Genomic DNA, 115,343 nt, shown 5'->3' with positions numbered 1-115,343 from the left:
GATTGTTGAGCCTCTCTGGGGAACCAGGCAGGGCGCCCTTGATTCCAGGTGGTATTTCTCTTGGTGAAATGATGGGAGGCATCTTTGCAGTTATGCATATATTATCTGCGCTAATGAATAGAGATAAGGATGGGATGGGTCTAAAGGCAGAGGTAAATCTTTTTGATTCGCTCTTGTTTATGCAGAAGGCAATATTTCAACACTATTTCTCCTCTGGCATGGCTCCCACATTACAGGGGGGGAGGCATATGATGCTGGCAACTTATGGTGTGTTTGAGACAAAGGATGGATATTTAACATTGGGACCCAGTGATGAGAGCAAAATAATTGAGGTTGCTGGACTCGGTTGGATGTTTGAAGATCCTAAACTCGATAGCATGTTTAATAGGGTAATAAATCGCGAAGAATTCAATAAGCATTTTGAAGAAGCCCTGCGGAGTAAGACCACAGAAGAATGGGTAAGGATACTTCGTGATGAAAATGATCTCGCCTCTGGCCCTGTGCTGAATTATGGACAGGTCATTAATGATCCTCAAGTTCAGCATAATAATATGATATGGGATATGCAACTTGAAAGCGGAGAAAAATACAAAACCATAGGTTCAATATTTAAAATGCCCAATGAGATTGAGGGTAGACCCACTCCGCCCTCTGATCTTGGAAGGTATACAGAAGAGGTATTGAGAGATAAATTAGGTTATTCTGATGAACAGATTAGTGAGATAAGGCAGGAAAACGAGGCAGCAAGAAAAAGATTAGTGAATCAATGATAACCTTCTTATCCAGGGGTTACAATCCAAATAAATATTCAAACTCATTTTGATTATATTTGAGATATATAATCTAACAATATTTTTACACATAACTGAAATAGTGTTAGATTTTGATAATAATTATAACTTAGATTGAGTATTAACCATTATTAAAGGGAACCTCTATTAATTAAATTTCTGACAATACCCTTATTCACAAACCCTGTGGAATCAGGTGTTTGCACAGGCTGGCAACAAAATATTTTTAATTAATAGAGGTTCCCTAAATTCAATTCATGTATACTATTTCAGAAAAGGAGTACAATAAATGTCAATTACACAGGGTCCCTTAAAGGGAATTAGGGTTATAGACATGACACATGCACATGCAGGTCCCTTTGGCACTATGCTTTTGGGTGATCTGGGGGCTGAGATAATTAAGCTTGAGCCGCCACCTGGGGAGATGATGAGAATGGGGGAAAAAAAGGTTTCACTTACAAGCTATTATTTTACAGGTCTAAACCGTAATAAAAAGGGCTTGGTATTAGATTTAAAGGGGGAATTGGGCAGAAAGGCCTTTCATGAGCTTGTGAAGAAATCCGACATAGTATATTCAAACCTAAGGGCTGGTGTTCCAACAAGACAGGGTACAGATTTTGAGACTCTGTCAAAGATAAATCCAAGGATTATACGCTGTAATATCTCAGGGTATGGAGAGACAGGGCCTTGTAGAAGTTATCCTTCCTTTGATATTATTGCTTGTGGGCATAGCGGTATTTTAAGCGTATCTGGTGATCCTAAAACGAATACCCCTGTGATACCCGGTGGTATTGCCCTTGCGGATATGATGGGGGGTATATTCGGCACAATGTCAGTATTGGCAGCTCTTTTTAAGCGGAATCGGGATGATAAGGGGGTAAAAATCGAGTTTAATCTCCTTAATGGATTAATGGTGATGCAGCAGGTTCTCTTTCAAAACTATTTTCTCACAGGGAACAATCCACCCCTACAGGGACAGAGGCACAGCACTACAGCTGCCTACGGTATATTTGATACAAAGGATGGTCATATCACTTTAGCCCCAGTAAAGCAGACGGATAAGGAGACCTTGCTCAAACTCATTGGATTGGAAAAACTATTAAATGATCCAAAATTTAAAACGCGCGAAGATATGATAATGAACAGGATCGAGCTCAATGAGCATATAGAGAAGGCCCTACTCAAAAGGAATACGGATGAATGGGTCAAGTTATTCCGTGATGAAAATGATATCCCCTGTGGGCCAGTGCTCAATTATGATCAGATTATTACTGATCCACAGGTGCTGCACAATAAGATGTTTATTGAGATGGAACTACGTGGCGAAAGGTACAAAACCATAGGCACCATATTCAAATTGTCGAATGAATCAGAATTAATCCAAGGAACGCCAGACCCTCCGCCTGATCTTGATGAACATACAGATGAGATATTGCAGAGTCTCTTGGGATATTCTGATGAGACCATAAAGGCGATAAGAGCGGAGAGTGAAGCGGCGATTCCAATATGGAAGGCACGGTCATCCAGGACTGATATGTCTGAACATATTGATGAGCTTAAGCAAAAAATTAAGGAATCTCAAGAATGAGGAAGGAGTATATTCGCTAAAGGTTATAGGCATTGAGTGACATCGATTATTGTAAGTGTATTTTTAGCTATGCTTATGAAAATGTCTATTTAGGATGATAAATTAGGAGGATTTTATAATATGGCAATTACAAAAGGCCCTTTAAGTGGAGTTAGGATTATTGATATGACACAGGCTCATGCAGGTCCCTTTGGCACTATGCTCTTAAGCGATCTTGGGGCTGAGATTATCAAACTGGAATCCCCTACAGGAGATTTAATTAGGTTCGGAGATCCGAAGGTAAATATTTTTAATTACTATGTGCTTTCCCTTAATCGTAATAAGAGGAGTATATCATTAGATCTACAGGGAAAACTTGGCAAACAGGCCTTTTATGATTTAGTTAAAATATCTGATGTTGTTATATCCAACTTTAGGGCAGATGTGCCTAGGAGACAGGGTTCAGACTTTGTCACACTGAAAAAAATAAATCCCCAAATAATTCGTTGTAATATTACGGGATATGGAGAGACTGGACCATACACAAATTATCCAGCATTTGACATCATTGCATGTGGCCACAGTGGAATTTTGAGTATCTCGGGTGATCCAAAGACCAATACCCCGGTTATTCCTGGTGGAATAGCCTTGGCTGATATGATGGGCGGAATTTATGCTGCTATGTCAATAATTGCCAGCCTAATAAACAGGGATAGGGATGGAAAAGGCGTTAAGGCAGATGTTAATCTACTAGATTCGCTTATATTCATGCAGAAGGTTCTTTTCCAAAATTATTTTTTAGGTGGTAACGCTCCAACCCTTCAGGGGGGTAGGCATATTATGCTGCCAACCTATGGTATTTTTGAGACAAAGGATGGATTTATTACCCTTTCTCCCCCAACTGGCAATTTTGAGATGCTTGAGCTTGTTGGTCTGGGTTGGATGAAAGATGATCCGAAGTATAATAATGTTATCAATATATTTATTAATAACAAGGAGTTTACTATACTCTTAGAAGAGGCTCTGCGCAAGAAAACAACTGACGAGTGGCTTAAAATACTGCGAGATGAAAACGATATCCCCTCTGGTCCTGTTCTATATTACTCACAGGTTGTTAATGATCCTCAGGTTATACACAATGATGTAATCAAGGAGATGGAGATCAAGGGTGAAAAATATAAGACAATCGGATCAATATTCAATATTCATGATTCGATTGAGGGAGAGCCGGAAACCGCCCCTGACTTGGGAGAACATACAGAAGATATATTGAAGAACCTCTTGAGTTATTCAGATGATCTAATTAAGGAGATAATGGCAGAGACAGAGGCCGCGATCCCAAGAATGGCAGCTCGAGTTTTATAGAAGTCTAAACTATGATTCCAATCCTTTTATAAATTCACCGATTGCCTGATTTACCTCTTCCGGCTTTTCGAGAGATACAATATGCCCGGCATCCATAATGTGAGTTCGTTGAGCGCCATTAATTCGTTCCTCTAAAAACTTGCCATATTTGGGTGTGGTTAGATTATCATTTTCAGCAGTTATGATTAGGGTAGGCATATTGATCTCGCTCAGCCTCTCCATAACATTAAAGGAATCGCAGGCTCTGAAATCCTTTAATGTAACTCGAGGGTCCTGTTTTGCCATCTCATCCATCATTTGATGAAGTATCTTAGGATCGGCAATATTTGATATTGAGAATTTTCCCATCATTTTTATGAATTCATCAAAATTGTTTTCTATTGTCTCAAAGATTACGGGAAGAACGCGAAGTTTTGCTCCAGTGCTGATGAGAACTGCGGCAGCTATCCTTTCTGAAAAATCTAGGATAGTCTGCAGGGTGATAGCCCCCCCCATGGACAAACCGATAAGGATGGGTTTTGGGACTTTTATTAGATCAATGAATTCAACCACTGATTTAGCATAATCAGTTATCTTACATCTGCCTTGTCCACTGCTTCTCCCATGCCCAGGAAGATCAATAGCTATTGTGTTGGCATTGACCATTAGCGCATCAACCTGGTTAAGCCACATTGTGCTCGATCCGCCAGCACCATGAATAAATATAAGGGTCTGTTTATTCGGGTCAAGCGGCCACTCACTGCTTACAAATGCAAAGTCAGATACCTTTCTTTCCTCCATGCATACACCTTTTCCTTAGTTATATTTTAATAGATGTTATCACTATTATATCTTTATTTTCATTTAAATCGTCAAGTGAAAAAATCATCAAAAGATTAAAGCCTTACTGAATTCAGTACCTTAGGATTTGTAAATAGTACTAAATTCTTGACAAAAACTATAATATATACTTAACTGTTACTTAAATTTTTACATCAAATTAGTATAATTTATGGGAGGTGAAATGAAAAAAACGATTCTATTGGTTGTATTATTAATCATTTTTATTATTGTTATATCCATTTATTATCAAAATTATGTTGGCAGGGATATTATTGAGAACGCTGAATCAACCCTTATTGTTAAAAGTTCTGCTTTCAATAATGGTGGAATGATCCCAAGCAGGTATACATGCGAATCTGAGAATATATCACCTGAAATAAGCTGGGAAAATGCTCCGGAAGGTACTAAGAGTTTTGTTGTTATTGTAACTGATTATGATGCCCCATCGGAAAAATTTCCAATCATAACTTTTGTACATTGGGTTGTATACAATATTCCAGCTAATGTTTTATCATTACCTGAAGGGGTGCCTGTTGAGACAAATCTTGATAACGGATCAATGCAGGGGAATAGATCATTCGGCGGTGTTGGGTACACTGGGCCATGCCCTCCTATGGGCACACATGAATACTCCTTCAAGGTATATGCCTTGGATACTACTCTTAATTTGCTTCCGGAAGATGCCACCAAGAAAAGAGTTCTTGAATTTGCAAAGGGTCATGTTTTAGGTATTGGGGAGTTGATAGGGATATATAAAAAGCAGTAGAATATAGAAGAGTTGAGTTTTTTCACTCTTTTAAATTGATGATTCGATTTGTAAAATAAACTATCACTGAAATATTGTTAAGGTAGTGTTATATATAGTTTTATATTATGGAAGCCTTTAGGTTTGTGAAGGGATAAACATGAGATGTTAGTTCTTGGATTGCAGGGAAGTCCTCGAAAAAGGGGAAATACGAGTCTTCTCTTATCCACATTTATGGATGAGGCCCGAAGGATTGGAGCTCAGACATTGACTATTGATGTGGACAAAAAGAATATTCAACCCTGTAAGGAGTTTCAAATATGTGAAAAAGATGGGTACTGTCCAATTGATGATGATATGGCCAGTGAAATATATTTCTTATTACGTCAGGCTGATCTTATTCTGTTGGCCAGCCCAATATTTTTTTATAGCGTAACTGCTCAAATCAAGGCTTTGATTGACCGGTCGCAGACCTTTTGGGCCAGGAAGTATAGGTTGGGTATTGATGATCCGGGCCGAAAGTGGAGGCGTGGTTTCATGTTTGCATTAGGCGCTACAAAGGGAGAGAACCTTTTTCAGGGTGTTAATCTTACAGCAAAATATTTTTTTGACGCTGTTGGGGCTGATTATCTTGGAAGTCTAACCTACAGGCAGATTGAGAAGAAGGGCGACATTACAAAACATTCATCAGCTCTAAGTGAAGCAAAATCGAAGGCAAATGAATTGGTGATGCCATTAGTTAATAGGAAAAAAGTGATTTTTATATGTAGAGAGAATGCTTGCCGTAGTCAGATGGCTAGTGCCTTTGCACAGCATTATGCTGGTGACAGAATTGATGTGATGAGCGGTGGAAGTGAGCCAGCTGATAGGATAAATGGGGTAATGGAAGAGGTAATGAGAGAAAAAAAGATCGATATGGCCTTCCGAAAGCCAAAGACAATAGAAGAGGCAGTGGGAGATTCCAACCCAGATCTGGCTTTCACCATGGGTTGTGAAGATGCATGTTCGGTTTTTCCTGGAACTAAAATTGAGGACTGGGACTTGCCTGAACCTTCAGGTGAATCCATAGATTTTATGCGAAAAATTAGGGATGATGTTGAAGGGAGGATTTTGAAGTTAATAGAAAAATTATAATGTATGAATACTGCTGGATATCTTCATCCAGTTGATGTTTGAAATTATGTAATTAATCAACAAATAGGATAATGTTCATTCAACAAATGAGCATTGTCTTTTCATTGGATTCTCAGGGACTGAGCTTCGCCGATATTGCAGTTAAGAATTTCAGCAACGAATTGACATTTTACCTTCAAGAAAAAATATAGAGGTGTCTCAACCCTTTTATAGAATCCCAGCGGTTTGTCAAACACTGTTTCAAAGTTGCCCTGACCCTTAAGTATAATCGTATCTGCGCTTTTAAACTCCTTTAAAAACTCTTCTGATGATCTGCTGAGGTCAATCCCAGGCGTATTATCTCCTGTATCAATAACTTGAACCAGCCTATCGAGTCCAATGTATTTTGCATCCTCCATGGTTGAGTCATTTATTATAGGTCGCCCCCTTGTTGCAAAGACAATTTTTTCCTGCGGCAATTGCTCAATAAAAAGCATGTCAAAAACAATCTCTCCAGCGTTATCACCAATAAAAAGAATCTTTTGTGATATTTCAATATCCTTCTTGAATTTTGTCAATAGGTTGTGACTAATCTCTGTGTTCATATTCATTTCTATACCATGTATAATTTCATCTTCATTTATCGACTTCACAGCTCCATAGTCTATTTGATTTCCATTGATAGAGAACTGTATTGCTCTTTTAATTGGATCGAGGCTATTTAGGATATTTTCCCTTGCCGTTGGTATAATGCTTAGGGCCAGGTCATTACTCTTCCTTTTAATAGCACAGTAGGGATCAGCGTTGCGCGTTATCTCTCCTATTCTAGAGTAGATCATTCTTCCAACAATAGGAGGAGGCTGAGTTAGATCAATACGTGAAATGTATTGAAACATCTCCTGTGCATATAAGATTCTTTCCTTTTCCGTAATATCAATTATTTTTAAGACATCAACAACCTGTCTTACCAGGCAATTAATACAATCAAGATTAACGTTCATTAGTTAATTATAGTGCTGAAGAATGGTTTGTTTCAATATTTTTTGGATAGAAGAACAATATCTTCAACCCCATCAGTCTCTCTTAGAACAACTTTTATGTTATCTTTAACCTCTGTATCAATTTTGAATCCGCAATAATCTGGTTGTATTGGTAGTTCCCTATTCCCCCTGTCTATTAATTCGAATAGTTTGATTGCTTTGGGTCGTCCAAAACTTGTTAGTGTCTCTAAGGCTGCCTTTATGGTTCTTCCTGTAAAGATAACATCATCAACCAGAAGGATAGTAAGCTTTGAAATGTTAAATTCAATTTTCGTTTCCTTTATAATTGGCAAGACTCCTCTTGTCGCTAGATCATCGCGATAAAAGGTGATATCCAAAACCCCACTTTTGATAGATTTTTTGGTAAGTTTTTCGATATTACCCTTGATTCTATTTGCTAAATCAACTCCTCTAGTTTGAATGCCTATAATAGCAAATTGGTCAATATCAATGACCTCCTCCATTATCCTTTCAGAATTCTCTCGCATTATTTTTTCTATGTCCATTGCCTCTAATATTACTCTATCTTCCATGATTTATACCACCTCCGCATGATATTCCTGTATCGGTTTTATAGATATTTTTGTTTTGTTCTTTACCTCAAGCAGTCCTTGAATAGCCGCCTTCGCAGCAGCTATGGTTGTAATAATTGGTATATGATATCTTAAGGCTGTCTGCCTAATCGAATAGGCGTCAAACCTGGGTATCTTTCCGGATGGCGTGTTGATGATAAGATCAATCTCTCCACTCCTTACAAGGTCAATAATATTTGGTCTTCCTTCACTGATCTTATACACCCTTTCGCATGGAATTCCGTGTTTTGTTATGAAGGATGCGGTGCCCTCCGTTGCCACGAGTTTAAAGTCGTTTTCATATAGGAGCTTCATCTCTTCCAAAAGGTCCTCCTTCGACTTGCGATTTATACTTAAGAATATTGTTCCTTTAAGGGGTAGGGGACCGCCTGCTGCCATTTCAGCCTTATAATAGGTCTCACCAAAATGTTTTGCTATACCCATCACCTCGCCAGTGGATTTCATCTCTGGCGAAAGTATGGTATCAACTCCCGGAAATTTATTGAAGGGTAGCACCGCCTCTTTGATGCTAATATAAGGAATCCTCTTCGTCTCAGCTAAACCAAAATCTCGTAGCTTGCTTCCGAGCATCACCTTTACTGCAATTTTTGCCAAAGGGATTCCGATAGACTTTGAAACAAAGGGGACTGTTCTCGATGCCCTAGGATTTACTTCTATAATATAGAGATCGTCATTCTTAATTGCGAACTGTATATTCATTAGGCCAATAACATCTAATTCCTTTGCTAAATCCCTTGTAGATTTTTCAATCCTTACAATCATTTCATCAGAAATAGATAGTGGCGGAATGATACATGCAGAGTCACCGGAGTGGATTCCTGCATGCTCAATATGTTCCATTACGGCGCCAATAAAGATATCTTCGCCATCGCATATTGCATCAACATCTATTTCAACAGCTTCTTCAATAAATTTATCCACAAGGATGGGACTTCCCGGTGAAAGTTGAACTGCTGAATCGATATACTCCAACAGGCTCTTCTCATCGTATATTATTGACATAGACCTTCCGCCGAGAACATAGGATGGTCTCACTAATACAGGATAATCGATTACTCCAGCTATCTTAACCGCGTCTTCCTGCGTAAATGCTATTCCATTCTCCGGTTGTAAGAGATTAAGTTTGTTCACAACCTTTGCGAATCTCTCGCGATCCTCTGCTCTATCAATTGAGTCAGGGGTGGTGCCGATAATTTTGACATTATTATCAGTTAACATTTTCGCAAGGCGAAGCGGGGTTTGACCCCCAAATTGCACAATGACTCCATCAGGTTTCTCCTTCTTATAAATGTGCAGAATATCCTCAAGGGTTAGGGGTTCGAAGTACAATCTATCGGATGTGTCATAATCTGTAGATACGGTTTCGGGATTGGAATTCACCATAATGGAATCGATACCCTCTTCTGCCAAGGCAAAAGATGCATGACAACAGCAGTAATCGAACTCAATTCCCTGACCAATCCTATTTGGTCCCCCTCCAATTATCATTATCTTTTTTCTATATGATTCTCTTGACTCATCTTCTTGATCATAAGAAGAATAATAATATGGGGTATAGGCCTCAAACTCACCGCCGCATGTATCCACAAGTTTGTAAACTGGAATTATGTTATTCTTTAATCTAAATTCTCTTATCTCCTCTTCCATAGATTTCAGGGTGTGAAAATATTCCTTATGAAATAATATTCCCTTTTCATATATATTATTTATCATATCCGAGTGAGCCAGATATCCAATCTGTCTGTCGGAATATCCCAACCTCTTCATATTGTGAACTGCCTCAATGGTTAATCCATGGAGGTGGTTGATTTTAACAAATTCCCCCTCCGCCTTCACAAGCTCAAGTATCTGCTCAATAAACCAGGGATCGATGTAAGTAAGTTCACTAATCCTGTCAACACTCACGTTCATCTTCAAGGCCTGTTTAATATAGAATATCTTGTCCTCTTTAGGAGTAATTATCCCCTTTTCCAAAAAGTCTATTTGATATTTTTTCGGCAATCCCTTCAGTGATGCTTCTATTGCCATATTCCCGTCTGAACCGAGTCCATATCTGTCTATTTCAAGGGATCGAAGCGCTTTTTGCAACGCCTCCTTGAATGTTCTACCAATGGCCATAGCCTCGCCAACGGATTTCATCTGCGTACCCAGGGTTGTGTCCGTACCCTGAAATTTTTCAAAGGCCCATCTGGGTACCTTTACAACAACATAATCGATAGTAGGCTCAAAAGAGGCCGGCGTCTCCCTTGTAATATCATTGGATATCTCATCCAGGGTGAGTCCAATGGCCAGCTTGGCAGCTATTTTGGCTATAGGAAATCCGGTTGCCTTTGAAGCAAGGGCAGAAGACCTTGAGACACGCGGATTCATCTCTATTACCATTGCTCTTCCATCAACCGGGTTTACCGCAAACTGGATATTTGATCCCCCAGTATCTACGCCAATTTCCCTTATTATCTTAAGAGACATATCTCGAAGATTTTGATACTCTCTATCCGTAAGGGTCTGTTGAGGCGCAACGGTTATTGAATCTCCTGTATGAATCCCCATGGGATCAAGGTTTTCTATTGAACATATTATAACAACATTGTCCTTCTTGTCCCGCATAACCTCAAGTTCATACTCTTTCCAACCGATAACCGATTCCTCTAGTAACACCTGGTTTATGGGCGATTCATCCAACCCCTTTCTCACAAGCTCAACAAATTCTTCTTTATTATAAACAATATTGCCGCCTGTGCCGCCCAATGTAAAGGCCGGTCTAATAATAATTGGCAGCTTTATCCTCTCCATAACCTTCTCAGCATCCTCAACTGAGGAGGCTAAACCGGAATCAGGCACCTCTATACCAATTTTCTTCATTGAGTTTTTAAAGAGTTCTCGGTTTTCAGCCTTTTCAATTGACTCAATACTCGCTCCAATCAACTCCAGATTATATCTTTTAAAAATGCCCATATTGTGTAGATGCAGGGCAATATTCAGAGCCGTTTGCCCGCCGACTGTTGGCAGAATTGCGTCGGGCTCCTCCTCTTTAATAATCATTTCGACAATCTCAGGTGTAATAGGTTCAATGTATGTCCTATCAGCCAACTCCGGATCGGTCATTATCGTAGCTGGATTGGAGTTAATTAGAACGACCTTATACCCCTCCTCCTTTAATGCTTTGCATGCCTGTGATCCTGAATAATCGAACTCGCATGCCTGTCCTATAATTATTGGTCCGGAGCCAATTATAAGTATCTTCTCTAGGTCATCTCTTCTAGGCATCTATTTATCCATATAATTAAAATGCTGTTAAAGCAGCTCTAATGAAGCTTGTAATCGGAGCCTGCTCTCTCAGGTCTTCTATTGATTCTCGTATCTCGCTAATAAGCCCATCTGTGTTTTCATGAACCTGATTTTCATTAACAAGCTTTCCAAGTGTTCCTTTTCCAGTGTTTATCTTTCTTGTAATCTCCTCTAAATTTTTAACAGTTTTTGAAATATTTGCCCTATTTTCAGTAATAAAATTAGTAACAATACCAAAAATATCTCCAACTGACTCCCCCTGAAGATTTTCCATGCTCTCAACTATTGCATATCTCTTGCCATTATCATATTCAATACCAGGGTAGATGCCCACATACTTTCCTACAAGAGCTGTCTCATTCTTAATCTTAATATTATAGTTCTCATAGAGTTTAAAACTATTAAACATCTTGAGCAATACCCATACACCCCCTTCCCTCAGTTGTATCGCCTCCACTGATCCGGACAATACACCATTTACCTTTACCTTATCACTTTTCCCTAATCCCTCTACATCTGTAAATATTACGCTCATGTTGTAGTATTCATGAGATCGAAATATCCCACCGTTCATAATAATTGTGTAATAACCGAGTATCGCCAATGCTATGAAGAAGAACAATCCTACAGCTATCTCATTCTTTTTCATAATATTCCCTCCTTAATATTCTAACACTTATCCTTATAGAAATAATAAGGGAATCCCAAGCTGTGACATGGGATATCCCAAAGATATCTTTTCATTTCAAAAAAATTATTCCTGTTATCTTGAAATATCTATAGGCCCTTCTAACTTTCCGTCAATGAACTGTCTTACAATAGGATTGGTGCTGTTTTTTATTCCTTCAGGTGTATCACATTGTACTATCTCACCCTTGTAGAGCATAGCTATCCTATCAGCAATATAATAGGCGCTATTCATATCATGAGTTACAACGAGCGATGTGACAGCATAGTCTCTCTGCATCTGCTTAATCAATTCATTGATAAGGCTTGACATAACTGGATCAAGCCCTGATGTGGGTTCATCATAGAGAATAATGTCGGGATTTTTTACTAAAACCCTGGCTAGCGAGGCCCTTTTCCTCATGCCGCCGCTTATGTCAGCGGGCATCTTATCCCTGGCATCATCAAGCTGAAGTATTTTCAATTTTTCATCCACAATCCTATCAATCTCATCCATTGGAAAAGCTCTATGCTCTATTAAAGGCAGGCACACATTATCCCATACTGTCATCCAATTGATTAAGGCTCCGGATTGAAAGACAATCCCCATCCTCTCCCTTAAATTATTTCTGGTTTTTTTGGAGGCACTATTCATTCGGATGTTATCTATCAGCACCTCGCCTGAATCCGGCTCAGTAAGCCCGGAGATATGTCTAAGGGTCACAGTTTTCCCCTCTCCTGATTGACCAATTATTGCGAAGGTCTCTCCATTTTCAATTCGAATGTTTATACCATTAAGCACTTTTTTGTTATTAAAGGATTTATGAACATTCTTGAGTTCAATCATATAATATAACCATAAAATATTGATGTAATAAAATAGCCGATTATTAAGACCATGAGGAATGACACAACCACTGAGGATCTGGTGGCCTTCCCAACTCCAATTGCTCCATTAACAGCCCTCAAGCCTTGGGAGCAGCTTATTCCGGATATAATAATCCCAAACATGAAGGCCTTAAAAAGCCCAACATAAGCGTCCTTAAACTTGAGGGAATCCAGAACATGCGTGTAGTAGATATCAAAGGAAACATGGAGTTGAAATTTGGCGACGACTGCTCCACCCAGAGTCCCAAGCACATTCGTATAAATAGTGGCGAGAGGCAACATGATGGAGAGGGCAACCACCCTGGGCATTATTAAGAACTTAACTGGGCTTATTGTCATCATCTCTAAAGCGTCTATCTCTTCACTAACCTTCATAGTCGCTATCTCTGCAGCCATTGCTGATCCTACTGAGGAGGTAAGAATTATTGCTGTCATAAAGGGGCCCATCTCTCTAGTCATGGATGTGATGATCAGGTCCCCCACAAAGGCCTGCTGCTGGAATCTCATCAACTCTATGCCAGCCTGGAGCGCGAGAATCATTCCAGTGAAAACGGCGACAATAGAGCAGACGAATAGGGTTTTCACTCCAGCGATATACATCTGCTTGAGAATATCCTCCCTCTTGCTTATGATATTTTTTAAATAATAGAGGGTTTCGAATAGAATAAGTATTGTAAATCCAGTAAGATCAAATATCTCTATGATCCTTCTGCCAAGCTTGGAAAAAATGATTATTATTCGATCCAATACACACCTCTAGAGGTAGTCAGAATACTCTCTTGGAATACAAAAGAAAATCCCTTCTCACTTCAAAATCAAGAGCTTTTCTATGAAAAATCTCGATTGTTTTTAATTTATTGAGTAGATCATCCTCCTTTTGGATAATATTTCCTTTCTGATTGCTTCTGTTATGGGATTTATCTAGGGTAGCAGTAGCCTTTAACTCTATCGGTATCCAGAATATTCTAATTGATCTCTTATCAGTCTCATTATAATAACCGAACATTGAAAATAGAAAGGATAATTTTGTCAGCCTTCCATGAGATGTGGCATAGGAGAAGAGAAGGGGTATCTTAATATATAATAAATCCCTGCTCCATCTCTGGAAATATAATCTCCAGAGCAGACCGAATCTCCTCTCCCCAGACTGAAATCCTCTATATTCGAAGATAGTCCAGAAGGGCTGATATAGCCTCTCATATCCCTCAGGGTCGCGCATCGGCAAAAGTGACAGAAAATTAAATGAAAAGTTACCGCGATCATCCTTTTCGTAGTGGAAGATTGGCCATATCTTAAAATATCTCCATGAACTCCCATAGGTGGGGCTTGGCTTTTTTTTATACTCCCTCTTGAAATACCAGATTATAAGCGCATTTATATAATACTCTGAATCATAACTCTTGGTCTTTTTTTTGAGACTGAAGTAAAGCGGAGTGATAAAGAATGTCCTCTTGTTTTGGTAATCATACTTCCCAAAAAAGGGGAAGAATATCCTTTTATTTATATAAGGCTTACTGCAGTCCTGAATCTGAACCAAGGGCCAGGGAAAATTTAGTTCATAATCACCCCTCTTTATATCATAACCCCATGAAAAGAATGGCCAAAGGAGAGTGGAGGAATTACTGAGAGAAGAACGATTCCATCTTTTCCCAAAGAAGGGAACAGCAAAGAATGTCTTTTGCTCATCATCTCTCATGATGACCCTTTGATAGTTAAATAACATTAGTATAGAATGACTTTCGTATTTATCCCTTGTATAATTATGCGAGTAGAAGGGCAAAAAGCGTTTATCATTCCTGGTTGAACTCTTGCCCCTTTGTATAATGGGCCAGAGTAGCCCCCATGATTTATAATCCTTTGAATTATAATTAACGTATAGTGGAATAAGGGATATTAGCAATACTGCTGCATTAGTTAGTGTTGGCGGGAATGAGGGAGGGAAGAAAAAGAATAGCACGAATCCCGGAAAGAGATAGGTTGATATGTTATCCTGACCAAGCTTATCTCTCATTGAGCCGCCAAAAGGCCATATGTGACAGTATTTGTCATTTTTATCCACTGAATCTCCATAAAGCAGAAAAGGAAATACTCCAAAGTCATAATCACTGACACCATTGGGATGGATGTAATCTACTGAGTTTATCAGACCAAAAAGGGATTTCCATTCGTTTTTTTTAACTGTTTTGTTTTTCCAGTAGACTATTGGTATTAGAGACGCTTCGAATACATTTCCCTTTGAGTTCTCTGTGTTACGCATAAAAAAGGGTCGCCAGACTTTTGTCTGATAGTTTTCATTCCTCTCATACTCATAAAGAATCCAGAACCAATCGTATTGGGCTTCCTGGCATAGGGCAATAGTATTGGATGAAAAGTATATTGCGATTGATGCACCGGCGTAGATAGTCCATTTTATCAGGTCTCTAATCATGTGTTAAGAAAAAGATACATCCTTTTTTACCCCCGGTGGGGCTCTTTTATTATCCACACCTATGTTGGAGGGGATTGTCACAATTTTGATAGATTCTTGCGCAGATTTGCAGGAAGCCAGCGCATCTGCACCGAGTTTCAGCAATACTGTGCGGAACCTTCGCAAGGTCACGCCGGGTTTCCACAAGGCAACGCTAAACTTGCGCGTTAATTATCCGGGTTGTTTCTCAGTGTCTATAATTGGCAGATTATCATGCTATCGCCGTATTCCCATTCAACATTACTTACCTTGTCAATGCCATCGTCCTGATCGATATGGGCTATCTGTAAAATGGTCGCTGATATTATATTCTTTTTCGTATATTCTCAATACAATTTGAAAGATTCAATCTGTCCTCAACAGAGATTACATTAAAACTCAGCCCTCCCTTAATGATCTTTTTGCCCTTATCCTCAATAAGAGCTGTCCACACCTTTTTCATCTCGGCAAATAAGACGACATCTGCTATATATAATTTTATCAGCATATCTCCGGGAATTTGCAGTTCTTTTAATCGCTCCGGATCAATCTCTTCAATCCTGTAGCCTAGGCCGCACATGCTAATATCAATCAATATTGCTCTTATTGAACCATTTATGAGTATATCAATATAGTATTCTTCCTTTGAGACTATTTTGTCTAAATAATCAGAAATAGAATATCTTTTTGTTCTTCTCTTATCCATTTTGCGATAAAATTTTTATTATACCAGACTATTTGCTATGGTAATGGCTATTCTATCCGTTGAAGGGGAAAGGCTATTTATCATTTGATTTACTAATAAGATGATATAATATATTATATGTTATAGAAAGAAAACTATTAAAAAGTCAACAACTTATACAATGTATATCGATAAAAGGAGCGTAACTGCTTAGCTCTGGCCTGTTCTGAGTGTAGAATGTTGATATGTTATCTATATGCTTGACTAAAAAATCAAATTGTTCTTGAGCTATCAATTGAGAAGATGGATAATTGATCGATTATACAGAATGATACTTTCTCTTGATACTTTGGTAATCTGATATGAATGAAGAGTATATACCTAATGGAAATCCATTCGGAACGCATCGAGTAATTGAGCCTGTGGGATCGCTACCTCAACCAGCTCAAAGGATTAATAATGACACAAGCGTGTTGTGGGATAATGAAATACTCATTGATGTAGATACGCTGAATATCGATTCAGCAAGCTTTGCGCAGTTGAAGAGCGAGGTTGGGGGTGACATAGCTGGGATTGAGGAAATGATCCTGGATATTGTAAATTCTCGCGGCAAGATGCATAACCCTGTTACAGGATCTGGCGGGATGCTCATGGGTAATGTTGCTAAGGTTGGCAAAAGGTTAAAGGGGAGAGATGATTTAAGTGAGGGTGACAGAATTGCCAGCCTAGTCTCCCTATCCCTTACACCCCTTAAGATTGACACGATACTTGAGATTAAACCTGATACAGATCAGGTGAGAATAAAGGGAAGAGCAATACTATTTGAAAGCGGTATATATTCAAGGCTCGATGGCGATCTTCCTGATCCTCTAGCATTGGCAGTATTGGATGTCGCTGGGGCTCCGGCTCAAACAGGGAGGCTTGTGAAGCCCGGCGATACTGTTGTTATAATTGGGGCAACCGGTAAATCTGGGATTCTATGTTCATATGTGGCCCGGAAGATTGCAGGCTCAACCGGTCGCATTATCGGGATTGGCCATACAGATGAGAGGATTCGCGTCTTAAGCTCCCTTAATTTATGCGATATAATAATTAAGCAGGATGCTCGGGATGCTCTATCCTGTTATGAAGAGATCATGAGAGTAACTGAAGGAGGGCTCGCAGACCTTGTGATTAACTCTGTCAATATTCCGGATACAGAATTATCTTCAATTTTAATCTGCCGACAAGGCGGGAAGGTATACTTTTTCAGCATGGCAACCTCATTTACTAAAGCCGCCCTGGGAGCTGAGGGGGTTGGCAAGGATATTGAGATGATTATAGGGAATGGTTATGCTGAGAATCATGCCAAGACAGCACTTAGTATTTTAACTGAATCAAAGGATATTAGAGATTTGTTTGAATCCATTTACGTTTGAACACACTGCATTTAATAGCATGCAAAAATATACCCGGTAGACAAAGATGAAGAGATTAAAAAAAGTGAACTTCAAAAAGATCCCATTGTATAATGATGTAACAGAGATGGAATGGGATGATTGGAAATGGCAGTTTAAGAATGTTATTCGAGATATACAGACTCTAAAAAAAATTATATCAGTAGATGAAGAGGAAGAGAGGGATTTAGAGAAATGTTTGCAAAATTTTAAATTGGGGATTACACCCTATTATGCCTCGTTAATGGATAGGGAATACAAGAGAAACGTTATCAGGTTGCAGGCTGTACCCAGCGCTGAAGAATTGCCATCCTCTCCAGAAGACATTTACGATCCCCTTGATGAGGATAAAGATTCGCCGGTTTATGGACTTACCCATAGATACCCGGATAGGGTCTTATTCCTCGTTACACATATCTGCTCTATGTACTGTCGCCATTGCACGCGAAGGAGGCTTGTCGATATTGTTGACAAGCATCTCACAAAACAACAGTTGGATGACTGCATAGGTTATATATCTCAGCATAGGGAGATCAGGGATGTGCTTTTATCGGGAGGGGATCCTCTTACACTCAACGATGATAAACTTGAGTATATCCTTCAAAAGCTGCATGAAATAGAGCATATAGATATCATACGCATCGGTAGCAGGGTCCCAGTGGTAATGCCTCAGAGAATCACTGATTCACTGACCAATATGCTTAGGAAGTATCATCCCCTATACTTCAATACTCAATTCAATCATCCTAATGAGATCACCTATGAGTCCAAAGAAGCGTGCGAAAGACTGATTGATGCGGGAATACCTTTAGCGAATCAGACGGTATTACTGAGAGATGTGAATGACTGCCCCTATATAATGAAGAAGCTGATGCAGGATCTTCTAATGATACGTGTCAGACCATACTATATCTATCAATGCGATCTAACACCTGGCATTTCGCATTTCAGATCCTCAATAACGAAGGGGATGGAGATAATTGAAAATCTTCGGGGGCATACAAGTGGATTAGCTGTGCCCACATTTGTGGTTGACGCGCCAGGGGGAGGGGGTAAGATTCCCATTATGCCGAACTATCTTCTCTCTCAGTCAGACAGACGCTTCGCCCTTCGCAATTATGAGGGTGTGATAACAACCTATACGCAACCCGAGAATGTATTTTCAAATTGTGGCAAGTGCCATATCTGTGATGATGAAAGATATAAGCCCCTGGATGGTGTAGCGACATTGCTCTCTGGTGAGAAGCTGTGCTTGGAACCGGAAAGCCTAAAGAGACGAAAGAGATAAAACGAGAGATTTGGTTAGAGGGTATGAATGCATATTCGCTTAAGTAAAAGACAGATCAGGCGCGTTAAAGAGTATGCAAGGGATATCTCTGATGCAATACTTGAGATTGTCAAGCGCTACTCTACAACATCCATTGAGAGGTCTGTTCTTAGGCTTTATGGTGTGGACGGCGTGGACAGCCATGGATATCCGTTACCCAATCGTCTTGTTGATATCTTGCAAAAAAAAGGGCTTCTACAATCTGGCGCGTCCTTCTATTTTGCAGCTGCCATGCTCAAATCACAGAGGGATCCCCAGATGACTGCTGAGATGATTCTGCGAGGAGAAATAGATTTTGGAGATATAGATGGATTGAAGATGCAGGATATCCAGACAAGGGAGAAAGAGATTGCAAGGGAAGCGCTTTCAATTCTGGATAGGACAAGGGATAAGAAATGGCATAAGGTGGATTCGATCCCTTTACCGGAACAACCCTGGCGGTATATGATTGTGGCAACCGGAAACGTCTATGAGGATCGTATTCAGGCGGAATCGGCTGTTCTTGCCGGGGCGGATATCATCGCAGTGATCAGAAGCACCGCTCAATCCCTGCTCGATTATGTCCCCTATGGGCCGACAGAGGAGGGTGTTGGGGGAACCTATGCAACACAAGCCAATTTCAGGATCATGCGGGAGGCTCTGGATCAGGTATCTGAGAAGCAGGGACGTTACATCCGTCTTGTGAATTATGCCTCCGGACTCTGCATGCCGGAGATCGCAGCATGCGCTGCATTTGAGGATCTGGATATACTCCTGAATGACTCAATGTATGGAATATTATTCAGGGATATCAATAAAAAGCGAACCTTTATTGATCAGTATTTCAGTCGATTGATCTGTTCTAGAGCAAAGATATTGATAAACACTGGAGAGGATAACTATCTCACAACATCCGATGCAATTGATAAAGCCTACACCGTAACAGCTTCTCAGCTAATTAATGAGGCTATGGGCAAGAGGGCTCTATTGACTGATGATATGTTGGGTCTTGGCCATGCCTTTGAGATAGATCCACAGATTGAAAATGCACTTTTATACGAGCTTGCTCATGCTCAACTCGCCAGGCAGTTATTCCCTAATATGCCGTTGAAGTTTATGCCGCCTACAAAACATATGAGCACGAATATATTTTACTCACATTGCATGGATACAATGTTTAATCTTGCATCAATAATGACAAATCAGGGGATTCATCTCTCAGGAATAATGACTGAGGCGATACACAATCCCCTTATGCACGACAGAAGCGAGTCGCTATCCAGCATCAATTATGTATTCAAGACAGCTCGTGCTCTGGGAAGCGAGATTCTATTGAGAAGGAAAGGTATCATTTCTAAAAGGGCACAGCATGTGTTGAATGAAGTTGAGGTATTTATGAAAGAGATAAAAAGAATCGGCCTTATGGAGGCCATTGCGCAAGGAAAATTTGCAGATATAAGCAGAAGTGATGATGAGGGGAGGGGCGTTGAGGGGGTAATTGAGAAGGCTCATGATTATTCCAATCCCATATTGGAAAAAATAGAAGAGCAGGGTGTGATTCATGAGTAAGGAGATTATTAAACCCTATGGCGACAGGTTAAATGATGGTATAGTGCAACTATCCTTTACGTTGCCTGTTGAAAATGGAGCGCGGGCTCAAAAGGCAGCTGAGCTTTATGTGTCGGGTCTTAATTTTGAGAACGTAATAGTGGCTCATTCAAAAAAAATTGCGGATAATTTTACTTTTTTTGTGGTTTATGCAAACGCTATCCCTAGTCTCGATTACACCACTGTAAAGGCAACCGAGGTAGAGACAGGGAAGATGTCTTTCAATGAGATAAATGAATTTATCAAAAGGAAGTTGAAACGCCGACTTTCGATCATTGGAGCCTCCATCGGAAGCGATGCGCATACCGTTGGGATTGATGCTATCTTGAGCATGAAGGGATATAATCATGATTATGGCCTGGAGCGTTATCCTGAGATTAATGCAATAAACATGGGAGCCCAGGTGTCTTGTGAAAGTCTTCTTCAAAGGGCTGTTGAGGTCTGTGCTGATGCTATCCTTATTTCACAAAGTGTGACCCAAAGGGATGCCCATAAGCAAAATTATGATGAATTCATAAGGCTTTTGAAAGAGAAGAATATGCGCGTGCGTTTTCTCTTAATAGCTGGTGGGCCTAGAGTCACAAACGATTTAGCTCTGGAACTCGGTTATGATGCCGGATTCGGTCCAGGGACGCTTCCTTCTCAGGTGGCATCATATATCGCAACAACAATTGTGAAGAAAGCTTATGAATATGATTGAGGCAAGACAAATACATAGAATGAGCTACAGTGATGCACATTATGCTGGGAATCTTGTGGATGGAGCGAAAATATTACATCTATACGGAGATGTGGCAACTGAGCTTTTAATCCGTTATGATGGGGATGAGGGATTATTTCGTGCATACAATTCAGTAGAATTCTTGGCGCCTGTATATGCAGGCGATTTCATCGAAGTCATTGGAAGGATATCGGATGTGGGCAATACATCAAGGACTATGGAGTTTGAAGCCTGGAAGATCATAACCCCTGCCCCTGAATTAGGTGAAACCGCAGCTAAGGTCCTTGATAATCCTGTTTTAGTCTGCAGAGCGACTGGTGTATGCGTTGCCCCCAAGGAGAAGGATGGGAAGTGGCATGACTGATAATCCACTGATCATCTCCTGCCCAATCGTTGGAGCGGAATTGCGAAGGGAGGATTATCCTTATCTCCCTATAACGCCCGATGAGATCGCTAATGCCGCTAAGGAGGTTGTCAGGGCCGGAGCGAGCATTATTCATCTGCATGTGCGCGATGAGGAAGGGAAACCGAGTCAGAGTGTGGATATATTCAAAGAAGTAAGCGACAAAATTCGCGAGCGTTGTGATGTTATACTTCAGTATTCTACAGGTGGGGCTGTGGGTACACCTCTTGCTGAAAGATGCGCTCCCTTGGAGCTTAAACCAGAAATGGCTTCGCTATCCATGGGCACAATGAATTTTGGGAAGGAAATATTTGAAAATAGCGAGAATACGATTCGTCAAATCTTAAAGGCTATAACAGAAAACGGAGTGATGCCTGAACTAGAAATATTTGATTACGGCATGATGGAGACAGTACATAGATACATTAAAAAAAAATATTTACCCGAGAAATTTCATATCGGATTTATCCTGGGTGTGCAGGGAGGAATGCGAGGAAACATAAAAAGCCTTGTTCTTTTAACTGATGATCTATCACCTGAACAATTATGGAGCGTTGCTGGAATAGGAAGGTATCAATTACCTATAACTATGCATGCTATAGCCATGGGTGGGCATGTGCGTGTAGGTGTTGAGGATAACATATATTACCGAAAGGGAGAATTGGCAAAATCCAATGAGCAGCTAATCAAAAGGGTGGTGCGGATAGCTAATGAAATGGATCGACAGGTTGCAACTGTAAGTGATGCGCAATTTATACTAGGGCTTTAATCTGTGTTGATATATTTAAATAATACCGATGGTTTTAGGAGAATAGACCTACTAGATATCTTTTATAAAAATAGGCTTTGTGTGTAAATTTTATATCACTTTATTAGTATTGACTTCTTGTCCATTATTGTAAATTTTGTTCTTGCAATTTAATATGTTTATATTTTATTGTCATTTTGTTGGTAGTTGTCACCATTTTTAGGGCCTAATTTTACGCAAGTTTCATATTAAAATAGAAATGAATGACAAGGAATCAATATAAATTATTTATTAAAACTTATTTTTTATTAAATTGATTCAATGTTCTTTTTTTGTCCATTCTCAAGTTTTATTACTTAACTACGAAGGATTCAAGGATTCTGGGATTTAAGTGAAGGTATAGGTAAAATAGAGACGAATAGTCCTTTACACTCATAAATTACCGATTTTCACTTGAAGCCTTTACCCCTCGAATCCTTTATTGCTAATCAACCACACAAAGAATAGATTACCTATTGGTCTAGGATAATAAATATAAAAAATTTTATTATTGAGAATAACGATATTAAGTATTTGAATGAATATAACGATTAGTAATTTTAAGGATGATTTATGAGTAATATCATAATTTTGATTTTATTAAATTATCCAAAGTGTATTTAGGGTATGCTTATACTAACTTCTATACCCTATAATGTTATAATCTGAATCATTATTTACAAATCTGTAAAAGTTAAGTAATAACTGTTTTTGTATCTAAACTCATCACAAGTATAGAATCATATCGATTGTGGGTAAATATTATTAGGGACCATGAGCAGAGAATTACAAGAAAAGGCAGATATTGTTATTCGAGAATTGAAAGAGGTCTTAGTATATCTTTCAAAAGAAATATACATACAGAAACGGAGAGAGGATATCAATAATTCTAAAATCAGATAGGAATATCATTTGTCTTTATTGATAATGTAAGTATTATGACAATTTATTTAAGTCCCATTGATGAATCCTTAATGAGTACAGCATAAATGCAATATAAAGGCATGATAAAAATATGGATGGTACTCCTGCAAAAAGTCAATTTTTATAATATAGGTACTGATTACAGGCGATTATAGCCAAATATGGAACACAAAATTTTGTCAAAAGTAGTTTTTGCAGGAGCGCCATAGATTATAAATAATCAAATAGCTGAGGTAATGAAAGATGCTTGCTAAAGGGCAGAGGAGAAAACATCAGATTATTGATACAGCCAAAGATATGTTTATGAAAATCGGGTTCCAGAGTACTCATATCGGCAAGGTATGCGAAGAGCTGAACATTGCCCGAGGGACTGTATATCAATATTTTGGAAACAAGCGTGAAATATTATATGCTATCTTGGAATCAGTGGAGGAGAAGATTGATGATATACTTGATTTGGATGATTTAAAAGATTTTTTGAAAACAAATCCTTCTCAGAAGTTAGTCTTAAAATTTGTTAAGGAAAGAATCTTAGGTACAATTAGATCCATTGAAAATGAGCCGATAATAATAAAGTTGATTTTTAAGGACATAGTGGGCATTGATGGTGAGATTTTAGCAAGGGTAAATGCTTTTATTGAATTAATTACTAAATCGTTAATACGTGATATTGAGGAGATCATCAAGAAGGGGTTATACAAAAAAAGTATAGATTCAGAGTTAACCTCTTTAATGTTTATTGGAGGTGTTCTTTTTATTTTGTATAATGATAATAAAACGAACTCAGGCATGCTTGAAGAATATAAAATTGATGCGATTGTTAATAATTATTTCAATGGTGTATTAAAATGACAATTCTAATCATTTTTATGCTATTGTAATTAGTTGGAAGTATACCTACTTCTAAAATTGCACATTGAATATATAACAATTGATGATATGATCGCGTTATACGAATTATTGTTAGCGCGTTGTGTCGCTGCCTCTTTGCACCTTTGATTCATATTCTGCTACAAGTTAGACTATAACAGTTAATCCTATAACTGCCAACAAAGTAAGATTAATCATCAACATTGATGTAAGGGAGATACAGTGATGAATATCCATGAATCAGTATTTATTCATCCTAAATCAGTACAGCATGGCGAAGTTATATTAGGACAGTATTCCAGCTTATGGCCATTTTCAGTAATACGGGCTGATTTTGCGCCCATAAAGATTGGAAGATTTACTAATATACAGGATAACTGTGTGCTTCATGCAGATATTGGTACTCCTACAAATATAGGAGATATGGTAACTGTTGGACATGGGGCGGTCCTTCATGGATGTACAGTTGAAGATAATTGCATTATAGGAATTAACTCAACTGTTCTAAATGGTTCTGTTATTGGCAGTGGCACAATTGTAGCAGCTGGAGCAGTAGTGCAAGAGAGACGAAACATCCCTCCTGGTTCTTTTGTTGTAGGTGTGCCTGCAGAATGTCGGGTTGGTAAATCAGGGCAGGGGGATAGGATTAAACAGGGAGCCATTGCCTATGCTATGATTGCTCAGAAATATATGCAAGGGAAGAATATTTTTAATTACGATGAAGTTGAGTTTTGGGATGAGTTTAAAAAATTCGAGGAGTTATTAAATCTCTAATTATTTTCATAAGATTTTACATCAATTGAGAGTGAAATTTACAGTTATATATGGAGAAGATGAAGGCATATCTGAGCTATACCTATTTTCAGTCATTATCCCCCCCCCCTGAAGGATGGAAAATACCATTCTTATCATAATCAACAACACGCAATGGCCCATTCTTCGTAAACATTTTAATAATTTTTCCAACTGTTAAGGCATTTTCTTTTAGTATTAGCTTACAATCAATAAAATTGCAGGACTTTATTTCAGTATCTCCAGTCTTTAGAATAATCATGCAGTCTTTAAATTCACAATTGGTAAATGAATGGTTGTCTAACTCAACTGCTTCCTTTTCAAAAAATTTATTTTGATAATTTATTCTCAACATGAATTACATCCTTAATTAAGATTATAGTTATTTCAGTAATCTAATATCTAAACAATATTGACTTGTATAGTACGTTAAATGAGTTTGTTGTAGTGATATTAATCTAAAAATCATTTCAAATATCTTGTCAATACAATTAAACAATTACCTTACCTTATCTTACCTTACAGTAAGGTGACCCATTGATAGCTAACAACAATATGCATATCACTTTTATAAAAGCATTGACTTTTTTAATTGTATATAATCTTATTTATCTCAATAAGATAAACATTAAGGATTGTAATGAGGAGGTATGTTGAATGAAGATAAGATGTGACAAATGTGGATATGAGGATGAATTTACAGAATTTAAATCCTGTTCTGCTAGTTGAACTGTTACAATGGGCCAAGATGCCCGTGAGTGTCCCAGGTGTGGGAACAGGTGTATATTGGAAAAGGCTGAACTTATAGAGCAAGAAGATAGTGAAATAATCGATCTTTCACGAAGACTAGTCGCCATACAAAAAACTGATGATAGTGATTTGTTGTCTGAGGCTAAAAGGATAATAACTAAATTGAGAGAGGTGAATTTAAGATTTAATAATCCGAATTTAGATAGATTTATTACTGATCGTCAACGTGAACTATTCTATAGCTAGCCAAAGCTCATTGTTATAATATTATTATTCTGGTTGTCGATTTATCCTCTATGATAGGGTGAATTATCTTACTTCTATACTATTGAAATACAAATTCAGTGCTTCACAATATTAGGATGCGATTTTTGAAATTTATCTTTAACACTACAGGAGTCAACTTGCATAGGATATCCTATGTTAACTCAATAATATAGTCAGAGAACTTCTCAAGTTTTTCAAAAACCCTATTATAAACCTCCTTTGCTGAAATACTTTCGCAAATCGGTTCATTTAATAATTCTTCAATTTTTAATAGAACCATATCCCTATTAAGATCATTATACATCCCTAAGTTTAATATGTTTAACCTCTTCTCAACCAATTTTGATAATTGACAATGATAAAGGGTCGGATTTACTGATACTAATCTACATCCTGATATGAATCCCTCATAGAGCATAATCCCAAAGTGAGAAACAATAATTCTTGAAGAGAGGATTAACTCAGCATAGGATCTATCGATTTTTTCCCCATAATTTGAATAGGAGTTTTCACCCAAATGGATTGCATAGCTTGAACCCTTAGGAAGGAGGGAAAGCAGAAGGTCTAGGTATTTATCATTGGCGGCTAGTCCCGGGTAGATTGAAAAATCGATCACCTTTGGAATACTTTTATTAATAATGGAAAGCAGGGATTTAACAAAATTGAAGCCATATAAAAAAAAGGTATTTCGGGTTGATGATTCTTCCTTTTGAAGATTACTATAATTTGGCAATAGATCGATTGTAAAGTCAGCAACATCTCTTCCATCCCCAGCATCATCAATCACCATTACCCTACTCAGGGATTTCAGTTTTTCAATCTCTTCTGTTGAGGAGTTTCGCATATCACGGATTATTATATCTGGTTTCGTATCTATCTGTTTCTTGGTATATTTGAAGATTTCAGACGAAAGGAAGTGAGGTATTGAATTCGATACAAGAAAGGCTCGTATACCCTCTCTCTGGTTAAGATGCCAAAGAAGGGTTGACATTCTCTGGATATGACCACTACCAAGGGAATCCCCCCAGTCAGATAATATATATATGATTCTATTTGACTGACAGGGCTTCAAAATGGGTAGAGGAACGTTGTTTGATCCCATTATTTATAAATGCCAGTTTTGGATTTTTGTGTACATAATCGATTATATCCAATAGCGGGAATGGCTTTCCTCTATATAGATTGGCATAGAGTAGTTGTGCAAATTGATAATCCTCTATAGTGTCTACTGTTAATCTGAGATTGCTTGAAGGGTAGTTAATGTCCACCAATGGCCTCTCTATTTTAAATAATTCGGTATGTTCTTTTATGAATGTGGTAACATGTTCTCTATGATAGGGTTTGGTGCTCAGTTGGTAGCTCTTCTCAAGCGCCTCCCTCTTTATTACCTCTACAGCAACGCCTAGGGGTAGATTAGGAATGGCACAGAGATCTGAACCTGATTCAATAGCAATATCAAGAGCCATGGTAGCATATTCTATATCAATGAATGGGTTGTCTCCGGTAACCCTGATAATATAGTCGCCATTATACTCCTGATTGGCCATATAATATCTTTCAAGCACGTTATCCATTGAACCTGTAAACACCCTTACACCCATTGAATGCGCTAGGTCAATTATTGGTAAATTCTCCTCCTCCGTTGGAGTAGCAACTACTACGGTGTCTACCCCTTCAATTAGTGTTGATCTCTCAATAATGTGTGATAGGAGAGGTTTTCCGTTTAAGTCAAGCATCACCTTACCAGGTAATCTCTTTGACTGCATTCTGGCTTGAATAATGGCAGAAACATGGGGCTTTATCTTATGACCATTTACAATACCATTTATCTTCATAGCTCATCTCCATTAAAGATTAAAGGTGTACCATTCGTCACAGGATTTACAATCAGGATTTGTAGTATAGTTTTTCATATAATCCTGTATATAAAATGCTTTAGAATTTGTCCATATATCGTATATAGATTCTTCCTGAATGTTCCCCTTTATAGAATCTCCGTCAATATCCTGTTTGCAAAAGATTACCCTTCCGTCAGAGAGTATATAGAGATCTCTTTGAAGATGCCAGCAAGGGACTCTCTCAATGGGGGATAGGTCAGAATATCTTTTATCTTCTATTTTACCCAGATAGGTATTCTGTTTTTGGAGTATAATAGGTATTTTATGATTTTCCCAATAGTCATAATATCTATCCAGAAAAGCTTCAGTTTCGTTTATTTTCATGATCTGAATATAAATACTGTTATCTTCGTGAATTATTTCCTTTATTGAGGTGATATTATTATAAACCCTTTGAAAGCAATCGGCTCCATGTAAATCATTGTAGGTTTCATCATCCATGCCGTTTATGTTGAAGATAATCTTTATCCTATCATCTCTATGATTTAATAGGACATTTTTAAAATTATCATCTGCATATATTCCATTTGTCTCAATTATTATGTTTTCTATAAGATTTTGCTTCAGGGCTAAATCCAGAATCTCATAAAAATTGCTGTGCATCATCGGTTCGCCAGAACCGCCAAAGCATACGGAATAGGGTAGTTGAAAAGATTCCATATCCTTTAAAATCTTTGTGAAAAGGATCATATCCATATCCCATCGAGGGCTTCTTATAGTATTTCTATAACAAAATATACAATCTAATTCACATCGACCAGTTAACTCAATTTCTATATATGATGGCCCAATATAAAGGACATCAGGATTATCATCAATAGTTTGGCTAAGCTCTGAATATTTTGGAATTTTGTCAAGCCTTGTATATATATTTTGCATAATTTTTTTATCCCTTAAATTTCCGGACCTGAAGGATATTCTCTTATCCCTTATATCAGGAGCTTTATAATAGAGTTCCACATCAAATTGATTGATATTAGACCTGATAATATCTCTCAATGGAAGCATTCTTTCATCTGAATCTGGAATTGTCTCAATCAGCCCTTTTGAGATTATTTCACATGAATAGCCCTCTGGGAGATTCTCTGAATAGGTAAACTCGGCAAGATATTTTATATGAAGGTCCATCATATCTTTTATTATCTCTGTATCCAGAAAGGGAGAATCACAGTATATTTTAACAATATGATCAGATTTTGTTTGGTTAAATATTTGTTTCCATAAGGTAATATCATCTTTATCATTTCTGTTAAAACAACCATCTTTATTAATCAGATCGCCTTTATAATTCTTTGGTATGCAATAATATATATTATCAATATTATCCTTTGCCATCAATTCATCTGCCAGTTTCCCTGGTAAATATATCCCATTAAAATTCAGGTCCTTCTCGGAAATATGGTCATCTATATATAATAATATATCGATTTTCAATTTCTACTCCTATCCTCGAACATAATCTTCCATATAGATCTTTATCTCTGATTCTCTTCGTCTCCTTAAAACCCACTTCCGAAACTGTTCCATCATCCTTTGATTATATAGGAGGTTTAAAATTTTATTGGCAACTGATCCATAGGGCACAGATCGTCTTCCCAGATACTTGACAATGTGATATCCGTAGTTTGATTTAATTACTCCAGATATTTTCCCAATTTTTCTAATTTTGTCCACTTGAGATGCGAAATAGGGATCGAGTTCAGCAATGTTTACCCATCCGAGATCCCCCCCCCTCTTTGACGTGCTTGAGTCCTCTGAATGCGCTTGTGCAATTTCTTCAAAGGATTTGCCTGAAACGATAAGTCTTCTCAATTTATTTATCTGTTTATTTACTCTCTTCTCTTCTGCTATTGAATTGTTATTCGGTTTGACTAGGATGTGTTTTAACTTAACCTGGTAACCAAGTTTTTTTTTATTTTTCTCATACCATTCAATACCATCCTTTTCCGATGGTGGCGACACCCCAATTGCTATTGACATTACCTGTTCGGTTATAATAGAGATTCTTAGCTCCTCTTTATAATCCTTGAAGCTCATCTTTTCACTTGCTTCGATTCTCTTCTTAAACTCTTCAATTGAAGTTAAGTTCATGCTTTTCATGATCTTGTCTATTTGATGATCAATCTTTTTTTCACTTACAATGATATATTCCTCTTTTGCTGTCTGGCAAACAAGGGTATCATCGATAAATTTATCGAGCAGTCTGCTCTTTTCATAAATTATCTTCCCCTTGTTAATCTTCTTGATCTTTTGTAACCGTGATAACTTGGACAAGACCTCACTCTCAATTATTGGTATATCATTCACAATCGCAATAACCCTATCATAGATCTCCCATGAAAAGGCGTTGCTATTTGTGATAAGCAATATACAAAAAATTATTAGTGCATACTTTTTTTTCATCGTTGTTGTCCATTGATAATAAGTCTTGAGATGGTTGAACTGTTTTCCTCAAAAAACATCTCTTTTAACCTCTGAAGAACATCAGTAATATCAGAGGCATATAGGATTGTATCACCCATATTTCCAGTATTTTCAAGTTTTTTTTCTTTCAATATCCTCTGAACCTCAACCGCTACCTCAATCCCAGTATCAACAAGGTCCAGGTCAGGATAGACATCATTTATCGCTTTTTTTAAAAGCGGGAAATGTGTACAACCCAGGATTAGGGTTCGAATCCCACTATTATACATATTTTGTAGGTATTTTTTTGCGCTAAGCCTAGTAACATCATCATCAATCCAACCCTCTTCTGTAAGGGATACAAATATGGAAGCATCCTGTTGTATTGTCTCAATCTCAGGAGAGATTTTACTAATCGCCTTGACATAGGATAAACTCCTGACTGTAGCCCTTGTAGCTATAACGCCAATGGTGTTACCCTTCAATCTCCTACAGGCTGCCCTTGCTCCGGCGTCAATTACTCCAATAATCGGAATTGTATTCTCATTTCGTAGTGTCTCAAGTGCCACAGCGGATGAGGTGTTGCAGGCGACCACGATCAACTTGACATCCCTTGTGTTTAGGTATTGGCTAATCTCCCGTGAGTAACTTATGATAGTATCATGGCTTCTTGTGCCATATGGGAAGCGTAGGGTATCGCCAAAATAGATGATGTTCTCGGATGGAAGGATATCTCTTATAGACTTACACACTGTTAGTCCCCCCACACCTGAATCGAAGATTCCTATAGGTCTTTTATCCATTTGATGCCTTTGTATCCTTTTTAATTTTCTTTTTAAAGAGCATATACTCAATCCCATCAACCAAAGCCTGCCATGATGCCTCAATAATATTCTTTGAGACTCCCACAGTTCCCCAACTTTCATGCCCTCTCTGCTGATCAATAAGAACTCTTACAGGTGAGCCTGTGCCTGATTTCTCGTTTAAAACTCGCACCTTATAGTCGGTTAGATGCAATTCCATTAACTCCGGATAAAACTTTTCCAGTGCCTTCCGAAGAGCATTGTCCAATGCTTGAATTGGCCCTTCTCCATTAGCAGCTGTATGTTCAACCTTCCCGCCTACTTCTACTTTAATTGTGGCCTCGCAGGTGACTAGATTGCTCTCCTTCTTTTCAGTTATTACTCGAAATCCCAAGAGGTTGAAAAATGGCACATACTCTTTGGTGGCTTCCCGTATCAATAACTCAAAGGACCCCTCCGCCGCCTCAAACTGAAATCCCTGATCTTCGAGTTCTTTAACCCTTTGTAGGAGTTCATTGGATAGAGTTATTCTATTCTTGAGATCAATTCCCATTTCTTTGGCTTTAAATTCTATATTACTCCTGCCTGATAATTCTGAAATTAGTATATTTCTTTTATTGCCAACCTGTGCCGGATCAATGTGCTCATATGTCCTTGGATCCCTCTTAAGGGCTGATACATGTATGCCCGCTTTGGATGCAAATGAGTTATGCCCAACATAGGGAGCATTTTCATTATGCGTAAGATTGGCAGTCTCGCTAATATATCTACTGACCTCAGTTAGGTGAATCATTGCTTCTGCCGCTTGGCATTGATATCCCATCTTGAGAACTATATTAGGTATCAGTGTAGATAGATCACAGTTGCCACATCTCTCTCCATAGCCGTTCATTGTTCCTTGAACAGATACAGCTCCAGCTATTATTGCAGTAATAGAATTTGCCACAGCAACTCCAGAGTCGTTGTGGAAGTGAACACCGATTGGTGTTTTTATGTTTTTTGTAATCTCTGTTGTGATATATTCTACTTCATGGGGCAATGATCCACCATTTGTGTCGCAAAGGACTATCATATCAGCGCCTGCCTTCTCAGCATGTATGATTGTTTCCAGAGAATATTCTGGATTTGATTTAAATCCATCGTAGAAATGTTCAGCATCAAGAAACACATCAAAACCCTTATCCTTTAAAAAAGCAACCGTGCTGTATATTAACTCAAGATTTACTTTAAGATCAATTCTTAAGGCCTTAGTAACCTGAAAATCGGAGGATTTTGCTACAATAGTCAGTGAATTTGAATTCGATTGTATTAAAGCATTTAGTTGTTTATCTTTTGAACAGGAAGTATCATGACGTCTGGTTGAACCAAAGGCAACCAATTTCGCATTATGAAGATCGACCTTCCTCATTTCATTGAAAAAGAGGTTGTCTTTGGGGTTTGAGCCTGGCCATCCCCCCTCAATATAGTCGATTTTCAGCTTATCCAACTCCATTGCTATTCTTATCTTATCATGAAGCGAGAAGGAAATACCAATACTCTGAGCACCATCCCTGAGAGTGGTATCGTAAATTGTTATATGCCTATTCTTCATTTTTTCTCTTTATAGATTACTCAAAGGCTATAATCATAGGTACTGAAGTTAAAATAATCATTTAGGTTGGATGAAACAATTGTTTTTCTGAATTATGTAAAATAATCGAAAAAAATGCTATTATTTGGAGAATCAATTTTGTTTCAAGTCATTTTTCAGCATAAAAGAACCAATGTGAGATTATCTTTTCCGTATCTCCTAATATAGTCCTCTCCATGTGGCCGTATTGAAATGAACTGAATATTTTAAACGTTTTCTTTAGCTCTCTCTCACAATAGAGCGATACAGTTGCTCTATTGATATCTTCGAGGTCAGTTATCCAAGTACAATTCCCAATATATCTTCCTCTCCTGATGTATGTGTCCCTGACAGATCGTAGCGTTCCAAAGATGACACCACCCTTTTTCATAATCTCATAGATCTCCCACATGGATGCTTGGAAATAATCTTTCATACAATAATGGAGGGCTCCCCAGGATATTATTATATCGATAGAACTCGATTTAAAGGGAAGTCTGTTATTCTCTCCCAATGCCAGCGGGAAGGTATAATTATTATTGCAGATATTTATGGCATTTATACTGTTATCCATACCTATTACGGTTTTAATGCCATGCTCGGAGAGTAATTTCATATGTCGACCGCTTCCACAACCCAGATCAACCGCAATGAGTTCACCTCGTCCCCCTTTATCCATTAAAAAAGATTTTAGCATCCTAACCAGATTCTCATCAGGATAGATAAGAACTGACTTTTCTTTACAATAGTGTTTTTCCCATGCATTAATATCTGTCATAATTAATGTATTTTAGCATATATTATTATAATATAATCCCCTTAGTTCATATCTAAGCGATTAGTAAATGTTTATTCTATAAATTCAGATTGTCAATGGATAATTGCTGGTTCTTATGTGTTATATTGATTAAATTGAAGGATATTAGAAATGTATGCTAAGAGTGCATTAAAATGCACATATGGTGTGAGGATTGAGAATTATAAAATCTTCTTAAGATGAAATATTTATAAATGAATTAACTTCAACTAATTAACCATTATTTCTATATTCATGGAGGTCTCAGCCTTTTTTGCTGTTTCAATTGTTTTTCCTTTCATTTTTCCTTTTGCTATTATTACGCCAATCCTATCATGATTAGTCATAGGGTCTTTTATCTTAGATCCAATTTCAGAAAACATTCTGGAATAGAGGATATCTGGTTGTTTTATGGGTTGATCTGAATCAAACGAGGAAAGGATGCCCTTTTGTCCTGTAATATATTTCACAACAATCGTATCCTTGCCATTTGTCTTCTTCGGTGGTTTGAAATCATTGCTAATAGTAGCCTTAATAGCCTCTCGAATAAAGTTGTAACCTGTTCTTGATGGTATGAGAATTTCAGGCAAGAATTCACCTCCAAATTCAGGGACAGCCTCAATAACATTAATGCTTTCTTCTTTGGTTATTATAAGTTCCATAATCAAGGGAGATGTGGATATTTCGAAAGCATCCGAAACCTTTTGACCGATATTGATAATTTTATCCCATAAATTCATATATTTTGAGGGTGAAATATGCATAATATCCACAAAGAAGGGTGGCGGTGTTTTTATTTTATCAATGATATCAATTAAGTGATACTTTTTATTATGTACTATTCCCACTGCAATAATCTCATCACCCTCAATATATTTTTCAATCATATATTCCAGATGCCTATTGGATGGCGCTTTTTGTAGATATCTTGATAGGTCTGAAGTATTCTCCAATAATTCAACATCCATCTTGGCATGTCCGATTATGGGTTTTATTACCAAGGGAAACTCTTTCTTTTTTATTTTTGATGGATAATCCTTTTGATGAAATACCCTAAAATCTGATGATTTGATATCATTTTGTGTAAAGATAGTCTTCATCCTTTTCTTGTCTATAAAATCGTCAATCCTGTTATAGGGAATCAGTGGAATGTTGAGGTTGTTTGATATAAAACAGGTAGTTTTTATGGCAGGCCCGAAAGATTTCGATAATACTGCTTTGATTTGACCATCAACTAATAATTCATGTAGCTTTTGTAGTATATCCTCGTGATTATCGATGGATTCCAATATTTTTAAATCGCATTTAGGTATTCCAACCGCGCTGATATTCTTATCAACACCAATAACCTTAAAGCCTAATCTCCTAGCCTCGTCTATTATAGGTATTTGATTAAAACCTGCGCCAATGGACACAAAAAAATCATGTTGTTGATATTTTTTCTTTGTTATGAACATCTCATCTATTTAAATATCGTCATGTGAATCATAATTAATATAAAAATTGAGTAATCACTCACTGAATAGTATGAAGGGGCAAGGAACTATTAGCCCACTGCTTTGTGTATATATATTTTAGGACAGGCTGTGGTACTATTTCTTAATAATAGTGTCCCATAATAACGTGTACTGTTGAGTAAATACGATTGATGTTTAATTAGTATAGACAAAGATGTTAGTACTGTAAAATATTTTTTTGAAAAATATTGTTTACAATATTGTTTTTTTTTTTATACTGAAATCAGTGGTAATATTAGTTGTTAATATTAATATAACCGTTTTTTTAAATTTTTTATTGTACATTTTTTTATTCATTGCTTTTAGAAGATAGATAAGCTAATTTTTGAGGATTTTATGATTTGTGAGAGATGCGGACAGAGTGAGGCTACGATTCATCTCACTGAAATAGTGAAGGATATCAAATCGGAAGTTCATTTATGTGAAGAATGTGCTAGAATGAATGGATTAAATACTGAATTATCAAATTTTTCTATTTCTCTACCTGAGATGCTCTCCTTTCTTGAAGTTGGGGATTGTGATGATGCATTAGAGACTTACAAATGTGTTAAATGCAATTTATCATATCTCGAGTACAAGAAAAAAGGAAAGCTCGGGTGCCCAGATTGTTATAAATATCTGTGGTCAGCTTTAGAACCTGTGATCTCTAGTTATCATTGTGATAAGAAGCATATTGGAAAGTTCCCTCTATATTGTATTGATAATGGCAATAGTGATGAGGTTTTAGATGATATAACATCAAAGAAGTTATTAGAAGATACTGGGATTTCAGAGTTAGCGAGAAAGCTTGAGATAGCTGTTCTAGAAGAGAGATATGAGGATGCAGCACAGTATCGAGATAAAATAAAAGAGATTGAGAGCGTTAAGTAATTAAATGTTTGAGAAGCTGTTGGAAAAGAGAGGATTTTGGTCTAAGGTTGGCCCTTGCTCAGATGTTGTTTTATCAACCAGGGTAAGACTTGGAAGAAATTTGTCTGATGTTCGTTTCCCACACAGGCAAGATGAAGATGATTTAAATTATATTAGATTTCTTACAGAAGAGTTTGTATACAAATCTGATTTTAATAATTGTGTTACATTATGTGATTTGAAGGATATATCACTCAATGATAGAAGATTTTTGAGAGAACGCAATATCATAACACATGAGATGGAAACCTCGGAAAACAGTTATGTAATAATTGAGAACGATGAGAATTTTTATATAATGGTTAATGAAGAAGACCACTTTAGAATCCAGGTTATTAAGCCAGGATTTCAGATAATGGAAACTTATCGATTGGCGGATAGGGTTGATGATGAATTGAATAAATTTGTAACCTATGCCTATTCAGACGAATTCGGATATCTAACCGTCTGCCCATCAAACTTGGGCACTGGCCTTAGAATATCAACTATGCTGCATTTGCCAGCACTGTCCTTAACAGGGGCTATACCAGAAGTCGTTAAAAATGTTCGAGATGCTGGAGCCAAAATAAAAGGGACGCTAGGGGAGGGGAGTAAAACCTTTGGAAGCATGTATCAGCTATTTAATCGTGTTTCCTTGGGTTTGTCTGAAGTAGATATACTTGAAGAGATCGATGAAGTAACTAGCAGAGTGGTTGATATGGAAAGTGTTGCAAGGGATAATTATTTTTCTGAGGAGGCTGTACAACTAGAGGATACTGTATGGAGATCTATGGGAATATTGAGATATAGCAGGCATATTGGTTATACTGAAGCAATGGACCATCTATCAAACATCCGATTGGGAATAATATTGTCCATATTGAAGAATATTGAGCTACAGGAGATAAATGATTTGATGGTTAATATTCAATGGTCTCATCTTCAAAAAATAGCAAATATGGTATTTAATGATTCATACGAATGTGATAACTTTAGGGCAAACTATTTAAGAATGCAGTTAGATTAGGTTGAGGTGGTATTCATGTATAATTTTACAAAAAGGTCGAGGAAAGTATTAGAGGTGTTTGCTCAAGCTGAGGGGAGAAGATTAAATTCTGACTCTATTGGACCTGAACATATAGTATTGGCTCTTTTAAAAGATGAAGATTCTATTGCAGCAAGAGTGTTAAAGAACCTGGGAGTGAATTTCGAATTGTTGAATAAGAATATTGAACAGGTTGTTAGGGGATCAGGGACAACTCTAGTGTTGGGTAATATTCCTAAAAATATGAGATATAATAAAATAATTGATATTGCCAAGGAAGAGGCAAAAAAACTCAAGAGCAACTATTTAGGCACGGAGCATCTTCTGCTCGCAATCTTTAAGGAGGGCACATGTATTGGGATTGATAGCCTATTACGTGTAGGAGTGGATTACAATATTATCAGGGGAGAGATACAAAAGATATTGGGGATACAGACTGGAATTCCAAATATTAAGGTTACAGAGAAGAGTAAAACCCCAATACTTGATGAGTTTGCTCAAGACTTAACGCGTATGGCTATTAATGATGAACTGGATCCCATTATTGGGAGAGACATGGAGATAGATAGGGTAATTCGAATACTCACAAGGAAAACAAAGAATAATCCTATTCTTATTGGAGAGGCTGGTGTTGGCAAGACTGCGATTGTCGAAGGATTAGCTCAGAGGATAGTAAACAAACAGGTTCCTGAATTACTTCAGGAGATGAAGGTGCTAACACTTGATATGCCAGCTATAGTTGCTGGAACAAAATTTAGGGGAGAGTTTGAAGAGCGTCTGAAAAAGGTGATGAAGGAGATAAAGGAATCTGGGAATGTGATTATCTTTATTGATGAGTTGCATACTCTTATAGGAGCTGGTGCGGCTGAGGGAGCGATTGATGCAGCTAATATATTAAAACCCCCTTTATCAAGAGGCGAACTTCAATGTATTGGAGCAACAACATTAAGCGAGTATAAAATGTATGTTGAGAAGGACGCTGCTTTGGAGAGAAGATTTCAATCTGTTCTGGTTGAAGAACCAAATGTTGAGGAGACCATTGTGATACTTCAGGGTTTGAAAGAGCGATACGAAGCTCACCATAAGGTGAAATATACTGAGGATTCTTTAACCAAGGCGGTTGCATATTCATATCGTTATATCCATGATAGATTTCTTCCTGATAAGGCAATCGATATTATTGATGAGGCTGGATCAAAAGCAAGGTTGGAGAATTGCAGCAAACCTTCTGATATAGTTAATTTAGAAGAGGAAATTATTGAGTTAGATTCTCAAAAAAATGATTTGGTAAGAAGTCAAGAGTATGAACAGGCTGCTGCTATTAGAGATATCATCAAAGATAAGAAGATAATATTATCGAACAAGATTCAGGATTGGCAACAAAAGATAAATGATTATGAAATCATAGTCGATGCTGAGGAAATAGCCATTATTGTGGCACAGAAGAAGGGTATCCCAATAGAAAGGCTCAAGGAATCAGAAAAGCAGAGGCTATTAAGAATGGAAGATGAGTTGCATAAGAGAATTATTGGTCAAGATGCCGCAATAAGCGTTATTAGTAAGGCTATTAGGAGATCGAGAATAGGCTTGAGAAACGCAAATGGGCCAATCGGTTCATTTATATTTTTAGGCCCCACTGGTGTTGGTAAAAGTGAACTGGCAAAGGTTTTATCTGAATTCCTCTTTGAGGATGAGGAATCTCTAATCAGACTTGACATGTCGGAATACATGGAAAAGCACTCAGTTTCAAGATTAATTGGCGCTCCGCCTGGTTATGTCGGATATGAAGAGGGTGGTTCCTTAACAGAAAAAATCAAGAGAAAACCTTATTCAGTTATACTCTTTGATGAAATTGAGAAGGCTCATGCGGATATATTTAATATATTTTTACAGATACTGGAAGAGGGAGAACTTACGGACAGTTTCGGCAATACTATCAGTTTTAGAGATACTATTATAATTATGACCTCAAACATTGGGAGTAGGGAAAATCAGACTACTGCTAGGATGGGATTTGAATCAACTGCCAACCTCAGCAATGATGAAAGGGATCGTGTATATGATGAGTTGAAGAGGGTCTTTAGCCCTGAATTCATTAATAGAATTGGAGATATAGTATACTTTCATAGGCTAGAGAAGAAGCAGGTAAGAGAGATTTTAGATATTATGCTTGATGAGTTAAATGAAAGATTGGAAGAAAGAGGGATTGAATTGCAATTTTCAAGAAGCCTTAAATCCTATATCGCTAATAAGGGATTTGATGAGAAGTATGGCGCTAGATATTTAAAAAGGACAATACAGAGTGAAATTGAAGATCCTTTGGCTTATGAATTAATTGAGGGGAGATATACAAATTGTTCAAAAATATGTGTTGGACTTAGAGGAAAATCCGTTTATTTTAAGGCTATTGAGAAGGATAATGATGATCCACATCTAAGCGAAAATTATGCAAAAGTAAAGGCTGAGGTATCATAATCTCCATCCTAAAGAGGATTGATCCACCTGCATCAGATACATGATAAATAGATAACGCCGTATTTCAAATGTAAGAGTTACAACATAGAAGGATTTACAAAATTATAAGAAATCTCCCGCAATGGGTACAGACTGATATCCCCTTTTGATCCTTAATCTGATTAATATAGATCGAGGGTATTTCGAGATGACATCCTGTACAGCTATTTTTCTCAACTATGGCAAAGGGATTCTGGCATTTCTTTCTCATCTTTTCATAATAGGTTAATGATCTATTATCAATCAATTTCCTGATTTGTTCAATCTTTGTAACTATTGATTCCGAAGTATTTCCCTCATCATAGATAATATTGAGTCTATCAAGTCGTATTAAAAGATCCAAATCTGAAGAGGGGATGCCAATATATTCTTCGCTTATGTTATTTGAGCTAACATCTTTGTTGATAACTCCCTCAAAGTAAAGGGTAAATTCCCTGGACAGGATTGAATAAAACTCTTCTGGAGTTTCCGCCTTATTCATTGCCAATCTCTTATCCTCGTTTGAGAAAATTCTAGCCATCATCCCCACCAAATAGAGGTATTTTGTGCTCATCTCAGTTGGGAAGATACTCAATAATAGGTATTTTACGGGAATATTGTCATAGGATTGGTAATCTATTCCATCTTTAGAAAATCCAAAGATGGAAACAAGATTTGATAGAGAATCTGTTCTTGCATGGGGAATTGCTAATCCCATTCCTATACCGGTATTTTCTAATGATTCACGGTGAATAACCTGAGTGTAAAATCTGTTGCTGTTATCAATCATTCCAAGGGTTTCGAGATAGATGAGTAACTCTCTTATTACAGGTTGCTTCTCTTTGTTCTCTACTAGTACTATTTGATTTTTATTGATGAAGTTGTGTAATTCCATAATTAGTATGTCGGGGCGAGAGGATTTGAACCTCCGACCCCATGACCCCCAGTCATGTGCGCTAACCGGACTGCGCCACGCCCCGAAGCTTGCCATCTATTCTAGATATTTTATGAATATAAGTTTATTTAGAGCATCTCTGGTGTAAAGAATAATTTTTTTGGTTTAGAAAAATTGTAACCTTTTATATATTATTAAAAATAATAGGGATATCCATCAAAAGAGATAAAACCGAATATTTGCATCTCCATATCATTTTTTAGAGAATAGATATGGAAGAAACTCTGTCATTCATTATACTAAATTACTTGAAATGTTTAATTAAATATTGTTATTATGTGAATAACAGAATTAGTTTATTAAAATTTGGGGGAGAATTATGAAAGATATTTCTTTTTTAAATTCATCTGAATTTAATATTGATAGGCTATTAAATCTTAAGGGCAATAGAAGGATTTTTGCTGTATTCTCCACCTTTGGTGAGAGGGAGGCACAATTAGTATACGATAAGATTAGTCTATTATATTCTGAGGCTAATAATTTTATAGATAAGATCTTTCTTTCCCATCGAAGAGTGACAAGTGATAAAATTGAACAAACAGAGATAAATGCCAAAAGAGCGCATCCAGATGTGGAGGTATTGATCTGTAATTCAATGTCAGTGCCAGATATGGGCGATGAGAGAGGCAAGGGTGCAGACATGAGGAGGTTATTATATTATGTAAACAGAATCTATAGGGGTTCTACTGCTGAAAATGAAATAATTATTGTATTTCTTGACGCTGATGTTGAATCCAGATATTTTGGGACTCATTTTGTTTTAGGACTTGCCGGTGCAATAATCGAAGGATTTGATTTTGCCAAAGCAAGTTTCTGGAGAGCCATGGGTAGAGTGAAAAAGTATGTGGCTCAACCACTATTTTCCCTTATAGAACATCCGAAGTTGAAAATGCTTACTAAATTTGCATATCCTCTATCTGGAGAGGTTGCTGGAACGCTTGATTTTTTTAATTCTGTAGACTTCTGGCAGATGTATGGTATTGAGACTGGAATGATTATAGATGCTTGCTTTAAGGACTATAGAGTAGCGGATGTTAATCTCGGATTATATGATCATGAGCATCAGTCAGAAATAGATATTCAAAAGATGTCCTTTGGAATAATGAGAACCTTCCTGATGCAACTCTTAAAACATGATATCATTGGACTAAAGGATGGTGCAAAAATCGGGAATATTTTTGAATTATCCTATATAAATGAAAATGCTAAAAGGAGTTCTAATGTATTTGAACTCAACGAATTGAGGTATACACCCCTAAAAATTTTATTTGACTCCGGTAAAATGTAACCGGGAGAATGCTAAATAATATTCATTATCAGGATAATCAATCTGATATAAAAATGATGAAATATTATTATTGACGGATTATCAGTTGTAATTAGATTACGTCAAATGAGAATTTTCAGAAAAATCCCAGAAGCAGATGACATTTTTAAAAGCTCCGTTATTACAATTGGAAGCTTTGACGGTGTTCACACTGGACATAGAAAAATATTTTCAGTGTTGTCAGATATTGCTAAAAGGGAGGCCGGGGAAGCAATTGTAATTACCTTTGATGTTCATCCTAGGAAGGTATTAACTCCACATACTCCACCAAGGATACTCACTAGTGAGGCTGAAAAGGTGAACGCCATTGCTGATACAGGGATTGAGAATATTATCCTCCTCTCTTTTACCTCAAAATTGGGTAATATGAGTGCTGAGGATTTTATCACAGAGATAATAAAGAAAATTAACATAATTGAAATCGTTGCTGGTTATGATCATGCCTTTGGAAAAAACCGTGAAGGGGATATAGATTTTTTAAAAGGATTCTGCATTTCAAGGGGAATTAAAATTTCACGAGTGGAGCCGGAAAAATACTGTCATAAACCTATTTCATCAACATGGATAAGGAGTGAGATTGAGGCCGGCAATATCTCGCTATCAAACCTTCTCCTTGGAAGACAATACACCCTATTGGGAAATGTTGTGAGAGGAAAGGAAAGGGGAAGGCAACTCGGATTCCCTACTGCAAATATATTACCTGAAGATCCTGATAAGGTTATCCCCAAAGATGGAGTTTATGCTGTCACTGTTGTAGTTGATGGAAGATTGGAGATGCAGGGGATGCTTAATATAGGCACAAATCCGACCTTTGCCAATATTGAAAGGACGATTGAGGTAAATATTTTTGAATTTAACGAAGATCTCTATGGGCTAGATATTGAGTTGAGATTTCATGAGAGAATTCGAGACGAAATGAGATTCGATTCAATCAATGAGTTGGTTGAACAATTAAAGAAGGATAAGATTACGGCAACCAAGTTATTGAATTGATTATTTGAATCATTCTTCTATAGGCGATATATTATTATCACTCCTAAATGACAGTAGTCAAGTCAACTCTCCCCCAAATTAACGCTTAATGATGTTATGTAATGAATAAGAGATATTTAATAGAAAGTACAAAATCCCTTAAAGATATTTCTTGTTATATATATCCATTTCCAACTGGCAGACTTTATCTTTTTGGTGATAATGACTATCTAAGGCTTGTGCTTTGGGGAAATGAAATTCTGAAGGGAGATCATACAGATGAGATATTTAATAATCATATTACGAGAGAGATAGGGATCGCAATCGAATTTATAGATAGGTTTCTCCTTGGGGAGAATGGCTCTCTACCTAATCTTGATTTGAATTCTTTTACTGACAGGGAAAAATTTATTTACCAGGAACTTATGAAAGTATCTTTTGGTGAAACAATAAGTTATGGAAGGCTATCCATGATGGCGGGGGGTAGGAATGCCGCAAGGTTTGTCGGGAACACAATGGCAAAGAATCATTTCCCAATATTTATCCCATGTCACAGGGTTATAAAGGCAGATGGAACTATAGGCAATTATTCTTCAGGAAGATGGGTTAAGCTATTTTTGCTTGAACATGAGCGAGTGATTTGTGAGAAAAGAAAAGCGAATGGGTAAATTGAAGGAGATTTCTATTCTACACATCAACACTGCAAAGGATTGGAGGGGTGGAGAGAAACAGACATATTATCTTGCATCGCACCTACACAAAAGAGGATACAGAAGTCATTGCATATGTCAAAGGGATTCTATTTTATATCAGAAGCTTGTTAGCGATAGTATTCCGTCTTTTTCTGTACGAATGAGGTCAGAATTTGATGTCTATGCAGCTTTACAGATCGCGAAAATAGCAAGGGAACTTAATGTTAAGATTCTCCATATGCATACAGCTCATGCACATTCCCTTGGTCTCATTAGCAATCTATTCTATAGAATTCCTGTAAACATTGTCTCACGAAGGGTGGACTATAGAGTAGGGAGTAACTTTTTAAGCAGATATAAGTATAACTATCCTGAAACCTATATTGCTGTCTCCAATGCAGTAAGAGATATTTTAATTGAAGATGGAATACCTAGTGAGAAGGTGATTGCCGTTCATTCGGGTGTCGATTTTAATACCTATAAAAACATTGAGACTGATTATCTGTTTGATGAGTATAATGAAATTTGTAATCTAAGTGATAGAATTCGTATTATTAATGTCGCAGCCCTTACACCTCAGAAGGATCACGAGACTCTAATAAGGGCAATGAGTACTGTGGTGAAATATAATAATAATTTTTTGTTATTCATCCTCGGGGAGGGCAAGTTAAAATATAGACTATCAGGGTTAAGAGATAAGTTGGGACTTCGAGATTATATAATCTTTACTGGATATAGAGATGATGTGATCAATTTTATTAAGTTTTCTGATATATTTGTTTTATCTTCTAAGTGGGAGGGTCTCGGTACCTCAATAATTGACGCCATGGCGTTGCAAAAGCCTGTAATAGCCACTTCGACTGGTGGTATACCTGAGTTAATTGAGAGTGGTTCGAGTGGAATGCTGGTTGGCAAAGAAGATCCTGAAGAACTTGCACATGTTATCATTCATTTGGCAGGTAATAGAGACATACAAAAAAAAATGGCTGAGAACGCCTATATAAGGGCATTGGATTTTTCAATAAATAATACAATAGAAAAGACATTAGGGGTTTACAATCGCATGGCAGGTGAATTGATTTAAACCTAATTCCCTTAGGGAAGGGGGATAAAGAAGATCACATGAGAATTCAAGCTTTTCGTCAAGGGAGTCTATTGAGATATACTCATTGGCTTTGACCAGAATTGATAATAGGATATGGGTTTTAATATACTTGAAGGACATACTAGTATGGGACATGAACATTTGCCTGATCACTTTATTATAGATGATAATCTATGGAATGAGCTGAAGAATTCACAGCACCAAATTATTTGTCATAATTGTGAAATATCTTATTGCTTAAAGGGGCGGTTTTACACAATCCCTGTGCTGAATGAGAATTACGGAGTATATCCCTGGGAAGAGAAGGTTTATAGATTATCAGATAAGATGATAGAAGTAACTCGCCAGGAGATAGAGCTTTCCCTTTTTTTGCTCCACTACCTGCTTGGAACAACGGATATTCAGCTTACGGGTGAGATGGTTTCCGGAAAAGACCTGAAAGGCGGGGAGATGTTTTTCCGCGGACCTCATACCCTTCCGGTGAGAAAGATAATAGAAAAGTATGGGAAAGATCCGGCTGGTTTGATTCAGGCAGGTGAGAATCTTGGGGGAGAGCGCCTTGATTTAGGAGATGCATCAATAGGATTAAGGATTGCCCCAAAAATTCCGATTACCTATATCCTTTGGGCTGAGGATGACGAGTTCTCAGCTAATGTCAACATCCTTTTCGATCCCACCATCCAAAATTTTCTTCCTCTCGACATTATATTTGGAATCACAGTATTTGTTTATAACCGCCTTGTATAATATTCATATAACTATATATCTTGTGTTGAGTGTTGCTATCATTAATGTCATAAATTTTTCTCCTTTTGAACTAAACAGATATCAAGTAAGGGATGTTATTCAATACAAATTGAAGACTTATATCAATATATGATTGACACCATTATGTAAAAAATGACTAAATGAGGTCAATTAAGGATAAACATATAGAAATAATTAATCACTTTTATTTTAAGAATCAACGCGAATATAAGAATGATGTTCTTCTCATCGTAATGAGGATTTGAACATTAATTCAGAATTTCAGTTTATAGTGATATTCAAATCCTTTATTATATAATTGATTACTTCTTTATGCTATATGATATTCTATTATTATAAATGATGAATATCTATGCTCTTAATTCAATTTCATGAATCAATAAGGAGTAAGTAATTTATAATCTAATAATACTTTTTCAACCATATTATTGTTAATGAAGTTGATATTAGGAAAATCGTATGTTTATGAAAATTTTTTTATTTGGACTAAGTGTATATATAATTTTTACTCTATCCCTCTATCCATATATTAAAGAGGTCACACTGAACGAGTGTATTGAAATTGCATTACAGAACCATCCGGAACTAAAGGCGGCTGAGGAGGATGAGAGAAAGGCAAAAGCTAATTATAAAATAGCTCAATCTAAGAATAAATTGTTGGTTAACGGAGAGATTAAAACGATTGAATTTTTTGAGAAAGAGGAGGATGCTTCTGGAAGCGATACAGTTCTAGATATTACTGGTATAGATTCAGATATCGGCCTCTTTGCCGGACCCACTTTAACATATAATCTTATAGACCCACAAAGAGTTGGAATAGAGAATTCAACGAGGTTATCGATAGATCTGTTAAAGATGAATAGTGTCAAAGTAAAGAAGACCATAATATGTAATGTTAAAAGGAGTTACTACGGGTATCTTTTTGCTAAAGAGAATAGTGAATTGATGGGGAAATTGGTAGATAAATTCAAGAAAAAGCTTCAGATGGCAAAAGCCCTTTTTAAGAGAGGCCAAAGGCCGATTCTTGATGTAAGCAAGTCAGAGGTAGACCTCGCTGATGCGAAGCTTGAATATGAGAAGGCTAAAAACAGCGAGAATATGATGAAAATAGATCTTTTAGTCTCTATGGGAATTATAAATGATAATATTGAATTCTCCCCTAGTAGTGTAGATGAATTGCCCCAATTAAGATTCTCTCTTCAGGAATTAAACAAATTAGCTGTGGATTATTATCCTGAAATTCAGATTGCTAGATATATAAAGGAGATCAATAAGTTAAATATATCAGCCGCAAAATCTGCCCGCTACCCAATAGTCAATCTGATTTCATCCATTGGTTTTTTTAATAGAAATATAGTTAACAATGACACTGTAGATGATTGGAAAGAAATAGAAGAAAATTTGAAGAGCGATAATTGGGAAGGCAGACTACAGATTGGGATAACCGCTTCAGTACCTCTATATTCAGGTGGAGCCATACAGGCGAATGTTGACTCCTCTATAGCAGAATATAATAAATCAATATACATTGAACGAAATATATTAATAAAAATGCGAGCAATGATCAGAAATTATTTTCATTCCATGAATGAGTTGGTCAAGCAGATGGAGATTTCTAAGCTAATTGAGGATAACGCAAGAAAACACTTGATGTTAGCCCAGAAGAGTTACAAAAATGGTATAGGTTTTCAACTTGATATTCAGGATGCTGAGATGGCAGTTTTGAAGGCTGAGTTGAGCTTTATAAAGGCAAGATATGATTACCTCATCATGCTTGCAAATCTTTCAAATGTTGTTGGTTTAGGTGAAGAATATTTATGTATAAAATAAAATCGAAGAATATAATAGTAATAGCTATTATTCTATGTTCAATAGGATTAATATTTTTTCTTATCAGGGGGTGCAGCAGGGGTGTAAATTATGAATATATATATGAGAAGGCGGCTCGTGGGGAGGTGAAAAAGACAATATCAGTAACAGGTAGACTTGAGGTCTTGGATTCTCATATTGTTTTGAGTAAGATCAGCGGAATTGTAAAAAAGGTGTATCTGGATTTCAATCAAAAGGTCAAAAAGAATCAGTTACTAGCGACATTAGACTCAACAGAAATTGATCAGAAGATCACAAAGGTAGAATCGTTGTTGGATAGAGACGCTTTAGATCTTCTAGCAGCAAAGAGGGATCTTGAGGGGAAAAGGGATCTATTTAAGGATAACCTTATCTCTAAAAGGGAGATGGAGATGGCAGAGTTGAAGTATAAGAAGATTACTTCTCAGTTAAAACAGACGAGAATTGATTATGAAATTATATTAAAAAAGAAGAGCTATACAAGGATTACATCTCCATGTAATGGGATAGTAATATCAAGGGAGATCAATTCAAATAATCCTGTGAGCCTAAACAAGGTACTCTTTGTTATTGCAGAAGACTTGAAAAGGATGCGGTTGATCATACAAGTAGATGAGTCAGATATTGGTTATATTAAAAAAGGGCAGAGTGTTATTTTTTCAGTTAGTGCCTTTCCTGAGAAGGTTTTTCAGGGTAAGATAAGTCAGGTGAGATTGAATCCTATAATTACTGGACAGATCGTATCCTATCAGTCACTGGTTACTTGTGATAACAATGAGCTTTTGTTAAAACCTGGTATGACCGCTACTGCGACAGTGGTAGTCTCAACCAAAAAGGATGTTTTAAGATTACCCAATGAGGCCTTTATTGTTTCGCCCATCGAAATACAGAGCGAAACTGGTAAAAGGTATGTTTGGAGGAAGCAAAATTTTTCTATCGGAGAATTACCTGTTGTAAGGATAGAGGTTAAAATAGGATTATTTGGTGATTATTTCACTGAGGTTCTAGCTGATGATATAAGTGTGGGGGATGAAATTCTTGTTGGAATACACAAAAAATTAGATACTTCAGAAGATATGGATTTGTTCCATGGAAAAAAGAATTATTGAAATAGATAAATTGATTAAGATATACAGAATCAGCGATGAGGTTAGTGTAAAGGCATTAAACGGGATATCCCTTCAAATGGAAAGGAGTGATTTTATTGCGGTTATGGGCGCATCGGGATCTGGAAAATCTACATTTATGAATATCTTGGGGCTATTAGATACCCCTTCATCTGGTAAGTATATGCTTGATGGAATAGATGTCATGACATTGAGTGATGATGAAATGGCTAATATTAGAAATAGAAAGATTGGATTCGTATTTCAGGGATTCAATCTATTATCCAGAGCTTCTGCGTTAGAGAATGTGGAGATGCCATTATTATATAGAGGGGTTGCCATTTCTAGGGAGATGAAAAATAAAGCAAAAGAATTATTGGCGCTTGTAGGCCTTGCAGAAAGAGAACATCATCATCCCAATAAGCTATCAGGGGGTGAGCAACAGAGGGTTGCTATTGCTAGGGCTTTGATCAATAACCCAACAATAATCCTTGCAGATGAACCAACCGGAAATCTTGATACAAAAAATACTGAAGAGATAATGAATCTCTTTACGATGTTAAACAAGGAGATGCAGATAACAATAATATTGGTTACTCATGAAACAGATGTAGCAAGATATGCAAATAGGAAGTTAGTCTTCAAGGATGGCAAAATAGTACAGAATAGACAGATCAGAAGAAAAGCAGGGTAATGTAATAGAAAATACTATGAATGTCAGGAATGTTTTTATTACAGCCATTAGGTCTCTTAGCAGAAATAAGATGAGATCATCCCTCACCAGTATAGGTATAATAATTGGCGTATCATCTGTAATAATAATGATAGGTGTTGGCAACAGCGCTAGAATTGCAGTTCGACAAAAAATCTATACCTATGGCGCCAATGCTTTATCAGTCTATAAATCCTTTAAACCCCTTACTAAGAGGGATGTTGAGAATATTAGAAGGATGTTCCCTCAAGTGAAGTATATTACTCCATTGATATATAAATCATACACTCCAGTTAAGTTTAGAAATAAATTTATGTTGAGCAGGGTACATGGAGTTAATAATGATTTTTTTAAGATTAAGGATTGGCAACTGCAATATGGCAGGTATTTTTCTGATCTTGATATCTCATCTACAGATAAGGTGGTTGTAATAGGGAATACTGTTAGAATAGAGTTTTTCGGTTATACAAATCCAGTTGGGAAGGTAATAATAATCCAAAATGTTCCATTTAAGGTAATTGGATCACTGATTGAGACTGGGCAATCCTTTTCCGGTAGAGACTTTGATAATCTGCTGGTAATGCCATATACTACTGCTGAAATAAAGATAACAGGTGCTAAAAAGTATGATCAGATAAATGTAGCAACCTATTCATCAGAGATGGTTGAGGAAATAGCTGATTCCTTAAGAGATTATTTCAGGAGGAGGCATTCCATTCCTCCAGGTCAGCCTGATGATTTTAGAATAGAAACCAGTAAGGAAAAATTGAAAATAGCAGAGTACATATCTGGCTCGCTTTCAATATTATTGGCTTTTATCGCCTCTATCTCTCTATTCGTGGGTGGTGTCGGAATTATGAATATTATGTTGGTATCTGTCAGTGAGCGAACAAGGGAGATCGGCATACGAATGGCAATAGGTGCTAAAAAGAGGGATATATTAACACAATTCTTAATAGAGTCAATTACCCTTAGCTCTGCTGGTGGGGTTAGTGGAATTATATTAGGATTATTTGTATATTACCTCATTGTATATTTTGTTGATTGGCCATTTCTATTTTCCTTTACTTCCGTTTTTATTTCCTTCTTTTTCGCTTGTGCTGTGGGTATTTTCTTTGGTTATTATCCAGCTTATAAAGCAGCAAATTTAAGTCCTATTGAGGCACTCAGGTATGAATAGTATTGCAGAATGTCATTGTTTCAGTTTTTAATCCGCTCTAGTAATAATATATAGATGAACTAGTGCAAATCCTCATATGAATTTACAATCATTTACCTACCTATGTATAATTGAGAATAATCATTTCGATATCTTTACTAATTTTTTTATTTTAATCAATACGTAAATGGAAAAAATTTCTTACTACTATTAAGACATAATCCATTTATTTCCGATAAATTAAACAACTTAAGATGGTTTACTTAACTGCAATGGTTAATAATATTCCTATCGTAGCAAAATATTGTAATTAAATAGTAACCTGGTAATCCAATTATATACTTATTTGAGTGCTGATTATAACATTAAAGAGTGTAATTAATTAGAAGAGGATAGAAAAATATGTTATAGGAGAACTCAATTGAAGGATATCAAAGAAATAACCAGGTTTAAAAGATTTTTACAGATAGAAAAGGGATTATCACAAAATTCCATATATTCATATACCTATGATATTAAAAAATTTGATGATTTTCTATCTAAAAAAAACAAGGATATTTTATCAGCCACTCGCGAAGATGTTAAACAGTTTTTAATTTTTGAAAAAAATAAAAAAAATAATTCCTCAAGAACCCTTGCCCGATCTCTTGTAGCTATAAGACAGTTCTATGATTTTATTTCAGCAACCACTGGAGATATTGAAAACCCTACCAATAAAATTGAAAATCCTCAGGTAGAAAAAAAGCTACCAGATTTCCTGACTGTAAAGGAGATTGAAAAGCTCTTCAACTCTATCTCAACTGATAATTATTATGAACTAAGGGATAAAGCATTATTTGAACTCCTTTATTCCTGTGGATTAAGGATATCGGAAGCAGTTGAATTGCTCTTTGCTAATATTGATTTTGAGCATAAATTTATTAGGGCTAAGGGGAAAGGGAATAAGGAGAGATTAGTACCCATGGGCGATAGGGCAGTAAACATATTGAAAAAATACATTGAAAAATCAAGACCAATAATATTGGGGGATCGAACCAGTGAGTATCTCTTTGTTAGTAAAAAGGGATCCATGCTAAATAGAAAGTCTGTTTGGAGATTGCTTAAAGGTTATGTTACTAAGGCTAATATTAAAAAAAATATAACACCTCATACCCTTAGACATTCCTTTGCAACACATCTAATTGAGAATGGAGCTGATCTCCGATCTGTGCAGGAATTACTTGGTCATATGGATATATCAACAACACAGATATATACTCATCTTGCGAGGAAGAAGCTGAAGGAAATACATAAAAAATATCATCCTAAAGGGTGAATCAGTGTATCGAACAATATTATTATATAAATGAAGTGATTTTGGTACTAAAGGAGTTTTAATTTGAGGTTAATAAATTAATTTAAAATATAACATAAAATCATTTTACCTCCATCCTCAATTGCATGCTAATTGGTATAAGAATCCCTAGGGAAATCCCTATTGAATCCTACTTATATAATAAAAACTGAGATTTTATTACATTGAAATATCAATTAATACTACATTACAATAATAGATATTTAGCAATATTATTCATTATCACTATAATGATAACCTCTTGTGCCCCGTCAAAAGAATTCTTATTAAAAAGAAGCAGCAGCATTGGTATTGAAAATGGATATATAAGGGTATTGATTAAGAAGATGGATTCAAGAGTCATGTTGTTTTCTAAATCAAGGATGAAGATTACAGAAATTGATAATAGAGAAATAAAATATAATTGCAAGGGTAGGAAGATATATTTTTATCCTGAAAAACTTAAAAAATCGATATTGATTGAATCATGGGGGTCGCCAATATGCGTGGATGGAAAGTATTATAGGGGGGCAATAAAACTATATAATGTTCTTGGAAAAATATATGTAATTAATGTTGTAAGCATGTCAGAATACCTATATAGTGTAGTTCCCAGTGAGATATCGAGTTCATGGGATATTGAAGCAATTAAAGCTCAGGCTGTTGCTGCAAGGACATATGCCTTTTATCATTTTATGAAGAGAAGATCTATGTATGATTTAGACGCTACCATCAATTTTCAGGCTTATAAAGGCATTTCAGTTGAATCAGGAATAACAAAAAGGGCAGTTGATGAAACCTGTGGAAAGATAGTTATTTTTAATAATAAACCTATACTTGCTTTTTTCCATTCAACCTGCGGCGGTAAGACCAGCGATGATAAATATGTATGGAATGGCGATGATAAGATTTATTTATGTGAAGTGGGTTGTGATTATTGTAAGGACTCCCCGCATTATCAATGGAAGGATAAGATAACGCTTTATGAGATAAGACAATTATTAAAAAAGAGATATGGGGCGGTTGGAATAATATCGGATATAGTTTTTAGAAAGAAGAGTGGTAGGATCTGTTCAGTAATAATAAGACATAAAAATGGGAATGTGAGGATGACTGGAAATGATTTTCGATTGCTCTTTTCACAGCAAAGAGTAAAGAGCCTCTTTTTTTCAGCAACAAAGGTAAGGGATGGACTCATCCTTCATGGTCATGGCTGGGGTCATGGAGTGGGGATGTGCCAGTGGGGTGCAAAGGGTATGGCTGAGAAAGGAGCGGGTTATAAAGTAATACTTAAGCACTATTATAGGGGGACAAGAATAATCGATACCCTAAGAACAAGATATGCTAGGCGATAAAACCTATACTTTAAATGATTTCAATTTTCAACTTCCATCGGAGCTAATAGCACAATATCCATCTGATAAGAGGGAGGAATGCAGACTCTTTGTCTTGGATAGAGATTCTGGCAGATATCATCATAGGGTCTTTCATGAAATAGAGGACTTTTTAGTGAAGGGTGACGTGCTTGTTTTGAATGATGCAAGGGTTATCCCTGCTCGCATTCTGGTTACCAAGGAAAGCGGGGGGGTAGTTGAAACTATTTTAGTGAATCATCTATTCAATAACAGATGGCTTGTGTTGTGCAATAGAACGAAGAGACTCAAGATCAATAAATTTTTAACTTCAGTTGCTGATCCTTCAGTAAAATTCAAGGTTCTAAGAAGGGTTGAGGATTATATTGAAGTAGAAACTAATGTTGAACTGAATGAGGTTGTATTGAATAGAATTGGAGAAATCCCCTTGCCACCCTATATCAGGAGAGATGTTAATGAGTATGATAAAGAGCGGTATCAGACAGTTTACTCTAATAGGGTAGGGGCCGTGGCATCTCCAACCGCAGGTTTGCATTTTACTAAAGAGTTGATGAAGAGACTAATTGCCATGGGAGTTATCATTATCTATATAACACTATATGTTTCGTGGGGTACTTTCCAACCTGTGCGAGAGAATGATTTAACAAGGCATAAGATGTATAGCGAGAGGTTTTATATACCTGAGGAATCGATTAAGGAGATCAATAGGGCTAGAAGCGAAGGAAGGAGGATTGTTGCAGTGGGGACCACCTCCCTTAGAACCCTTGAAAGCACATTTGATAATAGTCTCAATTCATCAGTTTCTGGTGAAACAGATATTTTTATCTATCCTCCCTATAAAATCAGATCTATCGATGCCTTGATAACTAATTTTCACACCCCAAATTCAACACTTCTAATGCTAGTGTCTGCATTTGCTGGCTATGAAAGAATTATGGATGCTTATAAAGAGGCGATTGATATAAGATACAGGTTCTTTTCATATGGTGATGCTATGTTGATTCTATGATCTATCTCACCTATTATCATTTATCGATTATAGACTGCATCGAGTTTCAACAAGCTATAGGGATGTTTATAAACACATAATATTGTGATAGTAGTATGAGAGTAAAAGATTTGATTAAAGCATTGAATGAGAGATTTCCATTGCATCTACAGGAGGCCTATGACAATGCTGGAGAACAGATATCATTTAGGAATAACATTGTAGATGGTATCTTGATATCTTTGGATCTGAATGAGGAAGTGATCAAAGAAGCAATAGAAATGGGATGTTGTATAATTGTTACTCACCATCCCTTTTTCTTTAAACCCCTCAGAAGGATTACAAGCGGAGAACCAAAGTCAGAGATGTTGATAAAATTAATTGTAAGGGGGATAAGTCTTTATTCAGCTCATACAAATCTTGATAAAATTTATTATGATAAATTAGCAGATGTTCTTGGCGTATACAATAGGAGATTATTGATTAAAACAGATATTTCTAATGATTCAATGGATTATGGATTTGGCATATATGGAGAATTGAATAGGGTTATAACCATGGAGCATCTTTTGAATATTGTAAAGGATAGGTTGAAACTGAAATATCTGATCTATTCTGGTGACAAGCATAAGAGCATAAGCAGGCTAGCCTTAATCAATGGGGCTGGTGGTGGGATGATTGAGAAGATATTGGCAGAATATAATCTAGACTGCATAATCACTGGCGATGTAGGATATCATCCTGGGAAGATCGCTCAAGATTATGATGTATCAATAATAGATGCAGGGCATTATGGCACAGAGCGAATATTATTAGATTTTTTAAAGTTGGAAATCCAAGACTGCTTGACAAAAATCGGTGCAGGTAGTGACATAAGAATATATATTTCAGAGAAGGAAGAGAGTCCATTCAAGATTCTAACCTAAATTCTAATGAATAAAGATATAAATATAATGATTGAGTTACAAAAATTCTGGGATAATATTATTGTGAGTGAGGAGGAAATTGAGAGAAGCAACAAATCTATATCGATTTGGAATCAAAAGGTTGAGGAGAAGAAGAAGGGAAGGGTAGATCTTTCAAGTGAAATCAAAAATATTAAAATGACCATTAATCAAAAGGAGATCGAGTTAACTGAAAAGGAAGAGAAGTCTTTAAAATTAGAAGATAGAAGAAATATTCTAAAAACCGAAAAAGAGCTACAAGCGCTTGAAAGTGAACTTAAAAAGATACTTACACAAAAAAACTCGCTGGAAGAGGAATTAATTGAATTATTCGATAAAAATGATGATATGGAATCCGAGTTAAGTGTAATGAATTCTGAGTTAGAAGAATCGATAAGCAGAGCAGATAAGGATATTGAAAATCTAAAAAATGGAATTGATAGATATAGTGAATCAATAGAAGAGAATAAAAAAAAATTTGAAGAATTAGTAACACAATTATCTGTGGATGTTAAATCCAGGTTTATAAAGCTGATTAAGTCCTCAAATAACAAAGCTATTGTATCTCTTGAAGAGGAAACATGTGAAGGATGTAATTTTAAGATTCCTTTTCATATAGTGATGGAGGTCTTAAAGGGAGACCAAGTCATTACATGTACAAATTGTGGTAAATTTATATATAGAAAGTCTTCATAGGGTATTATGCGTCCTGTTCCTTTTGTATCGCATAGCCTATTATCTCTGTTAAGGATTGTATGAAATATGCTTTTGAGTATTGATAGGGTATTGCAGTTATTAACAGAGGGCAAGAGTGTCCAAAAGATATCAGAGATGGCTGAAGTTGAAGTAAAAGATGTCTATGGTTTAATTGATGAAGCGAGAAAATTATTAGCTGCTAGCAATAGGGATAAGGTAAAGAGAAAAATAATTATTAAAAAAAGGGAAGCTATTCAAAATGATACTCTTCCTGTGAACATTTCAGAAAATAGCGAAGATAATAAGGTTAGTGAGATATTTGATGGAGCAGAGTTGTCAATGATTCCCCTTGAGTCCTCTTTAATAATGTATATAGATGGCGCCTCAAAGGGTAATCCCGGCCCAGCTGGATTGGGTATTGTAATAAACGATGATAATGATAGACAGATCGGGACGGTCTCATCCTATTTAGGGATAGGGACTAACAATTATGCGGAATATATGGCTCTAATAAGGGCTTTGAAGATTGCACATTACTTTAAAACAAAGATTTTGAAGATCAGGACAGATTCTGAACTTGTAGTTAAACAGATTAAGGGTGAATACAGGGTTCTTAGCAAAAATATATTACCATTGTATAATGAAGCCCTTCGACTGAAAAAAAGGATAAATAGCGTCCAGATTGAGCATGTTACACGCTCCCTTAATGATAGGGCTGATTATTTAGCAAATAAAGCTTTGTCAATATCTAATAAATAGTAATAGAAATAATATATCCCAAATTCATATGAACTTTGTCTTGATTTACCCCAAATAATAATGAAATCCCAATGGAAAGTTAAGAGTATTGATGATCAGACTGTTAGTGGACTATCCAAGGTCTTTCTTATTGATTATAATCTTGCCTCCCTTCTCTACGTGAAGGGTATCAATAACCTCGTTGATGCATATCACTTCATATATCCCAGCCTCTCCAACCTTTTTAGTCCATTCCTCATGAAGGGGATGATTGATGCAGTTAATAGGATTAGAGGTGCTATCATAAACAATGAGCGTATTGGCATATTCTCCGATTCCGATTTAGATGGGCTTACATCATTGACTATTATGTTAAACCTCCTCCAGAGGATTGGAATTCAATCTTGTTACCGTTATCCAATTGAGGATGAGGATTATGGACTAAGCATTGAAGCGATCGATGAGTTTTATGAGAAGGGCGTGGAATTAATTATTACTCTCGATTCTGGCATTCGAGATGTAAAAGAAATAGAATACGCAAAACAACTGAATATAGATGTCATTATCTGTGATCATCATGAACCAGGTAATGTGACGCCCGATGCGATCATTGTAAACCCAAAGCAGGATGGATGTAACTATCCCTTTAAGGAACTGGCAGGAGTAGGAGTAGCCTTTAAGCTATGTCATGGGATACTGATGAGTTACCTGCGTAGTTACAACAAGCTCTTTGTGCTTATTACTGAGGATGATAATGCAATAAATTTTACTTATATTAGAAATGGTATTATTGAAAAGAACAATACCCTTGAGTATGATGATTTTCTAAATGACATAAACGAAGTACTCAGGAAAGATGAAAATATTATTCTATATGATAACGATAATAAGGAGTTTTTCAGGAACTTATGTGTAAATAGAAATATCTATGATATCCATCGTTTGATGGAAGATGTATTAAAGAATGACAACTCTCCCTATAAATCCGATTGCGATTGTTTATATTTTGAAGTATTCAATAATAACAGGGATATTCTAAATAATCTATTTGCAGAGGTCGAGCATAATCATTCATCAAAGATACTGGAATTTATTGATGAATCTATTGGTCTTGTATCAATTGGAACAATAGCTGATATTGTGCCGATAGTGTATGAAAACAGGACCATCGTCTTTCATGGGATTAAATCCATAAGTTCTACCCAGCATCCCGGACTATCCCTATTACTAAAAAGGATAAATAAGGATGTAAACTCAAACAGTATAGCATGGGAGATAGCTCCTTTATTGAATGCTCCCGGAAGATTTGGCAAGGGTGGTCTAACGGCCGAATTCTTTCTTGAGAGGGATGTAAACAAACTTGAATCAATTTTGGATGAGATTAGTATCCTGAATGATGAGAGGAAGAGGATTGTATCAGACATTTATAATTCTATACTTAGTGATATTGAGGTTGGGAAAATAGCGGTTGATAAGGGCCTTTTGTTTATACAATCTGAAAAAATACCCGAGGGATTATCAGGTTTATTGGCAGGTCAATTGTCAGAAGCAGTAAATATGCCTGTGATTGTTGTTTCCACTGCTGGCAACAAGAGATTTGTAAAGGGTTCTGGGAGGACTGTGGGTAATTTTGATTTCTTCTCTTATGTTGAACCCTATTCACATATGTTTGAAAAGATTGGTGGACATGCGCAGGCCTTTGGTTTTTTAGCAAGGGAAGATACTGTAAAAGATATCATTGAAAAGATTGAAATTATAATTGGAAATAGCTTTATAGGAGAGAATGAATATGCTATTGATCTAGAGATCCCAATAAGTAGAATAGATATTGATTTTATTAGAAACCTATCGATGTTCGAGCCTTATGGCTATAAAAATGAGAAGCCGATCTTTTTGACAAAGGGGCTTGTATTGAAAAATTTTCATAGGTTTGGAAAAAATAAGAATCATGGTAAATTTTTATTTCATGATAACCATCTAGTTGAGGCAATAGGATGGAATATGGCAGATAGGATGGAGAAGTATTCAGAGAGAGAGGATATTGATATTATCTATAGATTGGAGAACAACGAGTATAACAATCTAATTTCACCTAGGATGATTATTGTAGATATGGATCATAATCAATATACAGATTCCTTTGATTAGTGTTCCACTAATAAGATATCAATCTAAAACAAAATTGTATATATAAATTTATGTATATGTGATTGCATGTCCATCTTTGTGTTTAACATTATTCTTAAAACATTAAATATACAGCACCTCCCTCAATGAAGGAGGATTGAGGCGTGATTTTTGTATATACATTTATGATATTATGTTGACAAACTCTGATTATATCCTTATAATTATAATTACACAATATAAAAATACTATGTAATTAATGTTTGACTTTTTTATATTCAATAGTTATCCTAATAATAATTACAATACCAATATAATTTTAATATAAAGGACTTGCCATGGATATCGATATAAAAGATAATAATGATGTGGTAACTGCTGTTATAAGTGGTGATATTGAAATGATGATAATAAAGGAGTTTAAAACTAAACTTCTTGATATTGGTAAAAGTATGGATAAGGATATTGAGATTGATCTTTCAAATGTTGATTACATTGATTCATCTGGTATTGGAGTTCTTATCACTCTTTTAAAAATGCAAAAGGGTAAGGGTAAATCTTTAAAGATCAATAAAATTAGTCCAAAAGTATTGGATATATTGAAATTGAGTTCATTATCTGATGTATTTGATCTATGAATTGCCTTGATCGGAATACGGTTAATCTAACTTTATAGTATGCAGTGTGATATACAGGGAATAAGGGTTGGCATAGGGTATGATGTTCATCCCTTTTCTAATAACAGGAACTTGGTAATTGGGGGAGAGAACCTCGACTATAAATATGGTTTAGCTGGACATTCCGATGCAGATGTCTTAGTTCATGCTATAATAGATTCCTTATTAGGGGCTGCGAATCTGGGAGATATAGGTATTCTATTCCCTGACAATGACAAGAAATATAAGGATATAAAGAGTATTGAGCTATTAAAGCATGTAAATAAAATTCTTGTTACAAATTCTATAAGTATAATAAATATTGACTCAACCCTGATTTGTGAAGAGCCCAAGATCGCCACATATGTCGATAAAATGAAGGAGAATATTTCCGCTGCTCTAAATGATCTTGCAACTGATAGAATTGGAATAAAGGGAAAGACTTCCGAAAAGCTTGGATTTATAGGTAGAGGCGAAGGAATAGCCGCTTACGCTGTATCATTGATTTGCTTAGGTGTTTAGCTACATTTTTTTCTACTACTTTAATTATAACACCATTATTGATTGATGTACAAGAAAACATAAGTACTAATAATTCACATATCTTGGACCTCTTGTATCGCTTATTACTTTTTATATCTTCCAGATATAACAAATTTACCCTACCACTTCCTCAACACTAACATCTCATATTCCAGTCTTAGGCAGTAATTTTCACAAATATTAAACCAAGATAATGAAATTTTTTATGAAAATACTATCATTTTTTTTGCCTTTCTGTTAATACATCGATACTTTATTTATTAGATAAATTATATATATGTTTAATTAGGAGGCAAACAAATAATATAATAAATTTAATATATATTTTTTTATATTTAAATACCAACAACCTAAAATGATAAAAGGAGATGATCTCATGATTAAGTATGATCCAAATTGTGTTAAGAGAGCTGATATAGTAATTGGAATTCCTTCATATAACGAAGCTGATAATATAGCATTTGTCGTTGAAAAAAGCGCTCAGGGTCTTCAAAAGTATTTCCCCAATTATTCAAGTGTGATAATCAATGTTGACAACAATTCGCCAGATGACACTCGCGGTGCATTCTTGAAATCAACAAGCGCAATCCCAAAGATATATATCTCTACATCGCCAGGGATAAAGGGTAAAGGAAATAATTTCTTTAACCTATTTAAGGAAGTCTTTAGGTTAAAGGCCAAGGCTGTAGTGGTAATAGATGCTGATATTGTTAGTATTACACCTGAATGGATACGCGATTTGGCAAATCCAATACTTAACGATGGTTTTGATTTTGCGACACCCCTTTATTCACGAAATGAGTATGACGGCACTATTACCAATAACATCGTATACCCGCTTGTCTATGGACTGCTTGGGAAGAATATTCGTCAACCAATTGGTGGTGATTTTGCTTTTTCATACAGACTTGGTAAGTATTTTTTACAGCAACACTGGCATAAGACAACACTTCAGTATGGTATTGATATATTTATGACATTGAATGCAATTATAGGTGATTTTAAAACCTGTCAAGTGGGTTTAGGGGCGAAGGTGCATAAGCCCAGCGCGCCAAAATTAGGTCCCATGTTTAGTCAGGTGGTTGGTACACTATTTGAGATTTTATTAACAAACAAAAATAGATGGCAGAATGTATGCGATATTGAAACTCTACCCTTTTATGGTCAAAACGTTTTTACAGAACCTCAGAGCTTGAGTGTGGATTACAAGACTATGAAAGAAACAGCAAAAGGTGAGTTTAAAATCAATAGAGAGATCCTTGAGCGTTCCTTAAGTCCGGATACCTTTACCAAGCTCGATGATATGTTCGATTCTGGTAAAATAGATATATCGGCTGATTTATGGGCAAAGATGATATTTGAACTGATATATGCATATGACACTACTAATTCCAGTTCCTTTCTAATTGAGGCGATGAAACCTCTCTATTTCAGCCGTGTCCTATCATTTTATAGACAGACCCTCGATCTTGATCACTATCTATCTGAGCAGGAGATACAAAGACAGGCAAAACATTTCTATAATATGAGACAGTATTTAATGAATAGGTATCAGTATCAGGAGGCTGTTGCGGTCTAAATATAGGTCAATGAGTCTGACATATTATATACTGAAAACGACTGAATATGCCCCTCTTGCTACTTTAAGTGAGAGGGGTTTTACATTCTTTTTTAATTGTGTACCAAGATAATAAAACCTAGGGATAATACAATTTAGATTTTGAAGAGCCCCTCTCCCTTCTTTTTGGATGTTGCTCTTTCGTAATCTTCATAATCGACAAAGGTTAGATTGGGTAATTTTCTTTTCATTCGTATAACAATCTCATGACTCTTTGCGCCACCTTTTGCATCTTTTGAAGTGATATACTTAACTTCCCTTTTGCAATTGGGACATTGCTTTATATCCGTTAATTTGATGCCAATCTCCTTGCACCCCGGGCAGTAGCCAAACATGTCATCCACTATCAATATTTTATCCTCAATATCCTTAATATCAACCTCGCTCCAGATTCTTAAGAATTCCATCCCTTTCTCCTTGATAGCATTATAATAGTAATTTTAAATAAAATGATGATTAAAGAAGTCTGTTGTCAATATATAATGTTGCATCTTATGTATCGCTTCAATTATGCGAGACATTGCTGACACTATAAAATGTGAATTGATGTACATACATTGAAATATCAATTAATCAATCATTGATAATGGATTAATTTCTTGTAATAATTAGTTCCTTATTGATTATATCAATATTCTAGTACATTTAATTTTAATAATACCCATTTCATACATTATTTATTCTTTATACATCATAATAATACAAAGATGAAATATTATAACAACTTTTGTTGACTCATAATAAAACCATACTTATCTTTAAGGTGAGGGTCTATGAATTTTTTTAAAATTTTTAATTATCTAATAGCATTATCCTTTATTGGATTGTTTGTATTTTATCTCTTTATTGAAGATATACACGCTGAGAAGAACATTATTATGAACAACCAAATCCTCGCTTTGGAGGAGTTGGATGATTACGAGGAGTATGATGAATTAGAAGATGATGATGATTCAGAGGAATATGATGATTCTGAAGAGTCCTTCTTTGATGATGCAGAAGGATCTTTTATAGAGTATAAACTAAACGGCTTTATAGAAATTGAAAATGTTATAAGCACCTATAAGGAGCAGGAATTAAAGGATACCAACAAGAAAAATGAGATTCGCAAAAACATCAAGTTTAATTTGGGCACTGAGTATCTGAAACTCCGGATGGATATGAATATATATGTTAACTCAAACATTATTGATGAATGTGTAAATGATGAATATATTTACACTGAAGATTTTGAAGTCTCAAGGAATTTGAGGCTCTCCAATAAATCCTTTGAGGTCAGCTTTAATGAACTCTTTATCGGTTTTGGTGCTGAAAGATTCAGGTTGAGGGTGGGCAATCAAATATATGCATGGGGAACTGCTGATACTCTTAATCCTACTACATATTTCAATCCGATGAATGCAAGAGAGCTTTTCTTGGTTGATGAAGATGAAATGAGGGTGGCTGTGCCATCCTGTTCCGGGATGATATTCTTTAACAATTTAAACCTAGAGATTGTTTTTGCTCCTGTTCATGTTCCGATGCTCATCGCTGCAAGCGACAATTTCTGGGCATTTAAATACGAAGAGGAGCCATTCCCAGTGAATATTTCCGAACCAGATAAACTAGAAATTGATCCATCCAATTATGCCTATGGCGGTAGGCTTTCCTGCAGCATTTGGGGGACAGATTTATCAATAAGCGGATATCATGGCCCGGACATAGAGCCATTAATGGTGCCTATGCGCACTAATTATTTACCTTATAATGAACCGGTCACTCTTGTAGTGGATTCTAAATACTATATCACCAATTATTTTGGATTCGATTTTTCAAAAAGTGTTGGCCCCTTTACCCTTCAATTCGAAATAGCCTACTCTCCAGATAGGAGTGGTATTGTTGACCAGGGAAATTTGGAAGAGATTAGCGATCCAGAAGAATTAGAATTACCCTTTGTAGTGAAAAAATCAAAGTATTTATCCTATTCAGCGGGTTTTAACTACTATGTGCCGTTAAATAGGATACTGGAGGGGCATGAGGGTGAAACTGTGCTATTGTTAGAGTGGCATGAAGCCCTATATTTTGATAATGAACTAATGCCTCCCACAATAACAGATATGATTGCCACAGGACTAACGGATAGTTTTTTCTCAAGTCAACTTAACATATTTATTATGGGAATGATCGATACAAAGAATAAGGCATTGCTCTTTCTGCCAAAGATTGGTTTTGACTTTATGAATGGATTTACAATAGACCTGTCCTATGGATATATAAAAGACTTTAAGGATGATGAAGAGATTAACATGGAGGAAATCTCTTTATTCTCTTTTTATAGAGATAATGATGTAATTATCCTGGAAGCTCGCTATGAGTATTAAAAGTAGTTTATCGATTGTCCTTTTGAATCATTAAGAAGCATTCCAAGTCTATTTATTATAGATAGAGGTTTATCTTAATAAGGAGGAGAGTAATAATGAAAGTAAAAATTTTACACTGTTTTGTCCTAGCTTTATTTATTATATCCTTCAATTCCTGCGGCAAAGAAAAGAATAACGAGATTTATCTATCCGGAACACTTGAGATTGAGGATGATATACTAGGCCCGGCATTTCTGGCAATAGCCACAACGGATGATTTTGATAAAATTGAGAATGATCCACAGAATCATATTATCGGGATCTACTCTGTTGAGCCGTATGACTATGATTTCTATCTGGATATTTCTGATACTGAATTGAGTACTGGGCAGGAGGTATTCATCTTTGGATTTGTAGATAATGATTATATTTATGAAATTCCAAATCCTACTGAGGGCGATTATGTAGGGTTCTATTTTCAAAAGGAGAATTGGCAAACCTCCTATATACTCAAAGAGGGCTATAATGACAACATAAACATCAGAGTCAATAGAAGGGTCTATGACTTTGATGCTGAGGTCTCAGGCACCATTCAGGGAGACTACAGCGGCGACGTAATACTTGTGGCATATGCTGGAGAGTTAAATTCTTTTAATTTCAATGACTTTGATATTGATGGGATTGTGGGATACAAAAGAACCTATAAAAGTGGATCTCCTTTGCCCTATACAATGAAAATAATGCCCTATGGTCATAATGTACCCATTGAGAATGTATTTCTAATAGCTATGTATGATAAAAACAGTAATGGTAAACCCGATGGCAATGATATGATCGGATTCCATTCTGAAGAAGAGAACCAACTTCCCACATTAATAACAATAAATAATGGCTCAATATCCAATAAACACATTGAAACGAAGATGACGCTCCCCGTCCCATCTGGATATGATCATCCTGTTTATGGAAGCTTCAATATGCCTGAGGGAGAGGTTTACTGTAATGATTCCGAATTCGTTTATATAATTATAGCTGAGACAGATGATCCTAATAAGATTATGGATGATCCATTAAATGCGGTAAAATATTTTGAAAAGATCCCATTACCAGAGATGAAAACTGATACAGTAGATTTCAACATTATGCTATCTGAAACAGATCTTGAGGCTGGAGATAAAATTTTCATCTTTGCGCTCTGGGAAAAGGATTCTGTTGCAGGATTCCCATACCCTACGAAAGGGGATTATGTCGGGTTTTATATTAATACTGAGGCTATGACTCCACAGTATACCCTAAGAAATGATGGCAACGAAAATATACAATTCAAGATCAATCGAAGGGTATATGATTATGAATCTGAGATAAGCGGCTCCATCTCAGGGAGTGATACCGGTGAATTAACCATTGTGGCATATGCTGGCGAGATCAACTCCTTTGATCTTAAGAATGCCATTGATTTTGATTCTGTAATAGGATTTCAGACAATCTATAAGGATAAGACCAACCTAGATTATAACTTAAAGATATTGCCCTATGGAAAGGATGTGCCAATCAATAATGTCTATGTCATAGCCTTCTTGGATAAGAATGGGAATGGCATCCCCGATGGCAAGGATATAGTAGGTTTTCATACAGAGGATGAACATCATCTTCCTGCTCTGCTAACAATAAATAAGGGCGCATTGGCAAATAAGAAGATAGAGATGCTAATGGAGTTACCCGATCCGGCTGGATATGATGTTCCCCTTAGTGGCAGTTTTGAAATACCTGAAGGGGTAGTCCTTAATGACGATCCGACTAAGGCTTTATTCCTCTTGGTTGCTGCTACAGATGATCCGAATGAAATTTTTGAGAACCCATTGGGCACGGTTAGATACTTTGAGAAGATTCAGCCAATGACGACTGGCACAAATGAGATTGACTTCCTCATCTCCTTGACTGAGACGGATAATGTTGCAGGTGATGATGTCTTTATAATGGCCTATTTGGATATGAACTACCATGCAGGATTATCCTTCCCTGGCGATGGGGATTATGTCGGCTTTTATATGAATGCTGAGGAATTTAGTCCCACTTATAAGCTTAAGGAAGTTGAAAACGATCAGATAAACTTCAAACTTGACCGGAAAGCCTATTCCTTTGATTCTGAGATAAATGGAACGATTATTGGAGACGATGCTGGTGAACTTACTATCGTTGCATATGCCGGTGAAATAAACTCCTTCGATTTGGAGAATGCAATAGAATTCGATGCTGTCATCGGTTATCTAAAGACAGAAAAGAAAGGCTTTGATCTGGATTATACACTTAAAATCCTCCCATTTGGATCAGACGTTCCTGTTGAGGATGTATTTATAATCTCTTTTCTCGACAATAATTATAATGGCAAACCCGATGGTGGGGACAAGGTTGGATTCTACATTAAGGAACAACAAAACTCTGGGTACACAATGCAGGTTCCCAGTACAATCAGAGTTGATGAGGGTCAATTGAATAACATCGACATGAAGATGCTATTCAATATCCCCATACCCTCTGGGTTCAACATCTCCCTTGAGGGCAGCTTTGAAAAACCCGATGGATATAATGAGAACTCTCCTCCGGTATTTTTAATGGTTGCTCAGGCTGATGATATTGCAATAATGTTTGAGGATCCCTTGAATGCGATTAAATACTTCTATAAGATGCCCCCTGGAGTGAACACCTTTAATATTGATCTATCTATCACAGATATTGTACCCGGAGATCCAGAAGACCTTAAGGATGATGTCGTAATATTAGCCATTTGGGATAAGGATTCAGATGGGGGATTTCTTGATCCAACGGAGGGTGACTATGTTGGATATGTGCAGAGTAATGAGGCTTATGCATATTCTGTAAATCTTCAAGATGGGGTTAATACTATCCCATCAAATGGATTTGAGTTTAAATTGAATAAGAGGTTTTACCAACATAACTCGTCAGTTACATTCTGGTTAGATAAGGGTCTATTTTCAGGAGGATTATACGATGGAGACAATATAATGATAGTAGCTATTCATAAGGATGGAGTCAATTATTCCAGTATGGAGATGGATATAGATTATGTGATTGCAAATATGACATTTGACGCAAAATTTGGACAAGAGAATAAATTTAATCTTAAGATTTTTCCTATAATATATGAAGGGATACCAGTACAGGAACCCTTTGCCATTGATGATATATTTATCTTTGCGATTCATGACAGCAACAGAAATGAATCACCGGACGAGGGGGAGCGTCTCGCCTTCTACTGGTATTGCCCATTCTGGTTTCTATATCTTCCAGATTATTGGGATTTATTTGATGAGGAGAATCTTTTAAGTAGGAGTATAAGATTTTCTGAGTTTTTTACTCTTTAGCCTAAACAACGAAAATCCAAAGGCGCATCAATCAATGTCGTAAAAGTTCTCACTCCCTTATCAATTGTTGACGCCCCATTTAACGTCACTTCCTCTGCTTCAATGTATCCTCAGTTAAAGGTAGCAAATAGTCCATTTCTACCCCCACTCTGTGAATAGTTATTAGAAATGTATGCATATGATAAAAAAATGTCTTGATTTCTCAAATTATTAATTTATTAATCTTATTCAAAAGGATAGCAAATACTATACTCAATATGGCTAATCTCTCTTAATATGTTTCATTATTGATAATTGAAAGCTTATTGTGTGGGAGATATCTCAACAAATGGGAGAGACATCATGATCCATAATCAGAGCCCCTCAGCTTCCTATTACAATATAATCATACAATGATATGAAATGACCTCTCATTTATATATATAGAATATTCATTAGAACACATATATAAGAAATATCAAATCAAAGACACTTCTTTTCCTAAGTATAATGTTTATATGGGGGCATATTATGAATGCAAAAATATTATATATTCTGTTTATTATTCTTATAGTAATTTCTTCTCATTCCTGCGGAGAGGAGGAAAACAATAACCAGATTTTTATATCAGGCAATCTTGAAATAGATGAAGGGATATTCGGCACTGCATTTATGGTTATTTCCAGGGCTGTTGATGATTTTGAAGTGATAGAAGAAAATCCTCAAGACTTTATCATTAAGATTGTGGCAGTAGAACCGATTGACCATTCATTTAACATTGATCTATCAGAATCCTCCTTACGACCAGGGGAAGAGGTTCTGCTCTTTGGATTTGTTGATAAGGATTATAATTATGGCATACCGAATCCCACTGAGGGAGATTATGTGGGGTTCTACATTGATAGAGACGATTATTCGCCATACTATGTCCTCAAGAGCGGGCATAATGAAGACATTTCAATTGATATAAACAGAAGTGTTTATGACTTTGAGGCTTACATCTCAGGCACTATAGATGGGGATTACAAGGGCGAAATAATGGTTGTGGCATTTACTGGCGAGATGCCATCTATGAATATCGATGATTTTGACATAGATGGTGTAATCGGATATAAGAAGCTAACAAAGGCCGAATCCCCTGTATCATTCTCAATGAAGATAATGCCTTATGGTTATAATGTTCCCATTGAAAATGTATATCTCATTGCAATGTTCGATGAGAACGCAAATGAGAAACCCGATGCGGGCGACATGATTGGATTCTATTCCGATGAGTATAATAATCTCCCTACAAAGCTAACGATTCGTGAGGGAATTTTAGATAATAAACACATCAACTTTGATATCGATAAGGTAATTAGACTAGCTGAACCATCGGGATATGATATCCCCCTTTGCGGGAGCATGGAATTGCCGGATGGAGAAATCTACGATGAGGAGTCTAATCCAATCTATATAGCTGTAATTGAAGCCGATGATCCGATGGTACTCCTCGACAATCTCGAGGACTTCAGTGTTGCAATGAAATATCTGAAATGCTTTGAAAAGGTCCAACAGCCAAAGAATGGGACCCAGATAATAGAATACAATATTGACCTCTCTGAGACGGACCTAAATGCGGGAGACGAAATCTTAATTTTTGCCATGTGGGACATGAATTATGCTGGTGGATTACCCTCGCCACTTACGCCTGGTGACACTGTGGGGTTTTATATTAACCTCAGTGCCTTTAGTCCCACCTATAGGCTTCGGGATGACTCAAATAATAATATTGATTTTAAGCTGAACCGAAGTGTTTATGACTTTGAAGCAGAGATTTCGGGCACAATTATTGGAAATGATACGGGTGATCTTACTATAGTCGCCTATGCCGGCGAGTTGACATCCCTCAATTTTGATGATATTGAGGGCATGTTTGACATTGACGCTATTGTGGGTTATCAGCAGTTGGAAAAAGGAGCATCGGATTTAGATTATACGATGAAGGTTTTACCCTTTGGCAAAAACATACCAATTGAGAATGTTTTGATTATTGCATTCCTTGATAAGAACAACAACGGAATACCTGATGGCGGAGATAGAATTGGGTTCCATACTGATGATCCGATGAAACTCCCGACACTATTAACAATCAAGAGAGGTTTCTACAGAAACAGAAATATTGAAATGATGATGGATTTACCCAAGCAGTCAGGACATGACATCTCAATCTCTGGAAGCTTTGAGAAACCTCCAGGGTATGACAAGAACTCAAATCCAATATTCCTAATTGTTGCTCAGATGAGTATTGAAGATATTGACCTATTATTTAAAGAACCATTTAAATATATAAAATACTTCTACAAAATGCCTCCAGGGGAAAATGAGTTTAATATTGACCTCTCCAGTACTGACCTAACCCCTGGGGATATTGATGATCATGAAGATGATATCTTCGTGGTAGCGCTATGGGATAGGGACTTCAATGGTTTCCTAGCGCCCACTGAGGGGGATTATTTGGGCTTCCTTATAAGTAAAGAGGACTTTGCATTCTCATACAATCTGCATGAAGGTGTAAATGAAATTACTACAAATGGATACGAGTTAAATATAAACAGAAGGTTTTATCAGCACAATTCATACATTACCTTTTGGTTAAGCCGCGGCTGGCTTAGCAGCAGCACATTCAACCAAGATGACAAAATAATAGTTGCCGCTATTCAGGCAGATGGAATTGATTACTATAATATGAAGGTAAACATCGACTATGCTGTAGGTATTGCAATTGCTAAACCGATCTTTGGGAGTGAATATACATCCAGCATGAGCATCTTGCCAGCAATATATAAAGAAATAGATGTGGAAGATCCCTTTGCAATTGAAAATCTATATATATTTTCAATTCACGATAAGAGTCCAAGTAATCTCAGACCGGATATTGGAGAATATTTAGGATTTTATTGGCTGGACTATATGGATATTGCCATCCCGAATTTATGGGACTTAACTGATGAAGAGAACATCTTACCTAAAAGTGTTAGATTTAATACATTCATTCATACAATCATAACCTTTTAGCACTCTTTAAAAATTCTACCTTTGATCATTTTTTTGATTTACGAAATATTCAACAAAGAGGCTTATTTATCCAGCACAATAATGACATTGTGAGTGGGGATATATGGAATCGGGTGAGGATAAAATTTCTTAATGTGCTTTACTGTTAAATCATTGATGTCAAACAGGAGTTTCCATTCCTTCATAGACTTAAAATTAAAGGGAATATTTATGCTCCAGGATACAACACGATTCCCTATCCAATCGACAATATAGGCGACACACTTTTCAAATCTATTTATATAGGTATCCTCAATTATAATTATTCTATTATTTGATACCCTTATTAGCTCCTTTAGATAAAAATGAGGATTGTCAGTATGATGAAGCGTAAATACAGCTAAAGCTACGCTAAATTCATTATCCTCAAAGGGCAACCTGCCCTTAGTGTATTTAATAAATTTCAGTCTCTTATAGTGATAATCAACGATGTCTATTCCAGTGATATACACACTTTTACTCTTTGTAAGAAAATCCGCGATAGTCATATCCCCGCAACCAAAATCAAGAATATTATCACCGTCGTGAATAAAGGGCAATATCTGTTCGCCCACCAATTTAGCCCTTATTCTTATCATTCTCTGAAATATTCTCTGTGATGGATTCATTTTTGATTTTTATTATAATTTCGAGATCAAATTATAGGCCCAACAATGGCAACAACTCAGCTTTGGTTAAAATATCATTCCCCTGTATTCAAAAAGGGAGGCTCTGCCAATGCAGGTATCTTAAATGTTTATTAAACCAAAACAAGCGTTTAGCGGGTGAATTGCATACAAATTTTAACAATTGGCGCTTCCATAGTTACCTCTTGCCTAATATCTGTTTTAACTTATGTATATTGATGATATTTTTTCATTATTTTCATTAAATATGGAATTAGTCGATTTTTGGAACACACCTACCCCTCAAAATAATCATAGTCATTAAACCAAAGGACTTTTTTTATGCCGACGAAAATCTCAACCTCTTTATTGCTTGAAAAACACCGAGAAGATTTTTTATAAAGGGATTATGGTTAAGAAAACGATATATTATTTTTCTCCCCGTATTTAATATCTGGCATGGAATGTTTATCAGGGTGATTTCTATTATCATAGATAGCTATGAAATAATAAAGATACTGAAGCATCTCGTCAAGGCTGGGAAAACGCCTCCTGGGCTTACTGATGATATTTAAATTAATAATTTTATTTAAATTTTTCGGCTTCATTCAGTAATTATTTCTATAGAGCAGAAGACCTATGCTCAAATAGATTAAAAAATCCCTTTATTATGAGTAATATATGCTTAGAATCCATTAGTTTCTACCATTTTCTGTATTATTTAAGTCTTTCCGTGAATAATCCTATAGAATTCCTGCATAATTTCTCAAATTAGTTTTTAAATAGCTTGATTTTTAAAAGACATCCTATTGTTATTCCTATCAATTATTAATAATTAATCATCCCTATTATATGGCATATATATTGTTAGTAATGAATAAACGCAAAAATGTGTCCGAAATAAAATGCGGACGAGGTAACATTGTGATAGAAAAAATTATCATAAACAATTAATATTTTATAAAATAATGGAAAAAGGAGAAGGCCCAAAAATGCAGAAGACAGATGTTCTCATTATCGGTGGCAGTGCGGCGGGTATTGTGGCTGCCACAACAGGAAAATCATTTTATCCAGAAAAAGAATTTATGGTTATCAGACAAGAAGAAAAAGTCCTCGTTCCCTGCGGGATACCCTATATATTTGAATCACTGGGAAGCAGTGAGAAAAACTTAATCGCTGATGCCGTTCTGGAAAATGCGGGAGTAAATTTAAAAATCGGAGAAGTGATCCATATTGACAACAAAAACAAAATTTGCAAAACATCTAATGATGAAGAAATATCCTATGACAAGCTTATAATTGCAACCGGCTCAAAACCTGTTAAACCCAAATGGCTAAAAGGATCAGACCTAAAAAACGTAATATTAATACCTAAAGACAAAGTTTATCTTGATAAGGCAAAAGCAACGCTTGATGACTGCAAAGATGTAATTGTCATTGGTGGCGGATTCATTGGTGTCGAAGTTGCGGATGAACTAAAGAAGACGGGAAAAAATGTTACAATCGTTGAACTGATGCCGACTATTTTAAGCCTTGCATTTGATCAGGAACTGGCCATCAAGGTTGAAAAAATTTTGGAATCAAGAGGTATAACAATTAGAACCGGTGTAGGTGTTCGAGAGATTCTTGGAGATGGCAAGGTCGAGGCTGTCCTTTTGAATAATGAAGAAAAAATTACTGCTGATGCTGTAATCCTTTCAACCGGCTACAGCCCGAATACAGAACTTGCAAAGGATTCCGGCATACCGATAAATAACTTGGGATTCATCAAGGTAAACGAATATATGCGAACAGAGGATATAGACGTTTTTGCCGTAGGAGACTGTGCGGGAAAACACAGCTTCCTGACAAGAACATTAAAGGGTGTTATGCTGGCTTCAACCGCCTGTGCAGAGGGTCGTATCGCAGGAATGAATCTATTCAACCTTTCCATCGTAAAATCGTTTAGCGGTACGATTGCCATCTTTTGCACGTGCATTGGAGATACGGCGTTTGGGGCTGCCGGAGTCACCGAAAGCCTAGCAAAAGAAAGAGGATTTAATGTAGTAAGTGGGACATTTGAGGGAATTGACAAGCATCCCGGCACGTTGCCGGACACTCATAAACAAATTATAAAATTGATTGCATCTGTAGATTTCGGAGTTATTCTTGGAGGAGAAGTTATCGGTGGTCCAACAGCAGGGGAACTCACCAATTTGATTGGTTATGCCATCCAAAACAGAATGACGGTAAGTGATATATTAACCTCACAGATAGGGACCCATCCCCTCCTGACAGCACCGCCCACAGCATATCCTTTAATAAAAGCGGCTGAAATGATTATAAAGAAGCAAAGAAATAATAAATAACACAGAATCTATATTTAAAGAAGAAACGATGAAAAAAGAGAAAAGCTCATAATTGTCGGATGCATCGGTTCAAGTGAACCTACTGCAATGATGTCAAAAAAAATTAATGTCCGATGTAGATGTCACTCCCGAATTCAATATCGAAGTGCAACTTGTTTTATATCATAAAAGACTTCATAAGGAGTAAGGTAATTAAGTATTTTTCTTGGTGTATTATTTATAATTTCAACAATAATATCAAGAATTTCCTTGCTAAGATTTTAAAATGAAGTTTCTTTTGGAAAAAATTTTTGGATTAGACCATTTGTTTGTTCTACAGTGCCTCGTTGCCATGCAGAATAGGGATCAGTAAAATATATGTCACATTCAAAGGCCTCTTCAATGTTTTTAAATCGTGCAAATTCAGTTCCATTATCAAATGTTATGGTATGGATTTGATCGTTTGTTATATCGCCAAAAGCTTCAAAAATAGCACGAGTACAAGTATCTGCATCCTTATTTGCCATATTATCAGCTTTAAGTAATCGACAATTTCGATCAACTAAAGTAACGATATAACCATCATGATTCCTCCCAGAAATTGTATCTCCTTCCCAGTGACCAATCTCTTTTCTATGATCAGCTTCTGATGGTCGAGTATGAATGCTCTTTTTCCCTTCAATCAAAATACGTGAATGATATTTTTGCTCTCTTTTACGCCTTTTCCTACGTTTACGGGGCAGAAGTTTATATATCTCAATACCTTTTTCTTTATATAATTCATATAACCATAGATAAATTGTTTCATGAGATACTTGCATGAACTTATAAAAAGGGAAATCATACTTAAGACGACCTGAAATTATCTCAGGACTCCATTTTAATTTTGTAATTATATAATCTATTAATTCTATATTTCTTTCTATCTTCTTCAAATCCTTATTCAAACGACGTCCTCTTGATCGAGTATGTGCTTCAACAGCTCGATAAAATCCATCTTTACTTTTATTCCTTTTTATTTCTTTACTTATTGAACTTACGTTCCTTCCTAAATATTTAGCTATCGAATGTAAAGATTCTCCTCTCCATTTCATTTTTTGAATGACACGACGTTCTGATAATGATATATGTTGATATGATCTCATAAGCACTCCTATTTGGTATTTGTTTCTTTTAAAACTTTTTACCTTACAGAGGCTTATGAAGCCACTATTTATTTAAGCTATGTTGCACTTCGATATTGAATTCGTGGATTGCAAAGGAATCATCAAAAAAAATAAGAAAAAACAGGTCGATTTCTATTAAAATTACCCTTCTGACTCGGGTTATAATCCTTCTTACTTGGATAATAATCATCCTGACCTAGGTAATATAGATTTAATGATTTGCTAAGCCTTTCTATGCATATTCTAATGGAGTATTGTTTAAGGATTTGCCGACAATAGATTATTCATTTATACGGAGGATTAAGAGTATTTTGTTAGATAGGAAAAGTTGTTGGAGCAAAGATAAAGGTATCCTAAAAATCAGTGTATTTCCAGGTATTTTCCCCAGAAAGGGAGAAGTAATCATAATTTGGCAGATGTAGAGTATTAAACAATGTTAAATAATACCAAAATGTTATAAAAAGCTGTTCAAATTTGCAATTTACCTGCTTGAGCGATATGTACTCATTTGAATAGAGATTTTTTCTGGAATAGGGCACTTCAATTTATCATCTATCAAACCTTTTGGAATTGACTTTTACTTTTAAAATATGTAAGAATAACTCACTAATTTTGATAGAAGTATGATGCATCTTATAAATCGGATATTCATATTAAATATCATTCTTTAAAAGATTATATTTTATAACAGGATCAAAAATTATGAAGGAAAAAGTATATTTAACAAGAACATCCAGAGATGGGGATTATAGTGTAAACAGCTTAAGAAACATAATTGAATCCAAGAATCTATTCGATTTTATATCTGAAATGGATATGGTTGCAATTAAAACTCACTTTGGAGAAAAAAAAGAACTGGGTTATTTAAAACCGCCATTCATCCGCATGATAGGAGAGCTTGTCAAAGAGAAAAAGGCAAAACCATTCCTTACTGAGACTACAGCCCTTTATAAAGGAAGAAGAAATAACGCAGTCGATCACATAGAATTGGCTAATGATCATGGATTTGGTTATGATAATACTGGCCTTCCCATTGTTATGTCAGACGGGCTTTTTGGTGACGAAGAAACAGAGATTGATATCCCTGGTAAAATCCAGTCCAAAGTAAAAATAGCGTCAATGCTTGAGAAGATACAAGCTATGATTATTATATCCCATTTCACAGGGCACATGTTGGCGGGTTTCGGTGCAGCGCTCAAAAATATGGGTATGGGCTGTTCCAGCAGAAAAGGGAAGATGCAGCAACACTCATCAGTCAAGCCCAGAATAAAGAAGCCTAAGTGTACAAAATGCGAACTATGTGTTAAGTGGTGCCCTGAAAGCGCGATCGCCATGGAGGAGGACAGCGCTGTTATTGATCAGGCGAGGTGCATTGGTTGCGGCCAGTGTCTTGCTGTATGTCGTTTTGACGCTGTAAGATATAACTGGGGTGCTTCACAGGAAGAGGTTCAAAAAAACATTGTAGAACATGCATGGGGTGTTGCAAGAGCAAATGAAAACAAGATCCTATATATCAATTCACTGCTCAATATTTCGAAGGATTGCGACTGCATGCTCACATATGAGAATATCTCTCCTGATATTGGCATTCTGATCTCGAATGATCCTGTTGCAATTGATGCGGCATCCATTGATCTAGTGGAGAAAGAATCCGGTAAAAGATTATCGGAGATTGCACACAATATCAATTACCGTATTCAGATCGACTATGCAAAGGAGATCGGATTTGGAAATCCTGATTATGAACTGATTGAAACAACATAGCCCGACAGTTGGGGACAGCTCAATTAATTAAATTACAATTCTTTATTTTCTTATTATTGGTTTTGAAGGCACTCCAACGACTGTTGTTCCTTCAGGCACATCCTTTGTAACAACAGCGCCAGCTCCTACCACAGCATCATTTCCAATATTTATCCCTGGTAGTACTGTTGCTCCAGCAGCAATCCATACATTAATGCCAGCTGTAACTCCTCCGCAAAGTGTTGCACCTGGCGATATTTCAACACCGTCTTCTAAAACTGATTCATGGTCAATACTGGCCTTTGCGTTAATTATGCACTGTTTTCCAATCTGCACCTCAGGACCTATGATTACTCCTGCCATGATGTGAGAGCCGTCTCCAATTTGTGCATCATCTGGTATTACAGCAGATGAATGGGCAATTGTTACAGAATATAATCCAAGTTCTTGCATTTTTTCATGAAGCTCAAGTCTTATCCTTCCTCTTGATCCACCTATGCCGATACAGAAACCTATTTCAGATCTATCCTGTTCTTTTATCCATGACTCGAAATTATCCCATCCATAATAGATCGGGACGTCAGGAAACGGGGTTGGAATTTCATTATTATCGTCGAATACAGCAACAATATTACTACCATGCAATTCAACAATCGGTCTAACGAGTTTTGCTTGACCTATACCACCCCAAAGGATCACATTTTGAGGGAATCGATTTACATTAGAATTTTTGATAATTATACTCCATTCTAATTTATACAGTATGAGATAATTGATACAGTTTTCAATTACATCGGACAGTATATAAGAAATTTGAGTGAGGTCGTGGAGATATGCAGGGGTAGCCTATGCGCTATCCTATATTTTTTCTTTGACTCTACTTATATAGCTCCACCATGTATAGTGACCGCCATCTTTTGTAAATTCTCGAAAACCATAAGAGTATCAATAGCAGGAAGTCAATAAAAATATAATTAATGAATTTTGGATTTTTTGGAAAAAATTCATCAAGTTATTATATTTATTCATATAGGAGGACATCGTTTATGCTGATCCAGTTGCGCATACTATCATATCTGCATTATGAGATCCCTGCCTTTGTAGTGCCTGTCACTATGCTTTAAGTGGCAAGATATATATGCAAATGGCAGCTAAGAGTCCATTTCTCCACTTCACTCCTTGATGATGGGTTATCTAAATATGTACTACTAAAATAGTACATTAAAGTTGACATTATTGTGTTGATATTATTTTGTAGTATAAATTATAAGTAAATAGAATTACTATTTTATGGAGGATGAAGTGATATGAAGAGAAAAATATCTATATTATTTATCTCAGTTTTCATTGTCTCCTGTGGCAGTTTAAAAAACTTGAGGATGTTTAAGGATGAGATTTCTGTTGAAAAGGCAATTGAGAAGAAGGAACTGATGGATAAATCGGATAATCCTGCTTTCAAGTATCTGATCACAGAGGAATTGAGAGAACAGCTAATAAAATTAGAGGATGTAGTTGTAAAGGATGTAACGATTTCTGGAAACATTGATTATGATTTCTGTATCATTGTTTCTGTTCCCTCTAAAATGGGAGAGGTCGAGTGTTATATCTATGCTACAGGGGGCTTTTATTCAAAAGAGGATGTTAATACAGTATCAAAACTCGTAAGAGGTGAGACAAGAATTGATGCTATTGGTGAATTCAGTAGATTCTTCACTCTATTGGATGAGACATTTACAAAAATTGAAATTGTTAAAGCAAAGGTTGATATTAAAAAGAGCTAGTATTATTTATGGAATCATATATTCAGAACTTATTTGCGGATAGAATTGGTGGTAGTTCTTTCGGTAAGGAAGAAAGGTTATATAAATTTGAAAAAATTAAGAGAGCAAAGCGTGAGGCCCTTAACAAGAATCCAGGAATTAAATTGATTGATCTTGGCGTTGGGGAACCGGATGAAAAGGCCTTTGATATTGTAATAGAGTCCCTGAAAAGAGAGGCGGGGAGTCCAGAGAATAGGGGGTATGCGGATAATGGAATTGAAGAATTCAAAGAAGCAGCAGCAGAATATTTAGATAAGGTTTATAATGTAAAGGATATAGATCCTGCAAGTGAGGTGATTCACGCTATTGGATCAAAATCTGCTTTATCTATGCTTCCATCTGCTTTTATAAATCCTGGTGATGTCACATTGATGACAATTCCTGGTTATCCTGTTTTGGGGACTCACTGCTCATGGTATAATGGAGAGGTCTACAACATCCCATTAAGGGAGGAGAACCGGTTTCTGCCAGATTTGGATTCCATACCTCTTCAAATAAGAGATAGAGCAAAGATACTTGTATTGAATTATCCGAATAATCCCACCGGTGTAAATGCCACAGAATCCTTTTACAGAGAAGCAATAGATTTTGCGCTAGCCAATAATATCATAATAGTACAGGACGCTGCCTATGCAGCTCTTACCTACAATTCACAGCCCTTATCCTTATTAAGTATTCAAGGTGCTAAGGATGTAGGAATTGAGATTCACTCTCTCTCAAAAGCATACAATATGACAGGATGGCGTATAGCCTTTGTTGCGGGCAATGAGCTTATCGCAAAAAGCTTTGCCTCGGTCAAGGACAACTTTGATTCCGGTCAATTCAAAGCAATCCAGAAAGCGGCAATTACTGCCCTGAAGCATCCGGAAATCACAGAGCAGATAAAATTGAAATATAAGCGAAGGCTTGAGTATCTGGTTGACATGCTTACCGATCTCGAATTCAGGGTCGCAATGCCCGATGCGACCTTCTATCTTTATGTCAAAATACCAAAGGGTCTCAGGAATGGGAGGAGGTTTGAGAACGCTGAAGACTTCTCTCAGTTTCTCATTTTAGAAAAGCTTGTTTCTACAGTTCCTTGGGATGATGTTGGAAATTATGTAAGATTTTCAGCTACCTTCGAAGCGAACGATATTGATGAGGAGCAGAATATTATTAAGGAGATACAAAAAAGGTTTAGTGATTTAGACTTTGAGTTCTGATTATGGTTGATATTATTTCATCAGTAACATGGAAATAGCCTTATGCCTAAAGGGGTGAAGATTGTAATATCTTTGATTTCATTTATATTGCTATTGATAATAGTGGCAGGTTTTTTTCTTATTAAAAGTTCTGTCTCTTATGAAGGTAGCATAGAAACTGAACTGAATTCAGATATCACGATTGAGAGGGGCAGGGGTGGCGTTCCCATGGTAATTGCTGGGAGTATTGATGATGCCTACTATGCTATAGGATTTCTTCATGCTCAGGATGGATTGCCACTGATGGAATATTTCAGGGCTATTGCTAATGCAAGAATTTCAGAGATCATTGGCGAGAAGGGTGTTCTAATAGATAAACTGTCCTTTACGGTTGGATTTTCCAGAAGGGCGGATGAGTTATTTAAGAATCTTAATAGATCCTATCGAAGCTATCTGAATTCATACATTAAAGGAATCAATAGGTCTAAGGGTAGGTTAGGGCATTTAAAGAGATTCTTTTTCCTTTCTGATGATGAATGGACCGGTATTGATGTGATATCAATACTCCTTTTATTCGAATGGACGGATTCATTTTTGAATAACAGGGAACTCATATTCCCAATGCCTACAGGTATAACCTCCCCTCAACTCCAGAATTTATTCCCCAGCACTTTGGCCTATAATTACCCTAAAAAACATGAAGGGAATATCCTCATTTTAAAAAAGATAAAATTCATTTTGGATGATTTTCTTGGTCCCTTTTTACAGGGTTTTGCCATCTATGCTAATGGAAAGAAGACTATAGATAGCAGACCGGTCATGGGATTTCTGATAAATGAGAAGATGCATGTCTACCCGAAATGGTATCCTTTATCTATTGAAATTGATGATAATAAGATTGATGGGATTACATGTTTAGGATTGCCATTTATTTTTTTTGGTAACAATAATAATTTATCCTTTTGTGTATATAATCTTCAGGTAGATACGCAGGAATTTCGTATAGAGAAAATAAAAAAGATGAATGGGATTCCCAGATACTTTAGAAAGGGATCGTGGAAAAAGTTTAAGACACTAAGTCGGGATATTAAGATTGGCAAGGGTGGAAAAATTAGTGAACATCAAATTAGCATAGATATCCGGATGACAGATAAGGGGCCAGTCATTAGCGATATGTTTAAGGATGACTATGAAACCGACCCTATATCCATCAGGTCAATTTTCCCAGGGAAGAATTACATTTCATCTCTCTTTGAAATCCCACTTTCCAATAACCCTTGGGAGGCAAGGCAGCATTTGAAAAATGTCCATTCTATGCCAAAAATACATCTCTTTTCCTTCCCCAAAAAGGCCATGAGAGTCTATTCAGGTCTGCTGCCATTAAGATATAATATAAAAAAATTGTTTAAACGGGATACTCATAGGGATTACAAAATATTAGATTTATCAAAATACATTCATTTGATCAAAAATGAAAATATTATAATTGGGAGTAATATTTTCAAGAAAGCCCCTAGGCTGATTAGGGAGTATGCTATCATTGATAATAAAAAGATCTATAACCGATTAACAGAGCTTATCAATAAGGATAAGTTTATTGAAATACAGGATATTGAGAGATTGTTATGCGATACACATTCTGGATTGGCAAAAGGCTATGTGTCACTCTTTATATCTCTCTTAAGGGAAATACCACTTCCTTCGGCAAAATTAAGCAGGATTTATTTTGATGATTGGAGTTTTTTTATGGGTGACCAATCCGTGCCAGGAACAATTTTTCAAACCCTTTTGGCTGTGATGTTGAAGGAGACGATTGGCGATGAGTTGGAAGGATCATTAGATATGGTGATGGAGAATTATCATTTAATTGTTGATAACTTCTACGAGTTGCTTATCAGAAACCGGTCATATTTATTTGATGATATAAGCACAACAGAAAAAATTGAAGACAGGGATATGATTTTTGATAGAGCGCTCCTAAAAACCATGAGATTCCTAAATGAAGAGATGGGACCAATTATGAATGATTGGCAATGGGGTAGGCTACATAATGGACATTATATACTCCCTTTGATGAAGAAAGGATCACTCCTTGTTCGAATCCTGAATAATTTTGAGGACATTAGAGTAAATGGAGGAAATTTTACTATTTGTAAGGGCTCAATCAATGTAAAGGATGGGCTTAGAGCAGAGGAGGTCTCCTGCTTAGCAGGCATTTTTTCTGAAGGATTATCCTCTATTTCCCTTTCCTATGGAATTGCACAGAATCCTAGATCAGAATATTATAAAAATATTAATCCTTTAGGAAATTTTATTAAGTATACTGAAAAGGATGATGGTTATATTATGAAGCTCATCCCTAAGGAGTAAATTACTATCCTCTTATCGTGCAGAGGAGATTTCAAACCTTCCTGCACAAATCTCTTGTATAAGCTCGCGTTCATTTTGCACATCACGCTCAAAGATTGTGATACACTTGCCTATTTCATCAATCCGATGAGCGTCACTCCCTGCAGTGCCAGGAAGCCCCAAGCGCTGAGAGACCTGATATGCCATATTATTCTCATCATCATTGAGCTTATTGTTTTTGATCTCAACGGCATCAACGTACTGAAATACCCTTCTCTCACATGCCTTGTCCACCGTCATCTGAAGCTGACCAATACCGAAAAGAAGAAATCCTCGAAAGGGGTGTGCGGCAATCATCAATCCTTCGACCTCTTTTACCCTCTGATGAAGTTCCTGAATGGTTATAACATCAGGGATTTCCCCTTCATATCCAAATATTAGGATGTCGCCCTGGTTAGTGGTAATCTCATTTCCTCTGAATATTTTAATATCCTCATTTTTAATAAGCTGATCAACATCATGAGGATTCCATAAAGAGTGGTGCTCAGTAAGGCAAAGGCCATCCAAACATAACCTCTTCGCCTCCATTATCATCTCATATGGATCGATGCTGCTGCAAGGGGATCGTGGACTTGTGTGTACATGCAGATCAATGCGCATAATTTATATCTCTTGTACCTGAAATTAGCGTTGAGCCAGGGGGGAGCCTTGGAACTCGAAATGATCTGTTAACCAGGCTTTAGCAATCTCTTCTTGATTCATTGCAGGGTCTAGGTTTCGAGCTTCATTCATGGCGATTGTTAATCTGGCCTGATCAAGGCATCGTCCGCATTCATTGATGATCTCTGCAAAATGCTGACATCCCTTTCGACCTATTTCTCTCATTATTTTGTTTGTCCATCCATCTTTGCGCAGGGATATTCCCACGGCTTGTTGAAGAATATTCACCGCCTTTGGACATACTGGTGTTGTGTAACGCTTCATCCAACCCTTTATAGCAAGGATTACTCCATCAACCACGCGTACATCCATTTCGATCTCCATTGAATAGATATGATCCTCCTGAGTGCCATGAAAACGCAATATCTCATTGCTTACACTCTCTACACTAATCAACTGACTTCTACTAAATGTAATCATTCCGCTTTCTCCTAAATATCCACACCCTTCATGATTGGGCTGTCGTCGGCAAAAGCAATGCAGCTTTGCTTCAATCTGGGATTTGATTTTAACATTGCTCTAGCCCCGGCTATCCTTTCCTCCTCAGTGGCATCCTTCATGCTGTCTCCCAAACGTATACCTGGAAGTGTATAGTTAAGTATTACGGCATTACAGCATTCTAGAACACCTTCCGTCAGATCAACGTTTCCCTTCTTTCCACCCATCAGACCTATCACAATTTTGCGAAGTCCTGGACCAATACGTACTCCTATGACATTCTGGATCAACTCCAAGGCGGATACTCCATCTTGATGAGGTGAACGCCTAACATCTGCCTTTGCTGAAGTTATCTCCAAATCTGGTTGTTGAACCGTTAATTGAATATTAAAATCATGAAGATCATCAGTCAATCTCCAGCTTATGGACAATGCCCCTTCTGGGAGAGGTTCAACCTCCACTATCTTATTCCGAATAAATGAAACAGTCATTATAACAATCCTTAATTTAATTAATAATTATTGCCATTGAAAACGCTAATATAATTATTTTTAGTTATCTAAGAATTCAATATATTGCCAAAGATCAGAGGTTAAGATATGTATTCAATGGTCAGCATTAAGCTGCTCTTCCCTTCTGAAGTTTTTTCAGTCCTTTCCAGAGTTCATTCACCTGTCTTCTGGTTTCTTCTAATGAACCGGAATTATCCACAATGTAATCAGCATATCCCTTTTTCTCATCAATGGATATCTGAGATTTCATTATGTTCATGGCCTCTTCATCTGTAATATTATCGCGCTTCATCAAGCGTCTCAACTGTTCCTCCTCAGGAATATACACTACAATTATCTTGTCGAATAGGTAATTCATATTTACTTCAATTAAAAGGGGAATCACAACCTGAATAATTGCGCTTGGATTATCATCTGTGTATTTTTGTACAAGCTTATTAAATTCTTCTCCAATCCTGGGATGAATAAAGCTCTCTAATTTTTTTCTTTTTTCCATATCCTGAAATACGATATTGGAAAGCCTTTTACGATCCAGTTTGCCATCCTCTTCGAGCACCTGATTCCCAAAGTATGAGATAATTTCATTAAAGGCTGGTTTACCAGGTTCAACAACTACCCTGCTTAAAATATCAAAATCGATAACAGGGGCGCCTAATTCTTCTAACATTTTAGAAACAACTGATTTTCCAGTGGCAATGCCGCCCGTAACTCCGAGAAGTAGGCTTTTCTTATCCTCTCCAATAATGCCTTCCATTCCAGACATCCCCATATATGAGCCTGGGAATGCATGGGTTATATCTGTTTGAGCGCCTGCATAACTAATGGGATAACGAATCCCTCTGCGATATAAAGCCTCCATCCCTTCCAACGCTTTATTCATCATATTTGCTGGGATGGCCATCACAAGCTCATCATCCTGAGCATGACCATAGCGGCGTTCACCATAACAGGGGATGGTGAGTGAAGGTTTTTCTCTAAGGTAACATCTGGCTATTGCATCAGCGCATGAAGTCTCTCCTACACAAAAAAATTCCATAACCTCATAATCTTCAAATTGAAGCGAGTTTATGAGAAGCATCATCTGGGCAGGATTTGCATATATCAGCACGATATCTGGTTCAAAGGGATTATAGACAAGCGGAGCCATTACCACAGCCTCATATTCCCCAACTGAAAGACGGGGTATGGAATTTTCATACTTGCTTCCATCCCTTTTGGTCTTAGTCCATACAATACTTCTAAAAGTTCCATCCTTTATTATTTCAGGGACATCAGTCAACCCGATTATGGAGGGACAGATTGGACCTATGAAATCATCCAAGGTTGCACCAATGGTCCAATCGAAATTTCTCACTATGTTAATTAGCTGACATAGGGTAGTCTTATTTTCTAATTGTCGAATAAATGGGATATTTGCAAGCTCCTTTTTATCCTTAAGAAGTTTAAATGCCACCGGGAACGACTTGAGTCTCATCAAAAGTTCCATCCTACGAATTAGTTTCTCCCAGTCACAATTTGTATTCATGATCTTCTCCTTGATAAGTTATTTCAATAGCTATCACACCATTACCCCTAATGCAAATCTAAAAAGATACTCCTAATTATGATTTAATCTCTTATTGAAATAAATACTTAATATTACTCTACTGCCAAATGGAGTCTTGTTATCAGTTGAATCAGGTTCGTCTTATAATCAACTATTGTCAATATAAAATTAAATAGTTAGAGTAATTATATTCTTGGAAATAAATATATTAAGTACTTAAATTCAATAACACGATTGATTTAAATTTTCCGTTATCTATAAACAGAGTTCGTATTTGTCATAAATGGTTGAGCCTAATCTACAAATAATAATGAAAGGTTATTGCATATTACAATTGTGGCAATCACAAGGCATTGCAATTTGCAATACACAATCTTCTACATGCTGATTTTATAATAAATTGTTTAATCAAAAATGCCTTAAGTAGCGATGTTACCACCCAATATATATAAATTAAAATAATAATATAGAATCTTATATATATTATATATACTAATAATTTCAAAAATAATTTTTTTTTTATAATATAGAGTGATTAATATCCTTTTGGCATAATATATGCTTATATATTATTGTAAGTTAAATTGTGTGCTTATCGTATGACGAAGCGATTATATCGTCAAATAGAAAAATATTTTATTTATGTTATTAGGATGAAAATAATAGATAAAATTTAAAATTAGGAATATAAGGAATAAGGAATTAAGCCAACAATAATATATCAGTATCAGACTAAGGAGGTGAAAACAATGCCAAGAGGAGATGGAACAGGTCCTGCAGGTTTTGGGCCAATGACAGGCAGGGCCGCAGGTCACTGTGCTGGATATGGGATGCCTGGATATATGAATCCCTTGGGAGGTCGAGGAGTTGGAGGGCGAGGTTATTATGGTGGTGGTGGACGTGGCAGAGGCTTTAGGCATATGTTTTATGCCACAGGTCTTCCGGGGTGGATGAGATTTGGATATGTCCCTGGATATGGAGAAGCGTCACCCTATGTCGGCGTCAATCCTCCAATTACCCAAGAAAATGAAGAAGTATTTTTAAGGGAACAGGCGGACTATTTTCAAAGCGCGTTGGATGATATCAATAAAAGATTGAATGAATTGGAAAAGGCAGAGAATGAATAAGATTATTCTCCCTTATCATAGTGAGTATTTGCGGGGATGAATACCGCAAATACTCACATTTTTGTTTGTTGCTTTATAGCATTATTATGGTCAGTAAGTAGAAGAACCAAATCCTGATGAAGTAGCATATCTACTCAGGATAAAAAGAAAATTGTTTTTATTAGCAAAATATAGAGTGGCAATAAAGTCTGCACATGTGTGGATAATATGTGTTATGTCAATGATCTGCCCTTAAATATTAATGTTATAGGCGAATTGAGTTATCAGGGTAATGAGTTATTATAAAATAATCATATTTATTTTAGGGAGAAGGAATATGCCCATATATGAGTTTGAGTGTGGAGAGTGTGGAGAAAAATTTGAAAAATTAGTAAGTAATCACGAATCTGGCAGATCTGTTTGCTGTCCCAAATGCGATGCTTCTAATCCTCGTAAGTTGTTGTCCCTATTCAGTTCAAACACAAACCCAGGTACGGTTTGCGATTCTAGCGGCAGTACCTGAGGTGTTTAATATTATAAAGCTAGTTCAGTTTTATAATCGGGCATCGTTTGAGTTTATACAAGGTGTGTTATGAAATTACATAACGGTTGTAAAAAACGTTATATATAAATAATTCTATTAGGAAGATAACATATCTCTATTGGATATTAAGCCATATAGACCGTTATTAGATGAAGTGATAAATAAAAGTATGGGATGAATGAGCAGATTTGTAAAGTATGGGTTTCATGAGTGATCATTATAAATAATAAAGGATTGGTTGTAAGAGTATATATATAAGATCACAATATTAATATTATCAAACATACAGAGAAGGTTTATTATAATATTTATTAGGAGATGATTCTATGAAATCATTGGTTGTATATTCAAGTCAAACAGGCAATACGCGCAAATTGGCTCAAACTGTGTTCGATGCATTAACAGGCGAAAAGGATATCTTTCCTATTGATAAGGCTCCGAATCCCTCCGGTTATGACTTTATTGCTCTAGGTTTTTGGTTAAAAGGCGGAAAACCGATTCAAGAATCGATGGAATATCTTTCTAAGATTAAGGAGAAATCCTTATTTTTGTTTGCCACACATGGAGCCGCTACAGGTTCTATGCATGTTTTGAAGGCAATGGATTATGCTAAGAATCAGGTTTTAGATTCTAAAATCGTAGGTATATTCAGTTGTCAAGGTGAAATGAGCCCTGATTTTATTGAAAAGATTCAACAAAAATCAGATCCACCGGAATGGTCTGCTGACGCGCCAAAAGCTAAAGGTCATCCCAATAAGAGTGATTTAGAGGAACTGAACCGTATTATTGTTAATATAGCAGGCACTTTATAATTAATATTACAATAGAAGGAGGTAACAGTTATGTTAGGTTTTTATGGACGAATGCCAGGCTACCGGTCATTAGCTTACGGTGTTCCCTACAATGTTTATGCTTCTTCAGCTTATCTTTATCCCTTTAACGGCGGATATGGCATTCCCTATGCACCCTTGTATTCCAATCCTTTTTTATATCCGCGATTCGGCATCGGTTTTGCCCCGCGATTTGGGAGAGGCATGGGTATGGGAAGAGGAAGAGGCTGGCGTAGATGGTAATCAGCTACATGGTAGTAAATAATTAAAATATATATAAAGGGGTATATATGCCTATATATGAATATGTATGTTTATCATGTAAAAATAGATTTGAGCAGTTTCAGAGGATGGAAGAGGAACCGCTTGAAGAGTGCCCAGAATGCAGTGGGGTTGTAAAACGTCTGATTACTGGTGGGAGTGGTTTTATTATGAAGGGGAGTGATACGATAGTAACAAGTTTCAAATCACCCACATGCGGAAAGGATGCACCTTGTTGTGGGAGGGATATCCCCTGTGGCAAATCAGAAGAATGTAATAGCTAAAAAATATTACAAAAATATCATCAATACCCTTGTATTGTTAAAAAGTTATAAAGTAAATATTTAGTATATTCAAGGAGCAAAAAATGAAAATCTGTGTTACATCCTCTGGTCCGGCTTTAGATAATCCTGTAGATCCAAGGTTTGGGAGATCCCAGTACTTTATTATTTTGGATACAGATACTATGCAGTTTGAATCTATTGAAAATCCATCTATTAGCGCTGGCGGGGGAGCAGGATCACAATCTGCTCAGCTTGTCGCCAATAAAGGTGTGGAGGTTGTGCTCACAGGCAATGCAGGTCCAAATGCATTTAGTGCCCTTCAGGCAGCCGACATAAAAATTATTGTGGGTTTATCAAATATTTCTGTAAAAGAGGCAGTTGAGGGATTCAAGAAAGGACAATATCAATATATTTCAGAACCTTCAGTAGCATCGCATTACGGTATGGGCGCTGGAGCTGGAATGGGAAGCGGTAGAGGCATGAGATCAGGCATGGGTAGTGGAATGAGCCCAGGTGCGGCTCCAAATCAAACGCAGTCTTCTCCACATATGTCTAAACATGAAGAGATGGCGATGCTGAAGGAACAATCGGAAAAGATGAGGAAAGAGCTTGATAATGTTGAGAAAAGGATAAACGATTTGGCTGAAAAAAGAGACTAAACTTTTGTTATTTGAATACTATTTAGGAGGTGGTTTATATGCCAAGAGGTGATGGAACAGGACCTACGGGAGGTGGCGGTTCAGGAACAGGAAGGGGAAGAGGAGGAGGAGCTAGCCGCATGGGAAGGATGGGAGGGACCAGACCAGGCTCTGGTCCCAGTGGTAATTGTAGATGCCCATCCTGCGGAGCTACAGTCCCTCACAGTGTAGGCGTGCCATGCTATGATGAAAAATGCCCCAAGTGCGGTACAGCAATGATTAGGGGGTAGTCATTTATGATAATATCAATAGCAAGCGGGAAGGGCGGGACTGGAAAGACAACAATTGCTGTAAACCTAGCCCTTTCCCTTGGCGGTGTGCAGTTTTTGGATTGTGATGTTGAAGAACCTAATGCTCATATATTTATAAATCCTGAATTGGCAGAACGTATGTCTGTGGGTATACTTGTGCCAGAGGTAGATGATTCAAAATGCACATATTGCGGCAAGTGCGCTGAGGTTTGCGAGTTCAATGCCATTGTAGTGATTAAGGATAAGGTTCTATTCTTCCCGGAATTGTGTCATGGCTGCGGTTCATGTAGCTATTTTTGCCCAGAGAATGCCATAAGCGAGATTGAGAGAGAGATAGGGATTATTGAAAGGGGGAATTCTCAAAACATTGAGCTTATCCACGGTATCCTTAACATTGGAGAACCGATGGCTCCGCCTTTAATCAGGCGCGTTAAAGGGCTTATCCATAATAACAAAGATGTTATAATTGATGCATCACCTGGTACGTCATGTCCGGTTGTGGAATCAGTAAAGGGAAGCGATTTCTGCGTATTAGTGACCGAGCCCACCCCATTTGGCTTAAACGATCTTAAACTTGCTGTAGAGATGATAAGGAAATTGCGGATTCCCTTTGGAGTGGTAGTAAACTGCGCGGATATCGGGAATGAAGAGGTTGAAGAATATTGCAGAGAAGAAAATATACAAATTTTAATGACCATCCCTTGGGATAGGCGAATAGCGGTAGCATATTCTGAAGGGATCCCATTATTAGAGGCCTTGCCTGAGTATAATGAAAATTTTATTCAACTTTATGATATGATAAAAAAGGAGGTTAACTAAAATGAAGCAGTTAACCATTATAAGCGGCAAGGGTGGAACAGGCAAGACCACGATTACCGCTGCCTTTGCTTCGCTATCTGATTCTCATGTGATGGCGGACTGTGATGTAGACGCCGCTGATCTATATCTTATCTTAGAACCAAAGATAGAGAAGAGTGAAGTTTTTCATGGAGGTAAAACTGCGGTTATAGACAGTGGGAGATGCATTTTATGCTGTGAATGCCAAAATCTTTGCAGATTTGATGCTATAAAAGACTATGTGGTTGACCCCATATCATGCGAGGGTTGCGGATTATGCGCAAGAGCATGTCCACAGGGCGCAATAAATATGGAAGAAAATATATCCGGCAAGTGGTTTATCTCTCATACTCGATATGGATATATGACTCATGCTGAGCTTGGAATTGCCGAGGATAATTCAGGAAAGCTTGTGACCTTGGTGCGACAGCAGGCGAAATTGATTGCAGAGAGGGAAGAGGTTGAATATATTATTGTTGATGGCCCTCCTGGCATAGGTTGTCCAGTAATAGCGTCAATTACAGGTGTTGATCTCTTGCTTGTTGTTACTGAACCTACCTTGTCAGGGATACACGACTTAGAAAGAGTAATTGGGGTTGCCAAGCATTTTAATATTCCATCATTGGTATGCATAAATAAATATGATATTAATTTATATAATTCAAAACAGATAGAGGAATATTGTTCGAAAAACATGTTGCAGATAGCGGGGAAGATAAGTTACAATCCAGAGGTAACAAAAGCCATGATAAACAAAAAATCTGTAGTTGAGTATGACTGTGGAGAGGTAACCGAAGAGGTTAAGGGGATTTGGAAAGGTGTAATGAAGACCATGAATAATTAGTTTGCTTGGAGGACCCTTAGAGGAAGGTGTAAAATGATAGTGGGGTGCGGATGGAAAAGAAATAAGATTCAAAAATTATTTATAGCGGTTTCATAAGGTATAGAAGTTAGCACAATAATGGAGATAAAAAAATGGGAATGAATACAAAATTGAAACATATAGAATCATTAAAGGATTTTGAGGTTACACTATCCGATAATGATATGCTGGTAGTCTGTGCGGGTAGATGGGGACCAATGTGTATCCCTGTTTATAAAGTAATGGAGCATTTGGAATTAGTGAATAAATATAAGCATATTCAATTTCGCGTTGTAGAATTTGATAATGAGGCCGCTTCTCCAATAAAAAAAGCAAAAGAATGCAGTAGTTTTAGAGGATTACCATTCACAGTATATTATCGTAATCAAAAGATTGTGCATGCCACAACGAGTATTCAAACAAAGGCTCAAATTGAAGAAATTTGTGAAGAATGTTTTTTCTAATGCGCTTTATAACATTATGATGAATTCATTTTTAAGAATTAGGAATAATTAGTATAATAATTAAGAGAGCTATAGACATTTTTAATTTGGACTGTTTCCGTATTAAAAATCTACAATCCTAAGATGTAGAGAGTAGGAGGAATAGGATGTCACAAATAAATAAATTTATTGTTATAGGGTGTGGAGGAGCAGGAGCACCTGCCGCCATATTGTCAAAGAAATTAAATCCCAATCTTGAAGTTACAGTTATCCGTATAGAGCCTTATTTTATTGTAAGATGAGCATTGCCACATGTTGTAGCCGGTCTGGCTACTGTCGAATCTATTATCAATCCAGATAAAATTTTTTTTCAGGAAAGGGGGATTAAATCCCTAATAAATAAGGTCACCGCATTGGATACAAGAAAAAAAGTTCTTACCTTACAAAATGGCGATTCTCTTTCATATGATAAGCTATTGATAGCGACTGGGGCAAAACCGAAGGTTCCCCCTTTTCCTGGAAGAGATCTTGAGGGCGTGTACACCTTGAGAAGCACTCCAGAAGCGGAGAAAATGAAAATATTTATAGAAGAAAGAAGTGTAAAAAAAATGATCATTGTTGGAGCCGGTGCTATTGGATTAGAATTAGGAACGCTGCTTTTGACAACAAGGCCATCTTTGGATATAACTGTAGTCGAATTTCTTGATCGTCCACTTCCTCCAATGTTAGACAGTGAGTTGGCGCTCACGCTTATGGAGTATCTTACTCAGGAAGGGATCAGGCTAAAATTGGGAAATAGAGTGGAAAGAATCATTGGGAAAGATGGATTTGTATCAGGTGTGGAGCTTTCTACAGGGGAAATCATTCCCGCGGATATGGTTGTTCTTTCAATTGGAGTTCAGGCCAATTTAGAATTGGCAAAACAAATTGGTTTGGAATTGGGGGATATTGGGATAAAAGTGAATAAATTTATGGAAACCTCAAATCCAGACATCTTTGCCGCTGGAGATTGCGTGCAAATGGAAAGCCCTATTACAAAAAAACCTATTCCTGGTCAAAATCGCTCCACCGCCGTTATTCAAGGAAGATTGGTAGCGAAACAACTTGCCGGCTATAATATCGAATTCCCTGGTGTATTAAATAATTTAGCGGTTAAACTTTTTGACAAATCTATAGCTTCAGTTGGTCTGATTGAGGAGTTTGCCAACAAGGAAGGCATTAAAACAGTAAGCTCTGTAGTTGAGTCAAGAAACAAACACAAAATGATTAAGGGGCAGATCCCCTGGACACTGAAGTTAGTTTTTGATAAAAATTCTCAAAAATTGATTGGTGGGCAAATACTTAGTGATAGTGAGGCCCCTATGAAGGAGATAGATACAATCAATTATGCGATTAGAAGTGAAGCGACCGTTTCAGATCTCACCACTATAATGTGTGCCGCTCATCCTGATTTATCTTCAGAACCTAGCGCTGAGCCAATTGCGTTGGCCGCAGAGCAATCTCTCCAAAAATTTAAAGCTATTTGAGATAGCTTTTCAAGATCAATAAATGAGGAGAATTAAGATGGTAATCGAAATTACAGATCAAAATTTTGAGAAAGAAGTATTAAAAACAGATTTGCCTGTCCTCGTTGATTTTTGGGCGTCATGGTGTGGCCCATGCAAAAGGGTATCCCCAGTAGTTGATAAGCTATCAGAGAGCTATAATGATAAAGTCAAGTTTTGTAAGGTTAATATTGAAGAAGCTCGAGATACAGCCAGCAAATATGGAATAATGAGCATACCAACATTGATGTTTTTCAAGAATGGCGAGAATGTTGATGGGATCGTCGGAGCTGTGCCCGAGGAAATTATTAAGTCGAAAATTGAAAGGCTTCTATATGTGGTCATATAGTCTGAGTATTGGTAATGCTAATGATAAAAGAAGAATATAAGGGAATAAAAAGAGAGTGGAACTTAGAAAGAAAATAGTAGAAAAATTGAAACAAATTAAAGATCAAGGAACCACGGTAGATGTAATAAGTATGGGATTGATTAAGAATCTTATTGTGACTGAAGATGCAAAAGTCTCTTTTGAAATACAACCCTCATCCTCTATCTGTCCATTGGTTTTTTCTTTAGCCCATGATATTAAAAACTCTCTATTGAAATTGAATGAAATAAAAGAGCTTAATATAACAATAATAGGTCATCAGATGGCTGATGATATAAATAAATATCTTACAGAATGATCAAATAATTGTAGTTATCTTAATATTTTAAATGAGTATAATAGATTATTATCGAGTTTTAGATTTAGAGCGGGATGCGTCAGCGCAGGATATAAAAAAGGCATATAGACAGTTAGCTTTTAAGTATCATCCTGATCAAAATAAAATGGATGCCAATGCAGAAGAAAAATTTAAGGAGTTAAATGAAGCCTATGCGGTATTGGGTGATTCTAAAAAAAAAGAGTTATACGATCAAATTGAGTATAGCAACTTTTGGAAGCATAATTCAGATGAAAATGCAACCAGTTTTAGACATAGAAATGATATAAAATCTGATCCCGCCTTTTACGGTAGGAAGGGATGCCATAGAAGAAAGAAGTATGACAGGGGTTGTGCTTTCCGAACTGGCAGGTCAAGGAACTTCATCTTTGATGATAAAATTATATATAAAATAAATATTACTACTGACGAAGCGCTTTATGGTACAGAAAAAGTTATACCAATTGAGATTTTAGGGAGAGTTAAATTAGTTAAGCTAAATATTACTTCAGATATAATGAATGGTGATGTTATAAACTTCTCAATTGCCGATGAAGGAATATCGATTAAATATGTTTATATTAAAATAAATATAATATAATTATTATAATAAATCGAGGTTATAGATTTATCAGAAATTGAGAAGAAATGAATTCAATATAATAAAGGGATACTATCAATAACTATAAGAAAAAATATAATAAATTAGGAGAAGAATATGACAGAAGTAAAAGATTTATTGATATTTGTAAATAGTGGAGCAGATAAACCCTATAATCAATATGCCGCTTATGTAATTGCTTTTGTTGCAAAACAGGTGAAAAAAATTGATAATGTTACGGTATATTATGGCCCACAAGGTGTAAGCATGAGCAAGAAAGGAGAACTAGCAAAATTTGCTATTCAGAGTTCAGTAAAAGAACTATTATCTGGTCAAATTGACGGTCTCTCTGCCTCTGATTTACCTGATAATCTTGAGCAGCTTGCAATATTCTTAAGCAGTAAGCTTGGAGTGACAATTGCTTCCTGTGGTACTTTTCATGTTATTGACGGATTTGCCAGTAACATTGATGATAAATCAAATGTGGAGGATTTTATCATCCCTTTGGAAGTGCCAAAAGCTGTCGAAGCCTTGCTGAAGGCTGATAAAGTGCATTATATGTAAATGTGTTTGGATAGTATCCCTAATTTGTAGTTTCAACACATTTACAATTGAGTAATTATTATATAAAAACAATATCTATTTATAATATATGAAATGTTAAAGTAGATTTGTGAATAAATATATATTAGGTGGAGCTAACACATGCAGTCAACAAACTTGACATTATATGACAGTCTAATCGAGAGAGCGTCAGATCTTGCTCAAAAGGTTGGCAGAAAAGCAAGAGTGCTGGTTACTGACGATATTACTAATAACCTTTACAGTTCTGTTGCTAAAGAAGTTAATGATTTTGCTGAATTGATCAATATTGATACAAGTTTTGCAAAGGAAAAGCTTGCTGAATATAAGGGATATAAGGATGATCCTCAAGGTATGCTAAACAGAAAGACTAAGATTGATAAGTTAGACGAGACATTGTCAATGATGTATAGCTCGTTTGGCATTAGCGAGGAAGAGGTCTTGCCCTTCCTCTCGGCTTCGCTTGAACTCAAATCAAATAGGGCAGATGCTTTATTAGGAGGTATTGATGTTCCAACTGAAGCAATGATTGTTGGTTGTTCTTTGGTACTTGATTATAAGACTCCTTCAGCAATATTCTTTTCTCAAATGAGAAGGCTTGATTCCATTGGAATTGTTAAAGAACACCCTGATAATATTTTTGAGTTAACCCTTCCTGATGGGAATGAACTTATTGTATCTTATCCAATTGATAATTCAGATGTAAAAGGAATTGTTGATGCGGCTAATAGAGCCTCTGATATGCTCAGTAATCCAATTATAGCCTTTGTATCCTTTTCAACTGCGGGTTCATCAAATCATGATCATCCAGGGCTTATGAAGAGAGCTAGTGAGATGTATATTCAAAGCGGTGGAAGGGGTGTCTGTTTTGGCGATATACAGTTAGATGCTTCGCTTGACAGGCATATAATGTTAAAAAAATTAGGTGGATATGATCCATTCAATGGGGAAAATGCTAATTGTCTGATTTATTCTGATGCCACCTCCGCACATTCAATAATAGATTATTTTGAATGGGCCTATAATAATTATTATGGTAGGTCGGGTAATATTATTGCCATAAGTGATATGGCGATAAAGCCGAATCCAGCGCCAATTCAATTAGCTCAGATAATGATTGAAAGTATATCAACATTTAAATTAATAGTCGGTGTAAAACCAGTTGTTGCTCTTATAGGTCATGATAAAATGACAATAGAAAAGATTCGAAAAACCATCTCTCTCTTGCCAGAAGGATATAAGTCATATTTATATAGTGCAGATGCAATGACATTAAGAGATGCGCTTTCCACAGAGACGACCCTATTCATATACCCTGAGCTTGCTTATGGGAATCCAGCATACAAGGCATGGCAATTATTAAATCCTGGTTTTTTTGTTACTCAGGGTTTTGAAAAACCAGTTTGCGATCTCTCCAGAGGAGATGATAATAGCCCTGAAAGAATAAGATCAACCATTGCATATCTTTGCATATCCTGCCTAGATAATTAGGCCTAAAACAGTCATATCTTGCTGAAATCTAAATTTTCCTTTTCAGAATAATAAATTTGCTGGTGAAGTGACTGTAAATCAGACATTTAAGGTTTTTAATTGCAAGAGATAACCTCTATATATTCAAGGAATTATTTTATTAAAGTTGTAAATATTGTCATCAGCACAGGTCTTACCCTCACAAGAGCGCCATTGATAACTGCTTCTTTTATTTTCATGCAATCCTGTCTTAATTGATTGATACAGGTAACAAGCACAAGTCCGTTTGCATAGCAATAATAAAAAGCGCAATTAAACCAACAGATGTCGGGATTGATAAATATTCTCCTGAAATCAAAAGACCGAATACACCATCTATAAGAGCAAGAGGAACATTAAAAAAAATAAAAAGCGCATTTTTATATTTCCCAATGATAAAAAAAGTATTAAAAAGATTAACAAAAAGGCAAGTGGTACTATTACAAATAATGGAGCCAATGAGAGTTTTCTTTACCGTCCATGTGGCATTTCCCACAAGCATAGTCTAATTATAATAAAATACTAATTCAACATCCGCTGGAAGAGCCTTCTGTACTTCAATAAACTTTTCTTTAAGGCGCTCGATTACTCTGAATGTATTTTCCCCATAAAGCTTTAGTACAATTCCGGCAACAACCTCATCAGATCCATTTCGAATGAAGATTCCTCTTCGAATTTCATTACCATATTCAATCCGGGATACATCGCTAAGACGAATTGGGAATCCATTCACTACTTTAAGCTTGATATCACCTATATCCTCAAGCGTCCTGATTAAACCAATTCCTCTAACAAGATACTCTTCTGAACCAAACACAATAAACTGCCCGCCTTCATTGCCATTATTAGAATTAATGCTTTCAACTACCTCGCTGAGACTAATTTTATACTGCGCCAGAGCAGAGGGATTCAGTTTAACCTGATATTGCAATACATGACCCCCCATAGAAAAAACCTTTGTCACACCCGGTACACTCTATAACTGATATTTTAGTACCCTATTGATGTCCATAACCTGCATGCCCTCCAATATTGCTCATTACAAATTTAGCCTTAAACTTGAAGGAGCCAATACCAACATAAGAATCCCCAATATTCAAACCTGAAAGGAGATGACTATAATGAATGCCCTTTTCCCCAATACTAAAAGTGACAAGTCTGTAAACGCCTTTCCCTTCCGGTACAAAAACACAGGGCTTTTCATCAATCACCTGTAGAGCATTATTGGATATTATAGGTATACTCTTGCCAGTTATCAGCACAATCTTTCCTTTAACAAACATACCAGGTTGAAATTGATTATTCCTGTTTGGAAGCACCACCCTAGCGATAAAACCTCTTGTCTCTTCATTAAAGATTGGTTGAATATAAGAAATAATTCCTGAAGCCCTTATATGAACACCAACAGACTCGATATCGACTTTTTGGCCAATTTTAATAATATGGAGGTTTTTTATATAAACTGCGAGATTGATCCATACTATTGAAAAATTTGCTATTTTATATACAGTTGTTTCATCAGAGAAAAACTTGCCGAGAGTAATATGTTTCTCAATTATTCTGCCAGGAATTAATGATCTTATATGATATGATGATAAACTTTCATTGCTTTCTATTATAGCAAGCACCTCGCCTGTTTTATCATTATCCTCAGGTTTTTTTATAAATCTTTTTGTATCGCTTCAATGAAATGGGACAATATTTACCAATTATCAATTCTATACTTCTACATAGACAAACATTTACTGTAAATATAATAAAATGTGTTTCTGCAATTTTATCACTTTCCAATAACTGCGCTATCAATTATAATGACTTAAAATTATTTATGAAATATTTATCTTATGAAAATCATTTTTATATTGATTTATTACAACAAATGCCTTTTTGTTGTCTCTTTCATCAATAATATTATTAATAGTAAGATAAAGAAAGCACATAAGTCTTTATAGTATTGATATGGAGAAATGTATTTCTATTCATACTGTATAGACAAGTTATGAAATTCGACCTTTAAGAAAGTTATAATTATTACCACTTAGGGGCAATATAATAAACAAAGAGATAATTATGAAATTTACAGAACTTAATTTAAACGAAAAACTCCAGCATGGAATAGATGATGCTGGTTTTGTAAAATGCATGCCTGTTCAGGAAATCACCTTTACGCATACCTTTATGGGAAAGGATGTATATGTTCAATCTCAGACTGGAACTGGTAAAACTGCGGCCTTCCTGATCTCGATTTTTTACCTAATGCTTCAAAATGAACCTAATAAAAGACAGAAGGCCCTTGTCATCGCGCCTACACGAGAGTTAGCTGATCAGATAGGAAGGGAGGCTGAGGTGATAGGTAGGCATACAGGAGTTAAGTGTGGCACATTTTATGGTGGTGTCGGATATAATAGACAAGAAAAGTTGCTAAGAGATGGAGTAGACATTATAATTGGTACGCCAGGGAGGCTAATCGATTTCAGCAAATCTGGTAAACTGGATCTCAAAAAGATAGGTATACTGGTTATTGATGAGGCGGACAGACTCTTCGACATGGGATTCCTGCCAGATATCAGGAAAATGCTGAAAAAGCTGCCCTCAAAGAGTCATCGGCAGTCAATGTTGTATAGTGCAACACTGGATCATCGAGTTAAAAAGATAGCAAGCGAATATATGAATGATGCTGAAGAAGTCGAAATCGAACCAGACCAGATTACAGTTGAAAGCGTTTCTCAGAAGCTCTATCATGTTGGAAGAGAAGAAAAAATGAATCTGTTATTAGGAATTTTGAAAACTGAACAACCTAGGAATGCCATTGTCTTTACAAATACAAAACAGAAGGCTGTGGAAGTCGCAAAGCGATTGAAACATAATGGATTTAACTGTCAGTATATAATCGGCGATCTCCCTCAGAAAAAGAGATTGCAGATAATTGATCAATTAAAGTCGGACAAGATTCCATACCTCATTGCTACTGACGTTGCGTCACGTGGACTGCATATAGATGACCTTGAAATGGTGATCAACTATGATTTACCTGAAAATTCAGAGAGCTATGTTCACAGGATAGGTCGCACTGCACGAGTTGGGAAATCCGGAAAAGCGATATCACTCGTTTGCGAAAAATGTGTTTATAACCTGGAAGCGATTGAATCCTACACCAAAATGAAGATTCCGGTTGAATGGGCTGAAGATAATCTCTTTGAGGAGGACAAGGTTGCTAGTATGAACTTTTCAATGTCCAACAACATCGATGGCAGACAAAAAAGAAAAACCAATAATAAAAGGAAAAACAATCAAAGGAGAACCTCTTCAAACAGCAAAGATAAACATATACCAGTACAGGGTAAAAGACCAATCATAAAAGTAGAAAGGCCAAAAGTCGTCAAGGATTCTAAGGTCAAAGTGTGTAACGCTATAAAACCTATAAATGTTGAAAAACAATCACGTCCCTCAAGAAATGTATCCATTGATGAACGCCTTGAGTATTATAGTAAAAAATATGGGGAGAAGTTTATTGTTATTAATGATCGTGTTGATATGAAAAAGAAAAAAAATCGCAACTTTAGTATTAAAGGAATATCCAGTATCCTAAAAAAGCGAAAAAAAACTTCATAAGTTATACTCGATAATCCAGATGATTTCTTACTCCTCAATCTACTTAGCATGTTATTCAACTAAGTAGTAAAAAACCATGATATTAAACAGATAAGGATGGTCATTACGATATTTTGTGGGCTAATTGATGAATTGTAGGAATAGTCGTATCACTTTTTCTTATCAATTTTATCTTTAAGAAGGTCTCCCAGATTGCTAAAGGGATTATATGAATCATCCTTTTTATTCATATATTGCTGATAATTATTCATTTCGCTGTCCTTTTGACTGTATACTACAGGTCTCAAGGATATCCTTCTCTTCTCAATGTCCACCCCAGCGATCTGCACCTCAACTCTTTCTCCTTCATTAACAATCTCACGGGGGTGTTTTATCCTAGCGTTGTCTCCCAATTCAGAGATATGAATAAGACCGTCAAGGCCGGGCTCAAGTGTAACAAAAGCTCCAAAATTTGTAATACGCGTTATTTCTCCAGTATGATGTGATCCCTTGGTATATTTTATTTTAGCATCATCCCATGGATCTGGTTGGAGTTCTTTGATACTCAATGAAATCTTTTCATTCTCCCAATCCAGATTTATTACAGCAACCTCAATTTCCTGGCCTATTGATAATGATTGACGAATATCATCAACTTTACCTCTGCTTATCTCTGAGATGGGCAGCAAGGCCTGTATGCCCCCAATGTCAACAAATGCGCCAAAATCCTGAATAGATTTTACATGACCCTTAATCCTTTTCCCTTCATGTAATGAATCCTTTAGCGTCTCTATTTGAGCTTGTCGTTTTTCTTCAAGAATGGCTCTATTGGAAAGAATAATATTACGCCCATTCTCACTGAATTCAATGATCTTAAAAGGCAGATGCTCAGTAATGTATTTATCAATATTCTCTCGTCCCATGCCTATCTGTGAATATGGACAAAAGGCCCTGGTATTGCCTATCTTTACTTCACAACCGCCCTTGACCTCCCTCTCAACAAAACCTTCCACAGGAATTCCATTCTTATAAGCCATTTGTAATAGATCAAGTCCTGCATTCTCACCACTGATTCTGGTAGTAAAATGTAGCTCTTCATTCTGTGAAGATAATAGATATGCTTTAATTTTATCACCTTCCTTCACAGTCAGGTTACCATCTTCATCTATCAGTTCCTTTGCTTCAAGATATCCTTCACTCTTTCCTCCAACATTAAGAAATATCCATTCACCTGCTATCTTGATGATTTCGGCATCAACCATCTGACCGGTTATGTACATATGACTATCAACATGATTGTTTTCAAGTAGCTCAGCAAAATTCTGATTACATTCGTTATCTATAACTTCTTCATTCTCAACCGAGTTATCAATTAGATCATCTTGTTGATTTAAATCTGATTTTTCAGTACTCAATGGTGTATCTCCAATATTGTGATTATGATTATTTTTATAATATCATAATATATAAAAATATGATATCAATATTTTTGATTATAGTTTTTGAGATGATTAGTAATAACCAATAAGACCTATCATCCATTTTGATGTCAGGATGAGTAATAGTGCTTGAAAATTAAACATTATTAGTGTAATATATGACCGAAGTCTTTTAGCAATAAAGAATTATTTTGACTTCAATCATATTGGGAAGGTATATTTTGTCAACCGCAAAAGACATAATGATCACCAATGTAATTACAATAACAAAGGAGACACCAGTTCGCAAGGCAATCGAACTTATGCTGGAAAAAAGAATCAGCGGATTTCCAGTTGTATCAAGGGAACTGAGTCTGGAGGGTATTATCTCAGAGAAGGATCTACTACAATTAGCATTTTCAGATACCATTGATGGTATAACTGTTGAGGCATTTATGACAACTGAGGTAATATCATTTGAAGAGGATTCTGATCTATTCGATATATGTGATTATTTTATAAATCAGAATATCAAAAGGGTCCCGATTCTATCAGAGAATAAACTAGTTGGAATTATAAGCAGGAAGGATATGCTACAGTATATTTTGGAAATGTAAATACTCAGTAAAAATGGATTGGTTTAGTTACACCCAGTAGCATATGTCAATATATAATGTTATTGTATAATAATTATGAGAAGATCAGCCCATCATCCAAGAAGCGCTGTCATTTTATGAATAATTTTTTTATTGTAGAGTGAACCCTCCAAAAGCCCCGTATAGAGATAATTTGATCTCTTTGCCACAAGCTCATCATCGGTTAATGAATCATCCTTGTCGTCGATTTTATACCCCTCAGTTATTGTATGAATAACTCGTTGTATTGTGAAGCTAATCATATCCTTCAGTGTATCCCTTTTTTCTACAACCTTATCCACTTCTGATAACTTCCTTAAGATATAATCCAACTTCCCCTGATCCCTCATATTCATCTTTATCAGAGATACAAGCTCAAGAGAGAGGGACACAGCTCTCTCTAAAATTGGCAATAAAGAATTCAATTCACCTAACATCTCCTGACATACCTCAAGCAATCTCATTCTAATATTGTCACTTATGGGGGGGGTGATAATACTAGAGTTGTAGATCGAATTAATTTTATAAAAAATATCATCTTCTGCATCGTTAAAACAAATATCATCAGAAGCGATATGTCTAACCCCCTTAATAATAGCCCCATTGGTTGTTGCATTAATAATCTTATCATCGCCCCTCTTCTCAAACCATGAAAGAAAGATCATCATTTTTTGATTTGTATGAACCCTATCCCCCTTTATTCCATCAACATATATTTTTGGCAAAGCTGTTAGCTGATACCTATTAAACATTTGAATGCTGTATAATCTATATGTTCTTAGATAAATCTCCTCATCGAGATAAGAACCCCTTGCATGTGCCAGACCATTGGTGAATGCTAAATCCTGACCTACAAGAACGATGGGTGAGGCACCGATTCTTTTTGCAAAGTCATAGGCATTTGTCGCAACGGAACCCCCATATGCAAGCTCGCCCCTCTCGCCAGCCACATCTTCAATCCATTTCATCATTTTGAAGGCCATACCAGTGATGGCTATGTCTCCCTTAAAAAGACGAAATACAGATGGATGCACGGTTGGATCAGCAATCAATATTGTCTGTTTATGTTCATCACCCTCAAAATATCTGGCATTGACAACCTGAGGATCAACGGTAATGCAAAAATGGGGTTCAATGCCATATCTCTTAAGAATCTTATAGGAGGTGTCTACTGCAATGATTAGAGCCCTCCCTGCATTAGCCTGTACAAACTCCAAGCTCTCATATAGTGATGGCCCAGCGCCAACAATAATTGCTGGGACATCTTTAAATTGATTATAAAAAATATTCGCTCCAGGATAATGGTAAAAAGCTTGAATGTTCCTTGCAATATTTGCGCTCCATATTTTTTCGAACTTTGATAGTGTTGCAATATTCACTTCTTTGGTTGAAAGGTATGATCTCGCAATGTTTCTAATATTGTTATAATATTCAGGATCAACCTGAAAGGCCCCCCTTGGTGCAATAAATGAAACTCGATAAGTGGATTTTCCCCTTAAGGCATCAGATATGGCCTCCTCATCCGGATCAACCAAAAATTTCAATCTATTATCGCGGAGAATTGCAGTCAAATCGCGATGCCTTAGGGCCGCCCTTATCATCCAGAGATCCTTCTCAATAACAAGAATAAGCGCATCATCATTAATCAATTGTAATAATTCTTCTATCTGATAGGCAAACCCGAATCCAAAAACAATAAACAGATCAAACCTATCCACATCAATCTCTGCGACTAGTCTCTTAGCTTCCTTAATGGGATCGAACTTGCTATGGATAAAAACCCTCCTGCCATCCAACGCTAACTCTGGAACCTTATTGCCATCTCTGGAATCAACAACATTTACCTGACAACTGTCCCTTGAATTTATTATTTCTGTATGTAAGTGTGGAGAGGTCTCTCTAATTATAGATAGATTTGCATCATATAGTGATATCATTTCTTTCATCTCAAATAGAGTATAATCTCTTGGTCCTTCTTGATAGCTGTTCTCGATACAGGTTGCTGCTTATAGATCCTCCCATTCCCCTTAAATAAATATTTTACATTATGACTCTTTTTCATAGTGACTAGGACTTTAAGCGCTTGCGAGATACTCAGTCCCTTAAAATCTGGCAATGTTGAGCCATCAAATTTTCTTTCCTTAAATTGTATTTTTTGGGGTTCTCTATGTCCATGGGGATCGATCTTTACTCCCCTATATGGCAGCACTCTCTTGGCGATATTCGCAAAAATAGGGGCTGCGACTTTGCCACCTGATATTGCATTCTTAGGTTCATCAATTACTACCAAAATGCATATATCCGGATCTTCAAAAGGAGCTATGCCGATAAAGGAGGCTATCCATTTATTTGTATAATATCCGCCACTCTTCATGGGCTTCTGTGATGTTCCGGTCTTTCCAATAACATTATAATGCTGTAAAGCAGCCTTTTTGCCTGTTCCATTGATTATTACATCTCTCATTATTTTTAATACCTTTTTAGCCACTTCAGCCTTTATCACATTCCCCATTTTTTTTGGATAGAAATCCTTAATAATTGAACCGTCATCCCTCTCGAGGGATTCAATTATTCTTGGGACAATATACACACCCTCATTAGCTATAGCACAGAAGGCTCCTGCTAATTGTAAAATTGTAACTGATATCTCATGTCCAATCGAAATTGAATATTTTGATAAACCCGACCAATTATCTAATGAACGAAGAATACCATTCGATTCTCCAGGCAGATCAATGCCAATTCTTTTACCAAAACCAAGATGGTCTAAAACATTGAACAAATTCTCTTCGTTGATCTGCTTCATTATCTCAATAATCCCAACATTGCAGGAATACCTTATTATCTTTTTCAGGTTAACTCTTCCATGCCTGCCTGTGCAATTAATTGTTGTGTCTGCTATTTTTATTTTGCCAGAACAAAGAAATTTTTTGTTAAGAACATCAGGCCAACCCTCTAATATTGCAGCAAGGGATATTATCTTAAGCGTTGACCCAGGCTCAAATGAATCCACAACAGCAAAATTTCTAATAACCTCAGTGGAATACTTATAATAATAATTTGGATTATAATTAGGATATTTAGCAATAGCGAGTATCCTCCCTGTCTTAACCTCGATAATCACAGCCATACCCCTATATGCATCAAACTCCTCTACACCATTTTGAACTTCTCTTTCTGCTATATATTGAATAAACCTATCAATAGTAAGTTTTAGGTTTACGCCTACAACTAAGTCCTCGTCGTGCCTATGACTACCCCATTTGCCTCGACCAGAAAGGTGATCATCGAATCTAAATTCAATGCCCTCAAGGCCTCTATTATCAATATCAACAAAACCAATAATATTTGATGCTAAATTATCATGTGGATAGATTCTGTGAAATTCATTCTTAAAATACAATCCCTTTATATGCATATCCTCTATTCTTTTTACGATTTTATCATTCAATTTTCTCTTTAACCAGACAAATCTCTTTTTTTTCCTGAGCCTCTTTTCAATGATATGTTTGGGCCTACGTATATGGGGGGATAAAATTTTAGCTACCTCTTCAGGATTATCTATCTCTTCAGGATTAGCAAATAAGGAATCTCTCTCAATATTGATTGCTAGAATAAGACCATTTTTGTCCTTGATAAGGCCGCGTTTTATTTTCACCTCCTTATTAGTAGAAAGGTTTATTTTTTCAGAAAAGTGTAGATCATAAAATTTATAGATAAAAAAAAGGGCTATACCCAGAAAAAGCAAGCCCGTTATATAAATCCTTCTTATAAATATTCGTTGGTCCATTAATCAAAATAATAGTAAATCAATTCATTGCTCCAAATAAAATGAGAGAGTTAAGATCTCTATATTATCGTTGGAGGATAATAGAAAGGCAAAGCTTGCATGGAAAGCTGAATTGATAGCCTTCCATTCATCCATTAAAGGCATCTAATCATATAATATTTCTCTTAGACGAGGAGTCTTTCATTTATGGTGAGAATCGATATCACCAATAACTGATCTAAATAAATAAGATCTACCTAATCAATCCATATCTTGAAAAATCTAAATTCTTAACCTGCTCTGTGTTCCAATATAGAACAAATGCCCTGCCTTTTATCCTTTCAATAGGAAGATAACCAAAACCCCTGCTATCATACGAATTTTCTCGGTTATCTCCCATCGCAATAACCTTGCCCTCAGGCACCTTCCCTTCAATCCTTTTGTCGCTAAATCCTCTATAACTCGTTACTCCCTTAACATAAGGCTCTTCTAATCTCTTACCATTAATGTAAACATAACCACCCTTAATATGAAATTCATCGCCGGAAACAGCGATGCATCTCTTAATAAAATCCTTTTTCTCTTCATTAGGTGGTCTAAAAATAATAATATCCCCTCTTTTAATGCTTCGAAGACCTAAAAAATCTAGATGTATCGATTTCTCCATAGATAACATTTTGGGGATAATTGATCCATAGGTTATCTTTTCTACTAACAGATGATCTCCTACTAAGAGGGTATCTTCCATAGAACCTGTTGGAATATAATAAGCCTGAATAATAAACTCCCTTATGTGCATGGCCAAAATAAAAGCGACTAAAAGTGCTTCAAAAAAATCCCAAATCTTCTTGAATACTTCTGTTCTGTTGGGGAACATATCCTTAAAGTCTGAAAAAAAGCTATTGCGATCCTCTTCACTAAGAAGTGATAGAGGGAATGAAGATTTATCATTATTCCCTCGAATAATAAGATTTCCAAAAAGATCAACCTTAAGATATTGTATATCATCCCTGGGAATTTGAATATTCCCATCCCTCTTTTGCAGTTCAATGCTTTCAGCATGGACAATGATTCTGCTATTTTTATGTTTCATATACTTGATAATATGATTAAGGAATCTTATTATCAAAATAAGTGTTAGTGTTCCACCGAATATGAATGTCCATAATTCAAATGATGATTTAACAAATGGATCAATTGCTGCTATAAATATTGTAGAATAGATCAGAAGGAGGATATACCCCGCTCCCTTAAAAAAGAATTTAAGACTATCTGAACCAGAAATAACATTTAATTCCAAGTCTATAACTTCTGATTCCACAAAACTCAAGTATTGTAACATTATTGACTCCTGAAGACTCTCAATAGATAATATAATTGTAGATATACACTGTATGCGTTTGATAATTCATATATACCATTAACCTGTGATATTTTTTTACATTTGCTTTTACTCCCTAATTTCTGAAACCTTGAGTTACTACTATTAATATCAGCCTCTTCCTTCACACTATCAATATTTATTATGTTCATCTTTTTCACGCCCTTAATCAAGTCCAATCACCTTAATCGGATATGATCTAGTTAGTGAGGATATAAGTAGTGGGAAGAAAGTAAAACGACCTCGGATCTCTCACCAAGCAAAGGTGAGGATAGGGAGATTTCCATTTAATGGAGTTACTTCTCAGTTGTTGGCTACACACTTTAGAATATATAAATACGATGTTATACAAACATATTTAAGTACAATAACACAAATTTAATTGCATATTTGAGCATACTTGTATATTATATTATGATTTCAGTGTCCACAACTTTTTTAGTTATGAAAAAAATAACAGAAGCAATAAAAAGGCTTTCTCAAGATCAGATTGATGAACTGGCATCTATAGTTAAGATTAAAAAATCGGTCAATAATTACAATGAAACAATTATATCCAGGATTCTCTCTTTTAGGGGGATGAATTCAATCCTATTTGATCTAAAGCTTGACGAACTTAATGTATTATCCCTTGTATATCAGAATAAGAAGGGTATCACCTTTAGTGAGATTGAGAAGAACTTAAAGATCGATACTATAAAAATTGAAGAAATATCTAAACTTCTTGCCCAGAGATTGCTTGTATATGTATTAAAAAACAGGGAGAAACTTCACAATAAACTCGACAAGTTACATAATATATCAGAGGTGAGCGATTTTCTCACTCCCTTGAATGCGAATTCAATTATTTCATATATAAAAACAATTTTTAATTACCTGGAGAGTAAGGATTTAGACTCTAATAATTCTCCATTATCAAATAGCCCGATTCTGGAGGTAATAGATACAGTCAAGTATAAAGGCTATGCTAATAATTTGATTGAATTGATCTTTAAAAGTGGAGGAGTTCTATTATTAGAGGAGGCCTATAAATTAATACCTTCACAGGTGATAGAAGGACTACTCCTGGAATTGAAAAAAAAGAAAATAATTCATATTTGCCAGGATCTGAATATTTCTTCTAAATCATTTATTTTGCTTAGTGAAGGCCTATTTATTCTACTGTTAAATCAGCTACATTCGGAGAAAGTGATCCAGGGAAAGAGTTGTCACAATCACTATCATTTTCTTTTAAATATTATTAATACCTACGATACTGTCTCATCACATGGCCTTTCGCTAACCAAAGAGAATAGATTTCGAAAGATTGATAGTAATAGATTAACAAAATCCATGTTCAAGATCTATAATATTGAGAGAGAAGAGATAAATCCCAAATACACAGCTCAATTATCCCTATACGTCCTCAATTTCCTCAAAGGAGTTAAGATTAAGAAGGGTTCAATAATTATTACTCTAACAAATATTGAAAGGGAATTGAATAATCCTATTGAATTCTTGATAAAAGTATTTAATTTATTACCCCAAAAGGTTGATAATCGGCTCTTTGCCCCCCCCTTTATAATATATAATTCTGCAATACTTTTCCACCTAATGGAATTGATCTCTTTGTTCAATGAGAGTTCTATTTCATATCTCAGATCTGCATATTTAATTAAGCAATTATCAGAGATTAATAGTGAAAAAATAATCGATTTAATAAAGATTAGGGAGAATATACTATCCCAATTTAAATTAGGAATACATTTTTTATGTATAACTGGGATTATCGAGATCAACGATGGAATAATCAGGTTATCTGATATTGGATTAGAGATTGAGAGAAGGCGGTCAGATGAAAAAACTGAAAAGTCTATAGGTGTGTGTAATGATGAGGATAATGGGAGGATCTATATAAATCCTGATTTTTCTCTTATTATACCTAAAAATGAAATTCCATCGGAGGCACAATATCACATCCTAGCCTATTCAGATGTTATTAAAGATGATATTATTCTGCATGCCAGAATTAGCAAGGATTCTATTATCAGAGCATACAAAAGGGGGATGTCACAATCAAAATTGATTTCTACCCTGAGGAAGTTCTCAAACAATTCACTACCACAGAATCTAACTTATCTGCTAAATGAATGGCAAGAACAAACAGTTCAATTAAATATTTTAAACGCTACCATATTAAATGTCAGTCATCCCTCTTTTCTTGATGAACTCTCTCATAGCGATCTTCAAATGTGCATTATTGAAAGGATATCGCCTACTTATGCGATAATAGACAGGAGATATATCAATCGAATAATCAAGTTTACAAAAAAGAGCAATGTTTCAATAAAGCTCTTTGAGGATATTGATGGCTTTGATTAGTCCTCTGTTACTTCAATCTTTTGGGGAAATTTCCATTCCATATATGCGCTGAGTGCGTTTATTGTAATGTCCTTGACAAAGAATATTTTATCACCTAATCTTACGAGTCCTCCCTTATAGTGTGATAAACTCATTTTATGATCGACCCAACCAATTGGTTCAACCTCCTTCCAATTATTACATGTTCGCAGAACAGGAATCTTCTTTAAATATAATTCCCTAATCTTCCCATCTACGATTGTATCACTTAGCAGGTTTTCCCACTCCACAATTCAGTCTCTAATAGTCTTAATCTTTTCTTTTCTTGATTTTTTTTAGCTCATTCTTTAATCTAAGATTTTCTTCAAATAAACTCTTGTTGGCGTTTTTACTCTTAAGCAATTCCTCATGCAATTGCATCGTTTCCATCCTGCTAAGTTCAGAGAGCTTTTCATTGGCATCAATTACTTTAGTTGCCTCTAATAGCTTTTTTGAAGAAAAATCAATCACAGCCTCTTGGGCTTTAATGGTATTATCGGCATCTATACGCTCCTTTCTCCTCAATTCATCGAGCTGATCACCCGCCTTTATCCCATTACTTGCCTCTAATAGCTTTTCTGAAGAAAAATTAATCACAGCCTCTTGGGCCTTGATTATGCTGTTAGCATCAAGAAGCTCTTCCCTTCTCAAATTTTCAAGCATCTCCTCGGCCTCTATTCTGCTTCTCATATCAAAAATCTCCCTCTGTCGAGAAAGAGTAAATTTTTCTATAGCTTTATTCAATTTAGATTGCTCTAACATCAGACGTTTCTCATACTGTAATATCTTCTTAAAGGTCTCCTTCTCCTTTTCCGATGCAAATACATCCTTCCTGTTTATATCCATCATACTCTCAAAGGCCTCAATCCTAAATCCAATTTCTTGTGAAATATACTTCATGATTTCCTTATAACTCTCAACTATAACCGTTTTCTCAATCAATAGAATAAATTCTCTGGTAACTATTGGTCTGGATATAAATTCTAAATGTAATATGTCAAAGGATGCATCTATCGCTTCCTTTATTTGTCGTTTGGAGAGAATAGCATATTTTATAAATTTGCTGAGTCTCTTATCCTCTTTAAAGAGGTATAGAATTTGTAATAATTCGCTATTTTTAACATCAATTACAAAAATATTAATGTCATCATCAGCTATCTTTTCATTCTTGAAATTTTTTTTCTTTACTATATTAGTCGTAAGCCCTAATTCCTTGATTAGATTAGCAACATTTTCGCCTTCATTATGATCAGTTAAATACCAGACAATTACTCGTTCCATATTAACAACCATTATTAAAATTTGTTACAATTATAAAGAACAATATACAAAACACAACATTTTTTTGATATACTTATTTCTTTTGAAGGATTAAAACTGTTTTGTTTAATGTATAGAATAGTCTAATTCCTAAATTTTTCTTTTATAATAATCATCACACAACCTGCAAATAAGAGTATAAAATTTGCGCTCCATACTCCTAAAAATGGATATAGAATCCCTCTAATAGCAAAGGATTGCCCTGTCATAAAGAATACATAATATATGAAGAATACTATGATGCTGATACCAAATCCTATCCCCCTGCTGCTCCTTTTGGAGAATAATCCAATGGGCACTCCAATGATAGAGAAGACAAAGCAACTAAAGGGTATTGCCTGTTTCTTGAACAACTCTACCCAGTATCGAGCTATATCCCTATCCTCCATAAATGTTTTTTTGACTGTTCTCAATTTACTGTACAATTGTATGCTGTTCATCTCAGCCGGATTCAATTTATCCTTAGAATCATCATAATCTATTCCGCTATCTGTGAGTAAAATTTCAGCATTCCCATTACTAAAATCTATAACAGAAAAAGATGCATTATTGATTTTGCTTGAGAAGAATCTTCCTTCATAAAGGACCAGCATCTTGCTCCCATCACTATTGTTCTTCCATAACCCCCATTTAGCTTTAATGACATCCCATCCTTCACCATCGTTTTTATTGTAAAGAATTATATTATCTAACTTGCCATTTTCACGATCAATCCTCTCCACCCATATGGTCCTGTTGCCAAGAGATGAAAATATTTTATCTTCCAAAACGGTCACAGGACTGCTTTTTAGAATTTGGACAAAGGTTTTATTGTAGTTCTTATTGCTGTATACGAGAAGTGTATCATTAAAAAGTATCATGAACAACATAATAACTATGCTTGATATTACCGGAGGTTTATAGATCATATAGGATGAAATGCCGCTGGCCTGTAAGGCAGTTATTTCTGAATCAGATGAGAGTCTGCCAATTGATATTATTACAGAGATTAAAACAGACATGGGCACTGTGATTGATATGATACTTGGCAACATCAATAGAAATAGCTTAACCACTAGGAATGTTTCCACCTTTTTGGTTATAATTAAGTCAGCAAGAACAAATAATCTATTCAATAAGAGTATAAAAGTGAAGAATAGCAGACCGGTGATAAATGGCGATCCCTGTTCCTGTAATATATATCTAGTTAAGATTCTCATAATAGCGTTATTCAAACATCAATAGAAATTGAGGATTTGGATGAATCACTTTGAGTAGAGGTATTGATTTCTTCACATTGAAGACTCCAAAATAAACCTCTTTTCAGTGAGTAGACATAATTCCCTGACGGTTAATTTAATCTGATAGCTTATTAAAATCAAGATCATTCTATAAAACTCGTTTATTATTTAGGTACTGCTGAGTATTTTAATTGGAGCAGCCATGATGGATTCCTTCCCACAAGCTGAAGAAAGACATGAGTTTTTTTATCATTTAATATGTGAGCATTTATAATAGATGATAAATCATATGATCCACAATATATCGATATAAATGATATTGACTATATAAAGTTAAAATGCTTAAATGGTGACTCAAAGAATTATTTCGAAAATCCTCCCAAGTTTAAAGGAATAATGGAGAAATAGAATATACAAAGATGAAAATTTTGTTTCAGGCTTCTTGTATAACAAACTGTGTCAAACGATTATCATACATAAACCGCCATTTTTTAGTGAGTTCAACAATAGCAATAGGTTTTACCATAGATGAAGTATTGCATATCTTAGGAAAAGAATCAATATCTATCCTCAATAATATGAAGATACTATTTTAGTAGGGAGATCATACATGAACAAAAAGTTTATATGGGGACTTGGCATTTTTATTATTATCTATTTTTTTATTCAACTAATCTCTCATTTTTATATGGATTACCAATGGTTCAAGATTAACAAACACATAAATATCTTTTGGACATTATTCCTCTCAAAATTCTATGTTAATATTATATTCTCTCTGCTTTTTATAAGTCTATTCTCATTAAATTTTCTCTTAATAAGGATTCTTGCGGGAAAGGGCCGCATATTTACAAAAAATATTTTTGATAGATTACAATTGCCAGTTATAGGTTCAACCAAGAAGGCCCTCTTTTTATTTCTCTTTCTTGGTGTGGTTGCTATTGGATTGATGATGGGGATAACAGCATCAACCTACTGGAAGGAATGCCTCATATATCTAAACTCTGTTCCCTTTTCGAGCTTTCCTAAAGATCCCATATTTAAGAAGGATATCGGATTCTATATTTTTTCTATACCCTTCTATAAATTCTTTTTCAGATGGGGAATGTTTTCATTGGTAATTATTACAATCTTCTCCACCCTATTCCACATCCTAAATGGCGGAATATTCATAGAAAATAAAAGGGTGGATTTTTCTCTATTCTCAAGGGCTCACCTCTCCACGCTGCTTTCAATTATTGTATTTCTCATGGGAATTGGTTATAGAATATCAGCCTATGAGATTCTTCTCTCCCAGAGGGGAAGTTTTTATGGGGCAGGGTACACTGCTGTTAATGCGGAATTATTGGCATATAATGTGTGTATGATTATCTCCTTCATCGCATCAGCCTTATTGATCTTCAATATTTTCAAGAGAAGCTTCTTATTGCCCATTGTAATCCTCATAACCATTATACCCACATATTTTATTCTTGGAACAGTATACCCATCATTACAACAGAGGTTTGTTGTTGAACCCAATGAGCTGGATAGGGAAAAGCCATATATAAAAAACAACATATCCCTCACAAGAATAGCCTATGGGATAGATAGAGTAAAGGAGATGAATTTCTCGAACAATTCAAATTTAACCTCAAAGGATATGATTAAGAATCGAAATACACTGAATAATATCAGGTTATGGGATTGGCGTCCATTAAAGCAGACCTATAAGCAACTGCAGGAGCTGAAACCCTATTATCACTTTTATGATGTGGACGTTGACAGGTACATCATCAAAGGAAGCAAAATTGCTGTGAACCTGTCAGCGCGCGAACTCTCAATAGATAAGCTCAGCAAGAATAGTCAAACATGGATAAACCGACACCTGGTCTATACTCATGGATATGGATTGGTGTGCAGCAGGGTGGACAAGATAACACCTGAGGGTCTTCCTGAAATGTTAATATATGATATTCCTCCAAAATCAAAAATCAATATTGAGCCAAAGCTCCCTCAAATATATTACGGAGAGCATAATAATCCATATTGTATAACAAATACATCCATTGAGCCTGGTGAGTTCGATTATCCCTATGGTGATATGAATAGATATACAAAATATCAGGGAACCGGTGGAGACAGATTGAATTCATTCTTCAAAAGACTTCTGTATGCAATTGCGCTGGGCGATATGAATATCTTTATTTCAAAAAATATAGAGAGCAAGAGCAAAATACTATTTCGCAGAAATATTTCCACTATGGTTCGTAGTTTGACACCCTTCCTGGAGTTCGATAATGATCCCTATCTTATATTAGCAAATGACAAATTATACTGGATAATTGATGCTTACACTACAACAGACAGATTCCCCTATTCAACCCCTACGGATTTAGCTTTTGGTAAAATAAACTATATAAGAAATTCTGTAAAGGTTGTAATAGATGCATATAATGGCGAGATGAATTATTATATTGCTGATGACAATGATCCGATTCTGAAAACCTATGCTAACATATTTAAGGGATTATTTAAGAACATTTCACAAATGCCGGAGGAGATTAAAAATCATATCAGATATCCTGAAATGATATTCAATATCCAATCGAAAATCCTATTGAGATACCACATGACTAATATTAATGTTTTTTATAATAACGAGGATGCATGGGATATTCCAAGGCAGATCTATGAGAATAGTGAGGAGTTAATTCACAGTTACTATTTAGTGACAACTCTTCCGGATGAGTCAAGGAGCGAGTTTATACTCATAATGCCATTCACTCCAATAAATAAAGACAATATGATTTCCTTTCTCATTGCCAAATGTGATCCTCCATATTATGGTCAACTGATCCTCTATATACTTCCCAAGGAAAAGCTTAGCTATGGTCCCATGCAGATTGAAGCCAGGATAAATCAGGACGCTGAAATCTCAAAACAACTCACCCTATGGAGTCAAAAGGGATCAAGGGTTATAAGGGGAAATATGCTCGTGATACCTATCGAAGAATCTCTGTTATTCATTGAACCCCTGTATTTAAAGGCCGAGACCAGTGAGATGCCCGAATTGAAGAGGGTTATAGTATCCTTTTCGGATAAGATAGTAATGGAGGAGAATCTTAATGCTGCCCTTGACAAATTATTCTTAAAGGATCAATATACAAAATCGATGATATCTACAGGAAGCATGAGTAACAAGTTAAGAGAATATGCCTCAAGAGCCTTTCAGCATTTTCTACTGGCTGAAAAACATCTCCAAAAGGGGAATTGGGCTAAATACGGAGAGGAGTTAAGACATCTAAAAGAGATACTCAGGGTTATGAAAAACATAAAGGATTAGTTTATGATTTAGAAAAGAAGGTGCCTCTTCCTTTGTGGACTCAGGGGTTACTCACAAAGTAATACTAAAGTATATAATATTGACCAATATATGTTGAAATTATAGATTATTACCAATCGATGATAGAGGAATAATCTAAGATCAAATCTATTTTACCAGATGATATGTAAATGAAAAATAGTGTTTTAGTGATTTTCCATCTGACTTGTGGCTGGCGGGTAAATACCCTTTGCTCTTCTCCTGATAGCAATGCTAAATCTTATGAATCCAGAGATTACTACAAATCCTGCAATAATCCCTGAAATGCTAATAACGTGATGGATTGCTAAATGATATTCCTGAATAAGATTAATTATTGAGTTGTCCATTTGTTACTCCTAACCTGGCAAAGCCAGAACTAACTGGATTAAGGGATCTGAATCCTATCATTCAGTTGATCTAATCCTTTCCTTATTCTAACCTGTAACCTTATCTTAAATTTATAACCCTGCATATAGAAACATGGATTTCATGCTTAAGATGCTTACTTTGAGTATTTTCTCTTTTATGTGAGTTAATAAAATAATAATAATTTATGTCAATACTTAAATAAAAATTCTAACGAATTTTATAATTTCTCATGTAACTACTCAGCTATGGATACAATAATATTTTTACTTAAGGTTTCCTGAAGAAGTCGAAAGTACTGAAGAGTTGAAGTTTTTTGTGACATAATGCTTGCATTAAGAGCAAGGAAAATGTAAGAATTAGCTCAAAACCCTTGCACACGGAGGAACGGATGTATAGAAGGAAGCCATTAGGACAGCTTGAATTTGAAGATTTTTATCTTCCCTTTGGCGGTAAGCTCAGAAGTGACAATAGGTGGGTGAAGCTTGCGAAGCTGATTTCATGGGAAGAGATTGAAAAGTTATATTCAGATAGATTTTCAAAACATATGGGAGCCCCAGCCAAACCATTAAGGATTGCCCTCGGAGCATTGATAATAAAAGAGCGTAGTGGATTTACAGATGAGGAGACAGTAGAGCAGATACGAGAGAAACCATATTTACAGTATTTCATT

General features: G+C 36.1%; 104 protein-coding genes and 1 tRNA gene (1 of these 105 running past the window's edge). 66 read left to right on the top strand and 39 right to left on the bottom strand.

The genetic code is table 11. The features are described 5' to 3' along the window. The 3 genes from SVZ03_04980 to SVZ03_04970 all read left to right on the top strand — a co-directional run. On the top strand, positions 1 to 770 hold the 3' portion of the coding sequence (locus tag SVZ03_04980; protein ID MDY6933563.1) for a CoA transferase. The gene continues 445 nt to the left of window position 1, outside the view; the window shows 770 of its 1,215 coding nt (coding positions 446-1,215); the start codon falls outside the window, past its left edge; it ends in the stop codon at positions 768 to 770. A 310-nt stretch (positions 771 to 1,080) separates the two neighbouring features. Then, positions 1,081 to 2,379 (top strand): CoA transferase, encoded by a 1,299-nt coding sequence (locus SVZ03_04975; protein ID MDY6933562.1) that lies wholly within the window; start codon positions 1,081 to 1,083, stop codon positions 2,377 to 2,379. 120 nt (positions 2,380 to 2,499) lie between these two features. Then, the gene (locus SVZ03_04970) at positions 2,500 to 3,723 is read left to right on the top strand and encodes a CoA transferase (GenBank protein ID MDY6933561.1); all 1,224 of its coding nucleotides are present in this window, start codon (positions 2,500 to 2,502) and stop codon (positions 3,721 to 3,723) included. A gap of 9 nt (positions 3,724 to 3,732) precedes the next feature. Here SVZ03_04970 and SVZ03_04965 read toward each other — a convergent pair whose 3' ends face one another. Next, complete coding sequence (locus SVZ03_04965) at positions 3,733 to 4,503, bottom strand: alpha/beta hydrolase (protein MDY6933560.1); 771 nt, start codon at positions 4,501 to 4,503, stop codon at positions 3,733 to 3,735. Positions 4,504 to 4,726: 223 nt separating this feature from the next. On the opposite strand from SVZ03_04965, the gene SVZ03_04960 reads away from it, so the two are divergent. Together SVZ03_04960 and SVZ03_04955 are read left to right on the top strand one after the other, a co-directional pair. Beyond that, entirely contained in the window at positions 4,727 to 5,311 is a 585-nt protein-coding gene (locus SVZ03_04960) for a YbhB/YbcL family Raf kinase inhibitor-like protein (GenBank protein MDY6933559.1), read from the top strand. A gap of 144 nt (positions 5,312 to 5,455) precedes the next feature. Further along, positions 5,456 to 6,424: an NAD(P)H-dependent oxidoreductase gene (locus SVZ03_04955; protein MDY6933558.1), complete on the top strand. Its 969-nt coding sequence runs from the start codon at positions 5,456 to 5,458 to the stop codon at positions 6,422 to 6,424. Between the two features lie 101 nt (positions 6,425 to 6,525). Here the strand turns inward: SVZ03_04955 and SVZ03_04950 are convergent, their stop codons facing one another. The 9 genes from SVZ03_04950 to SVZ03_04910 all read right to left on the bottom strand — a co-directional run bounded on the left by SVZ03_04950 (position 6,526) and on the right by SVZ03_04910 (position 16,030). After that, complete coding sequence (locus SVZ03_04950) at positions 6,526 to 7,404, bottom strand: ARMT1-like domain-containing protein (protein ID MDY6933557.1); 879 nt, start codon at positions 7,402 to 7,404, stop codon at positions 6,526 to 6,528. Between the two features lie 32 nt (positions 7,405 to 7,436). After that, on the bottom strand, positions 7,437 to 7,976 hold the full coding sequence (gene pyrR, locus SVZ03_04945) for a bifunctional pyr operon transcriptional regulator/uracil phosphoribosyltransferase PyrR (protein MDY6933556.1): 540 nt from the start codon (positions 7,974 to 7,976) through the stop codon (positions 7,437 to 7,439). Positions 7,977 to 7,979: 3 nt separating this feature from the next. Further along, positions 7,980 to 11,303, bottom strand: a complete 3,324-nt coding sequence (carB, locus tag SVZ03_04940) for a carbamoyl-phosphate synthase large subunit (GenBank protein MDY6933555.1) — start codon at positions 11,301 to 11,303, stop codon at positions 7,980 to 7,982. Between the two features lie 16 nt (positions 11,304 to 11,319). Continuing rightward, positions 11,320 to 11,973, bottom strand: coding sequence for an MlaD family protein (locus tag SVZ03_04935; GenBank protein ID MDY6933554.1), 654 nt, complete (start codon positions 11,971 to 11,973; stop codon positions 11,320 to 11,322). A 114-nt stretch (positions 11,974 to 12,087) separates the two neighbouring features. Next, positions 12,088 to 12,837, bottom strand: coding sequence for an ATP-binding cassette domain-containing protein (locus tag SVZ03_04930; protein ID MDY6933553.1), 750 nt, complete (start codon positions 12,835 to 12,837; stop codon positions 12,088 to 12,090). Continuing rightward, a complete protein-coding gene (locus SVZ03_04925; GenBank protein MDY6933552.1) occupies positions 12,834 to 13,607 on the bottom strand; it encodes an ABC transporter permease in 774 nt (257 codons plus the stop codon). The genes SVZ03_04930 and SVZ03_04925 overlap by 4 nt, the downstream gene beginning before the upstream one ends. A gap of 37 nt (positions 13,608 to 13,644) precedes the next feature. Then, a complete protein-coding gene (locus tag SVZ03_04920) occupies positions 13,645 to 15,306 on the bottom strand; it encodes a hypothetical protein (protein ID MDY6933551.1) in 1,662 nt (553 codons plus the stop codon). A gap of 3 nt (positions 15,307 to 15,309) precedes the next feature. Next, positions 15,310 to 15,477 carry a hypothetical protein gene (locus tag SVZ03_04915; protein ID MDY6933550.1) on the bottom strand — a complete coding sequence of 56 codons (168 nt, stop codon included), beginning with the start codon at positions 15,475 to 15,477 and terminating at the stop codon, positions 15,310 to 15,312. A 172-nt stretch (positions 15,478 to 15,649) separates the two neighbouring features. After that, on the bottom strand, positions 15,650 to 16,030 hold the full coding sequence (locus SVZ03_04910) for a hypothetical protein (protein ID MDY6933549.1): 381 nt from the start codon (positions 16,028 to 16,030) through the stop codon (positions 15,650 to 15,652). 341 nt (positions 16,031 to 16,371) lie between these two features. Between SVZ03_04910 and SVZ03_04905 the strand changes: the two genes are divergently transcribed. The 8 genes from SVZ03_04905 (at position 16,372) to SVZ03_04870 (ending at position 24,838) form a co-directional block, all read left to right on the top strand. Beyond that, complete coding sequence (locus tag SVZ03_04905; GenBank protein MDY6933548.1) at positions 16,372 to 17,427, top strand: L-erythro-3,5-diaminohexanoate dehydrogenase; 1,056 nt, start codon at positions 16,372 to 16,374, stop codon at positions 17,425 to 17,427. Positions 17,428 to 17,473: 46 nt separating this feature from the next. Further along, positions 17,474 to 18,733 (top strand): lysine 2,3-aminomutase, encoded by a 1,260-nt coding sequence (gene ablA / locus SVZ03_04900; protein ID MDY6933547.1) that lies wholly within the window; start codon positions 17,474 to 17,476, stop codon positions 18,731 to 18,733. 27 nt (positions 18,734 to 18,760) lie between these two features. Continuing rightward, on the top strand, positions 18,761 to 20,320 hold the full coding sequence (locus SVZ03_04895; protein ID MDY6933546.1) for a lysine 5,6-aminomutase subunit alpha: 1,560 nt from the start codon (positions 18,761 to 18,763) through the stop codon (positions 20,318 to 20,320). Next, on the top strand, positions 20,313 to 21,059 hold the full coding sequence (locus tag SVZ03_04890; protein MDY6933545.1) for an OAM dimerization domain-containing protein: 747 nt from the start codon (positions 20,313 to 20,315) through the stop codon (positions 21,057 to 21,059). Before SVZ03_04895 ends, SVZ03_04890 begins: the two co-directional genes overlap by 8 nt. After that, complete coding sequence (locus SVZ03_04885) at positions 21,046 to 21,444, top strand: hotdog domain-containing protein (GenBank protein MDY6933544.1); 399 nt, start codon at positions 21,046 to 21,048, stop codon at positions 21,442 to 21,444. Before SVZ03_04890 ends, SVZ03_04885 begins: the two co-directional genes overlap by 14 nt. After that, positions 21,425 to 22,252 (top strand): 3-keto-5-aminohexanoate cleavage protein, encoded by an 828-nt coding sequence (locus tag SVZ03_04880; GenBank protein MDY6933543.1) that lies wholly within the window; start codon positions 21,425 to 21,427, stop codon positions 22,250 to 22,252. The genes SVZ03_04885 and SVZ03_04880 overlap by 20 nt, the downstream gene beginning before the upstream one ends. 1,185 nt (positions 22,253 to 23,437) lie before the next feature. Then, on the top strand, positions 23,438 to 24,046 hold the full coding sequence (locus tag SVZ03_04875) for a TetR/AcrR family transcriptional regulator (GenBank protein ID MDY6933542.1): 609 nt from the start codon (positions 23,438 to 23,440) through the stop codon (positions 24,044 to 24,046). Between the two features lie 243 nt (positions 24,047 to 24,289). Beyond that, positions 24,290 to 24,838 carry a gamma carbonic anhydrase family protein gene (locus SVZ03_04870; GenBank protein MDY6933541.1) on the top strand — a complete coding sequence of 183 codons (549 nt, stop codon included), beginning with the start codon at positions 24,290 to 24,292 and terminating at the stop codon, positions 24,836 to 24,838. Between the two features lie 88 nt (positions 24,839 to 24,926). Here SVZ03_04870 and SVZ03_04865 read toward each other — a convergent pair whose 3' ends face one another. Then, on the bottom strand, positions 24,927 to 25,211 hold the full coding sequence (locus tag SVZ03_04865) for a hypothetical protein (GenBank protein ID MDY6933540.1): 285 nt from the start codon (positions 25,209 to 25,211) through the stop codon (positions 24,927 to 24,929). Between the two features lie 383 nt (positions 25,212 to 25,594). On the opposite strand from SVZ03_04865, the gene SVZ03_04860 reads away from it, so the two are divergent. Further along, entirely contained in the window at positions 25,595 to 25,852 is a 258-nt protein-coding gene (locus SVZ03_04860; GenBank protein MDY6933539.1) for a hypothetical protein, read from the top strand. Positions 25,853 to 26,024: 172 nt separating this feature from the next. On the opposite strand, the gene SVZ03_04855 is transcribed toward SVZ03_04860, so the two are convergent. The 8 genes from SVZ03_04855 to SVZ03_04820 all read right to left on the bottom strand — a co-directional run bounded on the left by SVZ03_04855 (position 26,025) and on the right by SVZ03_04820 (position 34,839). Beyond that, complete coding sequence (locus SVZ03_04855; protein ID MDY6933538.1) at positions 26,025 to 26,975, bottom strand: hypothetical protein; 951 nt, start codon at positions 26,973 to 26,975, stop codon at positions 26,025 to 26,027. After that, entirely contained in the window at positions 26,923 to 27,708 is a 786-nt protein-coding gene (locus tag SVZ03_04850; GenBank protein MDY6933537.1) for a glycosyltransferase family protein, read from the bottom strand. The genes SVZ03_04855 and SVZ03_04850 overlap by 53 nt, the downstream gene beginning before the upstream one ends. A 12-nt stretch (positions 27,709 to 27,720) precedes the next feature. Beyond that, the gene (locus SVZ03_04845) at positions 27,721 to 29,205 is read right to left on the bottom strand and encodes a spiro-SPASM protein (GenBank protein MDY6933536.1); all 1,485 of its coding nucleotides are present in this window, start codon (positions 29,203 to 29,205) and stop codon (positions 27,721 to 27,723) included. 9 nt (positions 29,206 to 29,214) lie between these two features. Continuing rightward, on the bottom strand, positions 29,215 to 30,174 hold the full coding sequence (locus SVZ03_04840) for a peptidylprolyl isomerase (GenBank protein ID MDY6933535.1): 960 nt from the start codon (positions 30,172 to 30,174) through the stop codon (positions 29,215 to 29,217). Further along, positions 30,171 to 30,977: a glutamate racemase gene (murI, locus tag SVZ03_04835; protein MDY6933534.1), complete on the bottom strand. Its 807-nt coding sequence runs from the start codon at positions 30,975 to 30,977 to the stop codon at positions 30,171 to 30,173. The genes SVZ03_04840 and murI overlap by 4 nt, the downstream gene beginning before the upstream one ends. Further along, a complete protein-coding gene (gene cimA, locus SVZ03_04830; protein MDY6933533.1) occupies positions 30,970 to 32,568 on the bottom strand; it encodes a citramalate synthase in 1,599 nt (532 codons plus the stop codon). The genes murI and cimA overlap by 8 nt, the downstream gene beginning before the upstream one ends. 148 nt (positions 32,569 to 32,716) lie before the next feature. After that, entirely contained in the window at positions 32,717 to 33,364 is a 648-nt protein-coding gene (locus SVZ03_04825) for a methyltransferase domain-containing protein (protein MDY6933532.1), read from the bottom strand. Positions 33,365 to 33,612: 248 nt separating this feature from the next. Continuing rightward, positions 33,613 to 34,839: an ATP-grasp domain-containing protein gene (locus SVZ03_04820; GenBank protein ID MDY6933531.1), complete on the bottom strand. Its 1,227-nt coding sequence runs from the start codon at positions 34,837 to 34,839 to the stop codon at positions 33,613 to 33,615. Positions 34,840 to 35,235: 396 nt separating this feature from the next. Between SVZ03_04820 and SVZ03_04815 the strand changes: the two genes are divergently transcribed. The 3 genes from SVZ03_04815 to SVZ03_04805 are packed head-to-tail and all read left to right on the top strand — an operon-like array spanning position 35,236 to position 39,307. Further along, positions 35,236 to 35,769, top strand: a complete 534-nt coding sequence (locus tag SVZ03_04815; protein ID MDY6933530.1) for a UvrB/UvrC motif-containing protein — start codon at positions 35,236 to 35,238, stop codon at positions 35,767 to 35,769. 4 nt (positions 35,770 to 35,773) lie between these two features. Then, on the top strand, positions 35,774 to 36,814 hold the full coding sequence (locus tag SVZ03_04810; GenBank protein ID MDY6933529.1) for an ATP--guanido phosphotransferase: 1,041 nt from the start codon (positions 35,774 to 35,776) through the stop codon (positions 36,812 to 36,814). Positions 36,815 to 36,829: 15 nt separating this feature from the next. After that, on the top strand, positions 36,830 to 39,307 hold the full coding sequence (locus tag SVZ03_04805; GenBank protein ID MDY6933528.1) for an ATP-dependent Clp protease ATP-binding subunit: 2,478 nt from the start codon (positions 36,830 to 36,832) through the stop codon (positions 39,305 to 39,307). A 94-nt stretch (positions 39,308 to 39,401) separates the two neighbouring features. Here SVZ03_04805 and SVZ03_04800 read toward each other — a convergent pair whose 3' ends face one another. Both SVZ03_04800 and SVZ03_04795 read right to left on the bottom strand, forming a co-directional pair. Beyond that, positions 39,402 to 40,220: a PTS sugar transporter subunit IIA gene (locus SVZ03_04800; GenBank protein ID MDY6933527.1), complete on the bottom strand. Its 819-nt coding sequence runs from the start codon at positions 40,218 to 40,220 to the stop codon at positions 39,402 to 39,404. A gap of 10 nt (positions 40,221 to 40,230) precedes the next feature. Then, positions 40,231 to 40,305: transfer RNA gene (locus tag SVZ03_04795), tRNA-Pro, on the bottom strand. Positions 40,306 to 40,599: 294 nt separating this feature from the next. On the opposite strand from SVZ03_04795, the gene SVZ03_04790 reads away from it, so the two are divergent. The 19 genes from SVZ03_04790 (at position 40,600) to SVZ03_04700 (ending at position 60,946) form a co-directional block, all read left to right on the top strand. Beyond that, positions 40,600 to 41,568, top strand: a complete 969-nt coding sequence (locus tag SVZ03_04790; protein MDY6933526.1) for a hypothetical protein — start codon at positions 40,600 to 40,602, stop codon at positions 41,566 to 41,568. Positions 41,569 to 41,673: 105 nt separating this feature from the next. Further along, a complete protein-coding gene (locus SVZ03_04785; GenBank protein MDY6933525.1) occupies positions 41,674 to 42,600 on the top strand; it encodes a bifunctional riboflavin kinase/FAD synthetase in 927 nt (308 codons plus the stop codon). Positions 42,601 to 42,701: 101 nt separating this feature from the next. Further along, complete coding sequence (locus tag SVZ03_04780) at positions 42,702 to 43,247, top strand: methylated-DNA--[protein]-cysteine S-methyltransferase (GenBank protein ID MDY6933524.1); 546 nt, start codon at positions 42,702 to 42,704, stop codon at positions 43,245 to 43,247. Further along, positions 43,222 to 44,355: a glycosyltransferase gene (locus tag SVZ03_04775; GenBank protein ID MDY6933523.1), complete on the top strand. Its 1,134-nt coding sequence runs from the start codon at positions 43,222 to 43,224 to the stop codon at positions 44,353 to 44,355. The genes SVZ03_04780 and SVZ03_04775 overlap by 26 nt, the downstream gene beginning before the upstream one ends. Positions 44,356 to 44,502: 147 nt before the next feature. Further along, entirely contained in the window at positions 44,503 to 45,123 is a 621-nt protein-coding gene (locus SVZ03_04770) for a DUF3786 domain-containing protein (protein ID MDY6933522.1), read from the top strand. Between the two features lie 486 nt (positions 45,124 to 45,609). After that, entirely contained in the window at positions 45,610 to 46,974 is a 1,365-nt protein-coding gene (locus SVZ03_04765; GenBank protein ID MDY6933521.1) for a TolC family protein, read from the top strand. Beyond that, a complete protein-coding gene (locus SVZ03_04760) occupies positions 46,962 to 48,101 on the top strand; it encodes an efflux RND transporter periplasmic adaptor subunit (GenBank protein MDY6933520.1) in 1,140 nt (379 codons plus the stop codon). The genes SVZ03_04765 and SVZ03_04760 overlap by 13 nt, the downstream gene beginning before the upstream one ends. Further along, positions 48,082 to 48,792: an ABC transporter ATP-binding protein gene (locus tag SVZ03_04755; GenBank protein ID MDY6933519.1), complete on the top strand. Its 711-nt coding sequence runs from the start codon at positions 48,082 to 48,084 to the stop codon at positions 48,790 to 48,792. Before SVZ03_04760 ends, SVZ03_04755 begins: the two co-directional genes overlap by 20 nt. 70 nt (positions 48,793 to 48,862) lie before the next feature. Beyond that, a complete protein-coding gene (locus SVZ03_04750; GenBank protein ID MDY6933518.1) occupies positions 48,863 to 49,990 on the top strand; it encodes an ABC transporter permease in 1,128 nt (375 codons plus the stop codon). A gap of 400 nt (positions 49,991 to 50,390) precedes the next feature. Continuing rightward, complete coding sequence (gene xerD, locus SVZ03_04745) at positions 50,391 to 51,284, top strand: site-specific tyrosine recombinase XerD (protein ID MDY6933517.1); 894 nt, start codon at positions 50,391 to 50,393, stop codon at positions 51,282 to 51,284. 269 nt (positions 51,285 to 51,553) lie between these two features. Further along, complete coding sequence (locus SVZ03_04740; protein MDY6933516.1) at positions 51,554 to 52,657, top strand: SpoIID/LytB domain-containing protein; 1,104 nt, start codon at positions 51,554 to 51,556, stop codon at positions 52,655 to 52,657. Continuing rightward, on the top strand, positions 52,644 to 53,684 hold the full coding sequence (queA, locus tag SVZ03_04735) for a tRNA preQ1(34) S-adenosylmethionine ribosyltransferase-isomerase QueA (protein MDY6933515.1): 1,041 nt from the start codon (positions 52,644 to 52,646) through the stop codon (positions 53,682 to 53,684). The genes SVZ03_04740 and queA overlap by 14 nt, the downstream gene beginning before the upstream one ends. Before the next feature lie 95 nt (positions 53,685 to 53,779). After that, positions 53,780 to 54,589: a Nif3-like dinuclear metal center hexameric protein gene (locus SVZ03_04730; GenBank protein MDY6933514.1), complete on the top strand. Its 810-nt coding sequence runs from the start codon at positions 53,780 to 53,782 to the stop codon at positions 54,587 to 54,589. A 27-nt stretch (positions 54,590 to 54,616) separates the two neighbouring features. Continuing rightward, on the top strand, positions 54,617 to 55,303 hold the full coding sequence (locus SVZ03_04725) for a C4-type zinc ribbon domain-containing protein (GenBank protein ID MDY6933513.1): 687 nt from the start codon (positions 54,617 to 54,619) through the stop codon (positions 55,301 to 55,303). A gap of 66 nt (positions 55,304 to 55,369) precedes the next feature. Beyond that, positions 55,370 to 56,062: a ribonuclease HI family protein gene (locus tag SVZ03_04720; protein MDY6933512.1), complete on the top strand. Its 693-nt coding sequence runs from the start codon at positions 55,370 to 55,372 to the stop codon at positions 56,060 to 56,062. A 60-nt stretch (positions 56,063 to 56,122) separates the two neighbouring features. After that, positions 56,123 to 58,189, top strand: a complete 2,067-nt coding sequence (gene recJ, locus SVZ03_04715) for a single-stranded-DNA-specific exonuclease RecJ (protein ID MDY6933511.1) — start codon at positions 56,123 to 56,125, stop codon at positions 58,187 to 58,189. A gap of 317 nt (positions 58,190 to 58,506) precedes the next feature. Beyond that, entirely contained in the window at positions 58,507 to 58,806 is a 300-nt protein-coding gene (locus tag SVZ03_04710; protein MDY6933510.1) for an STAS domain-containing protein, read from the top strand. Between the two features lie 60 nt (positions 58,807 to 58,866). Then, positions 58,867 to 59,346: a 2-C-methyl-D-erythritol 2,4-cyclodiphosphate synthase gene (gene ispF / locus SVZ03_04705; protein MDY6933509.1), complete on the top strand. Its 480-nt coding sequence runs from the start codon at positions 58,867 to 58,869 to the stop codon at positions 59,344 to 59,346. Positions 59,347 to 59,743: 397 nt separating this feature from the next. Continuing rightward, positions 59,744 to 60,946, top strand: a complete 1,203-nt coding sequence (locus tag SVZ03_04700; protein MDY6933508.1) for a glycosyltransferase — start codon at positions 59,744 to 59,746, stop codon at positions 60,944 to 60,946. A 134-nt stretch (positions 60,947 to 61,080) separates the two neighbouring features. Here SVZ03_04700 and SVZ03_04695 read toward each other — a convergent pair whose 3' ends face one another. Beyond that, positions 61,081 to 61,392, bottom strand: coding sequence for a hypothetical protein (locus tag SVZ03_04695; protein MDY6933507.1), 312 nt, complete (start codon positions 61,390 to 61,392; stop codon positions 61,081 to 61,083). 366 nt (positions 61,393 to 61,758) lie between these two features. Here SVZ03_04695 and SVZ03_04690 point away from each other — a divergent pair, with 366 nt between their 5' ends. From SVZ03_04690 to SVZ03_04680, 3 genes are all read left to right on the top strand, one after another. Beyond that, positions 61,759 to 63,345 carry a hypothetical protein gene (locus tag SVZ03_04690; protein MDY6933506.1) on the top strand — a complete coding sequence of 529 codons (1,587 nt, stop codon included), beginning with the start codon at positions 61,759 to 61,761 and terminating at the stop codon, positions 63,343 to 63,345. 95 nt (positions 63,346 to 63,440) lie between these two features. After that, positions 63,441 to 66,707 carry a hypothetical protein gene (locus SVZ03_04685; GenBank protein MDY6933505.1) on the top strand — a complete coding sequence of 1,089 codons (3,267 nt, stop codon included), beginning with the start codon at positions 63,441 to 63,443 and terminating at the stop codon, positions 66,705 to 66,707. A gap of 510 nt (positions 66,708 to 67,217) precedes the next feature. Next, complete coding sequence (locus SVZ03_04680) at positions 67,218 to 69,743, top strand: hypothetical protein (GenBank protein MDY6933504.1); 2,526 nt, start codon at positions 67,218 to 67,220, stop codon at positions 69,741 to 69,743. A 62-nt stretch (positions 69,744 to 69,805) separates the two neighbouring features. Here the strand turns inward: SVZ03_04680 and SVZ03_04675 are convergent, their stop codons facing one another. Next, entirely contained in the window at positions 69,806 to 70,360 is a 555-nt protein-coding gene (locus tag SVZ03_04675) for a methionine biosynthesis protein MetW (protein ID MDY6933503.1), read from the bottom strand. Between the two features lie 1,019 nt (positions 70,361 to 71,379). On the opposite strand from SVZ03_04675, the gene SVZ03_04670 reads away from it, so the two are divergent. Continuing rightward, on the top strand, positions 71,380 to 72,735 hold the full coding sequence (locus SVZ03_04670; GenBank protein MDY6933502.1) for an FAD-dependent oxidoreductase: 1,356 nt from the start codon (positions 71,380 to 71,382) through the stop codon (positions 72,733 to 72,735). A 260-nt stretch (positions 72,736 to 72,995) separates the two neighbouring features. Here the strand turns inward: SVZ03_04670 and SVZ03_04665 are convergent, their stop codons facing one another. Beyond that, on the bottom strand, positions 72,996 to 73,859 hold the full coding sequence (locus tag SVZ03_04665; protein MDY6933501.1) for an IS30 family transposase: 864 nt from the start codon (positions 73,857 to 73,859) through the stop codon (positions 72,996 to 72,998). 723 nt (positions 73,860 to 74,582) lie between these two features. Here SVZ03_04665 and SVZ03_04660 point away from each other — a divergent pair. Continuing rightward, entirely contained in the window at positions 74,583 to 75,644 is a 1,062-nt protein-coding gene (locus SVZ03_04660; GenBank protein MDY6933500.1) for a DUF362 domain-containing protein, read from the top strand. A 42-nt stretch (positions 75,645 to 75,686) separates the two neighbouring features. On the opposite strand, the gene SVZ03_04655 is transcribed toward SVZ03_04660, so the two are convergent. Beyond that, the gene (locus SVZ03_04655; GenBank protein ID MDY6933499.1) at positions 75,687 to 76,322 is read right to left on the bottom strand and encodes an acetyltransferase; all 636 of its coding nucleotides are present in this window, start codon (positions 76,320 to 76,322) and stop codon (positions 75,687 to 75,689) included. 608 nt (positions 76,323 to 76,930) lie between these two features. Between SVZ03_04655 and SVZ03_04650 the strand changes: the two genes are divergently transcribed. The 3 genes from SVZ03_04650 to SVZ03_04640 are packed head-to-tail and all read left to right on the top strand — an operon-like array spanning position 76,931 to position 80,994. After that, the gene (locus SVZ03_04650) at positions 76,931 to 77,404 is read left to right on the top strand and encodes a hypothetical protein (protein MDY6933498.1); all 474 of its coding nucleotides are present in this window, start codon (positions 76,931 to 76,933) and stop codon (positions 77,402 to 77,404) included. An 8-nt stretch (positions 77,405 to 77,412) separates the two neighbouring features. Beyond that, entirely contained in the window at positions 77,413 to 78,645 is a 1,233-nt protein-coding gene (locus SVZ03_04645) for an LL-diaminopimelate aminotransferase (protein ID MDY6933497.1), read from the top strand. Between the two features lie 42 nt (positions 78,646 to 78,687). Further along, positions 78,688 to 80,994, top strand: coding sequence for a penicillin acylase family protein (locus SVZ03_04640; protein ID MDY6933496.1), 2,307 nt, complete (start codon positions 78,688 to 78,690; stop codon positions 80,992 to 80,994). Between the two features lie 12 nt (positions 80,995 to 81,006). Here SVZ03_04640 and SVZ03_04635 read toward each other — a convergent pair whose 3' ends face one another. The 4 genes from SVZ03_04635 to coaE form a co-directional block, all read right to left on the bottom strand. Beyond that, on the bottom strand, positions 81,007 to 81,633 hold the full coding sequence (locus SVZ03_04635; GenBank protein ID MDY6933495.1) for a PHP domain-containing protein: 627 nt from the start codon (positions 81,631 to 81,633) through the stop codon (positions 81,007 to 81,009). Between the two features lie 24 nt (positions 81,634 to 81,657). Next, on the bottom strand, positions 81,658 to 82,113 hold the full coding sequence (locus SVZ03_04630) for a DUF2889 domain-containing protein (GenBank protein MDY6933494.1): 456 nt from the start codon (positions 82,111 to 82,113) through the stop codon (positions 81,658 to 81,660). Positions 82,114 to 82,124: 11 nt separating this feature from the next. Beyond that, on the bottom strand, positions 82,125 to 82,622 hold the full coding sequence (locus SVZ03_04625) for a DUF2889 domain-containing protein (protein ID MDY6933493.1): 498 nt from the start codon (positions 82,620 to 82,622) through the stop codon (positions 82,125 to 82,127). Between the two features lie 127 nt (positions 82,623 to 82,749). Beyond that, positions 82,750 to 84,168: a dephospho-CoA kinase gene (coaE, locus tag SVZ03_04620; GenBank protein ID MDY6933492.1), complete on the bottom strand. Its 1,419-nt coding sequence runs from the start codon at positions 84,166 to 84,168 to the stop codon at positions 82,750 to 82,752. A 770-nt stretch (positions 84,169 to 84,938) separates the two neighbouring features. On the opposite strand from coaE, the gene SVZ03_04615 reads away from it, so the two are divergent. The 17 genes from SVZ03_04615 to SVZ03_04535 all read left to right on the top strand — a co-directional run bounded on the left by SVZ03_04615 (position 84,939) and on the right by SVZ03_04535 (position 95,227). Further along, positions 84,939 to 85,316 (top strand): DUF5320 domain-containing protein, encoded by a 378-nt coding sequence (locus SVZ03_04615; GenBank protein MDY6933491.1) that lies wholly within the window; start codon positions 84,939 to 84,941, stop codon positions 85,314 to 85,316. Positions 85,317 to 85,632: 316 nt separating this feature from the next. Next, a complete protein-coding gene (locus SVZ03_04610; protein MDY6933490.1) occupies positions 85,633 to 85,818 on the top strand; it encodes a zinc ribbon domain-containing protein in 186 nt (61 codons plus the stop codon). Positions 85,819 to 86,165: 347 nt separating this feature from the next. Further along, positions 86,166 to 86,651, top strand: a complete 486-nt coding sequence (locus SVZ03_04605; protein ID MDY6933489.1) for a flavodoxin family protein — start codon at positions 86,166 to 86,168, stop codon at positions 86,649 to 86,651. Positions 86,652 to 86,681: 30 nt separating this feature from the next. Beyond that, positions 86,682 to 86,912, top strand: coding sequence for a hypothetical protein (locus tag SVZ03_04600; protein MDY6933488.1), 231 nt, complete (start codon positions 86,682 to 86,684; stop codon positions 86,910 to 86,912). 47 nt (positions 86,913 to 86,959) lie between these two features. After that, positions 86,960 to 87,214, top strand: a complete 255-nt coding sequence (locus SVZ03_04595) for an FmdB family zinc ribbon protein (protein MDY6933487.1) — start codon at positions 86,960 to 86,962, stop codon at positions 87,212 to 87,214. A gap of 83 nt (positions 87,215 to 87,297) precedes the next feature. Next, positions 87,298 to 87,873 carry a NifB/NifX family molybdenum-iron cluster-binding protein gene (locus tag SVZ03_04590; protein ID MDY6933486.1) on the top strand — a complete coding sequence of 192 codons (576 nt, stop codon included), beginning with the start codon at positions 87,298 to 87,300 and terminating at the stop codon, positions 87,871 to 87,873. Between the two features lie 38 nt (positions 87,874 to 87,911). Next, positions 87,912 to 88,142 (top strand): hypothetical protein, encoded by a 231-nt coding sequence (locus SVZ03_04585; protein ID MDY6933485.1) that lies wholly within the window; start codon positions 87,912 to 87,914, stop codon positions 88,140 to 88,142. A gap of 6 nt (positions 88,143 to 88,148) precedes the next feature. Next, positions 88,149 to 88,982: an ATP-binding protein gene (locus SVZ03_04580; GenBank protein MDY6933484.1), complete on the top strand. Its 834-nt coding sequence runs from the start codon at positions 88,149 to 88,151 to the stop codon at positions 88,980 to 88,982. Position 88,983: 1 nt separating this feature from the next. Then, positions 88,984 to 89,844, top strand: a complete 861-nt coding sequence (locus tag SVZ03_04575) for an ATP-binding protein (GenBank protein ID MDY6933483.1) — start codon at positions 88,984 to 88,986, stop codon at positions 89,842 to 89,844. Positions 89,845 to 89,975: 131 nt separating this feature from the next. Beyond that, the gene (locus SVZ03_04570) at positions 89,976 to 90,326 is read left to right on the top strand and encodes a thioredoxin (GenBank protein MDY6933482.1); all 351 of its coding nucleotides are present in this window, start codon (positions 89,976 to 89,978) and stop codon (positions 90,324 to 90,326) included. Between the two features lie 146 nt (positions 90,327 to 90,472). Further along, the gene (locus tag SVZ03_04565) at positions 90,473 to 90,607 is read left to right on the top strand and encodes a hypothetical protein (protein ID MDY6933481.1); all 135 of its coding nucleotides are present in this window, start codon (positions 90,473 to 90,475) and stop codon (positions 90,605 to 90,607) included. Positions 90,608 to 90,610: 3 nt separating this feature from the next. After that, positions 90,611 to 91,831 carry an FAD-dependent oxidoreductase gene (locus SVZ03_04560; protein ID MDY6933480.1) on the top strand — a complete coding sequence of 407 codons (1,221 nt, stop codon included), beginning with the start codon at positions 90,611 to 90,613 and terminating at the stop codon, positions 91,829 to 91,831. A 37-nt stretch (positions 91,832 to 91,868) separates the two neighbouring features. Next, on the top strand, positions 91,869 to 92,198 hold the full coding sequence (gene trxA, locus SVZ03_04555; protein ID MDY6933479.1) for a thioredoxin: 330 nt from the start codon (positions 91,869 to 91,871) through the stop codon (positions 92,196 to 92,198). 55 nt (positions 92,199 to 92,253) lie between these two features. After that, on the top strand, positions 92,254 to 92,535 hold the full coding sequence (locus SVZ03_04550; protein MDY6933478.1) for an iron-sulfur cluster assembly protein: 282 nt from the start codon (positions 92,254 to 92,256) through the stop codon (positions 92,533 to 92,535). A gap of 31 nt (positions 92,536 to 92,566) precedes the next feature. Further along, on the top strand, positions 92,567 to 93,154 hold the full coding sequence (locus SVZ03_04545; GenBank protein MDY6933477.1) for a DnaJ domain-containing protein: 588 nt from the start codon (positions 92,567 to 92,569) through the stop codon (positions 93,152 to 93,154). Between the two features lie 117 nt (positions 93,155 to 93,271). Continuing rightward, positions 93,272 to 93,718, top strand: a complete 447-nt coding sequence (locus tag SVZ03_04540) for a hypothetical protein (GenBank protein MDY6933476.1) — start codon at positions 93,272 to 93,274, stop codon at positions 93,716 to 93,718. 141 nt (positions 93,719 to 93,859) lie between these two features. Then, positions 93,860 to 95,227, top strand: a complete 1,368-nt coding sequence (locus tag SVZ03_04535) for a phosphate acyltransferase (GenBank protein ID MDY6933475.1) — start codon at positions 93,860 to 93,862, stop codon at positions 95,225 to 95,227. 523 nt (positions 95,228 to 95,750) lie between these two features. Here the strand turns inward: SVZ03_04535 and SVZ03_04530 are convergent. Next, a complete protein-coding gene (locus SVZ03_04530) occupies positions 95,751 to 96,209 on the bottom strand; it encodes an efflux RND transporter permease subunit (GenBank protein MDY6933474.1) in 459 nt (152 codons plus the stop codon). Positions 96,210 to 96,243: 34 nt separating this feature from the next. Then, entirely contained in the window at positions 96,244 to 96,873 is a 630-nt protein-coding gene (locus tag SVZ03_04525) for an efflux RND transporter periplasmic adaptor subunit (GenBank protein ID MDY6933473.1), read from the bottom strand. Between the two features lie 442 nt (positions 96,874 to 97,315). On the opposite strand from SVZ03_04525, the gene SVZ03_04520 reads away from it, so the two are divergent. Then, a complete protein-coding gene (locus SVZ03_04520; GenBank protein MDY6933472.1) occupies positions 97,316 to 98,857 on the top strand; it encodes a DEAD/DEAH box helicase in 1,542 nt (513 codons plus the stop codon). Between the two features lie 149 nt (positions 98,858 to 99,006). On the opposite strand, the gene rpsA is transcribed toward SVZ03_04520, so the two are convergent. Beyond that, positions 99,007 to 100,251 (bottom strand): 30S ribosomal protein S1, encoded by a 1,245-nt coding sequence (gene rpsA / locus SVZ03_04515; GenBank protein ID MDY6933471.1) that lies wholly within the window; start codon positions 100,249 to 100,251, stop codon positions 99,007 to 99,009. Between the two features lie 245 nt (positions 100,252 to 100,496). Here rpsA and SVZ03_04510 point away from each other — a divergent pair, with 245 nt between their 5' ends. Beyond that, positions 100,497 to 100,871, top strand: a complete 375-nt coding sequence (locus SVZ03_04510; protein MDY6933470.1) for a CBS domain-containing protein — start codon at positions 100,497 to 100,499, stop codon at positions 100,869 to 100,871. A gap of 92 nt (positions 100,872 to 100,963) precedes the next feature. Here SVZ03_04510 and SVZ03_04505 read toward each other — a convergent pair whose 3' ends face one another. The 3 genes from SVZ03_04505 to lepB form a co-directional block, all read right to left on the bottom strand. Then, positions 100,964 to 102,826, bottom strand: coding sequence for a 6-hydroxymethylpterin diphosphokinase MptE-like protein (locus tag SVZ03_04505; protein ID MDY6933469.1), 1,863 nt, complete (start codon positions 102,824 to 102,826; stop codon positions 100,964 to 100,966). Positions 102,827 to 102,831: 5 nt separating this feature from the next. Next, on the bottom strand, positions 102,832 to 104,637 hold the full coding sequence (locus SVZ03_04500; protein ID MDY6933468.1) for a penicillin-binding transpeptidase domain-containing protein: 1,806 nt from the start codon (positions 104,635 to 104,637) through the stop codon (positions 102,832 to 102,834). Positions 104,638 to 104,911: 274 nt separating this feature from the next. After that, positions 104,912 to 106,000 (bottom strand): signal peptidase I, encoded by a 1,089-nt coding sequence (lepB, locus tag SVZ03_04495; GenBank protein MDY6933467.1) that lies wholly within the window; start codon positions 105,998 to 106,000, stop codon positions 104,912 to 104,914. Positions 106,001 to 106,483: 483 nt separating this feature from the next. On the opposite strand from lepB, the gene SVZ03_04490 reads away from it, so the two are divergent. Next, positions 106,484 to 108,400 (top strand): helicase-associated domain-containing protein, encoded by a 1,917-nt coding sequence (locus SVZ03_04490; GenBank protein MDY6933466.1) that lies wholly within the window; start codon positions 106,484 to 106,486, stop codon positions 108,398 to 108,400. Here SVZ03_04490 and SVZ03_04485 read toward each other — a convergent pair. The 3 genes from SVZ03_04485 to SVZ03_04475 form a co-directional block, all read right to left on the bottom strand. Further along, on the bottom strand, positions 108,397 to 108,669 hold the full coding sequence (locus SVZ03_04485) for a hypothetical protein (GenBank protein MDY6933465.1): 273 nt from the start codon (positions 108,667 to 108,669) through the stop codon (positions 108,397 to 108,399). The two genes, SVZ03_04490 and SVZ03_04485, sit on opposite strands and share 4 nt — an antisense overlap. A 19-nt stretch (positions 108,670 to 108,688) precedes the next feature. Next, positions 108,689 to 109,699 (bottom strand): hypothetical protein, encoded by a 1,011-nt coding sequence (locus SVZ03_04480; protein ID MDY6933464.1) that lies wholly within the window; start codon positions 109,697 to 109,699, stop codon positions 108,689 to 108,691. A 122-nt stretch (positions 109,700 to 109,821) separates the two neighbouring features. Next, positions 109,822 to 110,937, bottom strand: coding sequence for an LptF/LptG family permease (locus SVZ03_04475; protein ID MDY6933463.1), 1,116 nt, complete (start codon positions 110,935 to 110,937; stop codon positions 109,822 to 109,824). A 631-nt stretch (positions 110,938 to 111,568) separates the two neighbouring features. Between SVZ03_04475 and SVZ03_04470 the strand changes: the two genes are divergently transcribed. After that, positions 111,569 to 114,283: a UPF0182 family protein gene (locus tag SVZ03_04470; protein MDY6933462.1), complete on the top strand. Its 2,715-nt coding sequence runs from the start codon at positions 111,569 to 111,571 to the stop codon at positions 114,281 to 114,283. A gap of 185 nt (positions 114,284 to 114,468) precedes the next feature. Here SVZ03_04470 and SVZ03_04465 read toward each other — a convergent pair whose 3' ends face one another. Then, positions 114,469 to 114,651 (bottom strand): hypothetical protein, encoded by a 183-nt coding sequence (locus SVZ03_04465; protein ID MDY6933461.1) that lies wholly within the window; start codon positions 114,649 to 114,651, stop codon positions 114,469 to 114,471. 410 nt (positions 114,652 to 115,061) lie between these two features. On the opposite strand from SVZ03_04465, the gene SVZ03_04460 reads away from it, so the two are divergent. Next, on the top strand, positions 115,062 to 115,343 hold a 282-nt coding region (locus tag SVZ03_04460; protein MDY6933460.1), incomplete at its 3' end, for a transposase.

It is taken from the genome of Spirochaetota bacterium (genome assembly GCA_034190085.1).
Lineage (GTDB): Bacteria > Spirochaetota > UBA4802 > UBA4802 > JAFGDQ01 > JAXHTS01.
The sequence above is the reverse complement of the archived record's forward strand: the minus strand, read 5'-3'. Positions and strand labels throughout refer to the sequence as shown.

Excerpts from the sequence above, each read along its gene's own strand:
- SVZ03_04975 (MDY6933562.1), top strand. The coding sequence starts at position 1,081 with ATGTCAATTACACAGGGTCCCTTAAAGGGAATTAGGGTTATAGACATG.
- SVZ03_04970 (MDY6933561.1), top strand. The coding sequence starts at position 2,500 with ATGGCAATTACAAAAGGCCCTTTAAGTGGAGTTAGGATTATTGATATG.
- SVZ03_04965 (MDY6933560.1), bottom strand. The coding sequence starts at position 4,503 with ATGGAGGAAAGAAAGGTATCTGACTTTGCATTTGTAAGCAGTGAGTGG.
- SVZ03_04960 (MDY6933559.1), top strand. The coding sequence starts at position 4,727 with ATGAAAAAAACGATTCTATTGGTTGTATTATTAATCATTTTTATTATT.
- SVZ03_04955 (MDY6933558.1), top strand. The coding sequence starts at position 5,456 with ATGTTAGTTCTTGGATTGCAGGGAAGTCCTCGAAAAAGGGGAAATACG.
- SVZ03_04950 (MDY6933557.1), bottom strand. The coding sequence starts at position 7,404 with ATGAACGTTAATCTTGATTGTATTAATTGCCTGGTAAGACAGGTTGTT.
- pyrR (MDY6933556.1), bottom strand. The coding sequence starts at position 7,976 with ATGGAAGATAGAGTAATATTAGAGGCAATGGACATAGAAAAAATAATG.
- carB (MDY6933555.1), bottom strand. The coding sequence starts at position 11,303 with ATGCCTAGAAGAGATGACCTAGAGAAGATACTTATAATTGGCTCCGGA.
- SVZ03_04935 (MDY6933554.1), bottom strand. The coding sequence starts at position 11,973 with ATGAAAAAGAATGAGATAGCTGTAGGATTGTTCTTCTTCATAGCATTG.
- SVZ03_04930 (MDY6933553.1), bottom strand. The coding sequence starts at position 12,837 with ATGATTGAACTCAAGAATGTTCATAAATCCTTTAATAACAAAAAAGTG.
- SVZ03_04920 (MDY6933551.1), bottom strand. The coding sequence starts at position 15,306 with ATGATTAGAGACCTGATAAAATGGACTATCTACGCCGGTGCATCAATC.
- SVZ03_04910 (MDY6933549.1), bottom strand. The coding sequence starts at position 16,030 with ATGGATAAGAGAAGAACAAAAAGATATTCTATTTCTGATTATTTAGAC.
- SVZ03_04905 (MDY6933548.1), top strand. The coding sequence starts at position 16,372 with ATGAATGAAGAGTATATACCTAATGGAAATCCATTCGGAACGCATCGA.
- ablA (MDY6933547.1), top strand. The coding sequence starts at position 17,474 with ATGAAGAGATTAAAAAAAGTGAACTTCAAAAAGATCCCATTGTATAAT.
- SVZ03_04895 (MDY6933546.1), top strand. The coding sequence starts at position 18,761 with ATGCATATTCGCTTAAGTAAAAGACAGATCAGGCGCGTTAAAGAGTAT.
- SVZ03_04890 (MDY6933545.1), top strand. The coding sequence starts at position 20,313 with ATGAGTAAGGAGATTATTAAACCCTATGGCGACAGGTTAAATGATGGT.
- SVZ03_04885 (MDY6933544.1), top strand. The coding sequence starts at position 21,046 with ATGAATATGATTGAGGCAAGACAAATACATAGAATGAGCTACAGTGAT.
- SVZ03_04880 (MDY6933543.1), top strand. The coding sequence starts at position 21,425 with ATGGGAAGTGGCATGACTGATAATCCACTGATCATCTCCTGCCCAATC.
- SVZ03_04875 (MDY6933542.1), top strand. The coding sequence starts at position 23,438 with ATGCTTGCTAAAGGGCAGAGGAGAAAACATCAGATTATTGATACAGCC.
- SVZ03_04870 (MDY6933541.1), top strand. The coding sequence starts at position 24,290 with ATGAATATCCATGAATCAGTATTTATTCATCCTAAATCAGTACAGCAT.
- SVZ03_04865 (MDY6933540.1), bottom strand. The coding sequence starts at position 25,211 with ATGTTGAGAATAAATTATCAAAATAAATTTTTTGAAAAGGAAGCAGTT.
- SVZ03_04860 (MDY6933539.1), top strand. The coding sequence starts at position 25,595 with ATGGGCCAAGATGCCCGTGAGTGTCCCAGGTGTGGGAACAGGTGTATA.
- SVZ03_04855 (MDY6933538.1), bottom strand. The coding sequence starts at position 26,975 with ATGGGATCAAACAACGTTCCTCTACCCATTTTGAAGCCCTGTCAGTCA.
- SVZ03_04850 (MDY6933537.1), bottom strand. The coding sequence starts at position 27,708 with ATGAAGATAAATGGTATTGTAAATGGTCATAAGATAAAGCCCCATGTT.
- SVZ03_04840 (MDY6933535.1), bottom strand. The coding sequence starts at position 30,174 with ATGAAAAAAAAGTATGCACTAATAATTTTTTGTATATTGCTTATCACA.
- murI (MDY6933534.1), bottom strand. The coding sequence starts at position 30,977 with ATGGATAAAAGACCTATAGGAATCTTCGATTCAGGTGTGGGGGGACTA.
- cimA (MDY6933533.1), bottom strand. The coding sequence starts at position 32,568 with ATGAAGAATAGGCATATAACAATTTACGATACCACTCTCAGGGATGGT.
- SVZ03_04825 (MDY6933532.1), bottom strand. The coding sequence starts at position 33,364 with ATGACAGATATTAATGCATGGGAAAAACACTATTGTAAAGAAAAGTCA.
- SVZ03_04820 (MDY6933531.1), bottom strand. The coding sequence starts at position 34,839 with ATGTTCATAACAAAGAAAAAATATCAACAACATGATTTTTTTGTGTCC.
- SVZ03_04815 (MDY6933530.1), top strand. The coding sequence starts at position 35,236 with ATGATTTGTGAGAGATGCGGACAGAGTGAGGCTACGATTCATCTCACT.
- SVZ03_04810 (MDY6933529.1), top strand. The coding sequence starts at position 35,774 with ATGTTTGAGAAGCTGTTGGAAAAGAGAGGATTTTGGTCTAAGGTTGGC.
- SVZ03_04805 (MDY6933528.1), top strand. The coding sequence starts at position 36,830 with ATGTATAATTTTACAAAAAGGTCGAGGAAAGTATTAGAGGTGTTTGCT.
- SVZ03_04800 (MDY6933527.1), bottom strand. The coding sequence starts at position 40,220 with ATGGAATTACACAACTTCATCAATAAAAATCAAATAGTACTAGTAGAG.
- SVZ03_04790 (MDY6933526.1), top strand. The coding sequence starts at position 40,600 with ATGAAAGATATTTCTTTTTTAAATTCATCTGAATTTAATATTGATAGG.
- SVZ03_04785 (MDY6933525.1), top strand. The coding sequence starts at position 41,674 with ATGAGAATTTTCAGAAAAATCCCAGAAGCAGATGACATTTTTAAAAGC.
- SVZ03_04780 (MDY6933524.1), top strand. The coding sequence starts at position 42,702 with ATGAATAAGAGATATTTAATAGAAAGTACAAAATCCCTTAAAGATATT.
- SVZ03_04770 (MDY6933522.1), top strand. The coding sequence starts at position 44,503 with ATGGGACATGAACATTTGCCTGATCACTTTATTATAGATGATAATCTA.
- SVZ03_04765 (MDY6933521.1), top strand. The coding sequence starts at position 45,610 with ATGAAAATTTTTTTATTTGGACTAAGTGTATATATAATTTTTACTCTA.
- SVZ03_04760 (MDY6933520.1), top strand. The coding sequence starts at position 46,962 with ATGTATAAAATAAAATCGAAGAATATAATAGTAATAGCTATTATTCTA.
- SVZ03_04755 (MDY6933519.1), top strand. The coding sequence starts at position 48,082 with ATGGAAAAAAGAATTATTGAAATAGATAAATTGATTAAGATATACAGA.
- SVZ03_04750 (MDY6933518.1), top strand. The coding sequence starts at position 48,863 with ATGAGATCATCCCTCACCAGTATAGGTATAATAATTGGCGTATCATCT.
- SVZ03_04740 (MDY6933516.1), top strand. The coding sequence starts at position 51,554 with ATGATAACCTCTTGTGCCCCGTCAAAAGAATTCTTATTAAAAAGAAGC.
- queA (MDY6933515.1), top strand. The coding sequence starts at position 52,644 with ATGCTAGGCGATAAAACCTATACTTTAAATGATTTCAATTTTCAACTT.
- SVZ03_04730 (MDY6933514.1), top strand. The coding sequence starts at position 53,780 with ATGAGAGTAAAAGATTTGATTAAAGCATTGAATGAGAGATTTCCATTG.
- SVZ03_04725 (MDY6933513.1), top strand. The coding sequence starts at position 54,617 with ATGATTGAGTTACAAAAATTCTGGGATAATATTATTGTGAGTGAGGAG.
- SVZ03_04720 (MDY6933512.1), top strand. The coding sequence starts at position 55,370 with ATGCTTTTGAGTATTGATAGGGTATTGCAGTTATTAACAGAGGGCAAG.
- recJ (MDY6933511.1), top strand. The coding sequence starts at position 56,123 with ATGAAATCCCAATGGAAAGTTAAGAGTATTGATGATCAGACTGTTAGT.
- SVZ03_04710 (MDY6933510.1), top strand. The coding sequence starts at position 58,507 with ATGGATATCGATATAAAAGATAATAATGATGTGGTAACTGCTGTTATA.
- SVZ03_04700 (MDY6933508.1), top strand. The coding sequence starts at position 59,744 with ATGATTAAGTATGATCCAAATTGTGTTAAGAGAGCTGATATAGTAATT.
- SVZ03_04695 (MDY6933507.1), bottom strand. The coding sequence starts at position 61,392 with ATGGAATTCTTAAGAATCTGGAGCGAGGTTGATATTAAGGATATTGAG.
- SVZ03_04690 (MDY6933506.1), top strand. The coding sequence starts at position 61,759 with ATGAATTTTTTTAAAATTTTTAATTATCTAATAGCATTATCCTTTATT.
- SVZ03_04685 (MDY6933505.1), top strand. The coding sequence starts at position 63,441 with ATGAAAGTAAAAATTTTACACTGTTTTGTCCTAGCTTTATTTATTATA.
- SVZ03_04680 (MDY6933504.1), top strand. The coding sequence starts at position 67,218 with ATGAATGCAAAAATATTATATATTCTGTTTATTATTCTTATAGTAATT.
- SVZ03_04675 (MDY6933503.1), bottom strand. The coding sequence starts at position 70,360 with ATGATAAGAATAAGGGCTAAATTGGTGGGCGAACAGATATTGCCCTTT.
- SVZ03_04670 (MDY6933502.1), top strand. The coding sequence starts at position 71,380 with ATGCAGAAGACAGATGTTCTCATTATCGGTGGCAGTGCGGCGGGTATT.
- SVZ03_04665 (MDY6933501.1), bottom strand. The coding sequence starts at position 73,859 with ATGAGATCATATCAACATATATCATTATCAGAACGTCGTGTCATTCAA.
- SVZ03_04660 (MDY6933500.1), top strand. The coding sequence starts at position 74,583 with ATGAAGGAAAAAGTATATTTAACAAGAACATCCAGAGATGGGGATTAT.
- SVZ03_04650 (MDY6933498.1), top strand. The coding sequence starts at position 76,931 with ATGAAGAGAAAAATATCTATATTATTTATCTCAGTTTTCATTGTCTCC.
- SVZ03_04645 (MDY6933497.1), top strand. The coding sequence starts at position 77,413 with ATGGAATCATATATTCAGAACTTATTTGCGGATAGAATTGGTGGTAGT.
- SVZ03_04640 (MDY6933496.1), top strand. The coding sequence starts at position 78,688 with ATGCCTAAAGGGGTGAAGATTGTAATATCTTTGATTTCATTTATATTG.
- SVZ03_04635 (MDY6933495.1), bottom strand. The coding sequence starts at position 81,633 with ATGCGCATTGATCTGCATGTACACACAAGTCCACGATCCCCTTGCAGC.
- SVZ03_04630 (MDY6933494.1), bottom strand. The coding sequence starts at position 82,113 with ATGATTACATTTAGTAGAAGTCAGTTGATTAGTGTAGAGAGTGTAAGC.
- SVZ03_04625 (MDY6933493.1), bottom strand. The coding sequence starts at position 82,622 with ATGACTGTTTCATTTATTCGGAATAAGATAGTGGAGGTTGAACCTCTC.
- coaE (MDY6933492.1), bottom strand. The coding sequence starts at position 84,168 with ATGAATACAAATTGTGACTGGGAGAAACTAATTCGTAGGATGGAACTT.
- SVZ03_04615 (MDY6933491.1), top strand. The coding sequence starts at position 84,939 with ATGCCAAGAGGAGATGGAACAGGTCCTGCAGGTTTTGGGCCAATGACA.
- SVZ03_04610 (MDY6933490.1), top strand. The coding sequence starts at position 85,633 with ATGCCCATATATGAGTTTGAGTGTGGAGAGTGTGGAGAAAAATTTGAA.
- SVZ03_04605 (MDY6933489.1), top strand. The coding sequence starts at position 86,166 with ATGAAATCATTGGTTGTATATTCAAGTCAAACAGGCAATACGCGCAAA.
- SVZ03_04600 (MDY6933488.1), top strand. The coding sequence starts at position 86,682 with ATGTTAGGTTTTTATGGACGAATGCCAGGCTACCGGTCATTAGCTTAC.
- SVZ03_04595 (MDY6933487.1), top strand. The coding sequence starts at position 86,960 with ATGCCTATATATGAATATGTATGTTTATCATGTAAAAATAGATTTGAG.
- SVZ03_04590 (MDY6933486.1), top strand. The coding sequence starts at position 87,298 with ATGAAAATCTGTGTTACATCCTCTGGTCCGGCTTTAGATAATCCTGTA.
- SVZ03_04585 (MDY6933485.1), top strand. The coding sequence starts at position 87,912 with ATGCCAAGAGGTGATGGAACAGGACCTACGGGAGGTGGCGGTTCAGGA.
- SVZ03_04580 (MDY6933484.1), top strand. The coding sequence starts at position 88,149 with ATGATAATATCAATAGCAAGCGGGAAGGGCGGGACTGGAAAGACAACA.
- SVZ03_04575 (MDY6933483.1), top strand. The coding sequence starts at position 88,984 with ATGAAGCAGTTAACCATTATAAGCGGCAAGGGTGGAACAGGCAAGACC.
- SVZ03_04570 (MDY6933482.1), top strand. The coding sequence starts at position 89,976 with ATGGGAATGAATACAAAATTGAAACATATAGAATCATTAAAGGATTTT.
- SVZ03_04565 (MDY6933481.1), top strand. The coding sequence starts at position 90,473 with ATGTCACAAATAAATAAATTTATTGTTATAGGGTGTGGAGGAGCAGGA.
- trxA (MDY6933479.1), top strand. The coding sequence starts at position 91,869 with ATGGTAATCGAAATTACAGATCAAAATTTTGAGAAAGAAGTATTAAAA.
- SVZ03_04545 (MDY6933477.1), top strand. The coding sequence starts at position 92,567 with ATGAGTATAATAGATTATTATCGAGTTTTAGATTTAGAGCGGGATGCG.
- SVZ03_04540 (MDY6933476.1), top strand. The coding sequence starts at position 93,272 with ATGACAGAAGTAAAAGATTTATTGATATTTGTAAATAGTGGAGCAGAT.
- SVZ03_04535 (MDY6933475.1), top strand. The coding sequence starts at position 93,860 with ATGCAGTCAACAAACTTGACATTATATGACAGTCTAATCGAGAGAGCG.
- SVZ03_04520 (MDY6933472.1), top strand. The coding sequence starts at position 97,316 with ATGAAATTTACAGAACTTAATTTAAACGAAAAACTCCAGCATGGAATA.
- SVZ03_04505 (MDY6933469.1), bottom strand. The coding sequence starts at position 102,826 with ATGATATCACTATATGATGCAAATCTATCTATAATTAGAGAGACCTCT.
- lepB (MDY6933467.1), bottom strand. The coding sequence starts at position 106,000 with ATGTTACAATACTTGAGTTTTGTGGAATCAGAAGTTATAGACTTGGAA.
- SVZ03_04490 (MDY6933466.1), top strand. The coding sequence starts at position 106,484 with ATGAAAAAAATAACAGAAGCAATAAAAAGGCTTTCTCAAGATCAGATT.
- SVZ03_04480 (MDY6933464.1), bottom strand. The coding sequence starts at position 109,699 with ATGGAACGAGTAATTGTCTGGTATTTAACTGATCATAATGAAGGCGAA.
- SVZ03_04475 (MDY6933463.1), bottom strand. The coding sequence starts at position 110,937 with ATGAGAATCTTAACTAGATATATATTACAGGAACAGGGATCGCCATTT.
- SVZ03_04470 (MDY6933462.1), top strand. The coding sequence starts at position 111,569 with ATGAACAAAAAGTTTATATGGGGACTTGGCATTTTTATTATTATCTAT.
- SVZ03_04465 (MDY6933461.1), bottom strand. The coding sequence starts at position 114,651 with ATGGACAACTCAATAATTAATCTTATTCAGGAATATCATTTAGCAATC.